Annotated in this window: 109 protein-coding genes and 1 tRNA gene (2 of these 110 only partly in view); 56 read left to right on the top strand and 54 right to left on the bottom strand. The window is 65.8% G+C overall.

Annotated features, from left to right (window positions below; translation table 11 throughout):
• On the bottom strand, positions 1-95 hold the 5' portion of the coding sequence (locus ACZ50Q_RS05120; protein ID WP_464080773.1) for a MarR family winged helix-turn-helix transcriptional regulator. It extends 358 nt beyond the left edge of the window; only the first 95 of its 453 coding nucleotides appear in the window; the start codon lies at positions 93-95; its stop codon lies beyond the left edge, outside the window.
• Between the two features lie 163 nt (positions 96-258).
• Between ACZ50Q_RS05120 and ACZ50Q_RS05115 the strand changes: the two genes are divergently transcribed.
• The 6 genes from ACZ50Q_RS05115 to ACZ50Q_RS05090 all read left to right on the top strand — a co-directional run bounded on the left by ACZ50Q_RS05115 (position 259) and on the right by ACZ50Q_RS05090 (position 5089).
• Positions 259-1443: a thiolase family protein gene (locus ACZ50Q_RS05115; protein WP_464080772.1), complete on the top strand. Its 1185-nt coding sequence runs from the start codon at positions 259-261 to the stop codon at positions 1441-1443.
• 15 nt (positions 1444-1458) lie between these two features.
• Positions 1459-1926, top strand: coding sequence for a MaoC family dehydratase (locus ACZ50Q_RS05110; protein WP_464080771.1), 468 nt, complete (start codon positions 1459-1461; stop codon positions 1924-1926).
• A 24-nt stretch (positions 1927-1950) separates the two neighbouring features.
• Positions 1951-2955, top strand: a complete 1005-nt coding sequence (locus ACZ50Q_RS05105) for an aldo/keto reductase (protein WP_464080770.1) — start codon at positions 1951-1953, stop codon at positions 2953-2955.
• Between the two features lie 189 nt (positions 2956-3144).
• Positions 3145-3690 carry a DUF3455 domain-containing protein gene (locus tag ACZ50Q_RS05100; RefSeq protein ID WP_092580492.1) on the top strand — a complete coding sequence of 182 codons (546 nt, stop codon included), beginning with the start codon at positions 3145-3147 and terminating at the stop codon, positions 3688-3690.
• A 107-nt stretch (positions 3691-3797) separates the two neighbouring features.
• Positions 3798-4367 carry a sigma-70 family RNA polymerase sigma factor gene (locus tag ACZ50Q_RS05095; RefSeq protein WP_464080769.1) on the top strand — a complete coding sequence of 190 codons (570 nt, stop codon included), beginning with the start codon at positions 3798-3800 and terminating at the stop codon, positions 4365-4367.
• Positions 4364-5089 carry an anti-sigma factor gene (locus tag ACZ50Q_RS05090; RefSeq protein ID WP_092580488.1) on the top strand — a complete coding sequence of 242 codons (726 nt, stop codon included), beginning with the start codon at positions 4364-4366 and terminating at the stop codon, positions 5087-5089. Before ACZ50Q_RS05095 ends, ACZ50Q_RS05090 begins: the two co-directional genes overlap by 4 nt.
• A gap of 71 nt (positions 5090-5160) precedes the next feature.
• On the opposite strand, the gene ACZ50Q_RS05085 is transcribed toward ACZ50Q_RS05090, so the two are convergent.
• The 5 genes from ACZ50Q_RS05085 to acnA form a co-directional block, all read right to left on the bottom strand.
• Positions 5161-6144 carry a Bug family tripartite tricarboxylate transporter substrate binding protein gene (locus tag ACZ50Q_RS05085; protein WP_464080768.1) on the bottom strand — a complete coding sequence of 328 codons (984 nt, stop codon included), beginning with the start codon at positions 6142-6144 and terminating at the stop codon, positions 5161-5163.
• A gap of 346 nt (positions 6145-6490) precedes the next feature.
• Positions 6491-7492, bottom strand: a complete 1002-nt coding sequence (locus tag ACZ50Q_RS05080; RefSeq protein ID WP_464080767.1) for a CobW family GTP-binding protein — start codon at positions 7490-7492, stop codon at positions 6491-6493.
• Positions 7493-7514: 22 nt separating this feature from the next.
• A complete protein-coding gene (locus tag ACZ50Q_RS05075; protein ID WP_427970455.1) occupies positions 7515-8243 on the bottom strand; it encodes an isochorismatase family protein in 729 nt (242 codons plus the stop codon).
• A 33-nt stretch (positions 8244-8276) separates the two neighbouring features.
• Positions 8277-9638: a dihydroorotase gene (locus ACZ50Q_RS05070; protein ID WP_464080766.1), complete on the bottom strand. Its 1362-nt coding sequence runs from the start codon at positions 9636-9638 to the stop codon at positions 8277-8279.
• Between the two features lie 30 nt (positions 9639-9668).
• The gene (gene acnA, locus ACZ50Q_RS05065) at positions 9669-12362 is read right to left on the bottom strand and encodes an aconitate hydratase AcnA (protein ID WP_464080765.1); all 2694 of its coding nucleotides are present in this window, start codon (positions 12360-12362) and stop codon (positions 9669-9671) included.
• A gap of 297 nt (positions 12363-12659) precedes the next feature.
• Here acnA and ACZ50Q_RS05060 point away from each other — a divergent pair, with 297 nt between their 5' ends.
• Genes ACZ50Q_RS05060 through ACZ50Q_RS05040 form a run of 5 tightly spaced genes read left to right on the top strand, consistent with a single transcriptional unit; the run spans position 12660 to position 16884 of the window.
• On the top strand, positions 12660-13382 hold the full coding sequence (locus ACZ50Q_RS05060; RefSeq protein WP_464080764.1) for a GntR family transcriptional regulator: 723 nt from the start codon (positions 12660-12662) through the stop codon (positions 13380-13382).
• 21 nt (positions 13383-13403) lie between these two features.
• Entirely contained in the window at positions 13404-14300 is an 897-nt protein-coding gene (locus ACZ50Q_RS05055; protein WP_464080763.1) for an isocitrate lyase/PEP mutase family protein, read from the top strand.
• 12 nt (positions 14301-14312) lie between these two features.
• Complete coding sequence (locus tag ACZ50Q_RS05050; RefSeq protein ID WP_092580474.1) at positions 14313-15032, top strand: SDR family NAD(P)-dependent oxidoreductase; 720 nt, start codon at positions 14313-14315, stop codon at positions 15030-15032.
• The gene (locus tag ACZ50Q_RS05045; protein ID WP_464080762.1) at positions 15029-15802 is read left to right on the top strand and encodes an SDR family NAD(P)-dependent oxidoreductase; all 774 of its coding nucleotides are present in this window, start codon (positions 15029-15031) and stop codon (positions 15800-15802) included. Before ACZ50Q_RS05050 ends, ACZ50Q_RS05045 begins: the two co-directional genes overlap by 4 nt.
• Positions 15803-15858: 56 nt before the next feature.
• The gene (locus ACZ50Q_RS05040) at positions 15859-16884 is read left to right on the top strand and encodes a Bug family tripartite tricarboxylate transporter substrate binding protein (protein ID WP_092580470.1); all 1026 of its coding nucleotides are present in this window, start codon (positions 15859-15861) and stop codon (positions 16882-16884) included.
• 127 nt (positions 16885-17011) lie between these two features.
• Here ACZ50Q_RS05040 and ACZ50Q_RS05035 read toward each other — a convergent pair whose 3' ends face one another.
• The 5 genes from ACZ50Q_RS05035 to poxB form a co-directional block, all read right to left on the bottom strand.
• Positions 17012-17227, bottom strand: a complete 216-nt coding sequence (locus tag ACZ50Q_RS05035; protein WP_464080761.1) for a hypothetical protein — start codon at positions 17225-17227, stop codon at positions 17012-17014.
• A 58-nt stretch (positions 17228-17285) separates the two neighbouring features.
• Complete coding sequence (locus ACZ50Q_RS05030) at positions 17286-17825, bottom strand: hypothetical protein (protein WP_092580468.1); 540 nt, start codon at positions 17823-17825, stop codon at positions 17286-17288.
• Entirely contained in the window at positions 17822-18838 is a 1017-nt protein-coding gene (locus ACZ50Q_RS05025) for a hypothetical protein (RefSeq protein ID WP_464080760.1), read from the bottom strand. The genes ACZ50Q_RS05030 and ACZ50Q_RS05025 overlap by 4 nt, the downstream gene beginning before the upstream one ends.
• 174 nt (positions 18839-19012) lie before the next feature.
• Positions 19013-19162 (bottom strand): hypothetical protein, encoded by a 150-nt coding sequence (locus ACZ50Q_RS05020; protein ID WP_464080759.1) that lies wholly within the window; start codon positions 19160-19162, stop codon positions 19013-19015.
• A gap of 174 nt (positions 19163-19336) precedes the next feature.
• Positions 19337-21064 (bottom strand): ubiquinone-dependent pyruvate dehydrogenase, encoded by a 1728-nt coding sequence (gene poxB, locus ACZ50Q_RS05015; protein WP_464080758.1) that lies wholly within the window; start codon positions 21062-21064, stop codon positions 19337-19339.
• A gap of 613 nt (positions 21065-21677) precedes the next feature.
• On the opposite strand from poxB, the gene ACZ50Q_RS05010 reads away from it, so the two are divergent.
• From ACZ50Q_RS05010 to ACZ50Q_RS04980, 7 genes are all read left to right on the top strand, one after another.
• The gene (locus ACZ50Q_RS05010) at positions 21678-21965 is read left to right on the top strand and encodes a universal stress protein (RefSeq protein WP_464080757.1); all 288 of its coding nucleotides are present in this window, start codon (positions 21678-21680) and stop codon (positions 21963-21965) included.
• Position 21966: 1 nt separating this feature from the next.
• Positions 21967-24483 carry a cation-translocating P-type ATPase gene (locus ACZ50Q_RS05005; RefSeq protein WP_464080756.1) on the top strand — a complete coding sequence of 839 codons (2517 nt, stop codon included), beginning with the start codon at positions 21967-21969 and terminating at the stop codon, positions 24481-24483.
• Between the two features lie 251 nt (positions 24484-24734).
• A complete protein-coding gene (locus tag ACZ50Q_RS05000) occupies positions 24735-25712 on the top strand; it encodes a cation diffusion facilitator family transporter (protein ID WP_464080755.1) in 978 nt (325 codons plus the stop codon).
• Positions 25713-25737: 25 nt separating this feature from the next.
• Positions 25738-26289 carry a cytochrome b gene (locus tag ACZ50Q_RS04995; protein ID WP_464080754.1) on the top strand — a complete coding sequence of 184 codons (552 nt, stop codon included), beginning with the start codon at positions 25738-25740 and terminating at the stop codon, positions 26287-26289.
• A gap of 192 nt (positions 26290-26481) precedes the next feature.
• Positions 26482-26769 carry a co-chaperone GroES gene (gene groES / locus ACZ50Q_RS04990; protein ID WP_006221616.1) on the top strand — a complete coding sequence of 96 codons (288 nt, stop codon included), beginning with the start codon at positions 26482-26484 and terminating at the stop codon, positions 26767-26769.
• A 37-nt stretch (positions 26770-26806) separates the two neighbouring features.
• Positions 26807-28447: a chaperonin GroEL gene (gene groL / locus ACZ50Q_RS04985; RefSeq protein ID WP_464080753.1), complete on the top strand. Its 1641-nt coding sequence runs from the start codon at positions 26807-26809 to the stop codon at positions 28445-28447.
• A gap of 222 nt (positions 28448-28669) precedes the next feature.
• Positions 28670-29671: a YihY/virulence factor BrkB family protein gene (locus ACZ50Q_RS04980; protein ID WP_092582787.1), complete on the top strand. Its 1002-nt coding sequence runs from the start codon at positions 28670-28672 to the stop codon at positions 29669-29671.
• Positions 29672-29692: 21 nt separating this feature from the next.
• Here ACZ50Q_RS04980 and ACZ50Q_RS04975 read toward each other — a convergent pair whose 3' ends face one another.
• Positions 29693-30187: a MarR family winged helix-turn-helix transcriptional regulator gene (locus ACZ50Q_RS04975; RefSeq protein ID WP_464080752.1), complete on the bottom strand. Its 495-nt coding sequence runs from the start codon at positions 30185-30187 to the stop codon at positions 29693-29695.
• Between the two features lie 141 nt (positions 30188-30328).
• Here ACZ50Q_RS04975 and ACZ50Q_RS04970 point away from each other — a divergent pair, with 141 nt between their 5' ends.
• The 10 genes from ACZ50Q_RS04970 (at position 30329) to ACZ50Q_RS04925 (ending at position 40112) form a co-directional block, all read left to right on the top strand.
• On the top strand, positions 30329-31786 hold the full coding sequence (locus tag ACZ50Q_RS04970) for a 2-hydroxymuconic semialdehyde dehydrogenase (RefSeq protein ID WP_464080751.1): 1458 nt from the start codon (positions 30329-30331) through the stop codon (positions 31784-31786).
• Positions 31787-31810: 24 nt separating this feature from the next.
• Positions 31811-32254 carry a RidA family protein gene (locus ACZ50Q_RS04965; RefSeq protein WP_464080750.1) on the top strand — a complete coding sequence of 148 codons (444 nt, stop codon included), beginning with the start codon at positions 31811-31813 and terminating at the stop codon, positions 32252-32254.
• A 103-nt stretch (positions 32255-32357) separates the two neighbouring features.
• The gene (locus ACZ50Q_RS04960; protein ID WP_464080749.1) at positions 32358-33344 is read left to right on the top strand and encodes a LysR substrate-binding domain-containing protein; all 987 of its coding nucleotides are present in this window, start codon (positions 32358-32360) and stop codon (positions 33342-33344) included.
• A 542-nt stretch (positions 33345-33886) separates the two neighbouring features.
• Positions 33887-34438, top strand: a complete 552-nt coding sequence (locus ACZ50Q_RS04955; protein WP_464080748.1) for a 3-hydroxyanthranilate 3,4-dioxygenase — start codon at positions 33887-33889, stop codon at positions 34436-34438.
• A gap of 13 nt (positions 34439-34451) precedes the next feature.
• Complete coding sequence (locus ACZ50Q_RS04950; RefSeq protein ID WP_083714178.1) at positions 34452-35456, top strand: amidohydrolase family protein; 1005 nt, start codon at positions 34452-34454, stop codon at positions 35454-35456.
• 51 nt (positions 35457-35507) lie between these two features.
• On the top strand, positions 35508-36683 hold the full coding sequence (locus tag ACZ50Q_RS04945) for an ABC transporter substrate-binding protein (RefSeq protein WP_464080747.1): 1176 nt from the start codon (positions 35508-35510) through the stop codon (positions 36681-36683).
• Between the two features lie 40 nt (positions 36684-36723).
• Positions 36724-37644 (top strand): branched-chain amino acid ABC transporter permease, encoded by a 921-nt coding sequence (locus tag ACZ50Q_RS04940; protein WP_076516646.1) that lies wholly within the window; start codon positions 36724-36726, stop codon positions 37642-37644.
• Positions 37645-37657: 13 nt separating this feature from the next.
• Positions 37658-38641, top strand: a complete 984-nt coding sequence (locus ACZ50Q_RS04935) for a branched-chain amino acid ABC transporter permease (RefSeq protein ID WP_464081951.1) — start codon at positions 37658-37660, stop codon at positions 38639-38641.
• On the top strand, positions 38638-39405 hold the full coding sequence (locus tag ACZ50Q_RS04930; RefSeq protein WP_092582797.1) for an ABC transporter ATP-binding protein: 768 nt from the start codon (positions 38638-38640) through the stop codon (positions 39403-39405). The genes ACZ50Q_RS04935 and ACZ50Q_RS04930 overlap by 4 nt, the downstream gene beginning before the upstream one ends.
• Positions 39402-40112, top strand: a complete 711-nt coding sequence (locus ACZ50Q_RS04925) for an ABC transporter ATP-binding protein (protein WP_464080746.1) — start codon at positions 39402-39404, stop codon at positions 40110-40112. The genes ACZ50Q_RS04930 and ACZ50Q_RS04925 overlap by 4 nt, the downstream gene beginning before the upstream one ends.
• Positions 40113-40142: 30 nt before the next feature.
• Here the strand turns inward: ACZ50Q_RS04925 and ACZ50Q_RS04920 are convergent, their stop codons facing one another.
• From ACZ50Q_RS04920 to ACZ50Q_RS04880, 9 genes are all read right to left on the bottom strand, one after another.
• Entirely contained in the window at positions 40143-41195 is a 1053-nt protein-coding gene (locus ACZ50Q_RS04920; RefSeq protein WP_464080745.1) for an Ldh family oxidoreductase, read from the bottom strand.
• 9 nt (positions 41196-41204) lie between these two features.
• Positions 41205-42725 (bottom strand): mannitol dehydrogenase family protein, encoded by a 1521-nt coding sequence (locus ACZ50Q_RS04915; RefSeq protein WP_464080744.1) that lies wholly within the window; start codon positions 42723-42725, stop codon positions 41205-41207.
• A 59-nt stretch (positions 42726-42784) separates the two neighbouring features.
• Positions 42785-44320, bottom strand: a complete 1536-nt coding sequence (locus tag ACZ50Q_RS04910; protein WP_464080743.1) for a UxaA family hydrolase — start codon at positions 44318-44320, stop codon at positions 42785-42787.
• A gap of 50 nt (positions 44321-44370) precedes the next feature.
• On the bottom strand, positions 44371-45237 hold the full coding sequence (locus tag ACZ50Q_RS04905; protein ID WP_464080742.1) for a fumarylacetoacetate hydrolase family protein: 867 nt from the start codon (positions 45235-45237) through the stop codon (positions 44371-44373).
• Positions 45238-45267: 30 nt separating this feature from the next.
• Complete coding sequence (locus ACZ50Q_RS04900) at positions 45268-46014, bottom strand: SDR family oxidoreductase (protein ID WP_464080741.1); 747 nt, start codon at positions 46012-46014, stop codon at positions 45268-45270.
• Positions 46015-46026: 12 nt separating this feature from the next.
• A complete protein-coding gene (locus ACZ50Q_RS04895; RefSeq protein WP_464080740.1) occupies positions 46027-47436 on the bottom strand; it encodes a TRAP transporter large permease in 1410 nt (469 codons plus the stop codon).
• A 52-nt stretch (positions 47437-47488) separates the two neighbouring features.
• Positions 47489-48115, bottom strand: a complete 627-nt coding sequence (locus ACZ50Q_RS04890) for a TRAP transporter small permease (RefSeq protein ID WP_156902737.1) — start codon at positions 48113-48115, stop codon at positions 47489-47491.
• Between the two features lie 63 nt (positions 48116-48178).
• Positions 48179-49153, bottom strand: a complete 975-nt coding sequence (locus ACZ50Q_RS04885) for a sialic acid TRAP transporter substrate-binding protein SiaP (RefSeq protein WP_076516665.1) — start codon at positions 49151-49153, stop codon at positions 48179-48181.
• Between the two features lie 141 nt (positions 49154-49294).
• The gene (locus tag ACZ50Q_RS04880) at positions 49295-50008 is read right to left on the bottom strand and encodes a FadR/GntR family transcriptional regulator (RefSeq protein ID WP_076516667.1); all 714 of its coding nucleotides are present in this window, start codon (positions 50006-50008) and stop codon (positions 49295-49297) included.
• A gap of 183 nt (positions 50009-50191) precedes the next feature.
• On the opposite strand from ACZ50Q_RS04880, the gene ACZ50Q_RS04875 reads away from it, so the two are divergent.
• The 3 genes from ACZ50Q_RS04875 to pyrF are packed head-to-tail and all read left to right on the top strand — an operon-like array spanning position 50192 to position 52785.
• Positions 50192-50590, top strand: coding sequence for a diacylglycerol kinase (locus ACZ50Q_RS04875; protein ID WP_076516669.1), 399 nt, complete (start codon positions 50192-50194; stop codon positions 50588-50590).
• A 48-nt stretch (positions 50591-50638) separates the two neighbouring features.
• The gene (locus ACZ50Q_RS04870; protein WP_076516671.1) at positions 50639-51958 is read left to right on the top strand and encodes an NAD(P)/FAD-dependent oxidoreductase; all 1320 of its coding nucleotides are present in this window, start codon (positions 50639-50641) and stop codon (positions 51956-51958) included.
• Positions 51959-51966: 8 nt separating this feature from the next.
• Positions 51967-52785: an orotidine-5'-phosphate decarboxylase gene (pyrF, locus tag ACZ50Q_RS04865; protein WP_076516673.1), complete on the top strand. Its 819-nt coding sequence runs from the start codon at positions 51967-51969 to the stop codon at positions 52783-52785.
• Positions 52786-52868: 83 nt separating this feature from the next.
• Here pyrF and ACZ50Q_RS04860 read toward each other — a convergent pair whose 3' ends face one another.
• From ACZ50Q_RS04860 to ribBA, 6 genes are all read right to left on the bottom strand, one after another.
• A complete protein-coding gene (locus ACZ50Q_RS04860; protein WP_092582804.1) occupies positions 52869-53435 on the bottom strand; it encodes a CinA family protein in 567 nt (188 codons plus the stop codon).
• Complete coding sequence (locus ACZ50Q_RS04855) at positions 53432-53938, bottom strand: phosphatidylglycerophosphatase A family protein (RefSeq protein ID WP_092582819.1); 507 nt, start codon at positions 53936-53938, stop codon at positions 53432-53434. The genes ACZ50Q_RS04860 and ACZ50Q_RS04855 overlap by 4 nt, the downstream gene beginning before the upstream one ends.
• 66 nt (positions 53939-54004) lie before the next feature.
• Positions 54005-54970, bottom strand: coding sequence for a thiamine-phosphate kinase (thiL, locus tag ACZ50Q_RS04850; RefSeq protein WP_464080739.1), 966 nt, complete (start codon positions 54968-54970; stop codon positions 54005-54007).
• 152 nt (positions 54971-55122) lie between these two features.
• Complete coding sequence (gene nusB / locus ACZ50Q_RS04845) at positions 55123-55632, bottom strand: transcription antitermination factor NusB (protein WP_076516681.1); 510 nt, start codon at positions 55630-55632, stop codon at positions 55123-55125.
• Positions 55601-56131 carry a 6,7-dimethyl-8-ribityllumazine synthase gene (gene ribH / locus ACZ50Q_RS04840; protein ID WP_076516683.1) on the bottom strand — a complete coding sequence of 177 codons (531 nt, stop codon included), beginning with the start codon at positions 56129-56131 and terminating at the stop codon, positions 55601-55603. Before ribH ends, nusB begins: the two co-directional genes overlap by 32 nt.
• Before the next feature lie 10 nt (positions 56132-56141).
• Positions 56142-57317, bottom strand: a complete 1176-nt coding sequence (gene ribBA / locus ACZ50Q_RS04835; protein ID WP_076516685.1) for a bifunctional 3,4-dihydroxy-2-butanone-4-phosphate synthase/GTP cyclohydrolase II — start codon at positions 57315-57317, stop codon at positions 56142-56144.
• Positions 57318-57465: 148 nt separating this feature from the next.
• Between ribBA and ACZ50Q_RS04830 the strand changes: the two genes are divergently transcribed.
• The 7 genes from ACZ50Q_RS04830 (at position 57466) to ACZ50Q_RS04800 (ending at position 64624) form a co-directional block, all read left to right on the top strand.
• Complete coding sequence (locus ACZ50Q_RS04830) at positions 57466-58284, top strand: HAD-IIB family hydrolase (protein ID WP_464080738.1); 819 nt, start codon at positions 57466-57468, stop codon at positions 58282-58284.
• A gap of 12 nt (positions 58285-58296) precedes the next feature.
• Positions 58297-59109, top strand: a complete 813-nt coding sequence (locus tag ACZ50Q_RS04825; RefSeq protein ID WP_076516689.1) for an IclR family transcriptional regulator — start codon at positions 58297-58299, stop codon at positions 59107-59109.
• A 146-nt stretch (positions 59110-59255) separates the two neighbouring features.
• Positions 59256-60254 (top strand): phosphate/phosphite/phosphonate ABC transporter substrate-binding protein, encoded by a 999-nt coding sequence (gene phnD / locus ACZ50Q_RS04820; RefSeq protein ID WP_464080737.1) that lies wholly within the window; start codon positions 59256-59258, stop codon positions 60252-60254.
• A 6-nt stretch (positions 60255-60260) separates the two neighbouring features.
• Positions 60261-61031: a phosphonate ABC transporter ATP-binding protein gene (gene phnC, locus ACZ50Q_RS04815; RefSeq protein ID WP_464080736.1), complete on the top strand. Its 771-nt coding sequence runs from the start codon at positions 60261-60263 to the stop codon at positions 61029-61031.
• Complete coding sequence (phnE, locus tag ACZ50Q_RS04810; protein ID WP_076516695.1) at positions 61028-61915, top strand: phosphonate ABC transporter, permease protein PhnE; 888 nt, start codon at positions 61028-61030, stop codon at positions 61913-61915. Before phnC ends, phnE (ACZ50Q_RS04810) begins: the two co-directional genes overlap by 4 nt.
• Entirely contained in the window at positions 61912-62736 is an 825-nt protein-coding gene (phnE, locus tag ACZ50Q_RS04805; RefSeq protein ID WP_464080735.1) for a phosphonate ABC transporter, permease protein PhnE, read from the top strand. The genes phnE (ACZ50Q_RS04810) and phnE (ACZ50Q_RS04805) overlap by 4 nt, the downstream gene beginning before the upstream one ends.
• Positions 62737-62965: 229 nt before the next feature.
• Positions 62966-64624 carry a CYTH and CHAD domain-containing protein gene (locus ACZ50Q_RS04800; protein ID WP_464080734.1) on the top strand — a complete coding sequence of 553 codons (1659 nt, stop codon included), beginning with the start codon at positions 62966-62968 and terminating at the stop codon, positions 64622-64624.
• 97 nt (positions 64625-64721) lie between these two features.
• Here ACZ50Q_RS04800 and ftsY read toward each other — a convergent pair whose 3' ends face one another.
• Positions 64722-65726, bottom strand: coding sequence for a signal recognition particle-docking protein FtsY (ftsY, locus tag ACZ50Q_RS04795; RefSeq protein WP_369825597.1), 1005 nt, complete (start codon positions 65724-65726; stop codon positions 64722-64724).
• Between ftsY and ACZ50Q_RS04790 the strand changes: the two genes are divergently transcribed.
• The 5 genes from ACZ50Q_RS04790 to ACZ50Q_RS04770 all read left to right on the top strand — a co-directional run bounded on the left by ACZ50Q_RS04790 (position 65725) and on the right by ACZ50Q_RS04770 (position 68924).
• Positions 65725-66063 carry a hypothetical protein gene (locus ACZ50Q_RS04790; protein ID WP_464080733.1) on the top strand — a complete coding sequence of 113 codons (339 nt, stop codon included), beginning with the start codon at positions 65725-65727 and terminating at the stop codon, positions 66061-66063. The two genes, ftsY and ACZ50Q_RS04790, sit on opposite strands and share 2 nt — an antisense overlap.
• A gap of 153 nt (positions 66064-66216) precedes the next feature.
• Positions 66217-66783, top strand: a complete 567-nt coding sequence (gene rsmD / locus ACZ50Q_RS04785) for a 16S rRNA (guanine(966)-N(2))-methyltransferase RsmD (protein ID WP_464080732.1) — start codon at positions 66217-66219, stop codon at positions 66781-66783.
• 58 nt (positions 66784-66841) lie between these two features.
• On the top strand, positions 66842-67345 hold the full coding sequence (gene coaD / locus ACZ50Q_RS04780) for a pantetheine-phosphate adenylyltransferase (protein WP_076516705.1): 504 nt from the start codon (positions 66842-66844) through the stop codon (positions 67343-67345).
• Between the two features lie 113 nt (positions 67346-67458).
• Positions 67459-67710 (top strand): YfhL family 4Fe-4S dicluster ferredoxin, encoded by a 252-nt coding sequence (locus ACZ50Q_RS04775; protein WP_043547072.1) that lies wholly within the window; start codon positions 67459-67461, stop codon positions 67708-67710.
• Positions 67707-68924: a benzoate/H(+) symporter BenE family transporter gene (locus ACZ50Q_RS04770; protein ID WP_076516707.1), complete on the top strand. Its 1218-nt coding sequence runs from the start codon at positions 67707-67709 to the stop codon at positions 68922-68924. Before ACZ50Q_RS04775 ends, ACZ50Q_RS04770 begins: the two co-directional genes overlap by 4 nt.
• A gap of 55 nt (positions 68925-68979) precedes the next feature.
• Here the strand turns inward: ACZ50Q_RS04770 and ACZ50Q_RS04765 are convergent, their stop codons facing one another.
• Positions 68980-69366, bottom strand: coding sequence for an MOSC N-terminal beta barrel domain-containing protein (locus tag ACZ50Q_RS04765; RefSeq protein WP_076516709.1), 387 nt, complete (start codon positions 69364-69366; stop codon positions 68980-68982).
• Positions 69363-71864 (bottom strand): AsmA family protein, encoded by a 2502-nt coding sequence (locus ACZ50Q_RS04760; protein WP_076516711.1) that lies wholly within the window; start codon positions 71862-71864, stop codon positions 69363-69365. The genes ACZ50Q_RS04765 and ACZ50Q_RS04760 overlap by 4 nt, the downstream gene beginning before the upstream one ends.
• Before the next feature lie 343 nt (positions 71865-72207).
• Here ACZ50Q_RS04760 and ACZ50Q_RS04755 point away from each other — a divergent pair, with 343 nt between their 5' ends.
• Both ACZ50Q_RS04755 and ACZ50Q_RS04750 read left to right on the top strand, forming a co-directional pair.
• Positions 72208-73806, top strand: coding sequence for an MDR family MFS transporter (locus tag ACZ50Q_RS04755; protein ID WP_464080731.1), 1599 nt, complete (start codon positions 72208-72210; stop codon positions 73804-73806).
• Positions 73807-73809: 3 nt separating this feature from the next.
• Positions 73810-74253: a MarR family winged helix-turn-helix transcriptional regulator gene (locus ACZ50Q_RS04750; RefSeq protein ID WP_076516715.1), complete on the top strand. Its 444-nt coding sequence runs from the start codon at positions 73810-73812 to the stop codon at positions 74251-74253.
• Between the two features lie 15 nt (positions 74254-74268).
• Here ACZ50Q_RS04750 and ACZ50Q_RS04745 read toward each other — a convergent pair whose 3' ends face one another.
• The 18 genes from ACZ50Q_RS04745 to ACZ50Q_RS04660 all read right to left on the bottom strand — a co-directional run bounded on the left by ACZ50Q_RS04745 (position 74269) and on the right by ACZ50Q_RS04660 (position 95033).
• Entirely contained in the window at positions 74269-75357 is a 1089-nt protein-coding gene (locus ACZ50Q_RS04745; RefSeq protein ID WP_464080730.1) for a hypothetical protein, read from the bottom strand.
• Between the two features lie 121 nt (positions 75358-75478).
• Positions 75479-76600, bottom strand: a complete 1122-nt coding sequence (locus ACZ50Q_RS04740; protein WP_464080729.1) for a hypothetical protein — start codon at positions 76598-76600, stop codon at positions 75479-75481.
• Entirely contained in the window at positions 76600-77052 is a 453-nt protein-coding gene (locus ACZ50Q_RS04735) for a hypothetical protein (protein ID WP_464080728.1), read from the bottom strand. The genes ACZ50Q_RS04740 and ACZ50Q_RS04735 overlap by 1 nt, the downstream gene beginning before the upstream one ends.
• On the bottom strand, positions 77036-77284 hold the full coding sequence (locus ACZ50Q_RS04730; protein WP_464080727.1) for a hypothetical protein: 249 nt from the start codon (positions 77282-77284) through the stop codon (positions 77036-77038). The genes ACZ50Q_RS04735 and ACZ50Q_RS04730 overlap by 17 nt, the downstream gene beginning before the upstream one ends.
• A gap of 535 nt (positions 77285-77819) precedes the next feature.
• Positions 77820-78941 (bottom strand): hypothetical protein, encoded by a 1122-nt coding sequence (locus ACZ50Q_RS04725; protein WP_464080726.1) that lies wholly within the window; start codon positions 78939-78941, stop codon positions 77820-77822.
• Complete coding sequence (locus tag ACZ50Q_RS04720; RefSeq protein ID WP_464080725.1) at positions 78941-81601, bottom strand: T6SS effector BTH_I2691 family protein; 2661 nt, start codon at positions 81599-81601, stop codon at positions 78941-78943. The genes ACZ50Q_RS04725 and ACZ50Q_RS04720 overlap by 1 nt, the downstream gene beginning before the upstream one ends.
• A complete protein-coding gene (locus ACZ50Q_RS04715; RefSeq protein ID WP_464080724.1) occupies positions 81598-82503 on the bottom strand; it encodes a DUF4123 domain-containing protein in 906 nt (301 codons plus the stop codon). Before ACZ50Q_RS04715 ends, ACZ50Q_RS04720 begins: the two co-directional genes overlap by 4 nt.
• Positions 82500-84608, bottom strand: coding sequence for a type VI secretion system Vgr family protein (locus ACZ50Q_RS04710; protein ID WP_464080723.1), 2109 nt, complete (start codon positions 84606-84608; stop codon positions 82500-82502). The genes ACZ50Q_RS04715 and ACZ50Q_RS04710 overlap by 4 nt, the downstream gene beginning before the upstream one ends.
• Positions 84609-84934: 326 nt before the next feature.
• Positions 84935-86026: a redox-regulated ATPase YchF gene (ychF, locus tag ACZ50Q_RS04705; RefSeq protein ID WP_092581140.1), complete on the bottom strand. Its 1092-nt coding sequence runs from the start codon at positions 86024-86026 to the stop codon at positions 84935-84937.
• A gap of 179 nt (positions 86027-86205) precedes the next feature.
• On the bottom strand, positions 86206-86976 hold the full coding sequence (locus ACZ50Q_RS04700; protein WP_464080722.1) for a CPBP family glutamic-type intramembrane protease: 771 nt from the start codon (positions 86974-86976) through the stop codon (positions 86206-86208).
• Positions 86976-87572 (bottom strand): aminoacyl-tRNA hydrolase, encoded by a 597-nt coding sequence (gene pth, locus ACZ50Q_RS04695; protein WP_092581137.1) that lies wholly within the window; start codon positions 87570-87572, stop codon positions 86976-86978. The genes ACZ50Q_RS04700 and pth overlap by 1 nt, the downstream gene beginning before the upstream one ends.
• A gap of 99 nt (positions 87573-87671) precedes the next feature.
• Entirely contained in the window at positions 87672-88283 is a 612-nt protein-coding gene (locus tag ACZ50Q_RS04690; RefSeq protein WP_056325375.1) for a 50S ribosomal protein L25/general stress protein Ctc, read from the bottom strand.
• A gap of 149 nt (positions 88284-88432) precedes the next feature.
• Entirely contained in the window at positions 88433-89383 is a 951-nt protein-coding gene (locus ACZ50Q_RS04685) for a ribose-phosphate pyrophosphokinase (RefSeq protein ID WP_006227587.1), read from the bottom strand.
• A gap of 200 nt (positions 89384-89583) precedes the next feature.
• Positions 89584-89660: transfer RNA gene (locus ACZ50Q_RS04680), tRNA-Gln, on the bottom strand.
• A gap of 1 nt (position 89661) precedes the next feature.
• A complete protein-coding gene (gene ispE / locus ACZ50Q_RS04675) occupies positions 89662-90588 on the bottom strand; it encodes a 4-(cytidine 5'-diphospho)-2-C-methyl-D-erythritol kinase (RefSeq protein WP_464080721.1) in 927 nt (308 codons plus the stop codon).
• A gap of 130 nt (positions 90589-90718) precedes the next feature.
• Complete coding sequence (locus tag ACZ50Q_RS04670; protein ID WP_076516734.1) at positions 90719-92317, bottom strand: methyl-accepting chemotaxis protein; 1599 nt, start codon at positions 92315-92317, stop codon at positions 90719-90721.
• Between the two features lie 230 nt (positions 92318-92547).
• Positions 92548-93117, bottom strand: a complete 570-nt coding sequence (lolB, locus tag ACZ50Q_RS04665; protein WP_464081950.1) for a lipoprotein insertase outer membrane protein LolB — start codon at positions 93115-93117, stop codon at positions 92548-92550.
• 29 nt (positions 93118-93146) lie between these two features.
• Positions 93147-95033: a tetratricopeptide repeat protein gene (locus ACZ50Q_RS04660; protein WP_076516736.1), complete on the bottom strand. Its 1887-nt coding sequence runs from the start codon at positions 95031-95033 to the stop codon at positions 93147-93149.
• On the opposite strand from ACZ50Q_RS04660, the gene mutM reads away from it, so the two are divergent.
• From mutM to ACZ50Q_RS04640, 4 genes are all read left to right on the top strand, one after another.
• Positions 95032-95859 (top strand): bifunctional DNA-formamidopyrimidine glycosylase/DNA-(apurinic or apyrimidinic site) lyase, encoded by an 828-nt coding sequence (mutM, locus tag ACZ50Q_RS04655; RefSeq protein ID WP_092581130.1) that lies wholly within the window; start codon positions 95032-95034, stop codon positions 95857-95859. The two genes, ACZ50Q_RS04660 and mutM, sit on opposite strands and share 2 nt — an antisense overlap.
• A gap of 139 nt (positions 95860-95998) precedes the next feature.
• Positions 95999-96952, top strand: a complete 954-nt coding sequence (locus tag ACZ50Q_RS04650) for an MBL fold metallo-hydrolase (protein WP_464080720.1) — start codon at positions 95999-96001, stop codon at positions 96950-96952.
• Between the two features lie 102 nt (positions 96953-97054).
• Positions 97055-98743, top strand: coding sequence for an FAD-dependent oxidoreductase (locus tag ACZ50Q_RS04645; protein ID WP_464080719.1), 1689 nt, complete (start codon positions 97055-97057; stop codon positions 98741-98743).
• Between the two features lie 17 nt (positions 98744-98760).
• Complete coding sequence (locus tag ACZ50Q_RS04640) at positions 98761-98961, top strand: DUF2783 domain-containing protein (RefSeq protein ID WP_076516743.1); 201 nt, start codon at positions 98761-98763, stop codon at positions 98959-98961.
• A 29-nt stretch (positions 98962-98990) separates the two neighbouring features.
• Here the strand turns inward: ACZ50Q_RS04640 and ACZ50Q_RS04635 are convergent, their stop codons facing one another.
• A complete protein-coding gene (locus ACZ50Q_RS04635; RefSeq protein ID WP_464080718.1) occupies positions 98991-99899 on the bottom strand; it encodes a LysR family transcriptional regulator in 909 nt (302 codons plus the stop codon).
• A 165-nt stretch (positions 99900-100064) separates the two neighbouring features.
• Here ACZ50Q_RS04635 and hmgA point away from each other — a divergent pair, with 165 nt between their 5' ends.
• Both hmgA and fahA read left to right on the top strand, forming a co-directional pair.
• The gene (gene hmgA / locus ACZ50Q_RS04630) at positions 100065-101363 is read left to right on the top strand and encodes a homogentisate 1,2-dioxygenase (protein WP_092581124.1); all 1299 of its coding nucleotides are present in this window, start codon (positions 100065-100067) and stop codon (positions 101361-101363) included.
• A 136-nt stretch (positions 101364-101499) separates the two neighbouring features.
• Complete coding sequence (gene fahA, locus ACZ50Q_RS04625) at positions 101500-102819, top strand: fumarylacetoacetase (RefSeq protein WP_076516748.1); 1320 nt, start codon at positions 101500-101502, stop codon at positions 102817-102819.
• Between the two features lie 31 nt (positions 102820-102850).
• On the opposite strand, the gene ACZ50Q_RS04620 is transcribed toward fahA, so the two are convergent.
• The 3 genes from ACZ50Q_RS04620 to ACZ50Q_RS04610 all read right to left on the bottom strand — a co-directional run bounded on the left by ACZ50Q_RS04620 (position 102851) and on the right by ACZ50Q_RS04610 (position 106840).
• Positions 102851-103765 carry an acyltransferase gene (locus ACZ50Q_RS04620; protein WP_464081949.1) on the bottom strand — a complete coding sequence of 305 codons (915 nt, stop codon included), beginning with the start codon at positions 103763-103765 and terminating at the stop codon, positions 102851-102853.
• A gap of 223 nt (positions 103766-103988) precedes the next feature.
• Positions 103989-105884, bottom strand: coding sequence for an LTA synthase family protein (locus tag ACZ50Q_RS04615; RefSeq protein WP_464080717.1), 1896 nt, complete (start codon positions 105882-105884; stop codon positions 103989-103991).
• 227 nt (positions 105885-106111) lie between these two features.
• Positions 106112-106840, bottom strand: coding sequence for a FadR/GntR family transcriptional regulator (locus tag ACZ50Q_RS04610; protein ID WP_076516754.1), 729 nt, complete (start codon positions 106838-106840; stop codon positions 106112-106114).
• Between the two features lie 129 nt (positions 106841-106969).
• On the opposite strand from ACZ50Q_RS04610, the gene ACZ50Q_RS04605 reads away from it, so the two are divergent.
• From ACZ50Q_RS04605 to ACZ50Q_RS04585, 5 genes are all read left to right on the top strand, one after another.
• Positions 106970-107809, top strand: a complete 840-nt coding sequence (locus tag ACZ50Q_RS04605; protein WP_464080716.1) for an NAD-dependent epimerase/dehydratase family protein — start codon at positions 106970-106972, stop codon at positions 107807-107809.
• Positions 107810-107818: 9 nt separating this feature from the next.
• Entirely contained in the window at positions 107819-108697 is an 879-nt protein-coding gene (locus tag ACZ50Q_RS04600; protein ID WP_464080715.1) for an SMP-30/gluconolactonase/LRE family protein, read from the top strand.
• A gap of 112 nt (positions 108698-108809) precedes the next feature.
• A complete protein-coding gene (locus ACZ50Q_RS04595; protein ID WP_076516759.1) occupies positions 108810-109787 on the top strand; it encodes a TRAP transporter substrate-binding protein in 978 nt (325 codons plus the stop codon).
• A 7-nt stretch (positions 109788-109794) separates the two neighbouring features.
• Positions 109795-110358, top strand: coding sequence for a TRAP transporter small permease (locus ACZ50Q_RS04590; protein ID WP_083714180.1), 564 nt, complete (start codon positions 109795-109797; stop codon positions 110356-110358).
• Positions 110349-111632 (top strand): TRAP transporter large permease, encoded by a 1284-nt coding sequence (locus ACZ50Q_RS04585; RefSeq protein WP_464080714.1) that lies wholly within the window; start codon positions 110349-110351, stop codon positions 111630-111632. The genes ACZ50Q_RS04590 and ACZ50Q_RS04585 overlap by 10 nt, the downstream gene beginning before the upstream one ends.
• Here the strand turns inward: ACZ50Q_RS04585 and ACZ50Q_RS04580 are convergent.
• Complete coding sequence (locus ACZ50Q_RS04580; protein WP_464080713.1) at positions 111625-112371, bottom strand: phosphatase PAP2 family protein; 747 nt, start codon at positions 112369-112371, stop codon at positions 111625-111627. The genes ACZ50Q_RS04585 and ACZ50Q_RS04580 overlap by 8 nt on opposite strands.
• Positions 112372-112432: 61 nt before the next feature.
• A protein-coding gene (locus ACZ50Q_RS04575) for a sensor histidine kinase (protein WP_464080712.1) crosses the window boundary here: on the bottom strand, positions 112433-112498 show its final stretch. The gene runs 1278 nt beyond the window's last position; 66 of the gene's 1344 nt are visible here — the last part of the coding sequence; its start codon lies off the right edge, out of view; it ends in the stop codon at positions 112433-112435.

Below are 112498 nucleotides of genomic sequence, written 5' to 3'. Positions count from 1 at the left end.
CTGGCGACATACTGGTCGTAGTGCCGCGTCACCACGCGATCAAGCTGGCGCAGCTTCAAGTTGGTACAGCCTTGCGGCTTGATGGCGTTATTCATGCTATATATTGTACCTGCAACTATTGCAGATACAAACATATGGTGAATGAAGCGCCGCAATACCGGGTGCTCTGCATGGCGGCCGGTTCGCCACCTTGCCCGACGCGAGGCAACCCGACCTGCCTGCTTCTCGATGTCCCTGCTCGTACCGAAAGGAGTTCCCATGAGCAAACCTGAAATCGTCTTGTGCGCACCGGTGCGCACACCCATCGGCGCCTACGGCGGCACGCTGAAGGAAACCCCTGCGCCCGAACTGGGTGCGGCGGTGGTACGCGAAACACTGCGCCGCTCGGGCTTGGCCGCCGACAAGATCGATGCCGTCGTGCTGGGCAACGTGATCCAGGCTGGGGTGAAGATGAACCCTGCCAGGCAGGCTGCCATTGGCGGCGGCCTGCCCGTCACGGTGCCTGCATTGACAGTGAATCGAGTCTGCGGTTCCGGCGCGCAAGCCATCGCCAGTGCCGCACTCGAGATCGCGGCGGGCTATGCCAACGCGGTGATCGCGGGCGGCATGGAAAACATGGATCAGGCTCCCCATCTGGTTCCAGGCGGGCGCTGGGGGGTCCGCATGGGCGATGCGCTCATGCTTGACAGCATGTTGCGCGACGGACTGAACGACGCCTTCAGCGGCCAGCATTCCGGTTGGCATACCGAAGACCTGGTCAGCCAACATGAGATTACTCGGGAAGATCAAGATCGCTGGGCCGCGCGTTCCCAGCAGCGCTTCAGCGCGGCGCAAGCCGCGGGCAAGTTCGACGACGAGATCGTCGCCATCGAGCTTGCCAACCGCAAAGGCACGATTCGGTTCGAGCGTGACGAAACCAATCGTCCCGATACCACGGTGGACGCGCTGGCCAGACTGAAGCCGGCGTTTCGCAAAGATGGCACGATCACGGCAGGCAACGCCCCGGGGCTCAACAGCGGTGCCGCGGCGCTGATCGTGGCCGAGCGCGGTTACGCCGAAGCTCAAGGACTGCAACCCTGGGCCAGATTGGCTTCTTTCGGCGTGGCCGCCGTGGAACCCGGGTTGTTTGGGCTGGGGCCGATCCCGGCGGTCAAGCTTGCATTGGCCCGCGCAGGCTGGACACACACAGACATCGAGCGCATCGAGATCAACGAGGCCTTTGCAGCGATCACCTTGGCGTGCCTGCGCGAACTGAGCTTGCCGGAGGAGATCGTCAACGTCGAAGGCGGCGCAATCGCCCACGGACACGCCATCGGCGCCACGGGCGCGGTACTCACCACGCGGCTCATGCATTCGATGCGCCGCGATGGAGTCAGGCGCGGCGTGGTGACCTTGTGCATTGGTGGCGGCCAGGGCATTGCTCTGGCGCTCGAAGCGCTCTAGCGGGAGCGATCAACCATGACATTCCTCTACCTGGAAGACCTGGAGCCCGGCCAGCGATACCCTGGAACCACGCGTATCCGCATCGACGAAAGCGGTATCAAGCGCTTCGCGTCGGAGTTCGATCCCCAACCCTTTCATCTCGATGAGACCGACGCGACGGCGTCGATCTTTCGGGGCCTGGCCGCCAGCGGCTGGCACACCGCCGCCGTGACCATGCGCCTGCTGGTGAACAGCGAGTTCAAGCCCGCGGGCGGCATCGTCGGGGCTGGCATCGACGAATTGCGCTGGCCGCGGCCGGTGCGTCCGGGCGACGAACTCCGCGTGGAGAGCGAAGTGCTTGAGGTCAGACCATCGAAATCCAGGCCGGGGCAAGGACTGGTCAAAGTACGGACGAGCACATTCAACCAAGACGGCGAAGTCGTACAGACATCGGTGAGCAACCTTGTCGTACTGCGCAGGACGACGCCGTCGAGCAACCCCTGAATCATCATTTCTATCGAAACAGACATGAAATACACCACATTTGGCAAGACAGGCCTACAGGTTTCGCAAGTCGCGTTGGGCACAGGAAACTTCGGAACCGGCTGGGGGCATGGCGCCGATCCGGATACGGCCGAAGCCATCTTCAACAGCTACAGCGATGCCGGCGGCAACTTCATCGACACGGCGGATGTCTACCAGTTCGGCCAGTCCGAGGAACTGCTCGGAAACCTGCTTCAAGGGCGACGCGAGGATTTCGTGTTAACGACGAAGTTCACACGCGGCGCGGTACCCAACGCGAATCGCCTTGTGACGGGAAACAGCCGCAAAGCGATGGTTGCGTCGCTTGAGGCAAGTCTCAAGCGGCTGAAGACGGACCGCATCGACATCTATTGGGTGCACTGGCCGGATAACGTGACGCCCACCGAAGAGATCGTGCGCGGCTTCGAAGATCTGGCCCGGGCGGGCAAGATCCTGTATGCCGGAATGTCGAATTTTCCAGCGTGGCGCCTCGCCCGTGCAGTGACGCTGGCCGAACTGACCCGCACCGTTCCCATTGCCGCCGCGCAGTTCGAGCACAGTCTGGTGCGCCGGGAAGCCGAGGCCGATCTGTTCCCTGCCTCCAACGCATTAGGCCTGGGCGTCGTGACCTGGTCGCCGCTGGGCGGCGGCGTGTTGACGGGCAAATACCGCGAGGGCGTAAAGGGTCGTGCCGAGGCCTTCGGAGGCAACGTGTTCCAAGCAGAAAACTCGCCTCAGCGCACGGCGGTGCTTGACACCGTCATTGCCATCGCCAATGACCTGGGCGTTACGCCAAGCCAGGTCGCCATTGCGTGGGCGGGCACGCACGGCTCCATTCCTATCGTCGGCCCACGCTCGAACGAGCAGTTGCAGGACAATCTGGGTGCGCTGACGGTGGACCTCTCCGCCGAGCAGATTGCGCGCCTGGATGCGGTGAGCAGCCTGTCGGACGCCACGCGGGTGCGGACACCCATTGCATGGGGAGCTGCCGCGTCGACCGCCGTGGCTTGATTCGCCGGGAGCCATGAGCCCCCCCTGGGCAAGATGGCTCCCTCTTGCGCCAACAAGGCCAAGCCCTTCCCTCGCGCCAAAAAAAATTCTGTCGCCCTGCATCCAAAAGCGGCCCTCGCGTGTAGTACCTGCAACGGCGCGCATTCCGTGCGCCGTATCGGAAGATTCCTATTCCGCAGGAGACCGCTCATGACGACTCGCCCCGCCCCCGCCACCGGCCTTTTCACCGCCGCCCTGCTCGCCGCTTGCGGCATGCTGCAAGCGCCGGCCATGGCCGCCTCGCAAGACGCCCTGCCCGCCGCTGTCCAGGTGCCCGCCGGCCACAAAGTGGCCTGGGAAACCGTAGGCACGGGAGACATCACCTATGAATGCCGCGCGAAGGCCGACGCCAAGGACCAGATGGAATGGGTGTTCGCCGGTCCGAAGGCGGTCCTCAAAGACCGCCAGGGCAAGCAGGTGGGCACCTACTATGGCCCGCCCGCCACCTGGGAGGCCTCGGACGGCTCCAAGCTGACCGGCACACAGGTCGCCGTGGCGCCGGCCGGCGCGGGCAACCTGCCCTATCAACTGGTCAAAGCCAATCCCGCCATGGGCGCCGGCGCGCTGACCGGCGTCGCCTACATCCAGCGCACGGCGCTCAAGGGCGGCGTCGCGCCCCAGACGCCCTGCACCCAGGCCGGCCAGCGCAGCCAGGTGTCGTACCAAGCCGACTACATTTTCTGGAAGGCGAACTGACACCCGGCCAGGCCACGGCGGCGGGAGTCCGCTAACATGTGCGTGGATTTCCCGCCGCCCGGGGCTTGCCCGCCCGGCCCGTATCCCTCACCCCTTGCCCCGCGCGCATGCCGAACCGACCTGTACCGGATTTCGACTACAAAGCCGCCCTCGAGCAGTGCGCCGCGGGGCACCGCTCGGCGCTGGAAGCCCTGTACCGACAGGAAGGCCCACGGCTGCTGGGCGTTGCCCAGCGTATCGTTCGTGACCGCACCCAAGCGGAAGATATCGTGCACGACACGTTCGTCAATGTCTGGAATCGGGCTGGCAGCTTCGACGCCGCGCGCGGCTCGGCGCGCGGCTGGCTCTACAGCGTCGCACGCAATCTGGCGTTGAACGCCGTGCGGGACGGCCGCCACGAAACCGCCGTCGACGACGAGACCGCCGCCGCGCTGGATGCGCGCGATGCGATCGACGCCTGGCACGACACGCGCGACGCCTTCGAATGGCGTGACAGCGCCGGCCGCCTGGGCCCGTGCCTCGAACAACTGGAACCCGTGCGCCGCAACTGCGTGCTGCATGCCTACGTGGACGGCCTGTCGCACAGCGAAATCGCACAGCGCCTGGGCGCCCCCCTCGGCTCCGTGAAAGCCTGGATCAAACGCAGCCTGAAAGCGCTGAAGGAATGCCTGGCATGAGCGCCCCGACAGTCCCCCCCGAAAACCTGGACGAACTGGCCGGTGAATACGTGCTTGGCACCTTGTCCGGCGCGCGCCGTCACGAGGTCAACGCCCGTCTGCCGCACGATGCCGCGCTGCGCGCCGCCGTGGACCGCTGGGAAGCGCGTCTGCTGCCGCTGACCGACCTGGCCGTGCCGATCGAGCCGTCGCCCCTCCTGTGGCCGCGCATCGCCAGAACGCTGGATCGCCAGAACGCTGCCCGGCAAACCCGCCGGCCGACGCGTCCGGGCTGGTGGGACAGCCTGTTCTTCTGGCGCGGGGCGGCCGCCAGCGGCCTGGCCGCCGCACTGGCGCTGGCTGGCACGCTGGCGCTGCGGCCCGCGCCAGCCCCGGGGCCCGTGCAGTACATGGTGGTGCTGGTCGCGCCACAGTCGCAGACCCCAGGCTGGGTGGTGCAGGCCAGCGCGGGTCAACGCGAGGTGCAACTGGTGCCGATCGCGGCCATGCAGGTGCCGGCCGATCGCGCGCTGGAATTCTGGACCAAGGCCGACGGCTGGGACGGCCCGGTATCGCTGGGCCTGATCAAACCCGGCGAGCCGGTCCGCATCGCGCTCGACAAGCTGCCCCCGCTGGAGGCGAACCAGTTATTTGAATTGACGCTGGAACCGCCAACCGGCTCGCCCACCGGCAAACCGACCGGCCCGATCCAGTTCATCGGCCGGGCGGTAAAGGTGATGTAGCCGCTTGGGCTTCAAGCCTGCGCGCGCCGGATAACGGCAAGGAGACGGCGGCTTTTGTAGCGTTGTGCTATCTACTGTTCCTTCAACCCCAACGATTTCATCAACGGGGCGAACAACTTCTTTTCGTCCTGCACGCGCGCGGCATAGTCGGTCACGCTCAGGGGGATCGCCTCGGCGCCCGCATCCAGAAAGCGCGCCTGGATCTCTGGCCGCGCAAGCACTTTGTTGATTTCGGCGTTCATGTGATCGACCACATCATCGCGGGTGCCAGCGGCGGCATACACGCCGAACAGGCTGTCCGCGAAAACGCCGTCGATGCCCGCCTCGGAAAAGGTCCGTATGTCGGGCGCGACGGCGGCGCGTTTCCGGCTCGCCACCGCCAGTACCTTGAGTTTGCCCGCTTGCACCATGGGGAAGACCGTGGCGGGTCCAAACGCGAAGTCGATCTGGCCGGCTGCCAGGTCTTGTATCGCCGGCGCCACGCCGCGATACGGCGCATGGGTGGCCTGCATGCCAGTCGCCTGCTTGAGCAGCTCGCCGGCCAGATGCGGCGTCGTCCCGTTGCCGGCCGAACCGTAATTCAGCGGATCGGGCCGCTTGCGCGCGTACTCCACGAACTCTTCGAGCGTATTGACGCCAAGCGAGGACCGGACAAACAGGAATAACTGGCTGTTGGCCAGCAAGGCGACCGGCCGCAGGTCACGCTGCGGATCGAACGGCATGCTGGCGAACATCAAGGGGTTGACCGATTCGGTCGTCGATGGATTGAGCAGGAAGGTATGGTTGTCTCTACCGTTGCGCACCACCTCGGCACCCGCCACGTTGCCGCCCGCACCGCCCCGGTTCTCCACGATAACGGTCTGCTTCAAGGCCTCGGCCAAGTGCGGCTGCACGGTGCGCGCGAGCACGTCGACCAGCCCGCCGGGTGCCAGCCCCACGACCAGGCGCACAGGCTTGACGGGCCAGGCCTGAGACGGCGTTTGCGCATGGCTGGCCGTCGCCCAACCAGTCAGCGCCAGCATCATCAAGGCCAGACAACGTCTACGCAGCAGCATGCGACTCTCCTTAGTGGGGGGGAACCCCGCGATCCCTCAAGTGGTGCGTCACGTGCCGCACCACGGTGAACCGCCTTGATGCCTCATTGTGGCGGCGGTCCTGCATCTGCCGCTCATTCTTCACAAAAGTTTAAGCATAAAGAATCCCGGATAACCCTAGTGTTTCGGGGACGAGCGCGGGCGGAGCAGACCGCCACTGAATAGAAAGTGGTTGCTCGTGTCATAGCTTGAACCGTGCTCAACGTGAATGGACCGCGAGATTCGGCCTTACCGGCCCCCACTGCGGTCGGCCACTTGCGCAGCATGCTGGATAGCAACACACCTTCGGCGAAGCGTCTGCCGGGCCTCACATGCCGAGGGGCTGCATCGCCTGCTCAACCTCTTCCGCCGACAGATCTCGCACGATCAGGACCATGGCGCCTGTCGCCCGCGCGGCGCCTTCCCGCTCGGCAATAGGCTCGGGCGGGGCGAAGACAAGCCTCACGCCATGCGCCGCGCGCAGACTTCCGTCGTCCCAACGCAGCAAACCCTTGGCCCGCAACAGGCGTTCTCCGACATGGCGTTGCATATGCCGGGTCCAGTTCGCATAGGCTTCCCAGCTTACCGGCGCATGCTGCCGAAATGCATAGGACACAATACCGTAGCGCAACACGTGCGCCACCGGCCTCACGGCGGATGGCGGGGCCTCCCTCAACACGGCGGCGTCCAGATGTTCTGGGCGCAGGCCGTCAAACAGCGCGGGCGCGTCCTCATCCACCGTGTCGGGCGATACCGCCCGAATCGGTGCGCTGGCGTTGTATCCCCGCAGCGCTGTCTTCACCGCCTGGATCGCGCCGTCCTCGGCCAGATCAACCTTGGTCAGCGCGATGCGGTCGGCGATCGCGACCTGGGTGCTGGCTTCGCGATAGGCGTCCAGCGTGGCCATTCCGTGAAGCGCGTCCGCCGTCGCCACCACGCCGCCGAAGCGGTAGTGGCGGGCGATCAGCGGATCGGCAGATAGCGTGTTGATGACCGGACACGGATCAGCCAGCCCCGAGGTCTCCACCACTACCCGCTTGAATTCCGGAATCTCACCGCGCAGGCGACGGTAGTACAACGACTCCAGCGTGTCTTGCAGGGAGCTCGTCGCCGCGCAGCAGAGGCAGCCGGAATCCAGCAACACGACGTCGGTGTCATCCGCCTTGCCGACCAGCATGTGATCCAGGCCGATCTCGCCGAACTCGTTGATGACCACCGCCGTATCGGCAAAACGCGGGCTGCGCACCAGACGCGACAAGAGCGTGGTCTTGCCGCTTCCCAGGAAGCCGGTCAACAGGTAGACGGGAAGCGGTCCGGCATTGATGGCCATGGCGTCTGCATCCTGCTCCGGTTCAGTCACGGGCCGCATCGGCGGGCGCGGGCAGGCCGCGCAGGTAGTCCTGCACTTCGCGGGATGGAATCACGTCCGCATACTTGCAATTCAGATCGAACAAGCTCATGGCGTGGCTGGCCTGGAAGCGGTCGAACGCCGCCTCTTCGGGGATGATTACCTTGAAATTGTAGGAGTAGGCGTCAACCGTGGTGGCGCGCAGGCATCCAGACGACGTGCAGCCCACCAGGATCAGCGTGTCCACGTCGAGGAAGTTCAGGTGGCTCATGAAGATCGTGCCGAAGAAGCAGGATGGCTTCTGCTTGGTGATGCGGATGTCTTGCGGGCGCGGGGCCAGCGGCTCCACGGTCTGCGTCGCATGGGTGTTTGCCAGCACGGTCTTTTCACCGCCCCGGTGGTTCTTGCCCACCTGCACGCCACTGTCGAGCAGGTCGGCGCGCCGGCCGCTCTCGGTATAGAAGACGGGAATGTTCTTGTCGCGCGCCAGTTCCAGCAGCGGCACAATATGCGCGACCGCGTCCCAGGCCTCGCGGCCGCAGTGGGTGCGATATTGCTTCAGGCCTTCCAGGATGTCCTGGGGCGTGTCGCCGCAAAAGTTGTATTGCACGTCGATGATGAAAAGCGCGGGACGCTTGCCGAAACCGCCGCGCTTGCCGTAGCCGGCCTGAGCCAGCACTTGCTTGTCGCGTTCGGTGAGGAAGTCGTCCCAGATTCGCTTGGTGTCGCTCATAGTGGTTTCCGTCGGAAAGGAGATGGGTTCAGTTCAAAGACGCTTGAGATAGCGGCCGCCAGGATTGGCACGGGCCGCATCCGTAATGCGGCCGTCCTGCGCCACGGTGCGCCCGCGCACCAGGGTGCGTATGGGCCAGCCTTTCAGGGTCATGCCCTCGTAAGGCGAATAGTCGGAGTTCGATTCCAGGGTGGCCGCATCGACGGTGCGTTGCAGGTCGGGGTCCACGATCACCAGGTCTGCGTCCTTGCCGATCTCGATGCTGCCCTTGCCCGGCATGCGATAGATGCGGGCTGAGCTCTCGGCACTGACCTTCATCAGCGTTTCCAGAGGGACGCCGCGGCGGTGATAGCCTTCGTGCAGCAAGATCGGCAACATCAGGCCGGTGCCCGGAAACCCGTTGCTGGCCGCCCAGATATCTGTGTCCTTGGTGGCCCGCTTGCGGGGCACGTGGTCGGTGCCGATCGTGGTGATGGAGCCGTCCAGCACGCCCTCCCACATGGCTTCCACATCGCTTTGGCCTCGCACCGGCGGGTTGACCTTGGCATAGGTCCCGGCGGGCGACTCGTCGTTCAGGAAGAGGTAGTGCGGGCAGGTCTCGACGTAAATGGGCGGCGCGCCCGGCGTGCGCCGATGGCGCCGCGCCTCGTCCAGCGCTTCGCGGCTGCTCAGGTGCACGATATTGACCGCGGCGCCCGTCTTCGCCGCGAAATAGCACACACGATGTACGTTCTCGGCTTCCAGGAAGTCCGGGCTCTGCTCGTTCCAGGCCTTCAAATCGTCGCGGCCGGCCGCGCGCAGGGGATCTCTCAGTACGGGGATGACCTCGACGTTTTCGCAGTGCACGCCCATGATCGCGCCGGGAATGGCGGCCGTGGCGCGCAAGGCCGAATACAGCAGGCCGTCGTCGATGTCGGTAAATCCCTTGGACAGGCCCGCCGCGCCTTTGTACATCATGTAGAGCTTGTAGGACGACACGCCGAAACGGCGTGAGATTTCCTCGAGCGTTTCCACATGCAGATTGCTGGTGATGCCGAAATGGAAGCCGAAGTCGATGCAGCTTTGCGACAGCGCGCGGTCGCGCACCTTTTCAAATGATTCGCGGATGTCCGCGGACCGATGGAACGACAACACGGTGGTGGTGCCACCCAGCGCGGCGAAGCGCGACTCAGTCTCGAAGTCGGTTTCCGGCGAGCCGAAGCCGAAGTGCACGTGAGGGTCGATCAGGCCGGGCAGCACCCACAGCCCCTGGCAGTCGATCGTTTCGCGGGCCTCAAGCGGTGTGCCTGGTTCGGCGATGATGGCAATGCGGCCGTCAATGACGCCCAGCACGCCCTCGGTCAGGCCCTGCTGCGGCAGCAGCAGCCTTGCATTCTTCAGTAAGAGATCCAGCATGATGTCGAGTTTCCAGAGTGATGCGCGTTGTCAGCAATGGGCCGCGTCGGCGGCCGCCGTGTCGGTCAAAAATGCGTTGAGGACGCTGGCGGGGATCCCGCCTTCCGCGATGAGCTTGCGTTCGGCGTGCGTGAGTACCTGGGCATAGGCCTGGAAGCGCACCTGGCGATCCCCGTCCTCGGCAATCACGTCGATGGGTTCCCCCTTCAACACGCCATTCGTCACATTCTCCAAGCGCAGCGTCTCCGCGCCGGTCAGCCCCAACTGACGCCAGCCATGGCCGGGCGCGAACGCCAGCGGCAGAACGCCCATGCCCACCAGATTGGCGCGATGGATGCGTTCAAACGACTCCGCGATCACCGCGCGCACGCCCAGCAGCGCCGACCCCTTCGCAGCCCAATCGCGGCTGCTGCCCATGCCGTAGTCCTTGCCGCCCAGGATGACGCAGGCCTCGCCGGCATCGCGGTAAGCAGTCGCAGCATCGACAATCGGCATGAGCCTGCCGCTTGGATAGTGGCGGGTGACGCCGCCTTCCACGCCCGGTGTCAGCGCATTCTTGATGCGGATGTTGGCGAAGGTGCCACGCGTCATGACATGGTGGTTGCAACGGCGGGCCACATACGTATTGAAGTCGCGCGGCGCCACTCCCTTGCCGATCAGGTACATGCCCGCGGGCGTGTCGGCGGGGATCTCGCCGCTGGGTGAAATATGGTCGGTGGTCAGCGAATCGCCGAACGCGGCCAGCACCCGCCCATGCGCCAGGGCAGCCGCCAGGTCGCCCAGCGCGTCGCGGCCGGGTTCGGTTTTGAAGAACGGAGGTTCGACCAGGTATTGCGAATCCGGGTCCCAAGGAAAGCGCAAGCCGGCCGGCGCGGACAAGTCTCGCCAGATCGCGCTGTCCAGGCTGGCAGGGTCATAGACTTCGGCAAACAGCGACGGGTCCGACGCCAACGGCATCAAGGCCGTGATCTCGTCTTGGCTGGGCCAGACATCGCGCAGATAGACCGGCGCACCGTCCGCGCCCGGCCCCAGCGGCTCGTGCTCGAAATCCACGTCGATGCGGCCCGCCAGCGCGTACAGCACCACCATCGCGGGCGACCCGATGTAGTTGGCGCGCAGGAGTTTGTGGATGCGTCCTTCGAAATTCCGATTGCCCGACAGCACGGCGGCGGCAACCAGGCCGCCTTCGACAATGGCGTCAGCCACCCCGGAATCCAGGGGACCTGATTTGCCTCCGCAAGTCGTGCAGCCGTAACCGATCACGTGAAAGCCTTGGGCTTGCAGAGCCGTCAGCAGCCCCGCGGCTTCCAGATAGCGGGTGACCGCACGCGAACCGGGCGCCAGCGATCGCTTGACCCAGGCGGGCGGCGTCAGGCCAAGCGCCAGCGCCTTCTGTGCGATGAGGCCCGCCGCCAGCATCACACTGGGGTTGGACGTATTGGTGCAAGAGGTAATCGCCGCCAGTGCCACCGAGCCATGGCCGACGACGTCCCGACTCGCGGGACGTGCGGTGTCCATATTCACATCGAACCCGCCTTCCGACTGCGGCTCGCTCAGACGGCGCAGGAAGTCTGCGGCAACATCCGCCACATCCATGCGGTCCTGCGGGCGGCGCGGACCGGCCAAGCTGGGACGCGCCGCCGACAGGTCGATATCGATCACCCGACTGTAGGCGGGCGCCGCTTGCGAAGCGTCACGCCACAACAGGTTGACGCGCGCGTAGGCTTCAATCAACGCCAGTTGCTCTTCGTCGCGCCCGGTCATGCGCGCGTAATCCAGCGTGCGTGCGTCGATCGGAAAAAAGCCGCAGGTGGCGCCGTATTCCGGCGCCATGTTGGCGATCGTGGCTCGCTCGGGCACACTGAGCGCCGCCACCGCCGGGCCGAAGAATTCGACCATGCTGCCCACCACGCCCGCGGCGCGAAGTTGCTGCGTAACCAGCAGCGCGGCATCCGTGGTGAGGGCTGGCGCTTCAATGGCGCCGTGCAGCCGCACTCCCACAACCTCCGGAATGGGGAAGGTGTAGGCGTGGCCCAACAGGGCCGCCTCGGCGTCGATGCCGCCCACTCCCCAACCCAGCACGCCCAGCGCGTTGACCATGGGCGTGTGGGAATCGCCGCCGATCACGAAATCTGGGTAGACCCACTCGCCGTCCTGTCGCGTCTGGCGCGCTACCACCGGCGCCAAATACTCCAGGTTGACCTGATGAATAATTCCGATGCCCGGCGTGATGACGCGCAGTCCCTTGAAGGCCTGCTGCGCCCACTTCAGGAATCGGTAGCGTTCGTCGTTACGTTCGAATTCGCGGCGCAGATTGCGCTGCAGCGCCCCTGCCTGGCCCCAATAGTCGACCTGAAGCGAGTGATCCACGATCAGATCCACGGGAATTCGCGTGTCGACCTGCGCGGCGTCGCCGCCTGCCTGGGCGACAGCGTCGCGCAAGGCTGCCAGGTCTTGCAGCACCGGCAGCCCGCTGGAGTCCGGCAGGATCACGCGGGCAACATGCAGCGGCAGATCAGCCCCGGGGTGCTTTCCCCAATCCCACAGCCTGGTGATTTCCGCTTCGGATACGGCCGCGCCCCATGCCCGATGCCGCAGAAGGTTCTCCAGCAGCACGCGGATGACATAGGGATATGTCTGGATGTCGCGACCTTCTGCTCGGGCGGCGACGGACAGATCCGCGTAGCGCAGCGCCCTGCCGCTACAGGAGAAAGACTGGATCATGGCAATCGTAATCGGGAGAATATCAATTGAGGCCATCTTACGACCTTAAAAACAATAGTGTCAACACTATGGCGGAATCTAAGAATGGGACTACGGACTTTGCCGGGCCCATCCATCCCTCACACCAAAAGTGCCTACAACGGAGCTCTTGCCCACCACCTAGGGAAGACCCTGATAAATAGGCATAAAATCCATTTTTCGCCGTAGAAATCCCCGGAAACGAAGGGCTGCATCGCGCCAAGCCGGATCCCAAAAGAGTTGACACTTTAATAACTCCCTTGATAGGCTGTTAACACTATGAACATCTCCACGCCCCCCATCACCACCAAGGAAGACGCCTCCGGCCCGTTGGCCGACGTGGTGTTCGACCGAGTGCTGGAAGCGATCTACCAAGGCCGGCTTGCGCCGGGCAGCGTCATCAATGAGGTCGCGCTGGCGCAGGAGTTCGGCGTCAGCCGCGGCCCGGTTCGCGAAGCGGTGCGCCGCTTGCAAGGCATTCAACTGGTCACGCGCGAGCCCTACATCAAGGCGCGCGTCGTGACGCTGTCGGCGGAGTCCGCGCTGGAACTGTTCCAAATGCGGATGGCGCTGGAAGGCGTGGCCTGCAACTTGGCCACTCGCCGCATGAGCGACGAGGAAATCGCGCAGTTGCTGGTCGAGCTGGAGCAGGACCGCCAGCGCCGCCTGGCCGCCGCTAGCGGCGGCGCGCCGGCTCCCCGTGTCTTCGACTTCCACGAGCGCATCGTGCTGGCCAGCGGCAACACCCGCATCATCAACGCCCTGTGCGGCGACCTCTATCACCTGTTGCGCGTCTATCGCCGGCACTCCGGCACCGTGCTTGAGCGCAAGGACGACGCCTACGCCGAACACTGGCAGATCTTGCGCGCCATCCGCGCGCGCGATGCTGAACTGGCGGAGTCGCTCATGCGGTCTCACATCGAACGCGCAGCGCAACATCTCTTTGAACACCTGGCAGAAGGGGCATCCGGCATTGCCGGGCATCCCGTCTCGGCCGCATAACGCCCTTTGGAGCAGCACGACATGAACAACCCGCGCCACCAGTTCCGGCAATTGCTGAAGAACGAACCCTTCCTCGTGTCCCCCGGTGTCTACGATGGATACAGCGTCCGCCTGGTTGAAGCTGCTGGTTTCAAGACCGCCTGCACCAGTGGCGCGGCCGTGTCGAATGCGCTGCTGGGCATCGCCGATATCGGCGTAATGGGCCTGGCCGAAAACGTCACCCACTGCCGCCATCTGGCAAGGTCCGTCTCCATCCCGATTACCGCCGACGCGGATACCGGCTACGGCAATCCGGTCAATGTCTACCACACGGTGCAGATGTTCGAGGAAGCCGGCGTGGCAGGCATCAACCTTGAGGACCAAGTCAGCCCCAAGCGCTGCGGCCACATGCCCGGCAAAGACGTTGTCAGCCAGGCCGAGATGGTCAAGAAAATCGAAGCTGCCTGCCTGGCACGACGTGACGACGATTTCGTCATCATCGCCCGCACGGACTCGCTCGCCATCGAGGGCATTGAAGGCGCGGTCAAGCGTGCCCGCGCCTACGCGCAGGCTGGCGCGGACATGCTGTTCCCCGATGCGGTGCGCACCGAGGACGATATCAAGCGGCTTGTGGACGCCGCGGGCATCCCCGTCAGCATCAACATGGGCTTCGGCATCCGCAACCGCCCAACCACTCCGCTGATTCCACTGCCGCGCCTGAAGGAAATCGGCGTCAAGCGCATCAGCCTCCCACGCATGCTGCCTGCCGCCGCCATCCACGGCATGCGCCAGGCCCTGCAGGTCATGCAAGGCGTAATCACCACGGGCGAACCGGCGGATCGTCCCGATTTGCTGGTAGGCATCGAAGACATCATGCAGCTGATGGGCTACGAGCAGATGCGCGCCCTGGAAAAGCGCCTGACGACGCTGGACAACTGACCAGGCACTGACATGATCGAGCGTAGCGCGTCGGCGCATTGCGTCCTGACAGGCGCGGCATCCGGCATCGGCCTTGCGTTGACCCAGCGGCTGCTGGCGGCGGGCTGGCAGGTGACCGGCGTGGACATCGCGCCAGCCGCCGTCCAGGACAACCCGCAGTACCGCCACCTTGTTTGCGACCTGTCCGACCCTGCCGCATTGCACGCTTTGTGCGCGGACCTGGACGGCTGCGGTCCGACCGCGCTGGTGCACTGCGCGGGCCTGGTGCGCACGGGCGGCGCGCTGGATACGCGACCGGAAGACGCAGAGCTGCTCTGGCGGCTGCATGGTGCCGCGCCGATGGCGCTGGTCCAGGCCTTGGCGCCGCAACTCCCCGACCGTCGCGGCCGCATCGTGCTGGTGTCCAGCCGCGCCGTGCTGGGTCGCGCGCACCGCTTGGCGTATGCCGCCACCAAGTCCGCACAGATTGGCATGGCGCGAAGCTTGGCCGCAGAACTCGTCGGCCGTGGCATCACGGTCAATGTGATCGCGCCCGGCGCGGTCGACACCCCCATGTTGCACGATCCGAAACGCGGCGCCGCGCCGAGCGTGAACCTGCCGCTGGGCCGCCTGATCGACGCGCGCGAAGTCGCCGCGACCATCGCCTTCTTTCTGAGCGACGAGGCGGGAGCCATCACAGGGCAGACGCTCTACGTCTGCGGCGGCGCCTCGTTGGGAGCAATGACGTCATGACAACGGCGAACGCACCCGTGCTGGACGGAAAGGTTGTGATTGTGACCGGCGCTGCCGGCGGGCTGGGCCAGGCCATCGCCAGGCATTGCCTGGATGCGGGCGCCCGCGTGGCTTTACTGGATCGGGACGCGGACATGCTGGCGCAATGCTGCCGGACTCTGGCCGTCGCGCCATCCCGAATCCTGGCCCTGAGCTGCGACATCGCGGACGTCACCGCCTCGCGGGCGGCCGTGGAGCAGGTGGCTGCGCACTGGGGCGCCATCGACACGTTGGTGAACAACGCCGCCACGGTCACGCCAGGCGTGAAGGTCGCTGACCTGACACCGGAACAATGGCGGCTCGCGCTGGACGTGAACCTGACCGGTGCATGGCTGATGAGCAAGTGGGCGATTGCGCATATGGCGCGCGCGGGCGGCGGCGTCGTGCTGAACATTGCTTCGCAATTAGGAAGCGTGGCCGCGCCTGGCCGCGGCGCCTATGGCGCGAGCAAGGCAGGCCTGATCGCACTGGCGCGCGCCATCGCGGTGGACCATGCCGCCGACGGCGTCCGCGCCTTGAGCCTGTCGCCCGGCGCGGTCTTGACCAGCCGCTTGGTGGATCGCTACGGCGGCGCGCACGCTGCCAACGCGGCGTTAGCCAGCAAATATCCGGTCGGGCGGCTCGGCACCGCTGAAGAGATCGCGCGGACCGCAGTTTTTCTGATCAGCGAGGATGCCTCGTTCATCACGGGCACGGATATTCGTGCCGACGGCGGCTACACCGCGCAATAGCGTGGTCACCGTTTTATTCACGCAGTGCTTACACCACATAACAAGGGGCTTGAATCATGACGCACTCGATTACTTCCGCAACGCACACGCGCATGTCGCGCCGCAGAGCCCTAGGCATGCTGGCCACGCTTGCCGGGGCCGTCGGGCTTGTCACCGCCCCTGCCTTTGCGCAGGGTATCGACAACTTTCCCACGCGACCGGTAACCATCGTGGTGCCGTTCCCGGCCGGCGGCGCCACCGACCTCACCGCGCGCCTGGTAGCCGAAGGCCTGTCCAAAAAGTGGGGTCAGCCAGTCGTCGTCGAGAACAAGCCGGGCGCGGGCGGCAACGTCGGCTCGGAATACGTGGCGCGCGCCGCGCCCGATGGCTACACCCTTGTGCTGGGCGTCACGGGGTCGCACGGCATCAACACCTCGCTCTACAAGAACATGCGCTACGACCCGATCAAGGACTTCGAAGCCGTCTCGCAAGCCACGCTCTATCCCAATGCCATCATCGTCAACAATGATGTGCCGGCCAACAACCTGCAAGAACTCATCGCACTGCTGAAGAAGCCCGATGCGCACTATTCGTATGGCTCCGACGGCAACGGCACCGCTTCGCACCTGGGCATGGAACTGATCAAGAGCCAGGGCAAGTTCGAGCTCTCGCACATTCCGTATCGCGGCAGTGCGCCGATGGTGACCGACCTGCTGGGCGGTCAGATCCAGGTGGGCATCACCGGCCTGCCCGCCGTGCAGGCCTACGCCAAGAGCGGCAAGCTGAAAATCGTGGCGGTGACCACGGCGGAGCGTTTTGCAAGCGCGCCGGACTACCCGACAGTGGCTGAGCAGGGCTTCGCAGGCTATGCCGCGCCGCCCTGGTCTGGCTTCTTTGCTCCCAAGGGCACGCCCAAGCCGTTGGTGGATAAGATCTCGGCGGACATACGCGAAGCCATGTCCGACCCGAAGGCGAAGGAAAAGATGATAGCCGCCGGTAGCGAGTTCACGCCCAGCACGCCCGAGCAGTTCCAGGCCTTCGTGCAGAAGGAAATTGCGAAGTGGGCCGAGGCGGTCAAGATCTCCGGCGCCCGCATCGACTAGGCAGCATCCCCGCGCGCTCGCGCATTTCAGGGGAAAGCTTGTTCGCGGTGTTCTTGCTCATGGCTCGCACTCTCCCAAGAGTGCGAGCCTTCGCGATTCCCCAAGGCTGTTTAGTGCAACCAAACCTTCACGAGTAGCGTGGTTTAGTCCCCGGCCTATCGCCAAACAGCGCCTCTAGCGCCGCAGTCATCAACAGTTTCCATGAATCGATATGACGGGTGATCAACGCGGAAATCGCCTCGCATTGATGCGTCGCGGCCAGCTCGATCATTTCGTAGTGTTCGGAAACCGATGCGCGCTGGCGCTCCAGGCCGGCTGGCGAATTGATGCCATACAGCCACATGTCGCGCCCTACGCACTGATGCCATGATCTTCTCTACTCTCAAGTGTTCAGCGCACCGCTATAGATCCTGGGCAGCCTTCTCCACTGCGCTGATCGCACGCAGGACGGCGTCGATTCTCGCTTTGACGTTCGCTTCATTCGGTTGGTCGTCGGCCAGCGCGTCTCTGGCCTTTTTGAACGCGTCGATCGTTTCGGTAACGGCGTCAATCGCGTTACGTACCGGGATCAAGCGGATCCGCTTGGCGTTATGCTCGTTTTCAGCGGTTTGCTGCTTGACCGTCTTCTCCAGCTGATTCAGCAACACAATCCGGCCATGCATGACGTTGATAATTTCCGCAGCGGTTTTGCCCATAATCTCTTTTCGTGCTGCTTCCGCTTGCTCGTCGATGCTCCTTATGTTGTCCACTTCCACCGCATCGAAGATGTCCTCGGCCTCGGTCTGATTCGTAAAGTCCACGAGCCTTTTCGACTGCGTAATTACCGCCTCGTCAAACGCTGCCGAGTCCTTGTCTTTAGCGGCATTAATTATCTTGGCAACATCGTCGAGCAGCCGCTTTAGCTCTTTGCTACATGCCGCGAATCCGATGATATTGCTCATAGTTCACGCCACCTTTGCGTAAGGGTCCTGATTTCGGCGACCGCCGCGATGAGCGAATCCACATTGACAGGTTTGCGTTCCTTCACGGCTAGTGCCAACTGGGACTGCGTTGCACCCCACGTGGCGAGCGCATTCTCGGCGGCCAAAATTATCGACAGCCCGGCTTTCTCGCGTTGCCGAATTTCCTTGAGCTTGTCGTTGTACTCGTCCATGTGCGGGGCGATCTGCTGGCGGACGATGTCCAGTTGGGCGAGTTTGGCCTTCAGTTCATTGGTCTTGGCAGGCTGTCTCGCAGGCCCCGAGGTCAAGGCAAGCAATTGCAGCGTGGCGCTCTTCTGCTGCATGCCGAGCTCATCGTTTCGCTTGATCCAATCCCCATATACATTGCCGCTTTTCAGGTGTTGAACCTGGGTCTCGATTTGCAGGACAAACAGACGCCGTGCATCTGCGACTTGCGCTTTAACCAGGGCGGTGATCTTGACCATCGAGGGGCCAAACTTGATTAGTGCTTCCTCGAGTGACTGTGCGGCGACGTGCTTGGCGTATTCCCCATAGACGAATGCAACGGTGTCTGCCGCGAGACCCGCCACCTCCGCGCTGACTGCCGTCGTCGCATCGATCTTGACTGTGTCAACCAGTCGCTTGACAGAATCCGCCACCTGCCTTGCGCTCTCGGCCCCTCTATTGCCCGAGTCGACAATCTGTTCGATGGACTGCGCGTAGGCGACCATCGCTTCCAGCGAATTCATGGTTGCCAACCACGCCGCGTCCAGTTTCTTGATCGAGGCGTCGTCGAGCGCGATGGCGCCGGCGCTGCTCGCGGACGCGACCTCCGTTCTGACTGCCTCGCCGGTTGTTCCCACCGCGTCCTTGAGTTGGATGGTGGCCGCCGTGAAGCCGCGCGTATCGGGCAGCGCAGTACAGCCTCCCAGCAGGCTGCCCGCCAGGACGAGAGCCCAAAGCCCGCGCAACCGGGGATACGCCACACGCACCTGGCATTCTTGCGTCATCATTGCGCTCCGATGCAGGCCCACGATTCTTCGTCAGCAGTTGACCGTTATCTGGTCCGGTCAGTCTGATGGAGAGGAAAGCCAACCCCACGTCCGCAAGTCTTGCGCTTCGCCACTGCGCTTCGAGCTTGTACATAAGAGCGAAAGATAATTAAGAGGGAAGGGTCGATCCATACTCTATTTAGAGTATTCGGTGGGCGGGCGAACTCGAGTGGCGTTAGCAGCGATGTCTGCATCCGCCGGCACAATGAAAAGATCCGACCCGCCCAGCTTCAGCACCTGCCTCTTCAGCAGGCTGCCCGCCTGCGAGGCCGCCCGTTTTCCCACGGCAGTCGATCCGGTCAGCGTAACCGCCGTCGGCCACGCGCCCGCATGAACCACGCCAGATCTATTCAGGCGTCTTTCTCAAGCGCCTCCGAGCGGGATCCGGCCGAGGCACCGCGGCGATGAGCTTGCGCGTGTATTCGTGCCTTCACAAAAATCCAAGCATAAAGACGCCCCTCAACGCCCCAGATTCGTCCTGGCCAACTCAATCACCTCGTCACCCCTGCCGTTCATGATGGCCTTCAGCATGTACAAGCCAAACCCCTTGGCCTGTTCAAGCTTGATCTTGGGGGGAACGATCAGCTCTTGCGCCGAGGTCAGCACGTCGACCAGCACCGGGCCGGGGTGAGCAAGCGCCTCCTGCAGCGCGGCATCAAGGAATTCGGACGATTCGACTCGGATGCCTCGTACGCCGACTGCTTCGGCCATGGCGGCGAAATCGGGATTTGACAGGTCGGTTCCCGTATCCAGAAACCCCGCGGCTTTCATTTCCATGGAAACAAAGCCGAGAGCGCCGTTGTTGAAGACGACGATCTTTACGGGAAGCTGCAACTGGGACAGGGACAGGAAGTCTCCCATCATCATCGTGAATCCGCCGTCGCCGGACATGGAAATTACCTGCCGGCCAGGCGCCGCTGCCTGCGCGCCAAGCGCCTGGAGCATCGCGTTGGCCATCGAGCCGTGGTTGAAGGAACCCAGCAATCGGCGCTTGCCATTCATGGTGAGGTATCGGGCCGCCCACACGGTTGGCGAGCCGACGTCCACGGCGAAGATGGCGTCGTCATCGGCCAGTTCGTTGATGCGGCGGGCCAGATACTGGGGATGCAGAGGGCGGCCTGCCGGCGCCGGTGCGGCAAGGTTGTCGAGTTCTTTGCGGGAATCCCGGTAATGCCGAAGCGCGGCGTCGAGGAAGGCGCCGTCTTGGCGCTCGTCAAGCTGCTCCAGCAGCGCGGCGACGGTCTCGTCCACGTCGGCGGCAATGCCCAACGTCAGCGGCGCACGCCGACCAAGAGCGCTTGGATCGCGATCGACCTGCACGATCTTTGCGTGTTTGGGATAGAACGGGCGATAGGGAAAGTCTGTGCCCAGCATCAGCAGGAGGTCGGCGTTTTCCATCGCATGGTAGCCGGACGAAAAGCCGATGAAGCCCGTCATGCCGACATCGTAGGGGTTGTTCCACTCGACATGCTCTTTGCCGCGCAGGGCATGGACGACGGGCGCCTTGAGGCGCTGAGCCAGCGCGACGACCGCGTCGTGGCTGCCGGCGCAGCCGCTGCCGGCCAGTATCGACACCTTCCCTGCCCCGTTCAACAGTTGGACCAGTTCCTGCACCGCCGTTGCGTCCGGGCGGATGTGCGGGCGCGCGGGTGGCATAGGCCACGACGCCGGCACGTCCGAAGGCGCGGCGGCGAGCGCCACGTCGCCGGGTATCACCAGGACCGCCACCCCCTGTTTGCCGATCGCCGTGTTGATGGCGCGGGCCAGCACCCCAGGAAGTTGCGCAGGATTGGTGACGAGTTCGACAAATTCCGAGCATTCCTTGAACAAGTCCTGGGGATGGGTTTCCTGGAAGTACCCCAGCCCGATTTCAGACGACGGAATGTGGGCGGCGATGGCCAGCACCGGGACGCGGCTGCGTTGGCAGTCGAACAGGCCGTTGATCAGGTGCAGATTGCCGGGACCGCAACTGCCTGCGCATACCGCCAGCGTGCCCGTAATCGCGGCCTCGGCGCCGGCGGCGAAAGCCGCGGTCTCTTCGTGGCGGGTGTGCATCCACGCGATCTGGTCCATCCTTCGAAGGCTGTCGTTCAGTCCATTGAGACTGTCGCCCGTCACGCCCCAGATGCGGCGAACCCCAACTTCGGCAAGCACCTTAACAAGATAATCTGCGACGGTTGCGGCCATGGAATGCTCCTTGAAGGAACGCCGCCGGGACACCTATCGCTACGGTTTGACCCCAGCGCCGGAAGTTGACACATGTGCGGAAATCGTAGCACCGCACCCGGTGCCATGCCCACACCCCTCGCCGTGGCGCCCGCCCGAAAGGAAGCGGTGCGTGGCACGGTGTAATACACCCGATGTTTCGTCACATCCAAAGCGCCCCCTCCCTGATCAAAGACCATTCGGTCAGCAATAAGCCAAGCGACTGGCCATCGACTACTATCGGCTTTGCATTCAACCATTCGATCGCACCACTGGCGAAATTCGGCCAAGAGCGCAAGCTCGTTTGCATGACATCATTTCGTCGAGCGGCAAGAATTCGACGATTTGGTTAATGCAGCATTCGGTCTCGAAAGTTGCCTGTACCGGCGTACCATCGTTCGCGCCCATCGCTGCACCACAAGCTCGCTCGACTCCGTCCTCTACAGTCTCTGTGGGCGCTGACGCGCGGAAACCGTGCCCAGTTTCTGCCCATCTGTCGAAGACGGCAATGCTTCCATGCTTGACCCGCATCAATATTGCATAGCGTAAATGCGCCAAGCTGAGAGAACTCCAACATTCGTCACAGGAGCCTCTGATGAAAATTCTCGTTGCCGAGGACGGCGCAAAGTTTGCTCAACATGCCGTTACGAACAGTGAAAGGGAATGCAAGCCAGCCCGCACGGTGCTCGACGCAACAAAGATCAGACATGACATGGGGGAGCGAACTGGCCATGTAGCCAAAGCAGTTAGGGACTGTGCGAAGAAAGGAAAATCCGATCTTGTGATACTGGGTTCCAAAGACCAAGGGGCCATAGCCGACTTACTGGTCGACTCAACCGCGCAACGCTTGCCGCCGTGGCCCAGCAGCCAACCGGGCCAGTAAAGTGAGCCCTCCCGGCATAGCCCCCCCCGAAGGCTTGAGTCCTGAGCAGGCGCAGCAGCGCTTAGCGCAGGACGGCCCCAATGCGCTCCCAGCGTCCCAGCGGCGCAGCGCACTGCGGTTGGTGCGAGATGTGGCGGTCGAACCCATGTTTTTGCTGCTGGTCGCCTGTGGCGCGCTCTACCTGGTGCTGGGCAACCGCCAAGAGGCGTTAATGCTGCTCGGGTTTGTGTTCGTGGTGATGGGCATTACCTTTGTTCAGCAGCATCGCACCGAGCGCTCACTGGAAGCTCTGCGCGACCTATCCAGCCCGCTGGCTCTGGTCCTGCGGGGCGGCCAGACTCAAAAGATCCCCGCCAATGAACTCGTGTGTGGCGACACTGTGCTGCTGGCCGAAGGTGACCGCGTGCCCGCCGACCTGGAACTCACCCGTACCACAAACTTGGCTATAGACGAATCTCTGCTCACTGGCGAATCGGTGCCGGTGCAGAAGCAGGCCAGTGCTGAAGTCGCCGCTCCAGCCTACTCTGGCACCCTTGTCACTCAGGGCAGCGGGCAGGGCCGTGTAGTGGCCACAGGTGAGCGTAGCGCCCTGGGCCGCATAGGCCGGTCGCTACAGAGCATCGCCAGTGAAATCACGCCTATCCAGCGCGAAACGAAAGGCGTTGTCAAAACCGTAACCGTGGCTGGGCTCGCACTGGCGGTCTCGCTGGCCCTGGCCTATGGGCTACTGCGCGGCGACTGGTTGGGCGGGCTGCTGGCGGGCTTAACCCTGGCCATGGCCATCCTGCCGGAAGAGTTGTTGGTCATTCTGACTCTGTTTCTCAGCCTGGGGGCATGGCGTTTGTCGCGCCAGAAGGTCTTGGCACGCAGCATCCCCGCCGTAGAGCTGCTGGGAGCCACCACTGTACTGTGCGTCGACAAAACCGGAACCCTCACGGCCAATCGCATGGCGGTTCGGCAGCTCCAGTCAGGCAGCGCGATATACGACAGCCTACAAGACGGTGCAGCGCCTCTGCCCGAGGCGCTGCATAGCGTGTTGGAATACGCCGTTCTGGCCAGCCACCGCCGCGCCTATGATCCGATGGAGACTGCCATTGTGGGCGCAGGCGCACAGCTACTAGCCCACACCGAGCACTTGCACGTCGACTGGAGCCTGGTAGAAGACTACCCCTTGTCCCCCGATCTGCTTGCCATGTCCCGCGTCTGGCAGTCTCCCGATCTGAAAGACTACGTGATCGCCGCCAAGGGCGCGCCAGAAGCCGTAGTCGACCTATGCCATCTGCCCAGCGCCGAGCGCACACACATAGCTCAGCAGGTGGCGGCCATGGCGGCCAAAGGTATGCGCGTGTTAGGCGTCGCCAGCGCCGTGTTTTCCGCCTCGCCGCTGCCGGGCAATCAACACGATTTTGACTTCGTCTTTCTTGGCCTGGTGGGACTGGAAGATCCGTTGCGTCCCGATGTACCCCAGGCCATAACCTCCTGCCAGGCTGCCGGTATCCGAGTGGTGATGATGACCGGCGACCACCCTGCGACCGCTGTAGCCATCGCCCGCCAAGCCGGTCTGGCCACTAATGTCCCGCCGATGACCGGACAAGAACTCGCAGACCTCAGCGACGCTGCCCTATTGGACCGCCTGGCCACCACCCAGGTGTTCTGCCGCGTGCAACCCGCGCAGAAGCTGCGGCTGGTGCAAGCTTTTCGCGCGCGCGGGGACATCGTCGCCATGACCGGCGATGGCGTGAACGACGCGCCCGCCCTCAAAGCTGCCCACATCGGCGTAGCCATGGGCGCGCGCGGCACCGAAGTGGCTCGCCAGGCAGCTGATCTGGTGCTACTGAACGACAACTTTGCGTCTATCGTGACCGCAGTGCGCTATGGGCGTCGCGTATTTGCCAACCTGCGCAAGGCCATTGTGTTCGCGGTGGGCGTGCACGTGCCCATCGTCGGCCTGTCGCTGGTGCCGGTGCTGCTAGGCTGGCCCATGCTACTCATGCCGGTGCACATTGTCTTTCTGCAGCTCATCATCGATCCGGCCTGCTCGGTTGTGTTTGAAGCCGAGCCACTGGAGGCGGAGGCCATGACCGAGCCACCCCGTCGCGCAGACGCCCATCTATTTGACCGGACCATACTGACCCGTGGCTTGTGGCAAGGCGGCGGCCTGCTGGCGATACTGTTGGGCGTGTATTCAGGGACGCGGTGGGTGGCAAAATCCGACGACATGGCCCGCGCCATGGTGTTCGCGGTGTTGGTGCTCGCCAACCTGGGGCTCATCTACGCCAACCGCAACTGGACGCGTCCATCCTGGCGTGGGGGAGAAACCCGCAACCGCTACTTCGCCTGGATAAGCGCAGCCACCGTGCTGCTCTTATCCTGCGTGCTCGGCATATCCCCCGTGAGTCGTTTGTTTGCGTTTGAGCAGCCCACGCCGTGGATGCTCCTGTCGGCAGTGGGCCTAGCCGTTCTGGGTTTGATGTGGTTTGAGGGAGTGAAGTGGGCGCTAGGGCGCAAGTTAGGGTGAGTCAAGTTAGGGTGAGTCTGTCGTGCCGGCTCCTCACCCGGATGCCATGGCCCGATGTGAGCGGGCTTGTGCACTCGAAAATAACAGAATTATTTGGTGAACAAATTGAGGCAGCGCACGGCACTTGACGGATATCCGCACGCAAAATTCCGCTTAAGTTGGGTCCACGTTCATCATCGGTTCAGGTTTCAGTGCTTATGCTTCGGACCCAAATGCCGCAAGGCGAAATCGCGAGAACGGGAGCATTGACCATGACAGCCTTTCAGCCTCCGCCGGACGATCCGGAGGACAGTGCACACAGCCCGGCGGAACGTGCCGCTGCCGCTTCCCGAAGCACATGGGTAAGCGTAGGGGCCAATGTGGTACTTGCCACCACTCAGATCATCGTCGGCATTCTCTCGAAATCTCAAGGGCTGATCGCCGACGGCATTCATTCTTCTTCTGATCTGATAGCCGACTTTATCGTGCTGGTGGCCAACCGGCATAGCCAGAAAGAAGCCGACGCTGACCATCACTACGGTCATTTTCGCTACGAGACAGCGGCGTCCCTGGCGCTGGGCATATTGTTGCTGCTTGTCGGCGGGGGCATGCTGTGGTCGGCAATAAGCAAGCTGGAACGGCCCGACGCGATTCAGCAAGTCCACGTCGTGGCGCTCTGGGTGGCGTGTGGCGCCCTGGTGACCAAGGAGGTCTTGTTCCGATACATGCTGGCCGTAGCCAAGCGCGTGAAGTCCAGTATGTTGGTGGCCAATGCCTGGCATGCGCGCTCCGACGCCGCGTCGTCCCTCGTGGTGGGTATCGGCATCATCGGCAACCTGCTCGGTTACCCGATTCTGGACCCCGTCGCGGCGGCAATTGTCGGATTCATGGTGGCCAAAATGGGCTGGAGTTTTGCTTGGGATGCCCTGCATGACCTGATGGACCGGGCGATCGACGAGGACGAAGCCGCATCGATTCGGCGCACCTTGCAGGAAACGTCAGGTGTCCAAGGCGTGCATGACCTGCGCACCCGAAAAATGGGGGATATGATCGTGGCCGACGCACACCTGGAAGTCGACGCCACGCTGACTGTCGATGAGGGCCACAGGATCGCGGTGGAGGCACGCCACCGCGTGATGCTACGGCATCGTGTATTGAATCTCATGACCCATGTTGATCCCTGGAGACCTCCGTGCGCGTCAACGCAGTACTCTTCGAGTCGGCCGAGCATCGATCCCAGCCGTCCGTAGCGGGCTTAGAAAAAAGGGAAAAACCATGGCATTCAAGAACTCCGAAAAGCAGTATGGAAGCCTTGTCATCGCAATGCACTGGCTAATGCTTCTGGTTCTGGCGTTGGTGTACGCCTGTATGGAATTACGCGGGCTGGCCACGAAAGGCAGCGATCTATACAACAACGTCAAGGCCTTGCATTTTTCGCTTGGGCTATGTGTGATCGGGCTGGTCGCCCTTCGACTGGCCTTCCGACTGGCGGCGGGCACCGCGCCCAATGTCCGTCCGACGATGCCAAGATGGCAAGACGTTCTCGCACGATTGATGCATTACGCGCTGTATGCGTTCATGATCGCCACTCCGATTCTGGGATGGCTGACGCTCAGCGCCGCAGGAAAGCCGATTCCGCTGTTTGGCCTGAGCGTTCCTCCCTTGGTGGGTGCCGACAAGGCTTTGGCCGACCAAGTAAAGGAACTGCACGAAACCTTGGCTACGGTTGGCTATTTCCTTGTGGGCCTGCATGCCGCCGCAGCGCTGTTGCATCACTATATCCTTCGCGACAATACGCTCGTGCGCATGCTGCCTGGACGGCGCTGACGTTTTTCTTCGTGCAATTTTGAGCATCGATCGACAAATTGGCCGCCGACCCCAAAGATGTAACAGCGCCCCGCCCCCCCCTTGAACCTCAGAACATCATCCCTATAATTAGCACTCGACACCGGTGAGTGCTAACAGCCCTCCCGGGGCTAACCGATCATTCACTTACTTTTTAGTTAACAGGAGTTCCTCATGGCCTTGCGTCCCCTGGGCGATCGCGTGATCGTCAAACGCCTCGAAAACGAGCGCAAGACTGCCTCGGGCATCGTGATCCCGGACAGCGCCGCTGAAAAGCCCGACCAGGGTGAAGTCGTGGCCGTCGGCCCCGGCAAGAAGACCGAAGACGGCAAGATCCTGCCGGTTGACCTGAAGGCTGGTGACAAGGTTCTGTTCGGCAAGTACGCCGGCCAGTCCGTGAAGGTTGATGGCGAAGAACTGCTCGTCATCCGCGAGGACGAAATCCTCGCCGTGGTCCAGTAAACCCCGCCTCAAACGAATTTTCGAAGGAAGCTAAGAAATGGCTGCCAAGCAAGTATTGTTCGGTGATGACGCCCGCGTGCGCATCGTCCGTGGCGTGAATGTCCTCGCCAATGCTGTCAAGACCACCCTGGGCCCCAAGGGTCGCAACGTCGTGCTGGAGCGCTCGTTCGGCGCCCCGACCGTGACCAAGGACGGCGTGTCCGTCGCCAAGGAAATCGAACTGAAGGACAAGTTCGAGAACATCGGCGCCCAGCTCGTCAAGGACGTCGCTTCCAAGACCTCCGACAACGCCGGTGACGGCACCACGACCGCCACCGTGCTGGCCCAGGCCATCGTTCAGGAAGGCCTGAAGTACGTTGCCGCCGGTTTCAACCCGATCGACCTGAAGCGCGGCATCGACAAGGCTGTCGCCGCTGCCGTCGCCGAACTGCAAAAGCAATCCAAGCCGGTCACGACCAGCAAGGAAATCGCCCAGGTCGGTTCCATCTCCGCCAACAGCGATTCCTCCATCGGCCAGATCATCGCTGACGCGATGGACAAGGTTGGCAAGGAAGGCGTCATCACCGTCGAAGACGGCAAGTCGCTGGATAACGAGCTGGACGTCGTCGAAGGCATGCAATTCGACCGCGGCTACCTGTCGCCCTACTTCATCAACAACCCGGACAAGCAAGTCGCCGTCCTGGAAGATCCGTTTGTCCTGATTTTCGACAAGAAGATCAGCAACATCCGTGACCTGCTGCCGGTACTGGAACAAGTCGCCAAGTCGAGCCGTCCCCTGCTGATCATCGCGGAAGACGTCGAAGGCGAAGCCCTGGCCACCCTGGTTGTGAACAACATCCGTGGCATCCTGAAGACCACCGCCGTCAAGGCGCCTGGCTTCGGCGACCGCCGCAAGGCCATGCTGGAAGACATCGCCATCCTGACGGGCGGCACGGTGATCTCCGAAGAAACCGGCATGTCGCTGGAAAAGGCCGGCCTGGCTGAACTGGGCCAAGCCAAGCGCATCGAAGTGGGCAAGGAAAACACCACGATCATCGACGGCGCTGGCGACAGCAAGTCCATCGAAGCCCGCGTCAAGCAAGTGCGCGTGCAGATCGAAGAAGCCACGTCCGACTACGACCGTGAAAAGCTGCAAGAGCGCGTGGCCAAGCTGGCCGGCGGCGTTGCCGTGATTCGCGTTGGCGCTGCCACCGAAGTCGAAATGAAGGAAAAGAAGGCTCGCGTCGAAGACGCCCTGCACGCCACCCGCGCTGCAGTGGAAGAAGGCGTTGTGGCTGGCGGCGGCGTTGCACTGCTGCGCGCCAAGCAAGCCATCGCTGACCTGAAGGGCGACACGCCTGACCAGAACGCCGGCATCAAGCTGATCCTGCGCGCTGTGGAAGAGCCCCTGCGCACCATCGTCACGAACGCCGGCGAAGAAGCCAGCGTCGTGGTCAGCAACGTGCTGAACGGCAAGGGCAACTTCGGCTACAACGCCGCGACCGGCGAGTACACCGACCTGGTCGAGCAAGGCGTGCTGGATCCCACCAAGGTGACCCGCACCGCCCTGCAAAACGCTGCCTCCGTCGCCAGCCTGCTGCTGACGGCCGAAGCCGCCGTGGTTGAACTGGCTGAAGACAAGCCCGCTGCCCCGGCCATGCCCGGCGGCATGGGCGGCATGGGCGGCATGGACTTCTAAGTCCCGCTTCCCTTGCACGGCCTCCCCGGCTTCGGCCGGGGAATGCAGTATCCGAAACCCCCGGTCCTTCGCCCCGGGGGTTTTTTTCGCCCTGGATTTCTTTGCGTGTTGTTTCAAGGGCGGCGAAATCCCGGCGCTGGCAAACGTTTGCCAACAATCTGCCGGTATCTGGGGCCTGCATGCGTCCCTACAATGAAGGCTCCGATTCCGAGTCCTTTTCCCATGCGCCTGCCCAAGAACCTGCTGCGTGTCCTGCGACCTTCCCAGATCGGCGGACTGCTGATGGACTCCGCGCGGCAGTGGTCCAGCCATCGCGCGTCCAGCAAGGGCGCCGCCCTGGCGCTGTACATGGTGTTTTCGCTGGCGCCGATGCTGCTGCTGGTGATCGCGGTGGCCGGTGCGTTCTTTGGCGAGGAGGCGGTGCGCTCGGAATTGTTCGCGCAGCTTCGCGACCTGATCGGCGACCGGGGCGCTGAGGTGATCCAGACCGTGCTGGCCAGCGCCCACGAGTCGGGCAGCGGCTGGATCGCGGCGCTTGTCTCGATCTGCGTGCTGATCTTCAGCGCGACCACGGCCTTCGCCGAACTGAAGGCAAGCCTGGACGAATTGTGGGACGTGACCGCCAACCAGAAAGGCGGCCTGCACGGAATGGTGCGCAGCCGCCTCTTGTCATTCGGATTGGTGCTGGTCCTGGCGCTGTTCCTGCTGGTGTCGCTGACCGTGAATGCCGCGCTGGCCGCCGCGCGCGGCATCTACGGCGAACTGTGGGCCAATTCCACCTTCGCGGTTGTCGCGGAGTGGATCTCCAACCTGTTTTCTTTTTCGGTTGTGGCGGCGTTGTTCGCGGTGGTGTTCAAACTGCTGCCCAGCGCGAAGATATCGTGGCAGGACGTCATTCCTGGCGCGATTGTCACGGCCGCCCTGTTTCTGCTGGGCAAGTGGGGCATTGGCCTGTACTTGGGGCGCGGCGCCGCCGTGTCGGCGTATGGCGCGGCCGGCTCCCTGATCGCACTGCTGCTTTGGATCTGGTATTCCGCGCAGATCTTCTTTTTCGGTGCGGTCTTCACCCGGCAGTACGCGCTGCGATTCGGCAAGGTCCCACGGGAGGAGCCGCCCGCCCCGCAGACGCCCCCGACTGCGCAGACGCCACCGCCCGCAACAACGCCTGCGCCAACGCCTTCCCCCGCCGAGCCGGCGCACGCCGCCCCCAAGACTGACTCCTGACGCGGCCCGCGGCGCGCGGCCTCAGCGCGTCTCCGGGGGCTCTGGCGTCTCCAACCCCGCCATCAGGCGCAGGCACCGCAGGAAGACGGGCCGCAGTTCCTCGGGAATCGGCGCGAGCACCTGCGCCTCGACCTCGGCATCGCGCGGCAGGATGCGCGCCAGCAGCGCCTCACCCTGCGGGCTGATTTCCAGCGCATAGGCGCGCCCGTCTTCCGCCGAACGCGTGCGACGCACGTAGCCCTTCTTCGTCATGCGCGCGATCATCTCGGCGAACGAATTGCGGTCCAGCGCGATCAGCTCGGCGATACGGTTCTGCGTGGCGCCAGGATTCTGGTAGACGGTGACCAGCAGGGCCTTCTGGCGTGGCGTCAGGTCCTCGTCCGGAAATGCCTGCGCGAACAGCGCTTCGGCCCGGAAGTGGGCGCGGCGCAGCAGGTGCGAGGCCACCTGCGTCAGGTCGAACTCCTGCAAAGCCCGGGCAGAGGCCGGGCGGGCGGAACGGGAAGCGGCGGTCATCGGACGTCCATGGAATTGGCCTGGCGATTGTAGGCGCAGCCGTGCTCGAAAAAGTGCATTGACTTGGCGCGGCAGGCTGCCTACTATCCGTCAATATAGTACGTATACGTATTTATCTGCATCCACCCGGAGAACACGCCGATGCCGATACGCCAATTGCGCAACTACCTGGATGGCCGCTTCGAAGACGGCCGGTCCACCTTCGACAAAGCCAGTCCGGTGGACGGACAGCGCATTGCGCAGGTCCACGAGGCCAGCCGTGACCAGGTCGAGCGCGCCGTGGCCGCCGCCCGGCGCGCGCTGCCCGCGTGGGCGGCGCTGCCGGTGGCGGCGCGCACCGACTATCTGCTGGCATTGGCGGACGGCATCGAGCGCCGCTTCGACGATTTCCTGCAGGCCGAGATCGGCGATACCGGCAAACCAGTCGGCTGGGCCGGCAAGATCGACATCCCGCGCGGCGCGGCCAATTTCCGCGCCTTCGCGGAGCTGGCGCGCACCCTGGACATGGAAAGCTACATGACCGACACGCCCGATGGCCGGCAGGCGCTGAACTATGCCTACCGCAAGCCCCTGGGCGTGGTGGGCGTCATATCCCCCTGGAACCTGCCCCTGCTGCTGCTGACCTGGAAAGTGGCGCCCGCGCTGGCCTTTGGCAACACCGTCATCATGAAGCCGTCCGAAGTGACGCCGTCCACCGCGACACTGCTGGCGGAAGTCGCCCACGACGCCGGCCTGCCGGCGGGCGTCCTCAACCTCACGCACGGCTTCGGCCCCGACTCGGCCGGCGAATTCATCACCACCCACCCCGACATCGACGGCATCACCTTCACGGGCGAGTCCGCCACCGGCGCGGCCATCATGCGCGCCGTGGCGCCCGGCGTGAAGCCCGTGTCGTTCGAACTGGGCGGCAAGAACGCGGCGATCGTCTTCGCGGACGCCGACTTCGACGCCGCCGTGGACGGCGTCACCCGATCGGTCTTCGCCAACTGCGGCCAGGTCTGCCTGTGCACGGAGCGCGTCTACGTCGAGCGCCCCCTCTACGACCGCTTCGTCGCGGCCCTGGCGGCGCGGGCGCGCGACATGCGCATCGGCTGGCCGCTGGATCCCGACACCGAAATGGGACCGCTGGTGTCGCGCGAACATCGCGACAAGGTTCTTTCGTACTTTGCGCTGGCGCGTGAAGAAGGCGCCACGGTCGTCGCCGGCGGCGGCGTGCCCCTGTTCGGCGATGCGCGCGACGAAGGCGCCTATGTGCAGCCCACGATCTGGACCGGCCTGCCGGAAAGCGCCCGCTGCATCAAGGAAGAAGTGTTCGGCCCCGTGTGCCACATCGCGCCCTTCGACACCGAGGAAGAGGCCATACGCCTTGCCAACGACACGCGCTACGGCCTGGCGGCCGCCGTCTGGACCCAGAACCTCGCGCGCGGGCACCGTGTGGCCCAGGCCATGCAGGTTGGCCTTGCCTGGGTGAACTGCTGGTTCCTGCGCGACCTGCGTACGCCCTTCGGCGGCAGCGGCCTCTCGGGCATCGGCCGCGAAGGCGGCCGCCACTCATTGCACTTCTACACCGAGCCCACCAACGTCTGCATCAAGCTCTGACCCTCTCACCCAAAGGAACGCACGATGAATCCGCCCAACGCCAGCGCCAGCGCCAGCGCCACCGTCGTACCCGGCAAAGCCACGCCCCGCGGCAAGTATCCCCACATCAAGCGCGCCGGCGACTTCCTGTTCGTCTCCGGAACCAGCTCGCGCCTGCCCGACAACCGCATTGCCGGCGCGCAAGTCGACGCCATGGGCACCGCCACGCTCGACATCCGTGTGCAGACCCGCGCCGTGATCGAGAACATCCGCGACATCCTCGCCACCGCCGGCGCCACACTCGCGGACGTCGTCGAGATCAGTACTTTCCTGGTCAACATGAACGACTTCGGTGGATACAATCAGGTCTACGGCGAGTTCTTCGACGCCGACGGCCCGGCGCGCACCACGGTTGCGGTGCACCAGTTGCCGCACCCTCAATTGCTGATCGAAATCAAGGCGGTCGCCTACAAGCCGCCCGTGCGCTAGCAGCCGCAAGCGCACCGGGCAACGCGGAACGGGCGGCGGCATGTCGGATTCACCCAGGAAACAGGACGATCGTCCGCGGCCACGCGCCAGGGCGGCTGCACGGATGTCGAACTTCCGCATTACGCCCAACGCGCTGAGCCACAAACTGAAGCTGCACCAGTTGCAGATCTTCGAACGCGTGCTGGCGCGCCGGTCGCTCTCGCGCGCCGCCAGCGAACTGCACCTGACTCAGCCCACCGTCACCAAGGCCATCCACGACCTCGAAGCCTTCTTCGGCTCGACGCTGTTCGAACGCTCCAACCGCGGCGTCACGCCCACCGAGCTCGCCCTCGTCCTGGGCCGGCGCGTCCACGCCATGATGGCCGAAGTCCGCTACATGGCCGACGACATCGACGCGGTGCTGGGCGGCGCCAGCGGACACGTCGTCGTCGGCACCCTCATCGCGGCCTCCGCCAAGCTCTTGCCCGAAGCCATCGCCCGCCTCATGACGGAGCATCCCGGCATCCAGGTCACCGTGCGCGAAGGCCCCTCCGCGCAACTGCTCCCGGCGCTCGCCACTGGCGACGTCGACATCGTCGTCGGCCGCCTGCCCGGCGCCGACATGGCCTCCATCTCCGGCGTCGCCGTCGACCACCACAAGCTCTACCACGAAGACCTGTGCCTCGTCGTCGGCGCGCGCCACCCGATGGCGGCCGCTCCCCGCGTCGACCTCGCGGACCTGATGGACCACATCTGGATCCTTCCCGCCCCCACATCCCCGCTGCGCGCCTCGATAGAACGCACATTCTTCGACGCCGGCCTGCGCCTGCCCGCCCGCCACGTCGAATCGCTGTCTTTGCTGACCAATATCGGCGTACTCATGCACAGCGACGCCCTAGCCCTCATCCCTTACGACGCCGCGGCGCAATTCCTGTCGATGGGCATCCTGGCACGCCTGCCCACCGACGTCTTCGGCGCCTTCGGCGACGTCGGCTACTCCATCCGCGCCGACCGCCCGCTCACGCCCGCATGCCAGCGGCTGGTGGATTACCTGAAGCAGATCACGGCGCAACGCGAGGCGCCGCCGAGCGCTCCCGCGCCCCGTGGCTGACCGCGAAACCAGAAAAGGCAGACAAGCAGAATCCACGCGAAGCGTCATCCCCCCAACGCAAGACACCGCGTAAGCCCCACCAGGCCGCCCGCGCGGCCGCCGTGGGGCGGGCCCCGCAAGACGTTCCAAATCCACGCCGCCGCAGAAAAGAACCTAAAGAACCCGGCCCGCCCCAGCGACCGCCAAGCTCAAGCCACAGAGCCCGGCGTGGCGGCGGCCTGGGGTGCGCGGGGCGTGTAGATGCGCCCGAGGGAAACCGTAGGGAGCCGAAGGCGGACGAGGTTGACGAAGGGGCAGTCCGGAGCGAAGGCTCCGGACCGCAATCGTAGCCCCGCGCGCCCCAGGCCGCCGCCGCGCCGGGCGTCTCAAGAACCAGCAATCCCCCCAAGAAACCGAACGCCTTAAGAACCATCAATCCCCCGGGAAACCCCGCGATAGATAACCCGCATATCCAACCGCACAATTTCTATTGTGCAGCCCACCATCCCCCCGCCTAGACTTCACCATCACCCGCAAGTCAAAAGACCCACGGAGAGACCCTCATGCCCGCCTACGGCCCGCCGTTGAATTTCCAGCGCTGGATCCACGACCACGCCCATCTGCTCAAGCCCCCCGTCGGCAACCAGCAGATCTGGCAGGACAGCGACTTCATCGTCACCGTCGTCGGCGGTCCCAACCATCGCACCGACTACCACGACGACCCGCTGGAGGAATTCTTCTATCAGGTCCGCGGCAACGCCTGGCTGTCGCTCTGGATCGACGGCAAGCCCGAACGCGTCGACCTCAAGGAAGGCGACATCTTCCTGCTCCCCCCGCACGTGCGCCACTCGCCGCAACGTCCCGAAGCCGACAGCGCCTGTCTCGTCATCGAACGCCAGCGCCCGGCGGGCCTTCTCGATGGCTTCGAGTGGTACTGCCCGCACTGCGGCCACCTCGTGCATCGCGTCGAAGTCCAGCTCAAGAGCATCGTCACCGACCTGCCCCCGCTCTTCCAGGCCTTCTACGACAGCCCCGAAAAACGCACCTGCCCCGCCTGCGGCGACATCCATCCCGGCAAGGGCCACGCCCCTTCCGCACAGGCCACCCCTGCCTAGTCCTCATCCCGACATGATCCAGAAAATCGACATGCACGCGCACTTCTTCCCGCCGATCACCCGGCAGGAAGCGGCCGCGCTGGACCCCGTCAACGCGCCTTGGCTGCGTCCCGACGCCAACGGCTCCACCGGTCAGATCATGGCGGGCGAGCGCCCCTTTCGCCCCGTCGACGCCACGCTATGGGACCCCGCGCTGCGTCTGGCGCAGATGGACCGGCACGGCGTCGACGTGCAGATCCTGTGCGCCACGCCCATCATGTTCGGCTACACCTATCCCGCGCAGGCCGCGGCCGACTGGGCCGCGCGCATGAACGACCTGGCGCTCGAACACTGCGCCCACGCGCCGGCCCGCCTGAAGGCGCTTGCCCAGGTCCCCCTGCAGGACCTGGACCTGGCCTGCCGCGAAGCATCCCGGTCGCGCGCCGCCGGCCACCTTGGCGTGCAGATCGGCAACCACGTCGGCCCGCGCGACCTGGACGACGAAACCCTGGTGCAGTTCCTCATCCACTGCGCCAACGACGGCATCCCCGTGCTCGTGCATCCGTGGGACATGATGACCGACGGCCGCATGAAGAAATGGATGCTGCCGTGGCTCGTCGCCATGCCCGCCGAAACGCAGCTCGGCATCCTGTCCCTCATCCTGTCCGGCGCGTTCGAGCGCATTCCGCGCAGCCTCAAGCTGTGCTTTGCGCACGGCGGCGGCAGCTTCGCGTACCTGCTCGGGCGCGTCGACAATGCCTGGCGGCATCGCGACATCGTGCGCGAAGACTGCCCGCAACTGCCCTCTTCCTACACCGACCGCTTCTACACCGACAGCGCCGTATTCGACCCGCGCTCGCTGCGCCTGCTCATCGACGTCATGGGCGAGGACCGCGTGCTGCTGGGCTCGGACTACCCATACCCATTGGGCGAACAGGAGGTCGGCAAGCTCGTCGCGCACGCCGATCTGCTGCCCGGCGTGCAACAGAAGATCCTGTTCCGCAACACGATGACGTTCTTTGGCTTGCAGGCGCAATAGCGCCCCATCACATCCACGACCGTGACACACGGCATAGCAAGGGGAATCACCATGAAACGCATCCACACGCTGGCCGCCGCCGCGGCCTTGGGACTGTCGATCGGCGCGGCCGCGCAGGCCGACGTCAAGATCGGCCTGCTGACGACGCTGACCGGTCCGGGCTCCGTGCTGGGCCAGGACCAGCTCGACGGCTTCATGCTGGCCGTCGACCAGGGCGGCGGCAAGCTCGGCGGGGTGCCTGTGCAGGTCATCAAGGAAGACGACCAGTTCAAGCCCGAGATCGGCGTGCAGGCCGCGCGCAAGCTGGTGCAAAGCGACAAGGTGCCCATCATCACCGGCGTCGTGTATTCGAACGTGATGTTGGCCGTGGTGCGGCCGGTCACCAGCGCCGGCGTGTTCCTGGTGGGCTCCAACGCGGGCCCGACCAACCTGGCCGGCAAGGACTGTTCGCCCTACTTCTTCTCGACCTCCTGGAACAATACCCAACGTCACGAAGGCAGCGGCGAGATGGCCAACCAGATGGGGTTCAAGAAGGTCTACCTGCTGGCGCCCAACTACCAGGCCGGCAAGGACGCCATGGCGGGCTTCAAACGCTTCTTCAAGGGCGACGTGGCCAACGAAGTGTTCACCCAGGTCAACCAGCCCGACTACTCGGTCGAGCTGGCCGCGCTGGCCGACGCCAAGCCCGATGCCGCCTACGTGTTCTTTCCGGGCGGCATGGGCGTGAACTTCATCAAGCAATACCGCCAGGCGGGCCTCTTCGGCAAGATCCCGCTCCTGTCGGTGGACACCATCGACGGCGCCACCCTGCCCGCCCTGCAAAAGGACGCGCTGGGCGCGGTCACCAACGTTCCGTATTCGCCTGACCTGGACAACGCCGCCAACAAGGCGTTTGCCGCGGCGTTCCGCCAGAAGTACGGCCGCGAACCGTCCAGCTACGCGGCGCAATCCTTTGACGCGGCCCAGCTGATCGGGTCGGCGCTCAAGAAGACGGGCGGCAAGGTCGACGACAAGGACGCCTTGCGCAAGGCGCTGGAGGCCGCCGACTTCCCATCCGTGCGCGGCGAGTTCCGCTATCAGCCCAATCACTTTCCGGTGGCCGGCTTCTTCCGGGCGGATGTGGCCGAAAACGCGGACGGCAAGGTGGCCTTCGTGAACAAGGGCCCCATCTTCCCCGACCTGTCCAAGGTATCCGACCAGTACGCCGCCCAGTGCGTCATGAAGTGAAGCGGGCGGCCCTGACGGCCGCCGGCAAGGGGGTGTAGCCATGTCCACGACGCTGCTGCTGGTGCAGGCTTTGAACGGCCTGCAGCTCGGCATCCTGCTGTTCCTGCTGGCCGCCGGCCTGACGCTGGTGTTCGGCATCATGAATTTCATCAACCTGGCGCACGGGTCGCTGTACATGATGGGCGCCTTCATCGCGGCCACCGTGTTCCGGCACACCGGTTCGTTCCTGCTCGCCGCGGCCGCGGTCGTCGCCGGCATGGCCGCGCTGGGCCTGCTGCTGGACCGGATCGCGCTGGCGCGCCTGTATCCGCGCGAACACCTGGACCAGGTGCTGGCGACCTTCGGCTTCATCCTGTTCTTCAACGAACTCACCCGCATCATCTGGGGTCCGGCGCCGGTCAGCATGGGACTGCCGTCCTGGCTGTCCGGCACCATCGACATCCTGGGCGTCACGTATCCGCTCTACCGGTTCCTCATCATCGTGGTCGGCCTCGCGGTCGCGGCGGGCTGCTACGTGCTGATCCATCGCACGCGGCTGGGCATGCTGATCCGCGCCGGATCCACCGACCGCATGATGGTCGGCGCGCTGGGCGTGAACATCGCCCGCCTGAACACCCTGCTGTTCGTGCTGGGCGCGGTGCTTGCCGGACTGGCCGGGCTGATGGCCGGCCCCATCCTGTCGGCGCAGACGGGCATGGGCGAGCCCATCCTCATCCTGACGCTGGTGGTCATCGTGATCGGCGGCATCGGGTCGGTGCGCGGCGCCTTCCTCGCCGCGTTGATGGTGGGGCTGATCGACACGCTGGGACGCGCGCTGCTGCCCACGCTGCTGCGCGCCGCGCTGCCGCCCGCGGCCGCCAACGCCGCGGGGCCGGCCATCGCCTCGATGCTGATCTATATCGTCATGGCCCTCGTGCTGGCGATGCGGCCGCAGGGCCTGTTTCCCGTCAGGCATGGATAAGGACGCAGACGGCATGTTGAACTTCTCTCCCCGCGCGCTGGCTGCCGCCGCGCTGCTGATCCTGTTCGCGCTGGTGCCCGCGTACGCGCACTGGCAGGGCGAACCCTTCCTGCTGGCGCTGTTCGGCCGCGTCCTGGTCTACGGCATCGCCGCGCTGGCGCTCAATCTGCTGCTGGGCTACGGCGGCATGGTGAGCTTCGGCCACGCGCTGTACCTGGGCCTGGGCGCCTACTCGGTCGGCGTGCTGTCGCACTACGGCATCGAAAGCGGCTGGCTGCACCTGGCCGCCGCCATCGGGGCCTGCGCGGTCGTCGGACTCGTGAGCGGCTACGTGGTCATGCGCACGACGGGCATCGCGTTCATCATGATCACGCTCGCCTTCGCGCAGATGTTCTATTTCCTGGCCACGGGCCTGGAAGGCTTTGGCGGCGACGACGGCATGTCGCTCTTTGCCGGCAGCGATTTCGGCCTGTTCCGGCTGGACACGCCGCTTGCCCTGTATTGGACGGCCTTCGCGGTGCTGATCGGGGCGCTGTGGCTGATGCACCGGCTGATCCACGCGCCCTTCGGCATGGCCTTGCGCGGCTGCCAGGCCAACGAGCGCCGCATGCGCGCGCTGGGCTTTCCGACGCTGCGATACCGGCTTGCCGCCTACGTGATTTCCGCCGTGATCTGCGGCGTGGCGGGCGTGCTGCTGGCGAACCTGACCATGTACGTCTCGCCCTCGTACCTGGCCTGGACCACGTCGGGCGAACTCATCGTGATGGTGGCGCTGGGCGGCATCGGCACGCTGTTCGGCCCCGTGGCGGGCGCGCTGGCGTTCCTGTTGCTGGAGGAAGGCTTGAAGCTGCTGACCGAGCACTGGATGCTCGTCATGGGCCTGCTGATCGTCGGCGTGGTGCTGGCCTCGCGACGCGGCCTGTACGGCAGCCTGTCCGCCGCGCCCTGGCGCTTCGCGCGCAGAGCCGCCCGCCATCCCACCGGAGAGCCGCAATGAGCGCCTTGCGCATCGAGAACCTGGAAAAGCGCTACGGCGGACTGACGGTCACCGACAAGCTGTCGCTGGAGGTCGCCAGCGGGGAACTGCATGCCGTCATCGGTCCCAACGGCGCGGGCAAGACCACGCTCATCGGGCAGCTCAGCGGCGAACTGCGGCCCGACGCCGGGCGTGTGCTGCTGGACGGCAAGGACGTCACGCGCATGCCGGTCGAAAAGCGCGTGCGCCACGGGCTGGCGCGCTCCTATCAGATCACCTCTGTCTTCAAACCGTTCACGGCATTGGAGAACGTGGCGATGGCGGTGCAGGCGCGCCGCGGCCACAGCTTCCGGTTCTGGCGCCCCGTGCTGTCGACGCCGGCGCTGATCGAGCCCGCGCGCGAGGCGCTGGCGCTGGCCGGCCTGTCGGCCCGCGAGCGCACGCCCGCCAGCGAACTGGCGCACGGCGAGCTGCGCCAGCTTGAACTGGCCATGGTGCTGGCGTGCGAGCCGTCGCTGCTGTTGCTGGACGAGCCCATGGCGGGCATGAGCCAGCACGAATCCGACGCCATGACCCGCCTGCTGCGGCAACTGCGCGGCCGCTACACCATCCTGCTGGTGGAGCACGACATGCAGGCGGTGTTCGCCCTGTCGGACCGCATCACCGTGCTCGTCTATGGACGCGCGCTCGCCTGCGGCACCGTGGACCAGATCCGCGACGACCCGCAGGTGCGCGAGTGCTATCTGGGCAGCGAGCGCGGCCGCGCCCGGGAGGCCCGCGCATGAATACCCTGCTCTCGCTGCGCGGCGTCACCGCGCACTATGGCGCCAGCCAGGCCCTCTTCGGCATCGACCTGGACATCGGGCCGGGCGAGTTTGTCACCCTGCTGGGACGCAACGGCATGGGCAAGTCCACCACCGTCAAGGCGGTGATGGGATTGAACCCCGCCTCGCAAGGCGCGATCTCGTTCGACGGCGACGACATCAGCCGGCTGCCCGCCTACAAGGTGGCGCAGCGCGGGATCGGCCTTGTGCCCGAAGGCCGCCATGTCTTTCCCAACCTGTCCGTGCGCGAGAACCTGGTCGCCACGGCGCACAACCGGCAAGGCGCGGCGCACCCGTGGACGCTGGAACGGGTCTACGCGCTCTTTCCCCGCCTGTCCGAACGCGCCCGGCACCTTGGCAGCCACCTGTCCGGCGGCGAACAGCAGATGCTGGCGATCGGCCGCGCGCTGCTGACCAATCCGCGCCTCCTGATCCTGGACGAAGCCACCGAGGGCCTGGCGCCCGTGGTGCGCGAAGAGATCTGGGCGGCGCTGGATACGCTGAAACAGACGGGGCTGGCGGTGCTGTGCATCGACAAGAATCTGGAGCCGCTTCTGGCCACCGCCGACCGCCACGCCATCGTTGAAAAAGGGCGCGTCGCGTGGACAGGCACGTCGAAGGAATTCCTGGACGACGAGGCCCGCCTGCTGCGGTACCTGGGGGTGTAGGCGGAACCTGCGATCCGCGGGCGATCACGCTTAGGGCTGGCGCGCCGGCAGCGCCACGCCCAGCCGGCCGCTCCAGTCCTGCATCTGGGCCCACAGGCCCGGCGGCACCGGCAGTCCCTGCTGGCGACGCTCGGCCTGCGCGGCGGCCTCGGGATCGCCCGGCAGGCGCGGCCCGCCCGGCGCCTGTGACAGCTCCATCGCCATCGCCGCCACGACGCCGGCCAAGGCCGCGCCGCCCGCGAATCGCGCCGGGTCGATGACGATGAAAAACGCGCCCAGTTCGCGCGGGCGGTCCAGCGCTTCATACATGGGCGAGATATGCGGGCCGAACGGATTGCCGTTGAGGGGTCCGCACAGCAGTTCCACCATCATCGCCAAGCCGTAGCCCTTGTAGCCGTATTCTTCGCCGCCCAGCGGACGCAACGCCCGCGCCGCCCGCGCGTCGGTGCAGTCCTGGCCCTGCGCGTCCAGCGCGACGCCCGGCGGCAGGGCCACGCCGTCGCGGCGGGCATTCATGACGCGGTTCCAGGGAATCGGGGTGGTGGCCATGTCCAGGCACAGCGGTTCCGCCTGCGCGCGCGGGAAGGCCAGCGAAATCGGGTTCGTGCCGAAGAACGGCTCGTGGCCGCCAAATGGCGCGGCAATCGCGTCCGAATGCGTGAACGCGATGCCGATCATGCCCTGCCGGGCAGCGGCGCGGCTATACAGGCCGATCGCGCCGCAGTGCGAGGAATCGCTGACGCCAACCGCCGCCACGCCGGCATCGCGCGCCAGTTCGATCGCCAGGGCATTGGCCCGGTGGGCCACCACGATGCCCTGCCCCCGCCCGCCATGCACCTGGGCAGTGCCCGGCCCCGTGCGCTCGACCCGGATGTCAGGCCGGGACAGGATGGAGCCGTGCGCCACGCGGTTCAGGTAGTGCGGCAGCCGCGCGATGCCGTGCGAATCGATGCCCCACAGGCTGGTCTGCGCCAGGCTTTGCGCCAGGCAGCGCGCGTCGTCTGCGGGGTAGTCCTGGGCCAGCAGGCACGCCTCGGCCCAGCGTTCCCAATCGGCGGCGGTCACGCGGCTGTCGGCGTCCATGTCCTGCTCCTAGGTGACCGCCTGCGCGGCATGGAGCGCGCCATGCTCGCGCAGCGCTTCCAGTTGGACGGTGAGGCGGGCGACGAACTCGGCGGAATCGCCCAGGTCGCCGAACACCGGCTTACAGCGCGCCAGCACCGTCGCGCGCCGCTGTGCTGCCTGCGACGGCTTGGCCGTCTGCGCGGCGACGTCGGCGCGCGACAGCAGCCGGGCAAGCTGCGCCGCGAGCGGGTCGTGGATGGCATACGCGCCGCCCTGCTCGTCCTGGCCCCCCAGGTAATTCAGCCACGCCGCCACCGCCAGGCACAGGCGGTCGATGCCCTGGCCGGCGCGCAGGCGGTCGCGGATCGTGTCCAGCAGCCGCTGGGGCAGCTTCTGCGATCCATCGATCGCGATCTGCCGCAGCGGATGGGGCAGCGCCGGGTTGGAGATCCGCTGGAGGAACCGCAGGCGGTATTCCACCAGCCCCGCTTCGGGGATGCCGCGCAAGGTCGGGGCAATCTCCTCGCGCATCATCGCGTCGAGGTAGGCGCGCAGGGCGGGCGTATTGATGGCGTCGGCCGTGGTCTGCAGGCCCAGCGCCGTGCCCAGGTAGGCCAACGCCGAATGCGGCCCGCTCACCATGCGCAGCTTCAGGCGTTCATAGGGGGCCGCGTTGCGCACGAAGGTCGCGCCGCCCTGCGCGTCCCAGGCGGGGCGGCCGGCGGCGAACTTGTCTTCGATCACCCAGTTCAGATAGGGCTCGCCCAGCACCGGCCAGGCGTCCTCCACGCCAAGCCGCCCGGCGATCCGCTGGCGGTCCTGGTCTTCGGTGGCCGGCACGATGCGGTCGACCATGGAATTCGGAAACGTGCAGTGCCGGTCGATCCAGTCGGCCAGGGTGACGTCCACCCGAAGCGCGAACGCCAGCACCAGGCTGCGCAGGGTGTCGCCATTGCCGCGCAGGTTGTCGCAGGACAGCAGCGTGACCGGCGGCAGGTCGCGTTCGCGGCGCAGCGCCAGGCCATACACCAGGATGCCGATCGTGCTGCGCGGCCGGATGGGATCTTGCAGGTCGTGCAGGATATCGGGATCGTCCCAGCGCAGGTGGCCGGTGGCGGGTTCGTGGCTGTAGCCCTTTTCCGTCACGGTCAGGCTGACGATGCGGGTCTGCGGGTAAGCGATGCGTTCCAGGACCGCGTTGGGGTCCTCGTCGGCCACCATCACGCGCAGGACCGAGCCCACGACGCGCAACTGTTCGTGGTGCTGGCCGTCCGGTCCGGCGTCGCGCACGGCCAGCGTATACAGGCCGTCCTGGGGCGTCAGCGCATCGCGGGTGCCGGGATGGCGCAAGGATACGCCCAGGATGCCCCAGCTCAGATCACCGGTTGCCTGCATGGCCTGGTCCGTCACGACCGCCTGGTGCGCCCGGTGAAAGGCGCCCAGCCCCAGATGCACGATGCCGGGCGTGAGCCGGCTCCGGTCGTAGGCAGGCTTTTCGACGTCTGCGGGCAGACGCGGCAACGACTCCGTATTCAAACGTTCAAGCATGGATGAGCGGGGCGAGAAGTGGGGCAAGGCCAGGGTATAGCACGGCCCGTCCCGTCCCGCTACATCACCGCGCCCAGTTGCCATGGCACGAACTCGTTCTGGCCGTAGCCATGTCCTTCGCTGCGCGTGCGGCGGCCGGAGGCCGTCTGCAGCATGAGCTGGAAAATGCGCTCGCCCATCTGCGCCACGCTTTGCGCGCCGTCGACCACCTCGCCGCAGTTGATGTCGATATCGTCGGACTGGCGCTGCCACAACGCGGTGTTGGTGGACAGCTTCAGCGAAGGCGCGGGCGCGCAGCCGTAGGCGGACCCGCGTCCGGTGGTAAAGCAGATCAGGTTCGCGCCCCCCGCCACCTGCCCGGTGGCCGATACCGGGTCGTAGCCGGGCGTGTCCATGAAGACCAGTCCGCGCGTGCGCACCGGCTCGGCGTATTCGTAGACGTCGGTCAGGTTGGTGGTGCCGCTCTTGGCGATGGCGCCCAGCGATTTTTCCAGGATGGTGGTCAGCCCCCCCGCCTTGTTGCCGGCCGACGGATTGTTGTCCATCTCGGCGTCGTTGCGGGCGCAGTAGTCTTCCCACCAGCGCACGCGCGCCAGCAGCTTGTCCGCCACGGCGGGCGTCTCGGCCCGGCGCGTCAGCAGGTGTTCGCCGCCGTAGATTTCGGGCGTCTCGGACAGGATGGCCGTCCCGCCATGCCGCACCAGCAGGTCGACCGCGGCGCCCAGCGCCGGATTGGCGCTGATGCCGGAATAGCCGTCCGATCCGCCGCACTGCAGGCCCACCGTCAGGTGGCTGGCGGGCACGGCCTGGCGCTCGACGCGGTTGGCCTGGTCCAGCATGCGCTCCACCAGTTCGATGCCGCGCGCCACCGTCTTGCGCGTGCCGCCGGTGTCCTGGATGTTGAAGGTGTGCAGCATGCCGCTTTCGCGCAGGTGCTCCTGCTCCATCAGGCCGCCGATCTGGTTGGTCTCGCAGCCCAGCCCCACGACCATCAGCCCGCCGAAGTTGGGGTGGCGCGCGTAGCCGCCCAGCGTGCGCCGCAGCACGCGCAGCGGCTCGCCGTCGCTGCCGGTGGCGCAGCCGGCGCCGTGCGTCAGCGCCACCACGCCGTCGACGTTCGGACAGGAGGCCAGCGCCTCGGGCCGGATGTCGCGCCGGAAGTGGTCGGCGATGGCGCGGGCCACCGTGGCCGAGCAGTTCACGCTGGTCAGGATGCCGATGTAGTTGCGCGTGGCGACCCGGCCGTCGGCGCGCACGATGCCGTCGAACAGGGCCGGCGCGGTCACGTAGTCCGTGGGACGCGCGTCCTGCCCGACGGCGTAATCGCGCTCGAAGTCCGAGAACTCCAGGTTCTGCGTGTGGACGTGCTGGCCGGGCGCGATGTCCTGCCGCGCCACGCCGATGATCTGGTTGTAGCGGCGCACCGGCTCGCCGGCCGCGATGGCGCGCACCGCCACTTTGTGGCCGGGAGGCACCAGCCCCACGACCGTCACCCCCTCGCCTTCCAGCCGCGTGCCGCTGACGAGCTGGCGCCGTGCGATCACCACGTTGTCCGCCGGGTGGATGCGTATGACTGCGGTATCGGTCTGCGACATGAAAACTCCGGAAAGCAAGGGGCGGGGGCAATCCGCCGATCAGCCGTCGATCAACCGTCGATCAGGGCGGGATCCCAGGCATGCACGCGCTGGCGCTGTTCGCCCAGGCCGGCGATGCCCAGCTTCATTTCGTCGCCCGCCTTCAGGTAGACGGGCGCGGGTTTCTGGCCCATGCCCACGCCGGGCGGTGTGCCGGTGCTGATGAGGTCGCCGGGATACAGCGTCATGAAGCGGCTGACGTACGACACCAGCTGCGCGACGCCGAACACCATGGTGCGGGTGCTGCCGTTCTGGTAGCGCTTGCCGTTCACCTCCAGCCACATCTCCAGGTCTTGCGGATCGGCGATCTCGTCGGCCGTGACCAGCCAGGGGCCCACGGGGCCGAACGTGTCGCAGCCCTTGCCCTTGTCCCAGGTGCCGCCGCGCTCGATCTGGTATTCGCGCTCTGATACGTCGTTCACCACGCAGTAGCCGGCCACGTGCTTCATGGCGTCCGCCTCGCTGACGTAGCGGGCTTTTTCGCCGATCACCACGCCCAGCTCGACTTCCCAGTCGGTCTTGACGGAATCCTGCGGCAGCACGACCGGATCGTTGCATCCGACCACGGCCGAGGTCGTCTTCATGAAGACGACGGGTTCGGCCGGCACCGGCAGGCCCGACTCGGCGGCATGGTCCGCGTAGTTCAGGCCGATGCAGATGAATTTGCCCATGCCGCTCCAGGGCGGCGCCACGCGGCCAGGCTGCGCCACCTGCGGCAGCGACGCCGGATCCAGCGCGCGCAGCTTGGCCAGCGTGGCCGGCACCAGCGTCTGCGCGGTGATGTCGGGGATGACGGAAGACAGGTCGCGGACCTGGCCCTGGGCATCGATCAGGGCAGGCTTTTCAGCGCCCTTGGCGCCATAGCGCATCAATTTCATAGCGGTTCCTTGTTGCTGGAAAAGAGGAATTCAATTGGACCAGCCGCCGTCGATCACCTGCGCGGTGCCGGTGGTGAAGGCGGATTCGTCGCTGGCAAGATACACCGCCAGCGCGGCGATCTCTTCGGCGCGGCCGATGCGGCCCATCGGCTGGCGCGCGGTGAACGCCGCTTCCACCGCGGCGACGGGTTGCCCGCTGGCCTGCGCCTGGGCGTCGATGCGCTGGCGCAGGGAAGGAGATTCCACGGTGCCGGGGCAGATCGCGTTGCAGCGGATGCCCTGCCCCACGTAGTCGGCGGCGACCGCCTTGGTCAGGCCGATGACGGCGGCCTTGGTGGCGCCGTAGGCGCAGCGGTTGGGCGCGCCCTTGATGCTGCCGGCCACCGAGGCCATGTTGACGATGGAGCCCGCGCCGCGCGCCAGCATGGCCGGCAGGCAGGCGCGGATGAGCAGGTACATGGACCGCACGTTCAGGTTGAACGAGAAGTCCCACGCGTCTTCGTCGCAGTCCAGGATGGTGCCGGCATGCACGAAGCCCGCGCCATTGAACAGCACGTCGACCGCGCCCGCATCCTGCGCCAGCGCCCGCACGGCGTGGGCGTCGGTCACGTCCAGCACCCGCGTGCGGCAGCCGGACAGCGTTTCCAGCGCGGCCCCGTTCAGGTCCACGGCCAGCACGTCGGCGCCTTCGCGCGCATAGGCCAGCGCCACGGCGCGCCCGATGCCCTGCCCGGCGGCGGTGACGAGGGCGGTCTTGCCTTGCAGTCTTCCTGACATGTGACGGGTTCCTTATTTGCCGGCCATGCCCATCGCCGTGGGCAGCCACAGGGTGATTTGCGGGATGTAGGTAATGGCGATCAGCGCCAGGAAAAGCGGCACCAGCCACGGCAGGATGGCCATCGTGGTGCGTTCGACGGACAGCTTGGAGACGCGCGCCAGCACGAACAGCACCATCCCCATCGGCGGATGCAGCAGGCCGATCATCAGGTTCAGCGTCATGATGAGGCCGAAGTGGATCGGGTCGATGCCCAGTTTCAGCACGATCGGCAGCAGGATGGGCACGAGGATGGTGATGGCGGCGATGGTGTCGATAAAGCAGCCGACGATCAGGATCAGCACGTTGGCCATCAGCAGGAACACCCACTTGTTCTGCGTCACGCTCAGGATGGCGTCCGTCAACGCCTGCGCCGCCTGCGTCGTGGTCAGCAGCCATGCGAACACCGACGCCGCCGTCACGATGAACAGGACGGACGCGGTGGTTTCGATGGTGTCGAACGACGCCTTGGCAAGCGTGCGCAAGGTCATGGACCGATACCGGACCAGCCCCAGGAACAGCGCCCAGATCACGGCGGCGACCGCCGCTTCCGTGGGCGTGAACCAGCCCAGCGTCATGCCGCCGATCAGGATCACCGGCGCCATCAGCGCCATGACGGCGGAGAAATTGAACTTCCAGTCCAGGACCAGCAGGACCGCGAACGCGATTGCGGCGGCAATGTTGGGCGACACGCCCTGCAGCGTCATCAGCCAGATCGACAGCGGAAACGCCAGCACGATCAGCACTTCCAGCGCCGCTCCGCCCAGCCGCTTCCAGTTGAAGGCGACGTCGCCGCCCCAGTTGTTGCGGCGCGCGTAATAGGCCACGGTGAACATCATCATGAGGGTCAGCACGAGGCCGGGAATCAGGCCCGCCAGGAACAGGGAGCCGATCGACACATTGGCCATCATGCCGTAGATGACGAAGGGCAACGAGGGCGGAATGATGGGGCCGAGCGTGGCCGACGCGGCGGTGACGCCGACCGCGAATTCGGTCTGGTAGCCGTGGTCCTTCATGGCCTTGATCTCGATGGTGCCCAGGCCCGCGGCGTCGGCGATGGCGGTGCCCGACATGCCGGCAAACACGACCGAACCGACGATATTCACCTGCCCCAGCCCGCCGCGCATCCACCCCACCAGCGCCACCGCGAAGTTGTAGATGCGGCCGGTGATGCCGGCGATGTTCATCAGGTTGCCCGCCAGGATGAAGAACGGCACGGCCAGGAGCGGGAAGGACTCGACGCCCGCGATCATGCGCTGCGCGACGACGACGTCCGGCACGCTGCCGGAGATCAGGATGTACAGCAGGGACGCGCCCGCCATGGACACCGCCACCGGCAGTCCCATGATCATCAACAGCAGAAAGCTTCCTATCAATGTACCCATGTATCGCTCCCGGAAAGACACTGCGGATTCGTGGTGGACGCCGGCTCGCGGTTCAGTCCAGCGACTCGTAGGCCGCGGGGTTTTCCAGGATCGAATAGCCCTGGCGCCAGTTCTGCAGGGATACCTGCAGCGACCGCAGGAACATCATGGCAAAGCCCGCCAGCGCCACCCAGTACACGTAGGCCTTGTTCCAGAACAGCGTGGTCATGGGCTCATCGCCCACCAGCACGATGTAGCGATACGTCAGCCATACGGCATAGCCGAAAAAAGCCGTGCGCAGGATGTCGATCAGCGTCGACAGCACGCGGCCCACGGGTTTTGGCAGGTAGCGGTACAGGAAGTCCACCTGGATGTGCCGGCACGCGCGCACGCACATGGCCGAGCCCAGGAACACCACGCCGATCAGGCAATACACCGCCAGCTCTTCGGTCCAGGCGTATGAATCGTTCAACACGTAGCGGGAGAAGAACTGCAGGAAGACCAGCAGCGCCATGGCCCAGAAGATGGCCAGGCAGATCCAGTCTTCGGGCTGGTAGCCGGCCAGGCTGACCTCGTGATGGTCGGCCTCTTCGAAGCTGTGGACGATTTCATCCACGGAGGCGACGTGATGCGGGCCGGGCGGCCGGTCCGGCGTGTGGCTGACGGCCGCCATCGGCGCGGCCTTCGCGTTGGAGTGCATGGAGTTCCCCTCGTCCGGGATCGGGTACGGAAAGGCGGGCCGGGACACCGGCCCGCCCGCGCGCTACTTCACCGCCTGGATCTTTTCCCAGTCCGACTTTTCGTAGCCGTACTGCTTGAACGGCACCTTCTCCAGCACGGTGTCGCGAAACTCCTGGACGTTGACCTCGGCCACCGTCAGGCCGCGTTTCTTGAACACGTCGACCATCTTCTTTTCGTTGGCGGCCACTTCCGCCGACGCCTTTTCCGCGGCCTGTTGCGCGACCTCGGTGAAGATCTTCTTGTCCTCGTCCGACAGGCTCTTCCAGAGCTTGCCGGAGATCACCGTGTTCAGGTGATCGACGATGTGGCCCGTGAGGATGATGTTCTTCTGCACCTCGTAGAACTTCTTGGCCTCGATGGTGGTGAGCGGGTTTTCCTGCGCTTCCACCGTGCCGTTCTGCAGGGCCAGGTAGACCTCGGCGAAGGCGATGGGCGCCGTGTTGGCGCCACAGGCACGCGGCATGGCCAGGTAGGCCGCCACGTCCGGGACGCGGATCTTCAGGCCCTTCATTTCGCTGCACTTGGTGAACGGGCGGTTGGACGTCGTCTGGCGCGTGCCGTAGTACGTGGTCGCGACGATGTGGTTGCCGCTCTTTTCGTCGTAGCCGCGGGTCAGCTCCTTGTAGATGTCGCTCTTGGTGTAGGCGATCAGGTGCTCGGGACTGCGGAAGGTGTAGGGGTAGTAGGTGACGCCGATGCGCGGGAAGGTCTTGGCGGCGAAACTGGACCCGGAAATGATCATGTCCACCGTGCCCAGGGTCAGCCCCTGGTTGATGTCGTTTTCCTTGCCCAGCTGCGAGGCGGGATAGACATCGATGTGATAGCGGCCGTTGGTGCGCTTTTCGATTTCCTGGGCCGCCCACACCGATGACGTGTGGAAGGGTTCGGACGTCTCGTACACGTGTGCCCATTTCAGCGTGGTCTGGGCCAGCGCGGTGCCGCTCACGGCAAGCGCGACGGCGGCAAACAGCACTTTGATAGCGTTGCCTGACTTCATGTTGTCTCCTCTCTTTGAGGTGGCGGGCTCGACGGCCTGCGTCATGTTTTACATATGGAGTTCACCTTCACTTACTGGAGCTGCACCTACGTACTGCGACTGCGATCCGCCGCCGGCGCCCAAGGCGCCGGCGGCATGTTGCTATTCAGCGCGCAACGCATCGGCCGCGCCGGGCCAACTGGCCATCAGGCGGTCGTACGAGCAGGAGAGATGTTGATGCATGGCGGCGCGCGCGCCCTGTTCATCGCCGGCCGCGATCGCGTCGATGACGCGCCGGTGCTCGGTGATGGCGACGGCCCAGCTATCGGAATTTTCGAAGTAATCGCCCAGCTTCACGGAGAGCGGGTTATGGCGTTCGTCGAACAGCTCGCCCACGACGCGCACCAGCACGGCGTTGCTGGCCATTTCGGCCACGCGCAGGTGGAACAGCCTGTCGCCGCGGATGGGCACGCTGCCCGACCGGGCCTCGTCTTCCATGGCGTCGACCGCGTCGCGCAGGCCTTCCACCAGCGCGGGCACCGGATTCAGCGCGGCCTGGGCGGCCAGTTCGCCTTCGATGGTGCGGCGCGCGCGGATGGTCTCGAGCGGGCTTTCGGCGGTCAGGCTGGCGCGCGGCGCGCCGGCCAGGCTGTGCACATACACGCCGGAACCCATGCGGACTTCGACCCAGCCTTCGACTTCCAGCGCGATCAGCGCCTCGCGCACCGAGGGACGCGAGACGCCCAGCTTCAGCGCGAGGTCGCGCTCGGGCGGCAGACGCGCGCCGACGGGGAACTCGCCCGCCTCGATCAGCAGGCGGAGCTGATCGGCGATCTGGCGATACAGGCGGCGAGGTTCAATGGTCTGAATCGGCATGCAAGACAAGTCGTTGACAGGACGATGACAGGAGGGAAAGGTAAAGTGGCCTTACCAATTGACCAGAATCCTGCGCCTGCTGCCGTTGGGTCACAATTAGGGTTTGCCCATAGGCGCGCGCCGTGCCACGCGGGCAACCCTTATCTGTTAAAAAGCCGCCACACCCGGCCTTCTTCCGATTCCATGACCCACGACCCGCAACACTCGCCCTTCAAAAGCACCGGCGGCGCGCGCCGCATCCTGAATGCGCTGCGCTATTCATGGCAAGGCCTGAAGGCGGCCGTCCAATACGAGGCGGCCTTTCGCCAGGAACTCGCGCTGGCCGTGCTGATGATCCCGGCGGCCTTTTTCCTGGGCCGCACCACGGTCGAGGTGTTTTTCCTGGTGGGCGTGGTGGTCATGGTGCTGGCGGCGGAACTGCTCAATTCCGCCATCGAGGCGCTGGCCGATGCGCTGTCCGTCGAACGCCATCCCCTGCTGGGACGGGCCAAGGACCTGGGCAGCGCGGCGGTGATGCTGCTGTTGATATTCGCGGGAACGGTCTGGGTGGGAGTGGCCATCAGCCGTTTCGTCATGCATTGACACGGTTCGCACCATGATGAGGGTGCGAGCCTATTTATACTGGGACCCATGATGCCTCAATCGACGTCAGCCCCCTCCAAGCGCGTCGTCATCGTCGGCGGCGGCGCGGGCGGCCTGGAACTGGCCGCCAAACTCGGCCGTATCCACGGCCGTCAGCACATCACCCTGGTCGACAGCCGGCCCTTCCATATCTGGAAGCCCTCACTGCATGAAGCGGCCGCGGGCACGCTGGACATCCACCAGGAAGGCCTTTCCTACCTGATGCTGGCCCACATGGACGGCTTCTCGTTCGCCCAGGGCCGCCTGGAAGGCGTCGACCGCGAACGCCGGCTCATCACGCTGGACGCCGTCAACGACGCCCAGGGCCAGGAAGTGTTGCCGCGCCGCGAGCTGCCCTACGACACGCTGGTGCTGGCGCTGGGCAGCACGTCCAACTTCTTCAACACGCCCGGCGCGGCCGAACACGCGGTCACGCTGGACACCACGGAAAATGCGGAGCAATTCCGCCTGACCATGCTCAAGGCCATGGCGCTGGTGGACCAGGCCAAGGTGCGCAATCCGTCCGCGCGGCTGGATCTGGTGATCGTGGGCGGCGGCGCCACGGGCGTCGAACTGGCCGTCGAACTGACCGAAGCCAGCCACGTCGTCAGCGCCTACGGCCTGCCGAACTTCCGCGCCGACCGGGACCTGGCCATCACGCTGGTCGAGGGCGCGCCGCGCATCCTGTCGGCGCTGCCCGAGAAGATTTCGGTCGCGGCGACCAAGCGGCTGACCGAGCTGGGCATCCGCGTGGAAACCTCCTGCCGCGTGTCCGAGGTGACGGACAACTCCGTGCGCACCGCCGACGGGCGCGAGTTCCCGGCCCAGTTGTGCATGTGGGCCGCCGGGATCAAGGGCCCCGCCCTGCTGGCCGACCTGGGCCTGCCGCTGAACAAGCTGGGGCAGCTCGAGGTCAACGAGCGGCTCGAAACGCCCGATCCGCACATCCTGGCGCTGGGCGACTGCTGCGCGGCGCCCTGGCGCGACGGGCGCACGGTGCCCGCCCGCGCCCAGGCCGCGCACCAGCAGGCCGACTATCTGACCAAGAAGCTCACCGCCCGGCTGCGCAACCACGCCGAGCCCACCGCGCCCTATGTCTATCAGGATCACGGGTCGCTGGTGTCGCTGGGGCAGGATGCGGGGGTGGGCAGCCTGATGGGCAAGCTCGCCGGACGGGGACTGTTCGTAAGCGGTACACTGGCGCGCTTGATGTACATGAGCCTGCACCTGATGCATCACAGATCGGTGCTGGGCGCCTCGCGTACCGTCTCCCTTGCCCTGGCTCGCCTGCTCATGCGGCGCACGCGCCCGCGGGTCAAACTGCACTGAACTCCCCCATGAATTTCCTGCAAAAACTCGAACACGCCTGGACCACCAGCAACTCGCTCCTGCAAGTCGGGCTGGATCCCGACCCGCAGCGCTTCCCGCGCGAACTGCAGGACAAGCCCGACGCCATCTTCCAGTTCTGCCGCGACATCGTCGACGCCACCGCGCCGTATGCATGCAGCTTCAAGCCGCAGATCGCGTACTTCGCCGCGCACCGCGCCGAAGACCAGCTCGAAGCGCTGTGCCAGCACATCCGCGACAACCATCCCGACCTGCCCATCGTGCTGGACGCCAAGCGCGGCGACATCGGCTCCACCGCTGAAAACTACGCGCGCGAAGCCTACGAGCGCTACCAGGCGCACGCCCTGACCGTCAGCCCCTACATGGGCCTGGACTCGGTGGAGCCCTACCTGGCGTGGCGGGACCGCGGCGTGATCGTCCTGTGCCGCACCTCCAACCCGGGCGGCTCGGACCTGCAATTCCTGAAAATGGATAACGGCGAGCCGCTGTACCTGCACGTGGCGGGGCTGGTGGCCGACAAATGGAACGCCAACGGCCAATGCGGCCTGGTGGTGGGCGCCACCTTCCCGAACGAGCTGGCCTCCGTGCGCCAGCGCATCGGCGACGCCGTGCCGCTGCTGGTGCCGGGCATCGGCGCCCAGGGCGGCGACATCACCGCCACGGTGAACGCAGGCGCCAACGCGGCACGCAGCGGCATGATGATCAACTCCTCGCGCGCCATCATCTACGCCAGCGGCGGCGACGACTGGCGCGAGGCCGCCGCCGTGGCCGCCAAGGGCCTGCGCGACGCGATCAACGCGGTGCGCTGATCGGACGTCGCGGGGCAGCCCCCTCGGGGGGCAGCAAGCGAACGCAGTGAGCGCCGCGTGGGGGCCTTACCTCCGCAGTCGGTCTAGCGCCGGTTGATCGGGGCCCCGACGAACTCCAGCACCGCGCGCAGCGCGAATTCCACCGAGGCCCGGCGCACCTGCGCCCGGTCGCCGGAAAACACATGCGTTACCGCGCGGCTGCTGATGCCGTCGCCGACCCGCATGGCAAAACCGAAGCACACCATGCCCACGGGCTTGCCCGGCGTCGCGCCGCCCGGGCCGGCGATGCCGGTGGTCGACACGGCCACGTGCGCATTCGGCACCGCCAGCAGCACGCCATTCGCCATTTCAAGCGCCACGGGCTCACTGACCGCGCCGAAGTGCTGCAGGGTTTCGGGCGAAACTTCCAGCTCGGTCACCTTGGCGTCGTTGCTGTAGGTGACGAAGCCGCGCTCGAACCAGTCGCTGGAGCCCGCCACCGCGGTGATGGCGCCCGCCAACAGGCCCCCCGTGCACGACTCCGCCGTGCCCAGCATCCACCCCTGCCGTCGCAGCACGTCGCCCAGCCGCTCGGACAGGCCGAGGATGGTTGCTTCCGACAACTGCGCGGCCGCCATGCTGGTCCGCGCGCCTTCCTGCTGATCGTTCATCCCAAGACTCCTGTGCGGGCCACCAGCGCCATCACCAGCAAGGCATAGCCGGCCGCCACGATATCGTCCCACATGACACCAAAGCCGCCCTTGATGTGGGCGTCGAAGAACTTGATGGGCGGCGGCTTGACGATGTCGAACGTGCGGAACAGCACGAACGCCAGCGTCTGCGCCATCCAGCCGGCCGGCGTCAGCCACAGCACCAGCCAGAACGCCACCATCTCGTCCCACACCATTCCGACATGATCCGACTGCTGGAGTTCTCGGCCCACGCGATGGCACGCCCAGCAACCGTACAGGAACGCCACGGCCAGGAACACGCCGATGGCCAGGTCCGACGCCGCGGGCGCGGCCGCCACCCAGATCGCCCACGCAAGCAGCGTGCCCCAGGTGCCCGAGGCGGGCCGGATCAGCCCGCTGCCGAATCCGAAGGCGATCAGGCGCCCCGGATCCCGGCATATCCAGGACAACGCGGGGTACGCGGCGCGGCTGCGATCGCGCATGGAGGGGGAATGCTTGTCGGTGGAAGTCATGGAGTGCTGGTTCGGCGAAAGCCAGGAGGCCGCGGGTCAGGCCGCGGGAAAGTGATCGAAGCCCGCGGGCAGGTCCGCCAGCGGGCGGCCTTGAGGATCCAGGACCGACAGACCTGCCTGCGGCAGGATCTCGCCCACGCGGGTCACGCGCGCGCCGGCCGCGCTGGCCGCCGCCAACACGGCGTCGCGCCGGGACGCCGGCGCGGTGAAACAGAGCTGGTAGACGTCGCCCCCGCCCAGCACCGCGCGGCGCAGCGGCGCGGTGTCCAGGCGCGCCAGCGCGGGCGCCACGGGCAGGTCCGCGAACCGCAGGCAGGCGCCTACACGGCTGGCGGCCAGGATATGGCCCAGGTCCTGCAGCAGGCCGTCGGACAGGTCGATCGCCGCATGGGCGAGGCCGCGCAGCGCCAGGCCCAGCGCCACTTGCGGTTGCGGCCATTCCAGCGCGTCGCGCGTCGCGGCCAGCAACGCGGGATCGGCGGGATACTGTCCGTCCAGCAGCCGGTAGGCCACGTCGGCCGCGCCCAGTTCGCCGGACACCCACACATCATCGCCGGCTTGCGCGCCGTCGCGGCGCAGCGCCTGTCCGGGCGGCACCGCGCCGAACACCGTCACGCTGATCGCCAGGTCATGCGCGCTGCGCGTGGTGTCGCCGCCAATGAGCGGGCAGCCGTGCGCGGCGGCCAGCGCATGAAAGCCTTCCGCAAAGGCCGCCAGCCAGGGCTCGTCCAGGCGCGGCAAGGCCAGCCCCAGCACGCAGCCGATGGGACGCGCGCCCATGGCCGCCAGGTCGGACAGGTTGACCGCCAGGGACTTGTGCCCCAGGGCTTTGGGATCGACGTCGGGAAAGAAATGCCGGCCTTCCAGCAGCAGATCCGTGCTGGTGGCCACCTGCTCGCCGGGCGGAACAGGAAACAGGGCGCAGTCATCGCCCACGCCCAACAGGCCGGCAGGCGCCGAGCGGGTGAAGTAGCGCGCAATCAGATCAAATTCGGACGCCACCGCGCCTCCACTATCGGCTATCAATGGGTCGGCGTCGCATCGACCGGGGCGCGCCCCGCGCCCCGGAGCGGGGCCGCGCGGATCCGGCTCCGCCGGTCCGCAGCGGCGCCCCCCCTGGGGGGAAGCGCGAAGCGCTGCGGGGGTGGGTCTAGCTATCGCCGTTGCTGCGCGGCGGCCTGGACTTCGTGCGCGCGCACGTCGGCAGCCAGCTTGTCGAGCACGCCGTTGACGAACTTGAAGCCGTCGGTGCCGCCGAACGACTTGGCCAGTTCGACGGCCTCGTTGATGGCGACCTTGTACGGCACTTCGACGTGATGGATCAGTTCGAAGCTGCCGATCAGCAGGATGCCGTGCTCAACGGGCGACAACTCGGCCAGCGGGCGGTCGACGTAGGGCGTGAAGCGCTCGCGCAGCGTGGGCGCTTCGCGCAGCACGCCATGCAGCAAGGTCTTGAACCACTGCGCGTCGGCCTCGGAAAAATCCTCGGTGTCGCGCAGGTGGGCATCGATCTCGCCGGCGTCCTGCGTGCCTTCGCCGCCGCGCAGCAGCCACGCGTACACGCCCTGCAGCGCGAATTCGCGTGCACGGCGCCGCGCGCTGCGCGCGTTGGCGCGGGCCTGCGCCGCGCTATCAGCGCTGCTCGTCGTCTTCTTCGTCGTCAAAATCTTCGTCCTCGTCGTCTTCGTCTTCGTCTTCTTCCTCGGGTTCCAGCGCCGCCACCAGGTTGGCCATTTCAACGGCCACCTGGGCGCAGTCGCGGCCCTTGCCCGCGGCACGGGCCTGCGCCTGCTCGTCGGTGTCGACGGTCAGCACGCCGTTCGCGACGGGGATACCGGTTTCGAGGGAGATACGGGTGATTGCCGTGGCCATTTCATTGCTGACCACTTCAAAGTGATAGGTTTCGCCGCGGATGACCGCGCCCAGCGCGATCAGGGCGTCGAACTCGAACGTTTCGGCCATGTGCGACAGGGCCACGCCCAGTTCCAGCGCGCCGGGCACGGTGGCGACCATCACGTCGCGCTCGTCCACGCCGAGTTCGGCCAGTTCCTTCAGGCACGCTTCGAGTTCGGCCTGGCCGATTTCTTCGTTGAAGCGGGCGCGTACGATGCCGATGTGCAGCCCTTCGCCGTTCAGGTCGGGGGTGAGGATGTAAGGGTTCATGTGTCGGCCTTCAGTGTGTTGCGGGAGTGTTCTGCGGGTCGCAATCGTAACCCGTAATGGTGAGCGAAAAGCCCGCCATGCTGGGCATCTTGCGCGGCCGGGCCAGGAGCCGCATCTGGCCCACGTTCAGGTCGCGCAGAATCTGGGCGCCGATCCCGTAGGTACGCAGGCCGAACCGATCGGCGTTGGCGGCATTGGACTGGGCCTTCGGGTCGTTCCAGCCTGCAATCTGGCCAAACAGGTGTTCGGTGGACGACTGGCAGTTCATCAGCACCAGCACGCCGGCCGGGGCGCTGGCGATGGCCTTGAGCGCCTGGGCCACGCCCCAACTGTGCGGGCTTGCGCCGGTGTCCAGCACGTCCAGCACGGACGCGGGTTCGTGCACCCGGACCAGCGTCTCGGCGTCGGGAGTCACATTACCATGCACCAGCGCCAAATGGGCGGAGCCCGTGGCGGCGTCTTCATAGGCCACGGCCTCGAAGGTGCCCCAGGCCGTCTGCATGGTGCGTTTGCCCACGCGCTTGACGATGGATTCGTGCTCGCTGCGGTACTGGATCAGGTCGGCGATGGTGCCGATCTTCAGGCCGTGCTGGCGGGCGAATTCCACCAGGTCCGGCAGGCGGGCCATGGTGCCATCGGGCTTGAGGATTTCGCAGATGACCGCGGCGGGCGTCAGGCCGGCCATGGCGGTCAGGTCGCAGCCCGCCTCGGTGTGGCCGGCGCGCACCAGCACGCCGCCGGGCACGGCGCGCACCGGGAAGATGTGGCCGGGCTGGACCAGGTCGGACGGCTTGGCGTCGCGCGCCACGGCCACCTGGATGGTGCGGGCGCGGTCGGCGGCCGAAATGCCGGTCTCGACGCCTTCGGCGGCCTCGATGGACTGCGTGAAATTGGTGCCGTAGCGCGTGCCGTTGCGGGCGGCCATCATGGGCAGCTCAAGCTGGCGGCAGCGTTCTTCGGTCAGGGTCAGGCACACCAGGCCGCGGCCATGGGTGACCATGAAGTTGATGGCTTCGGGGGTGACGAATTCGGCGGCCATGACGAGGTCGCCCTCGTTTTCACGGTCTTCTTCGTCAACCAGGATGACGATGCGGCCGGCGCGAAGCTCGGCGATGATCTCGGCAACCGAAGCGATACCGAAGGATTCCGGCTCGGAGCCGGGCAGGGGGGACAACTGGACGGACATGGCGTGACACGTAAACCAGGCGGGAAAGTCCGGATTTTACCGCCCCCGCGCGCGGAATCCCTATCGAAGGCTGGCCGGCCCGTCCGGGCGGGGGCATCCGGTTAAACTTTCGCCCGGAGATCCCCCAGAAAAACGAAGGAAAAACCTCATGCAAGCCCTAGCGGCCATGCCTTTGAACATCGCGGCAGCCGTCCGCGTCGTCCTGACCGACATCGACGATACGCTGACCACCGAAGGCCGCCTGCCGGCCGACGCCTACGCCGCGCTGGAACGCCTGGAACAGGCCGGCATCCAGGTCGTGCCGATCACCGGCCGCCCGGCGGGCTGGTGCGATCACATCGCCCGCATGTGGCCCGTGCGCGCGGTGGTCGGCGAGAACGGCGCGTTCTACTACGCCTACGACCGCAAGGCGCGCCGCATGACCACCCATTACTGGACCGACGCGGCCTCGCGCCAGGCAAGCCGCAAGCGGCTGGACGCGATCCGCGACCGCGTCCTGGCCGAGGTGCCCGGCAGCGCCGTCGCCAGCGACCAGGACTACCGCGTGGCCGACCTGGCCATCGACTTCTGCGAGGACGTGCCCGCCCTGCCCGACGCGGCGATCAGCCGCATCGTCCAGATCTTCCAGGATGCCGGCGCGCAGGCCAAGGTCAGCTCGATCCACGTCAACGGCTGGTTCGGCGACTACGACAAGCTGACCATGACCCGCACGATGTTCCAGCGCGAATTCGGCATGGACGTGGCCGGCGTCCTGGACAGCACGCTTTTCATCGGCGACTCGCCCAACGACGAGCCGATGTTTGCCTACTTCCCGATCTCGGTCGGCGTGGCCAACATCCAGGCGCAGTTGCACCGCCTGACGCACCGCCCCGCTTTCGTGGCCGCGTTTCATGGCGGCGGTGGCTTCGTCGAAATGGCCGACCGGCTGCTCGCCGCGCGCCAGCCGTCCCAAGTCCAGCCGGCCTGAGGTCAGCACACCGTGGCAACTTCCAAGACCGCGGCGCCCGCCAACGACGGCCGCCGCAGCATCCAGTCCATCGAGGTGGGCGCGCCCCTGCTGGCGGCGCTGGTCGATGCGGGCAAGCCGCTGACCCTGCGCGACCTGGCGGCCGGCGCGGGCATGACGTCCGCCAAGGCGCACCCCTACCTGGTCAGTTTCATCCGCGTGGGGCTGGTGCAGCAGGACGCCACCACCGGCCAATACGAGCTGGGCCCGTTCGCCCTGCAGATGGGCCTGGTCAGTCTGCAGCGCCTGGACCCGGTGCGCGTGGCCATGCCCGAGATCGCCAAGCTGCAGTCCGAGATCGGCCATACCCTGGGCATCGCGGTGCTGGGCTCGCACGGCCCCACCATGATCCACATGACCGAGGCCAGCTACCCGGTCCACGTGAACATGCGCAAGGGCACGGTGATGTCCATGCTGCACACCGCGACGGGACTGGTTTTCGCGGCCTGGCTGCCGCCCAAGGTCAGCGAACACTACATCGCGCGCGAGGAAGGCGACACCGCCGTGATCGCCAGCATGCCGCCCCCGCGCAAGGCCTCGCGCGCCAACATCGAGGCCCAGTTGGCCGACATCCGCGTGCACGGCATGGCGCGCGCGCTGGGCAACCCGCTGCCCGGCGTGGACGCGCTGTCGGTGCCGGTCTTCGACAACACCGGCAGCATCGTCCTGGCGCTGACCAGCCTGGGACCGACGGGGCTGTTCGACGTGTCGTGGGACGGCGCGATCGCGCGTCCCCTGCTGGCCTGCGCCCAGGAAATCTCCCGCAAACTCGGCTTCCGCGGCTGAACGCGCTTCGCGCAAAAACGAACACAAAACGAACAAAACGAACAAAAGACGAAAAAAAAGGCAGGGACTTTCCCGAGTGTGCCGTCCCCGGTTGTGTGTTTGAATTCAGCAAATATTCAATTCATACCTACACGAGGAGACACACGATGCAACCCTTGCGTCTTTTGCAGGCGGCCACGCTGGCCGCATTCGCTTTTGGAGCGTCCGCCGCCCAGGCCGCCGACACCTGCTCCAACCGCGGCGACCTGGACCAGATGTACTGCGACGCGAACAAGGACCTGGTGGCCGACACGCCCACCGATGCGTCCAAGCTCAAGACGCCTTCGACGCTGGTGTTCACTTACACGCCGGTGGAAGACCCGGCCGTGTACGAAGACATCTTCAAGCCCTTCACCAAGCACCTGTCCGAATGCACGGGCAAGCGCGTGGTGTTCTACCAGGTGCAGAGCAACGCGGCTGAAATCGAAGCCATGCGCTCGGGCCGCCTGCACGTGGGCGGCTTTTCGACGGGCCCCACGGCCTTTGCCGTGAACATCGCGGGCGCCGTGCCGTTCGCCGTCAAGGGCTACGCCGACGGCTTCCAGGGCTACAACCTGATCGTGATCGTCAAGAAGGACAGCCCCTACCAGAAGCTCACCGACCTGAAGGGCAAGAAGCTCGCGCACACCGCGCCGTCCTCGAACTCCGGCCACATGGCGCCGGTGGCGCTCTTCCCCAAGGAAGGCCTGACGCCCGACAAGGACTACAAGATCATCTTCTCGGGCAAGCACGACCAGTCCGTCATGGGCGTGAACTCCGGCGACTACGACGCCGCGGCCGTGGCGTCCGACGTGTTCAAGCGCATGGTCGAGCGCGGCCAGGTCAAGGAAGCCGATTTCCGCATCATCTACACCAGCGAGAAGTTCCCGACCTCGTCGTTCGCCTATGCGCATGACCTGGAGCCGAAGTTCCGCGACCAGATGCTCAAGTGCTTCTACGACTACCGCTTCCCCGCGGAAATGTCCAAGGCCTTCGACGGCGCCGACCGCTTCTATCCGGTGACCTACCAGAAGGACTGGGCCATCGTCCGCCAGGTGGCTGAATCCGGTGGCGAAAGCTTCAACCGCGCCGCCTACGACCGCGAATCCGCAAAGAGCAAGAAGTAATCCAGCATGACGACGTCGCTACGCATTTCCGGCCTGGTCAAGGAATACCGGGCCGGCCGGCCGGTCCTGAACGGCATCGACCTGCAGATCGCCGGTCAGGGGCTCACCGCCATCATCGGGCCTTCGGGCACCGGCAAGAGCACGCTCCTGCGCTGCATCAATCGGCTGATCGAGCCCACCAAGGGCGAGATCGTGCTGCAATCCGACGATGGCACCGTGGACCTGGCGCGCGTGCGTGGCGCGTCGCTGCGCCGTGCCCGCCGCCGCATCGGCATGGTGTTCCAGGAATACAACCTGGTTGAACGCCTGACCGTCATGGAAAACCTGCTGACCGGCAGGCTGGGCTACACCTCCGCCATGAAGGCCTGGATGCGGCGCTTCGAGCCCGAGGACATCGAGCATGCCTACAAGCTGCTGGACACCGTCGGCCTGGCCGGGTTTGCCGACCAGCGCGCCGATGCGCTGTCGGGCGGCCAGCGCCAGCGCGTGGGCATTGCCCGTGCGCTGATGCAGCGCCCGCAGTTGCTGCTGGCCGACGAGCCCACGTCCTCGCTCGACCCCAAGACCTCCGTCGAGATCATGGAACTGCTGTCCGCGCAGGGCAGCGCCACGGGCATCCCCGTCATCGTCAACATCCACGACGTCGAACTGGCACGCCGATACGCCACGCGCATCGTCGGCATGTCGGGCGGCCACGTGGTCTATGACGGCGACGGCCAGGGCCTGGACGCGTCCATGCTCAAGACCATCTACGGAGGCGAGTCTTGGCTGGAATGACGCAACCCCGGGGCGGCCTGCGCCCCTTCGCCATGTCGGGGCGCGCCAAGATGGGCGTGCTGCTGCTGGTGATCTACACCCTCTATGCCGGCGCGCAGCTCGACTTCAGCTGGACGCGCTTCGAATCCGGCATGGGCCACGCGTCGACATTCCTGGCGCGCATGTTCCCGCCCAATTTCGAAAAGCCCGACACCTTGTGGAAGGGCATCGCGGAAAGCCTGGAAATCGCCGTCCTCGCGTCGATGCTGGGCATCTTCCTGGCCCTGCCCGTCGGGCTGCTGGGCGCGCGCAACATGATGCCCGCGTGGATCTCCTGGCCCGCGCGGTCGCTGGTCGCGCTGTGCCGCGCCCTGCACCCGGTCATCGTCGCCATCCTGTTCGTCAAGGCCGTCGGCTTCGGCGCGCTGGCCGGCATCCTGGCGCTGACCGTCGCATCCATCGGTTTCATCGGCAAGCTCTTCACCGAGGCCATCGAGGAAATTTCGCTCAAGCAGGTCGAAGCCGTCCGCGCGACCGGTGCGTCGTTCGCCAACGTGATCGTGTTCGGCGTGCTGCCGCAGGTATTCGCGCGCTTCATCGGCTTTGCCACCTACCAGTTCGACTCCAACCTGCGCAACTCCACCATGGTGGGGATCGTGGGCGCGGGCGGCGTGGGCGGTACCCTGTTCTCGGCCTTCCAGCGTTTCGACTACGACTTCGTCAGCGCCATCCTGCTGACCCTGATCGCCATCATCATGCTGGGCGAAATCCTGGCCGGCTTCGTGCGGGCGGTGTTCCTGGACAACCTGGGCTTTGACCGCATCCTGCAGAGCCGCTTCGCCGGCGCGCGCGGCATGGGCAGCAGCAAGCCGACGGCGGCGCGCAAGGCGGAGGTGGACGAATGAACGCCCACGTTTCTCCCCTGAACCCCGCCGGCCAGCCGCGCGTCTGGCAGCGCTACAGCATGGGCCAGCGCCTGCTGCGCTTTGCGCTGTACCTGCTGGTGGTGGCGGCCATCGTGCAGGCGATCCGCGGCGTGGAGGTCATCCCGGAGTTCCTGTACGACGCGCCCGAGCAGATGGCCGACCTCTTCCGGCGCATGTGGCCGATCGACTGGGCTTACTACCCGGACGGCGTCCACAACGCCCTGGTCGAAACGCTACACATCGCCACGCTGGGCACGATCCTCTCGGTGTTCATGGCCGTGCCGGTGGGCCTGCTGGCGGCCAACAACCTCACGCCCAGCAAGACCATCAACATGCTGGCCCGGCTGATCCTGGTGTCCAGCCGCTCGGTCAACTCGCTGGTCTGGGCGCTGCTGTTCATCGCCATCTTCGGCCCCGGCGCGCTGGCCGGCACGCTGGCCATCGCGTTCCGCTCCATCGGCTTTGTCGGCAAACTGGTCGGCGAAGCCATCGAGGAAGCGCAGCGCGGCCCCATCGAAGCCGTCACGGCCACCGGCGCCAGCAAGGCCTCGGTGATCTGGTATGCCTACTGGCCGCAGATCCGCCCGGCGTTCTGGTCCATCGTGCTGCTGCGCTGGGACATCAACGTGCGCGAATCGGCGGTGCTGGGGCTGGTCGGCGCGGGCGGCATCGGCATGGCGCTGGACACCGCCTTGAACCTGTTCCAGTGGGATCGCGTCGCGCTGGTGCTGGCTGCCATCTTCGTGGTGGTGGTGCTGGCCGAGATCATCATCACGCAGGCCCGCAAACGCATCCTGTAGCGCGCACCGGTTGCCTTACGCTGCTCGGTTTCCCCTGACAGCGCTCCTTCGCCGCCCCCTGGGGCGGCGTTTTTATTGGGGCCTTCCGGCTGGCGGCCGCCGCGGTGGCCGTCTTGTTATTGCGCCGCAAACACGTCTATGCTCAATGTGAACAAATTATGAACGGTCATCAAATCGCACCTGTGCGTTGATTAAGATCTCGGCTTTTGCCGTTGGACACCCCGCTGCCATGTCGGAACAGGAATTGAAACTGCACGTGCCCACGGCTTCACGCCAGGCCGTGCTGCGTGAAGTCAAGCAGCGCGAAGCCACGCGCATCCGCTTGCATGCCATGTATTTCGACACGCCCGAGCGCGAGCTGGCGCGGGCGCGCATCGCGATCCGGCTGCGCCAGGAAGGGCCCGACTGGGTGCAAACCTTGAAGATGCCCGGCGCCGACGCCATCTCGCGCATCGAAATGAACCATCCGCGTCCGGGCCCCGTGCTCGACCTGTCGGTCTACGCCGGCACCGAAGTCGAAGCCGCGCTTTCCGCCATCAAGGGCGAACTGGGCCTGCGCTACGAAACCGACGTGCAGCGCCTGCTGCGCAAGGTGCGCACGCGCTACGGCACCGTCGAACTGGCCTACGACACCGGCATCCTGCGCGCGGGCGCGCTCGAATTGCCGATCTCCGAACTGGAGTTCGAACTGGTATCGGGCCGCCCCGCGGCCATCTTCTCCGCGGCGCGAGGCTGGCAGCAGCGCCACGCCCTGATCCTGGATCCGCGCAGCAAATCCGAACGCGGCGACGCGCTGGCCCAGCTTGCGCAGCGCCTGGCCGAGGTGGACGCCACGCCCGGCGACGACCTCGAAACGCGGCGCGCGCAGGCCATCGCCCAATTCTGGGCGCCGCGCGGCGCCGCGTCCGTGAAACTGCGCGACGACATGACCCCGCCGCAGGCCATGGGCGCCATCGCCGCCGAATGCCTGGACCAGATCTGCCGCAATGCCGCCGTGCTGGCCGAGGTCGACACCGAAGGCGTCTATCGCGCCGGCAACTCGGAACACGTGCACCAGCTGCGCGTGGGCGTGCGCAGGCTGCGGTCGGCCTGGAAGCTGTTCGACGGCTGGATCGCGCCCATCCCCGATTCCCTGCTGCAGGGCGTGCGCACGCACTTTGCGGCCTTCGGCGCCAATCGCGACCAGGACGTGCTGAACGAAACCGTCGCGCCCGCGCTGATGCGCGCCGGCATGCCGGTCATCCCCATGGAAGCCGCGCCGCCGGAAGAGGACGCACAGACCATCGCGGGCGGCCAGGCATTCCAGGCGTGGCTGCTGGAACTGCTGGAATGGACGCTGGACGTGCCGCCCGTGCAGCCGGACGCTGACAGCCAGACCATCGCCAACGGCACACCGACCGACGCCGCGCCCGAGCCCGCCATCCGGCTGGAGGGCGGCGTGGCCGGCCCGACCATCAAGCCCACCATCATTCCGATGCTGACGCCGGAACCCCAACCGCAGCGCCTGCACAAGCTGCTCGCGCGCCGCCTGCATCGCTGGCACGTCAAGGTGGCCGACCAGGGCACCCACTTCGCGTCGCTGGACATCCCCACTCGCCACGAACTGCGCAAGCGCGGCAAGCGCCTGCGCTACGGCCTGTCGTTCGCGGAATCGCTGCTGCCGGCCGCCAAGCTGCGCGGCTATCGCAAGCTGCTGTCGCGCGTGCAGGACGTGCTGGGCGAAATCAACGATCTGGCGATGGCCAAGGACTACTACCAGTCGTGTACGGCCACGCACCCGCAGGCCTGGTTCGCGCTGGGCTGGATCAGCGCGCGCCTGGACGAACTGGTCATCGAGGCGCAGCAGGCCTTCGACGACCTCGCGCAAAGCAAGCCTTTCTGGAAGTAGCGCAAGGCGTCATTTCGGACTCGCCCAAACGACAACGGGACGGCGCTTGCGCACCGTCCCGCACTGCCTGCGTAGGCAGGCGCATTGACTGGACGTGTCAGTCGGCCAGCAGCGCCGCCGCGAACTCGTCCGCGACGAAGGGCTGAAGGTCTTCCAGGCTTTCGCCCACGCCAATCCAATACACCGGAACCGGACGCACGCCCTGGCTGCCCGCGGCCACGGCGGCCAGCGTGCCGCCCTTGGCGGTGCCGTCCAGCTTGGTCACGACCAGGCCGGTCAGGTTGATGGCCGCATCGAAAGCGCGGATCTGCGCCAGCGCGTTCTGGCCGGTGTTGCCGTCCACCACCAGCAGCACCTCATGCGGCGCGGTCGCGTCGGCCTTGCCGATCACGCGACGGATTTTCTTCAGTTCTTCCATCAGGTGAAGCTGCGTGGGCAGGCGGCCGGCGGTATCCACCATCACCACGCCCATGCCGCGCGCGCGGCCGGCGTTGACCGAGTCGAACGCCACCGCGGCCGGGTCGCCGCCATCCTGCGAAATCACGCTGACGTTGTTGCGGCTGCCCCATTCCACGAGCTGTTCGCGCGCCGCGGCGCGGAAGGTGTCGCCGGCGGCCAGCAGCACGCTGGCGCCCTGGCGCTGGAAGGTGTGCGCCAGCTTGCCGATCGACGTGGTCTTGCCCGCGCCATTGACGCCGGCGATCATCACCACCAGCGGCTGCGTGCGCTTCAGGTCGAAGGCGCGTTCGAGCGGCCGCAGATGGTCGGCCAGGAGCTGACGCAGGGCCGCCTTGACCTTGGCCGGGTCCTCGATGCGCTCTTTCTTGACGCGCGCCCGCAGCGCGGTCAGCAGCTTCTCGGTCGCCTCCAGGCCCGCATCGGCCATAATGAGGGCCGATTCGAGTTCCTCGAACAGGTTCTCGTCGACTTTCACGCCGACGAAAATGCCGCCGATGCTCTGCCCGGTGCGGGACAGGCCCTGCTTCAGGCGCGACAGCCAGGACGCTTTCTTGGGCGCCTCGGCGGGCGCGGGTTCCGCAGCGGGCGGCGCGGCCGGCACGGGCGCAGCCACCGGCGCGGACGGCGGCGTCGGAGCGGGCATGAACGCGGGCTGCGGCGCGCGAACGGGCTCGACAACCGGCGCGGCCGACACGACAGGCGCGGGTGGCGCGACCGGAGCCGGAGCGGAAACGGACGAGGACGGCGCGGCGGGTGCGAACGCCGGCGCAGGCGCAGGCGTTGCAGCAGTCGCAGGCGTTGCAGCAGGAGCAGGCGTTGCGGCAGGTGCGGAAACCGAAGCCGGCGCCGCAGTGGGGGCGGGCACCGGCGCAGGTGCTGAACCCGGAACCGAGCCCGGCGTCGCGGCGGGCGCGGGAACCGAACCGGATGGCGCAACCGGCGCCGAAGCCGGTGCCGAAACCGGCGCGGCAGATTCCTGACGGCCCGCAGGCGCAGGGACGGCCGGCGCCGGGCTGGCCGGGGCTACGGCGGGCTCTGCGGGCGCGACGCTGGCGTCGACGACCTCCGGCGGCGGCGCGGGCTGAGCCGGCGTGGCGGGCGGAGGGGATTTTTTCTTGAAGAAGCGGCTAAACATGGGTAACAAGTATATTCGTATCGTCGGGGGCCAATACCGGCGCACCCCCATCGTCGTTCCCGACGTGGAGACGCTGCGTCCCACGCCCGACCGGGTGCGCGAAACGCTATTTAACTGGCTTACTCACCTGTGGGGCGGCGAATTCGCCGACAAACAGGTGCTGGATCTGTTCGCCGGCAGCGGCGCCCTGGGCTTCGAGGCGGCCTCGCGCGGCGTGGCGCATGTGCAGATGGTCGAGCGGGACAAGACCGCCGCGTCCGCGCTGCGGACACTGCGCGACAAGCTCAAAGCCGACATGATACGCATCCATGTCGGGGATGCGATGCAGGTCGCCGAACGGATGGATGCGTCGCGGTTCGATCTCATCCTGCTGGATCCTCCCTTTGGACAGGGCTGGCTGCCGCGCCTGTGGCCCATTTTGCCGGGCATCCTGAGCGATCATGGGCTAGTCTATGTCGAGGCGGAATCCGCCATCGAAGCGCCCGAGGGATTCCAGATTGTGCGGCAGGACAAGGCCGGCGCGGTCCACTTCCATCTTCTGGAATTTGCTGCATTGCGGAAATAGATCAATAATCCGGGCTTCGGAGGATGGTGTACACCACAAATAACGGTACGGAGCTCGCATGATCATCGCTGTTTATCCCGGCACTTTCGACCCGCTGACCAGGGGCCACGAAGACCTGGTCCGCCGTGCAGCCACGCTTTTCGACAAAGTCGTGGTGGGGATCGCCATTAGCCGCAACAAGAAGCCCTTCTTCAGCATCGACGAGCGCGTGGAGATCGCGCGCGAAGTGCTGGGGCACTACCCCAACGTGGAAGTGCAGAGCTTTGGCGGCCTGCTGAAAGACTTCGTGCGCGACCAGGGCGGCCGCGTCATCGTGCGCGGCCTGCGCGCGGTGTCCGACTTCGAATACGAATTCCAGATGGCCGGCATGAACCGCCATCTGCTGCCCGACGTCGAAACGCTCTTCATGACGCCGTCGGACCAATACCAGTTCATCTCGGGCACCATCGTGCGCGAGATCGCCCAGCTGGGCGGGGACGTCAGCAAGTTCGTCTTTCCGTCCGTGGAGCGCTGGCTCCAGGAAAAGGCCAAGGAACGCCGCGAACAGTCCTGGCCGGGCTGACACCCGCCGGCAGCATCCCCGAACGGGCGCGCAAGCGCCCTTTTCGCGCTTTCCGGGCCGCGGCCGCCCGGCGCTACAATGACAGCGCCCCTTGCCTTGCTCCGCTGCCCATCATGGCCCTCACCATCACCGAAGAATGCATCAATTGCGACGTTTGCGAGCCCCAGTGCCCGAACGAAGCGATCTCCATGGGCGAGGACTATTACGTCATCGACCCCGACCGGTGCACGGAGTGCGTCGGCCATCACGATGAACCCCAATGCAAGGTGGTCTGTCCCGTGGAATGCATCGAACTGCATCCGCAGTGGCATGAAGGCCAGGAGCAGCTCATGGCCAAGTACCGACGCCTGACCGGTGCCGCATGAGCGACGCGGCGCCGCCCAGCCTCAACCTTTCCCCTCCCACACACCACGCCCGCCGCGACCTCTCCGCGTCCGCGGTCGCCGCGGGGCTGGTCGCCGTATTGGTCAGCTTTGGCGGCACCGCCGTGCTGATGGTGCAGGCGGGCCATGCCGCCGGGCTTGACGCCGCGCGCATCGGGTCCTGGATCGGCTCGTTGAGCCTGGTGCTGGGCCTGGGCGGCGCGTTCTACAGCCTGCGCACCGGGTTGCCGGTGGTCATGGCGTGGTCCACGCCTGGCGCCGCCCTGCTCGTCACCGCGCTGGCCGGCGTGCCGTTCGATGAAGCCGTGGGCGCCTTTGTCCTGGCGGCCGGCCTGACGCTGGCCTGCGGCCTGTTCGGCTGGATCGACCCCATCCTGCGCCGCATCCCCGGCGAAGTCGCCGCCGCGATGCTGGCCGGCGTGCTGCTCAATTTCGGCATGGGGATCTTCAGCAACATCTCCAGGCAGCCCGCCCTGGTGCTGGCCATGTGCGCCGCCTACCTGCTGTGCCGCCGCTGGGCGCCGCGCTACGCGGTGCTGGTGGTGATGGCGGTGGCCGTGGCCATGGCGGCGGCAATGGGCCTGATGCAGGTGAACCTGCTCGACTGGCGCCTGACCGAATTCGTCTGGACCACGCCCGCCTTCAGCGCGCAGGCCGCGGTCAGCCTGGGCATCCCGCTCTTTGTCGTGGCCATGGCCTCGCAGAACCTGCCCGGCCTGGCCATTCTGCAAGCCGCCGGCTATCGGCCGCCGGCGTCGCGCCTGGTTGCCGCCACCGGTCTGCTGGGCCTGGTCGCCGCACCCTTCGGCGCGCACAGCGTCACCATGGGCGCGATCAGCGCGGCCATCTGCACTGGCCCCGAGGCGCATCCCGATCCCGGCAAGCGCTACATCGCGGCCGCCACCTACGGCATCGGCTACGTCGCGCTCAGCATCGTCGCGGGCGCCGTCGCGGTCTTTTTCCAGGCGCTGCCCGCCGCCCTGCTGGCCGCACTGGCGGGACTGGCGCTCCTGGGCACCATCATGGGCGGCATGGCGGCGGCCATGGCGAATCCGCAGCGGCGCGAAGCGGCGCTCATCACGCTGCTGGCGACGGCCTCGGGATTCAGTTTCTGGGGGATCGGTTCGGCCTTCTGGGGCCTGGCTGCGGGCCTGCTGGCCCACACCGCTTTCGAATACAAGCGCACCCGGACCTGACGGGGCCCGGCCTGACGCGGCCCAGCCTGACGCGGCCCGGACAGCCCACGCGCAATCAGGTGGGCCAGGCGGCCACGGGCGTGTCGGGATGCACCTTCATGATGCGGCAGGGCACCTGCGCGAAGTTCGAGATCCACGCCGCGGCCAGTTCGCCTTCGTCGATCACGTCGATGGCCTGCTCTCCCACCATCATGCTGTAGCGCACGCTGTCGTCGTCTTCGATGACGTCCAGCGGGATATCCATGCGCAGCATGCCGGGCGCCTTGAGCACCAGGTAGCCCAGGCGCAGTTCCACCGACACCTCGGCCAGCCTGGGGCACAGCTCGCGGTTCAGCCACTGCCCCGAATCGTTGGCGACCAGCCACTGCCGGTGATAGGCGGCGGCCTGCGATTGCGTCGTCACGCCGCATTCGGCGACAGGCTGGAATTGGTCAGCGCTCATTTGCCCAACAGTCCTTTCAATGCCTTGTCCACAGCGGCGCCGTTCTTGCCCTTGCCGGAGACCGCTTCCTTGAGCTTGTTCTCCAGGCTGCGCTTCAGGATGCCGCCGATGGCGTCCTTCCAGAGCAGCGTGTACGAGGGATTGTCGAACGGCCCCTTGAAGTGGACGGGGATGGTCACGTCCTTCAGGTCGATCAATTCCTTGCCTTCCGGATCGGCCGCCGGGTTGATGACGCGCGCGCGCGCCACCACATCCAGTTCGCTTTTCACGAAGTCGATGCTGGCCGGATCGCCCTGCGTCACGCGCAAGAGCGGCGACACGAAGCTCAGGCGTTTCACCGTGGCGACACCCTTGGCAATGGCCAGGTCGGCTTCCAGTTCCGAGAACGCCGTCTGCTTGCTGGTGTCGGCGGGCACCGTTTCGTTCTGCGCGTCGGGCGAGAACCGGGCCTTCAGGTCGCGCAGCGTCTGCGTGAGGTCGATGCCCTTGACCGCCCCGTCACGCAGGCGCAGCTGCAGGGTGCCGGCCAGGGCGCTTTTCATGGCGTAGGCATTGGCGCCGGCAGTCTTCAGGTCCAGCGCCAGGCTGCCCGTTCCGCTCAGCACGTTCTTGCGCGCCAGGTCCATGAGCAGGGGCTCGATCGCGATGCCGGCCAGCGACATCTTCGTGGCGACCTGATTGCCTTGCGCCGCATCCACCGACAACGCGCCGCCCAGCTTGCCGCCATAGAGGCCCGCCGCGATGTTGGATATTTCCAGCTTGCCCTTGTCCAGCTTCACGGCAGCCGACACCTCATCGGCCTTCAGGCCGCGCACGACCAGCTTGCCGACCTTCAAGGTGCCGTTGACGCTGGGACCGATCAGTGCCGACAGGTTGATCGTATCGTCGGCGGGCGCAGCCGGCGCGGGTTGCGCGGCGGGCTTGGATTCGTCTTTCTTGCCGTCCGCGGGCGGCTTGGGCGGCGTGACCGGCACCGGCGGCACCAGCTTGTCCAGGTCCAGCGTATCCACGGCCAGCGCGAACTTCATCTGCGGCGAATCGGCGGAGAGCTTGGTGATGTCGGCGCTGAGATCGAACTTGCCGCCTTCCAGCACGGCGTTGATCTTGCTGGTGGCCTGGTCCTTCAGCAGATCCAGCGTGAGGCTGCCGATGACGGGAATCTGCAGGCTGCCCTTGGGCAGGCCCGGGTCCGTGATGTTCACGTCGCCGCGCAGGGCGGACATGGCGCCGCTGCGCTGCAGGAGATTCAGGGTGAGCGGCGAGGCGAAATTCAGCTTCACCACCCGTTCGCCCGTCTTGGACGTGCTGTCCAGCTTGGCTTCCTTGATGTCCAGTTCGCCCGCATTGCCGCTGATGCCATTCATGCCGAGGCTGGCGTCCAGGCCGCTGATGCGCAGACGGCCGGTCAGCGCCTCGCCGGTGGCCGAAGCGGGAGAGATATTGAGCGCCGGCGCGTCGACGGCCAGCTCAAAGGGGCCATCGGCCACGCCGCCCTTGGCGCGCACAGCCAGCTTTTCGATCTGGAGCTGGCTCTTGTGCGGGTCGATCGCCAGCTTGGGGATCGCCACGCTGGCTTCCACGTTGGTCGCGCGCACGGAGGGCTCGGTCACATCGCCCTGGAAGAGAAGCTCCAGGCCAGCCACGTCCAGCGCCGACTTCTGGCCGTTGAATGCCAGGTTGCCGCGCATCACCAGGCTCTTGGCCTCGGCGCCCGGCAGCTTGCCGTCCATGCGCAGATCCAGCTTCTGCGCGGCGTAGCGCTTGGCGGAGGGATCCAGCGTCAGCAGCGCCTGACCGGTCAGATTGGCGTCCACGCGCGGATAGCCGCCTTCGACACGCGCCGACATCCGCACGTCGAAAGGCTGGTTGAAGGTGACACGGCCGGTGTTGGCGTTGATGCGGGTCACGGCGACCGCCATGCCCGTCATGGCGTCCTGCATCTGGACCTCGCCGTCCTTCAGATCCAGGCCGGCGATGTCGATCTGCATATTGTTGCGCGACGGCGGCATGGTGCCACTGGTGATCGCCTGCGCGGCAGTCTGGGCCGCCCCCACCAGCGCTTCGGCCGGATTGCTGGGCGCGTCGGTAACCGACTGCGCGCCGCCCACCAGATTGCTGAAGTTGAACTGCCCCTGCTTGTCACGCACCACGCGGGCCTTCAGCCCGCTGATGGCGACATGGTCCACCACAAAGCTGTTGGACAGCAGCGGCCACACCGCAACGGCGAGGCGGGTGCTTTCGATGGAGGCGAAGGTTTCGGTGCTGTTGGGCTCGGACAGCGATACGCCCTGCACCGACAGCCCGATCCGCGGAAATAGCGACAGCTCGATTTCGCCGTCGATCGTGAGTGTGCGTTGGTAGCGTTCCTGGACAAGCTCTTCCAGCTTGTACTTGTACGCGTTGGGGTCGAATGTCAGCAAGAAGATGGCCAGGCCAACGACGGCCACGACAACCAACACTACCAGGCCTATCAAAATGCGCTTGAACCACGTTTTCATTGCTGCCCCGTCGGTACCTCGACTGGATATCCTTGATGCCGCCCACCGCGCAAGGCGCGGGGAAGGTGCGTTGCCGGCGGAAAACCGCCTGGCTTGGTGAACTGTCTGCCTGTCAGGGCTTGCCTTGTAGGGCGTGTCCTCGTCCCGCCGTGCCTGCGGCATTGGCGACAAAAGGGGAGGTGCTACCGAGGAAGGCTGCTGAAGACGCCGGTAACCCAGCGTGCAGATAACCGCTATCGTAACAAATCAGGCCGCGCCGCGGGATCGGCCAAGCTGACGGCTTCCTGACCGGCGGATTGTAGGGCTAGAATGGTTGATCGATCAATTATTGATGCGTCCAACAATGTCCGCCCCCGCCCCCACTGCTCCACACTCGCCCGGCCAGGTGCTTCCTTTCCGGCAATCCTTGCTGGCCATGCTGGGCATGTGCTTCGTGATGATGCTGGTCGCCATCGACCAGACCGTCGTGGGCACCGCGTTGCCGACCATTGTGGCGGAACTCCGGGGCTTCGAACTGTATGCATGGGTAGCCACGTCTTACCTGCTGACCTCGGTCATCACCGTGCCCATCTTCGGCAGGCTGGGCGATTACTACGGACGCAAACCCTTCGTCGTGGCGGCCATCGTGCTGTTCACCCTGGCCTCCGTCCTGTGCGGCGCAGCCGACACCATGCTCGAACTGGTGCTGGCGCGGGCGCTGCAAGGCATCGGCGGCGGCATGCTCGTCGGCACCGCCTTCGCCTGTATTCCCGACCTCTTTCCCGACCCCCATGTGCGGCTGCGCTGGCAGGTGATGCTCAGTTCCGCCTTCGGCATCGCCAACGCCGTGGGCCCCTCGCTGGGCGGCGCCCTCACGGAGCACTATGGCTGGCGGTCCGTCTTCTACGTCAACCTACCCATCGGCATCCTCGGCCTCTGGTTCGTCGCGCGCTACCTGCCCCACCTGCGCAGTCAAGCCCCCGGCAAGGTCCGGCTGGACTGGCAGGGCGCGCTGCTGATCGCCCTGGCGCTGGGCGCCCTGCAGCTTTTGGTCGAACTTTTGCCCAAGGACGGCTTCACGCCCCCGCTGCTGCTCCTGGGCGCCGGCAGCATCGCCGCCTTCGCCATCCTGATCTGGTGGGAGCGCCGCTGCCCGCATCCCCTGTTGCCCCTGGACATGTTCCGCAACCGGGGCCTGGCCATGCTGTTCATCCTGGCCCTGCTGGTGGGGGTGACGATGTACTCCCTGCTCTTCTATGCGCCCCTGCTCCTGCAGGGCGGCTTTGGACTGTCGCCTCAGGAAGCCGGCCTGCTCATCACCCCCATGGTCGTCTTCATCACCGTAGGCAGCATCGTCAACGGCCGCATCATCACCCGGATCCGCAATCCGAACCGCATGCTCTACGCCGGCTTTCTCCTGATGGCGTTCTCCTGCCTGGGCATCGTCACCACCCACAGCTACACGTCGCACACGCTGATTGCCGCCTACATGCTGATGGCCGGCCTGGGCATGGGCTTCATCATGCCCAACCTCACCGTCTTCGCCCAGCAGACCGCCGGCCGCAGCCACCTGGGCATCGCCACCGCGCTGCTGCAGTCCCTGCGCATGATCGGCGGCATGCTGGGCACGGCCGTCGTCGGCACCATGGTCAGCCACAGCTACTTCAGCGGCGTCGAATCCACCCTGCGCGGCGCCTCCGCGCAATGGCTGCCCAAGCTGAACGACCCGCAGATGCTGGTCAACCCGGCGGCGCAGACCGAGTTCCTGGCACAATTGGCGCATCAAGGCCAGGATGGCACGTCGCTCATCGAAATCGCGCGCGTCGCGCTGGTGGGCGCCATCCACGAAGGGCAACTCATCGCCCTCGCCGTCGCCGTCTTCGCACTCTGGTGCGTGCGGCGCGTGCCCCTGGTGAAACTGGTCCGGCCATCCAAGCCGGAGCCCGCCGGCGTCGGAGAGTAGCTTTTGCCCAAACAACAACAAGGCCTGCAAGTCATCCAGCACATGGGCCAGACGTACCGCGTCATGCAAAGCGCCTTCAGCAGCAAGGTCGGCCACGCGCTGCCGCGCTGGCGCATCCTGCTGGCGCTGCATGAAAACGGGCAGTGCTCGCAGAAGCATCTGGCCGAGCGTTGCCGGCTGGATCCGGCGTCACTGACGCGTCAACTGCAGGCAATGCAGAAGCTCGGCTGGATATCCCGGGCGGTGGATGCGCAGGACAACCGGCTGACGAACGCCACGTTGACGGCGGCCGGACAGGCGGTGGTGAATGAGGCGTTGCCCAAGCGGGCTCAGTTTTTCGAGGAGTCGCTCAAGGGCTTGTCCGGGGCGGATATCGATACCCTGAACCGGGTGTTGAGCGTCCTGGAGGAGAATTTTGTCAGGGCGGCGGGGGAACGGGGCGGTTAGGAATCGCGCCGCCCATCAGCGAGCGTCCTCGCGCCCTCGCTGGCGGTTGTCCGGCGCACGCCCTGGCCGCAACGCCCAGCGGTGCGCATTCGCCAGCAATTGCGCTCGCACGTCTGGCGGGTAGTCTTCCACGGTCGAAAAGGCCGGCACCGGCTTGCCGGCCTGGCCGGCCTCGCGGATGATGCGCGGCCAACGGGGACGCCAGCACAGCAGCAGCGATGCCCAGTGCGACAAACCGAGGATGACGAAGGCCGGCGAGATCAGCAGGCAACCCAGCCACACGACAGGGCCGCTGTTGCGCAAGAATGGCCACAGGGCGTCGAACTGCGCGGTAAATGCAGGCCAAGGCAGAGGCAGTTGCGAGCTGATGCGCGGTTTCTCGACCGCCTGGACGCCGCCCTCGTCCATGTAGCGCCGGATGAATTCCCATTCGGATTGCAGGTCACCTAATTGGCTGCTTTGCTTGCCATCGAATGCGTATGCGGGAAACGGCAGCAGGGTGTCGTTCGGAAACCAGCCCAGCATCAGGCCCTGACCGGCTAACTCCAACGACGATATGCCGTCCCAGGGCAGAACAAGAATGCCACCACAACTCGGCGGCCGATGCAGATATACCTGGCGGGTGATCCTATTGAACCGCGCAAGCAAATGTCGAGAGGTCAGCAATTCCAGACGGCTGAGGCGAAAGGCGTGCCTGAAATAGAGCCATAGCGGCACACCAAAGAGTATGACGTCCAACAACAGGTCAAACACCTGCCCCTCATCGATTGGATTGCCAAGCGCTTTCGTGGAGCCCGCCAACATTCCGAAAAGAATCAGCCCCGAACTCAGTGCCCACCCGTACGTCATCATTCCGACGAACACTCCCGAAGCGAGGGTAATGAGCCCCCGCTTGTCTTCCATACCCCCGCAACGCATTTCCAGGAAAACATCATTGGCGGCATACACCGGGCCACGACTGACCGCCCGGTCGAAGCGCTTCGCCTTTTGAACCGCCCGCTCTTGCGCGACGTTTTCCTCAAAGGTCGGCGTCCAGGAGAAAGCCATCTGCCCGTTGTCAGCGACGTTCTTCATGAACCATTCGTCCGGTTTCAGATTGCTCATCCACATCATCCACTCAGCGAGATACATCAAACCACCTCTCTCAGTGCGCCATAGAGGCTTGGAATCGCGTATCGAGCAGGCTTGAACGGGCGCGCACGGTCCGCTTGAATCGCTCCGTCCATCACCGAGCCTGCCCGCGCCCGCGTCGGCGATTTTCCGGCGCAAGCCCTGGCCGCGAGGTCCAGCGGTGCGCATTGGCCAACAGTTGCGCCCGCACGTCCGACGGATAGTCAGCGATTGTCGTAAAGGCTGGCACCGGCTTGCCAGGCAGGCCAGCCTCTCGAATGACCCGCGGCCACCGGGGACGCCAGCACAGGAGCAATGATGCCCAGTGCGATAGGCCAAGGATCACGAACGCTGGCGAGATCAGTATGCATCCCAGCCATACCAACGGACCGCCGTTCCGCAGAAACGGCCCCAACGCGTCGAACTGTGCGCTAAAGGCAGGCAAAGGTAATGGCAGTTGCGAGCTGATACGCGGTTTCTCTACAGCGCAGACGCCGCCTTCGTCCATGTAGCGTCGGATGAACTCCCACTCGGATTGCAGGTCCGATAGGCGACTGCTTGGCTTGCCGACGAACACTGCGGTTGGAAAAGGCAGCTCCGTGCGGCTGAGGGGAGTCCATGCCATAACCAGCCTTAGTCCGGCGACTTCTTCCGTGATCACTCCCTCCCAGGGCAAGACAAGAAGGCCGCCACAACTAGCGGGTCGATGAAGGTAGACCTGGCGGGTAATGCGATTGAAGCGGATGAGCAGATGGCGGGACGTCAGCAGCTCCAAGCGGCTGAAACGGAAGGCGTACTTGAAGTACAGCCAGAGTCCGCCACCTAACAGGATGGTCAACAGCAAAAAGATGAATAAATCTCCGCCATAAAGATCTCTGTCGAATGCCATTCCAGAACCAGAAATTACCGCCCACAAGATTTGCCCAGGAATTTCCAACAATGGGCCAATCAGGAAATACAGCAGCACGATCGTGATCAACGAAATGAGTCCTCTCTTTTCCTCCATGCCACCGCAGCGCAGTTCAAGATACGTGTCGTTGCACGCATAAACTGGCCCCCTCGTCCTGGCGAACCCAAATCTCTTCGCAGCTTGGCGCTCAAGATCTTCTTCAAGCGTTTCCGCGTAAGTTGGATCGACAATCGGAACGGCACCTTTTTTATAGCCATCCAAGTCTTCCTTGTTCCCGCCATCGGACTTGACACATGCGCACCACAACGCCCACTCTGCGAAGTACATCAGATGACCTCCCGAATCGCGCCATACAGCGCCCCTAGTTCCTCTCCTGCGCTATCAAATGGCTTTTCGCCGATGAACTTCGCTCCGCGGTAAAGTGTCCGCGCGCACCATTTCTGCAATGCGTCGTCCTCGAATATCGCGATCACCCCAGTAGCTGCGAAAGCGATTAGCGTTCCCCGATAGAGAACTCGTCTCAGGATTAACGTCACTGCTCTTGTTCCCAGAAACGCAGACAGGTCCGCCGCAGCGCTGTAAAAGAGGAAAGCGGAACCGTTCACCGCACGTTCGCCAAGCAGCTTGAACATCGGACCCGCCGCCGCAATCGCCAAACTGGCTTGACTCACGGTCATAGCGATAGCTACCGAGAAGCGAATACCGTAGGCCCCTGCAAGCAACACGCGCCGATTCGTAACTGCTGTAGTCATATCCCCCCATTCATAAATCAGCAGCACGACACTTCCCGACGTCGCCAACACCCCGCCCCACCGGCTGCTCACCGTGCCAGATGGTGAGCAGCGCGGGCTGGTCCAGCACCTGGCCGAAATCAACGGCGGGGTCGGCAAAACTGAGATCCACGTCGAGCGTGAAGACGTCGGAAAGCGCTTCGCAAAGGCGGAACTCGATGACGTCGAACGCGACGTCACCGACGGTGAAGGAAAAGCGCAGGTCGGACTGGGCGGGCACGCGGCGCTCCTGCAACGGCGGCCCTGTGCGTCAGCATCTGCGTCCGGGCCGCGTGGGGGATGTGCATCCACTGCGGCGCGCGGGCTTACGCGATGTTCGCCTCTGACAGCAATGGACGTCCAAGAACTTGGGTCCAGATCGTGAATGCCAGATTGTGCTGCGTATATAAGAGGGTTCTTATTTACGCTTGTGAAACAGATGGGCGGGAGCTGGAAATCCCGGCGGCGAGATGGCTGGCCGGCGAGGGATCTTGGCGCGCGGCCGTGATGTGCAAGCGGCGCGCATGAAAGAAAGGCCCCTGGATGTCAGGCGCCTTTGAACTTACAACGTAAACGGGCCGCAACAAATCGCGCGTCGCGCTGGTGGACGTCATCCACGAAGGGCGACATATCCCCGTCGCATTCTTCGCACCATGGTGCGTGCAGCGCGTGACCGTTTGGCCGGGCATCTACTGATGCGTACGACTCTCGTATGAGCGCTCTCTTCCGTCCGTCTCGCCGCCAGCGCACTCGCGGCCGTTCGAACGCGCCGCCCATCACCGAGCGTCCTCCCGCCCTCGCCGGCGATTGTCCGGCGCACGCCCTGGCCGCAACGCCCAGCGGTGCGAATTTGCCAGCAACTGTGCCCGCACGTCCGGCGGGTAGTCTTCCACGGTCGTAAAGGCCGGCACCGGCTTGCCGGGCTGGCCGGCCTCGCGGATGATGCGCGGCCAACGCGGTCGCCAGCACAGCAGCAGCGAAGCCCAATGCGACAGACCGAGGATGACAAAGGCCGGCGAAATCAGCAGGCAGCCCAGCCATACGACAGGGCCGCTGTTACGCAAGTATGGCCCCAAGGCGTCGAACTGCGCGGTAAAGGCGGGCCAAGGCAGAGGCAGTTGCGAGCTGATGCGCGGCTTCTCGACAGCCTGGACACCGCCCTCGTCCATGTAGCGTCGGATGAATTCCCATTCGGATTGCAAGTCAGATAGACGACTGCTTTGCCTGCCAATGAAAACCAACGTGGGAAAAGGCAAGTCTGTGCTATCGCCGGGATACCAGCCCATTACCAGGCTCAGTCCTGCCACCTCTTCGGTCTGAACTCCCTCCCAGGGCAAGACGAGGATGCCGCCGCAACTTGCCGGCCGATGGAGAAACACTTGGCGCGTGATTCGGTTGAAGCGGATGAGCAAATGGCGGGATGTCAGGAGTTCCAGGCGGCTGAAGCGGAACGCATATTTGAAGTACAGCCAGAGTGCTCCACCGTTCATGACGGTCAACAGCACAAAAATAAACAGATCTCCAGAATAAAGTTCCCTGCTGAACACAATGCCGGAACCAGAGATGACGGCCCACAGGATTCGCCCGGCTGTATCGAGCCATATGCCGATCAGAAAGAACATCAACACTATGGTGATCAGGGAAATAAACCCTCTCTTATCCTCCATGCCTCCGCAACGCATCTCGAGATACGTGTCGTTGAATGCATAGACAGGACCCATCGTTCTTGCTCGTGCAAATCGCTTTGCCGCTTGGCGCGCGCGGTCCTCTATCACGCTATCCTCATATGCGGGTTGGACGCTCCGCATCGCAGAATTGCCATCCTCTTTCAGATTTTTCCTGAGCCAGTCATCAGATTTCAGGCAGCTAAACCAGAGGACCCATTCGGCGACGTACATTAGACAACCTCCAATAAGGCGCCATACAACGCACCCAGCTCTTTTGCTGCATCGTCAAACGCCTTTTCGTCCTTGAACTTCGGACCGCGATAGAGCGTTCGCTTGCACCATTTTTCCAAGGCATCATCATCGAAAATTGCGATGGCCACAGAAATTGCGATGGTGATCAACGTCCCTCTGAGCAACATCCGCCGCAGGAAAATGGTCACAGCCTGACGGGCCAATAACGCCGAAATTCGACCGAAGACGTTGTATAAGAAGCCGAATTTGCTAGTCACCGCGCGTTCTGCCAATATTTTCAACATCGGGCTGGCTGCTCCGATCGCCAAACTGGCTTGGCTCAGGGTCACTGACATAGCGACGACCACCCGTACGGCATACGCGCCTGCAAGCAGTGCACGCCTGTCCTTAAACGCTGCGGTCAAATCCTCCCACTCGTAAATCAGCAGCACCACACTACCTGCCGTCGCCATCGCCCCACCCCACAACTTCAACCTCCCCAGAAAAACCGTCGCCCCCACCCCCGTCGTACTCGCGGCCCCGAAGTGCCGCAGCACCAATTCCGTGCCGCAGGCCAGCACCTCCATCCCGGCCGCGCCCGCCGCCAAGACCGCGGCGGCCAGCTCCGCGCGTTGCCTGTCATCCTTCGGCAAGCTGCGCATCCTCAAACTGAGCAGCCCCGCCTCCAGCAACAGCAGCCACCCGCTGGCGCGCACCTTGTAGAACTCACTCGAACGCGCGTCCACCAGTTCTGTCGCAAAGGCGAGTTGGACGTTCCTATTGATCTGGCCACGCATGGTCGCCCGATCAGCGCTGCGGCCGACGGCCTGCAATTCCTCAAGGCGAAGGTTGACCGCGCCCTTGCCGATGCTGGCGGCCAGCCAGGCGCGGGTGGCGCCGTGGACGAACCACTCTCCCCCTTTTGGCGCGTGGCGCAGCGTCTGGCGGCCGAGGCTGCTGTACCAGGCCAGGATGCCGCCGGACAATCCCGCTCGGCCGGCTCTCTCCAGCTCTTCAAACACGCCGTTGGCCTTGTCAAAAAGCTCTGCAAGCGTCTTTGCCTTTTCCAGGCCCGTCTTCGTGTACTGGTAGATGGCTTCGGCATCGACGGGAAGCGGTTGGGACCGGGCCGCTTCCAGCGTGCGATGCATCTCGGCCAGGATGGTCTTCTGGTTCAACCCGAAACTGCGCAGGGCCAGGTTATTGCGGTCTTGCGGGCGGCCCTGCCACCACTGCTGGATGAGGTCGGCGCTGCTCTCGCACCCTTCCGCGCCAAACACGCACAGCCCGGTCTGGCCCGCAAACTGCCAGCCGTTTGCCAGGTCTGCATCGTCATAGACCTCCAACCCGTCCAGCAATTGCGTGCTTTGCAGCCATGCCTCATAGGGCCGCGCACGCCGTTCGGCTTCCGTCTGGGCGGCCTGGCACCGCGCTTCAAAGTCCGCCAGCGCCGCCTTCATGGCGCCCACCTGCAGGGCGGCTTGCGGATCCGGTGGCGTGACGTATTTGCTTTCGAAGCGGTTGCGGTATTCGCCGCTGTCGAGCTTGGCCTGGACGCGCGCCCGTATCGTCGCTTCATAGGCGCGCACGTGCTGCGCGGCCGCCTCGTCCCAGCGCCTCTGCTCCTCATCATTGAGAATCCAGTTGCGCGCCTGGGCCATCTCGGGATTGAACACCTTGTCCCGTTCGATCTCGATGTAGTGCTGCGCCTCCAGCGCGGCAGACTTTTCTTCGAACTGGCGCCTGACGTCCTCGAACGCCTGCGCCACCAGGATCTTGCGCTCGTTGCTGATGCCCTTGTTCGCCGCCCCTTTGTTCAGGTGGTCCCGCAACTTCTCCACGGCCTCGTTGCGCCAGGCATTGAGCTGCTGGGTAATGCCGATGGGATCGTGCAATACGATCGCGGCGCCGCGGGCGCGCGTCGTCGTTTCCTTCAGGTCCGACGCGATCAGTTGCGGCGCGTGGTGGTAATCCGGATCGGCGTAAAGCTGGTTGGCAAGCACCGGCGCCAGGTGCTTGTTGGCTGCGGCGATGTCCTCGGCGACGCTGCTGGCGGGCGTTGCGGTATCCAGCACATCCGCGGCGAACGAACAGCTCTTGGCGATCTCGCGGATGTCGAAGGCCTGGAGCTTGTTGCGCAGCGCGTCGGTATCGCGCAGCTTGTCCAGCATGCGTTCGGTCAAGGGATCAGGCGTGAACAGCAGGCGCGCTTCGTCGATGGCTTCGGGCGCCTTGAACAGGAGGGTCCAGGCGCCAAGCCCGAGCAGACGGCTCTGGTCCGGCGCATAGGGCAGAGTCGGCGCGTAGGGCCAGATTGGCGAGAACACCCCAGTCCCCGTGGCGCGCCATGCGCTCTCGCACGTCCACTGTCCGAAGCGCTTGATGAACGCGTACAGGTAGCCCTGACGCATGGCGCGCACCGCGTATCGCACACCCGCCGCTTCCAGCGGGGGCAGTCCCCGGCCAAGGTTGGCGGGAAGATCCGGCGTCAGGGCGGCAAGGGCTTGCGGGTCATCGCTGGTCACCACGGCATAGCGCAGCGGCAGGAGGGCGACTTCGGATTTGCAATCGACGCAGGGGCTCGCGGGCTCGTCCCGACGGGTGCTGCGCGCGATATCGAGCGCCTGTGATAGCAGTTGGTCGAGGGAAATCGGCTTCATGACCGCGCCCCCCGGTCTTGGGGTGTCGAAAGCCGGGCAAGCGATTCATGCAGCGGCTCGCCGCCGGCTACGGCACGATCCAGCGCCGCTTGCCAACGGGCGTCGGCCGTCTTCTGGCTCCAGGAATGGGTCATGCCCACCAGCACGTAGGTCGTCAGGTCTTCGTGCCGCGTGAGCCCCGCTTGGCGGGCATCGTTCAGTTGCGCCTCGACCTGCGCCAGCCGAATCCCGCCACAGTGGCTCTCGAACACGTGCGGCGCCTGCGCTTCAAGCGTGTGCAACAGGCGGTGAGGCAGCGGGTCCGATTCCAGCGCCTGCCACAAGGCATCGTTCAGGTGCAGCGCTTGCGGCGCAATCGCGCCGACGCCTCGTCCGCCACCGCGGATTCGACGCCATCGTGAGGTTTGCTGCGTCGCGTCCGCGAACCACCAGGACAGCACCGGCCCAAAGAACCAGGACGCCCATGCGCGGTCGGCATGTACATAGAGCACAGGCGTGACGAGCGGATCGTAGTAGCGCAAAAGATAGCGCTCTTGCGAGGCGCCCAAGGCGTAGGTCGCCTCGCTCAAGTGCAGCGCCAGTTGCTCCGCCGGCAAGACACTGGCTATCCATGCCTGCACGAATGACTCACATCGCGTCCCCACTCTCGACAGGACCGCGTCGTATTGCCCCGGCCCGCTTCCCGCCGCGCTGACAAGCATCGCGCCCAGCGGCTGCAGCGCAGCCAGTTCAGGATCGCGCAGCAACGGGTGCACGTTCGCGGCGAAATGCGCGGCAATGGCTTGCCGCTGGTCTTCGGGCACGAGCGCCATGTCGATCAGTGCCGACAGATGGCGCGGTTGTGAACGGTCGCCCTCGTGGATCTCTTGGTTCAGGGCGCGGATCAGGTCATGGGGAATCATGCGTCCATCCTCATCAACGCCTTGCGTTCACGGGCCGCTTTCAACCAGCAACTGACGCAGATGGGTTCACCCTCGTCCGGCTCGCCAGTCAATGAGATAGCCATTCCCGCTCCAGTGGCCTGCACGCTCATGGGACCCTTGAGATGTATTGCCACGCCATTGAGCGTGATGCCGGACCGGTTGATGCGCAACGAGCCGCCCGGCCCCTCCAGCACGACCTCGTCCTCCACCTGAATCCGGTACACCTTGGTTCGGTGCAGGATCTCCTGCGCGGCCTGCAGATGCGCATGTCCTTCGACGCGCTGCTCCAGGTGGCCGCCGACCTCCGTCCAGTGATTGGCCGTGGTCTTATCGCGGCGGTGGTTGCCCACTTCCTCGATGCGGTCCTTGACGATGGAGATCGTGTAATCGCGCCCAACGGCCAGAAAGCCGTCACGGCCGATGTCGTGACGCCGGTCCCGCGCGATGGCAACCTGCTCGTCGTTGCCCACGTTCTCGTTGCGGTCATGGCCGATGACGATGGCCTCATCGTTCTCCACGCGCTCGCTGCGGTCGTGCCCGACGAACGTGCTCTCGTCGTGCTTGACGTGGATGTTCTGGTCCTTCTGGGCGTGGACGTAGATCTCCTCCCGTCCGGCCTCGTCCTCGAACCGCATCTCGTTGAAACCATCGCCCTTGTGCGTCTGGCTCTTGATGGTCATGCGGGTCTTGTGCGCGGGCAGTTCGTAGGGCGGAAGCTGATGGGCGTTGTAGTTCCGGCCGGTGATGACCGGCTGGTCCGGGTCGCCGTCAAAGTTGCTGACGATCACCTCCTGGCCGATGCGAGGGATCGCCATGTGCCCCCAGAGCGCGCCCGCCACGTTCTGCGACACGCGTATCCAGCAGGAACTGTGCTCGTCGTGCTTGCCCTCCCGGTCCCAGCGGAACTGCACTTTCACACGGCCGTAGGGGTCGCAATAGATTTCCTCGCCGGGCGGCCCGACCACCGTGGCCTGCTGCGGGCCATCGATACGGGGCTTGGGCAAGGGTTCGGCGCGCCATTCGACATCGTCGGGCACCAGCGTGGCCCTGCAGTGATAGTGCGAGCCCTGCTCGGCGTCGGCGCTTTCCTCGCCCTGACTGGTGTATTGCGTGCCGTGGTGCTCGATGCGCACCGGGCGCCATCCGCGGTTCATTTCCTGGCGGGGATGGCCAATGAGATCGAAAGAGACGCCGGGTGTCAGCCGGGCATCGTCGCCTTCGACGACCGCGATGCGCGCGTCGCCGCGATGGCCCCGCAGGCGATCCCGGGTAAACGCCACGCCCGCCACGCTTTTGTAGCGGCCCGGGTAATCGTAGCGCTCATACCCTCGCGCCTGGTGCGCCAGATCCTCGCCATCGCGCAACGTTTCGTGGTCGTACCGCGGATTCTTGAAGTCATAGTCGCGCTGGGTCTGGCGCGCGGTGCGCACGCTTTCGGTGTACAGGAAGCTGCGCAACGCCGGGCCCGGCCTGTCGCCACCGGCCATGGGGTTGTACTCCACGGGTGGCCCCGGCTCCCTGCCGAATACCCACAGACGATCGCTGTGAACCAGATTGTGCCCCGCCGCGGTATGGCGAAAACCATAGAAGAAGCCTTCCTCGCGCATGATGCGCTCGATGAAGTCGTAGTCGGTATCGCCCGCCTGAACGCAGTACTCGCGCGGCAGGTGGAGATTCGTGGCCTGCTGCTCGTAGGATTGCGTGACGCCGTGCTGATCGAGGATCATCGTGGCGATCTCGGGCACATTCAGGGCCTGGAAAATCCGCCAGTCGGAAGACAGTCGCAGGCGAGCCAGGCGCGGTTCGACAGTGGCGTGATAACGCGTGCGCCGAAAGCCGGTATTGCCCTGCTGGAATGACGTCACCAGGCCATGCACATAGCGTACGGGCTGCTCGCCCTGCCAGATGGTCAGCAGCGCGGGCTGGTCCAGAACCTGGCCGAAATCGACGGCTGGGTCGGCGGAACTGAGATCCACGTCGAGCGTGAAGACCTCGGACAGCGCTTCGCAAAGGCGGAATTCGATGACGTCGAACGCGACATCGCCGGCGGTGAAGGAAAAGCGCAGATCGGACTGGACGGGCACGCGGCGCTCCTGCAGCGGCGGCCCTGTGCGTCAGCGTCTGCGTCTGCGTCCGGGCCGCGTGGGGGATGAGCATCCACTGCGGCGCGCGGGCTTACGCGATGTTCGCCTCTGACAGCAATGGACGTCCAAGAACTTGGGTCCAGATCGTGCATGCCAGATTGTGCTGCGTATATAAGAAGGTTCTTATTTACGCTTGTGAAACAGATGGGTGGGAGCTGGAGATTCTGACGTGCAAGCGGCGCGGATGAAAGAAAGGCTCCTGGATGCCAGGAGCCTTTGGGGATCTATCGATCGGGGGGCGGACGCATCGGCGCCCGGGGGCTGTGTCAGACGTTGAACAGGAAGTTCATCACATCCCCATCCTGCACGATGTATTCCTTGCCTTCCGCGCGCATCTTGCCCGCTTCCTTCGCGCCCTGCTCGCCCTTGTACGTGATGAAGTCTTCGTAGGCGATGGTCTGCGCGCGGATGAAGCCGCGTTCGAAGTCGGTGTGGATGACGCCGGCGGCCTGGGGGGCGGTGGCGCCGATGGGCACGGTCCAGGCGCGCACTTCCTTCACGCCAGCGGTGAAGTAGGTTTGCAGGCCCAGCAGCTTGAAGGCGGCGCGGATGAGGCGGTTCAGGCCGGGCTCTTCCATGCCCATGTCCTTCAGGAAGGCTTCGCGGTCGGCGTCGTCGAGGTCGACGATTTCGGATTCGATGGCGGCGCAGATGGCGACGACGGGCGCGTTGCGGGCGGCGGCGAATTCGGTCAGGCGGTCCAGCAGCGGATTGTTGGTGAAGCCGTCGTCGGCGACGTTGCCCACGTACATCGCGCGCTTGGCGGTGATGAAGCAGAGCTGGGCGATGTCGGCCTTTTCTTCGGTGCTCAGGTCCATTGCGCGGATGGGCTTGGCTTCGTTGAGCTGGGCAATGCACTTTTCCAGCACGGCCACGATGCGCTGCGCTTCCTTGTCACCGGAACGCGCGGTCTTCTGGTGGCGTTGCAGGGCCTTTTCGGCGGTCTGCAGGTCGGCCAGGGCGAGTTCGGTTTCGATGACTTCGATGTCGGCGATGGGATCGACCTTGCCGGCGACGTGGATCACGTTGGGATCTTCGAAGCAGCGCACGACGTTGACGATGGCGTCGGTTTCGCGGATGTGCGAGAGGAACTGGTTGCCCAGGCCTTCGCCCTTGCTTGCGCCAGCGACCAGGCCCGCGATGTCGACGAATTCGACGGTGGCCGACAGGATGCGTTCGGGCTTGACGATTTCAGCCAGCTTCTGCAGGCGCGGATCCGGCACTTCGACCACGCCGACGTTGGGTTCGATGGTGCAGAACGGGTAGTTCTCGGCGGCGATGCCGGCGCGGGTCAGAGCGTTGAAGAGTGTCGATTTGCCAACGTTGGGCAGGCCGACGATGCCGCATTGCAGAGCCATGGGAATCCTGTGTGAGTACGGTATTGAGCGTTAACGGCGTAGTTTACCCCGGCAGGGGGTTGGGAGCGCCCCGGGGCGGGGCGTGATGCGGCCCCAAGAAATCGGCCCGCCACGCGCCGCGCCGGCAGCAGGCATCGCCACGTCGCGCCCCCGCCTGTGAAGCTTGGCAGCAGCCGCCTCTACCCCGCCGCCGTCGGCGCGTAGCGCATGACCAGCCAGATCATCAGGATCGGTCCCGCGTTGAAAACGGAATGCAGCAGGATCGCGGCCCCGATGCCGCGGCGCACGCGAATCCAGCCCAGCACCAGCCCGGTCAGCCATTGCGGCAGCACCAGAAGCGGCAGCAGCCAATACGGCGTCTTGTTGTAGACGAAGTTGGTGAGGTGGACGGCGGCAAAGGTCAGGGCGACCAGGTGAAACACCACGCCGAAGTGCTGCAGGTAGTACCTGCGCCAGTTCGTGTCCCAGCCCTTGAGCGGCTCGGGACGCTGTCGCAGCCCCCAGCACGCAAGCAGGATGAACGCGGCCAGCAGCAGGCCTGTCCAGAGCCTGGGGCCCCACAACACGACAGGCACCAGCGCGGGAATGAGCCACAGCGCCTGGCGCGGTCGGCGCAGGCCATAGCGAAAGAGCATTTCCTCGACCAGCGGCGCCCACAGCACCGCGGTGAGCCAGGGAATGTTGTGGGGATCGAGCCGATGCGTGACGCCGCCCAGGCCGGCGGCGGCGACGGCGACCGGGCCCAGGGCGAAGAGGTTGATGGCCCACAGCACGGCGGCCCAGACCAGAAGACGTCCCGGTCCGATGGCCGGCCACCAGTCGGCAAGCAGCCCGCTGCCGCCGGCGTGGCCCGGCAGGCGCGATACCGGATGCGGGTGGCGGATGAAGCGCCAGAAGTCCGCGATCTCGCTGCGAAAGCGCATCTTCCGGGTGGACGGGCCGGGTTTCATCAGGACTCGTTGCCGCTATGCAGTTGGCGGGTGGCCAGCGCGAAGTCGCCCGCCAGCATGGCGGGCACGACGGCGCGGCAGCGGTCGATGACGGCTTCGATTTCCTTTTGCTCGTCGCGGCGCGGCGGATGCAGGACGAAGTCGGCGACCTGCTGCGCGAGACCCAGCGTGCGCGGATGGCCGATGCCGATGCGCAGGCGCCAGAAGTTGGGGCTGCCGAGCGCGGCCTGAATGTCCTTCAGGCCGTTGTGGCCGGCGTGACCGCCGCCCTGCTTGAGCTTGACCTGGCCGGGCATGAGGTCCAGTTCGTCGTGCAGCACCAGCACCGCTTCCGGCGTCAGCTTGTAGAAGCGCGCCAGCGCGCCGACCGCCTGGCCGGAACGATTCATGTAGGTGTTGGGCTTGAGGAGCAGGACGTTGTCGGCGCCCAGCCGCGCCTTGGCCACCATGCCGAAAAAGGACTTCTCCAGCGCAAAAGACGTGCGCAGGTCGTCCGCCAGGTGGTCGGCCAGCCAGAAGCCGGCGTTGTGCCGGGTGGTTTCGTAGTCGGGACCGGGGTTACCCAGTCCCACGATGAGGCGTATGGGAGTAGACATGATGGGGGTGTTTAAACCAAAAAACCCTGCGCATGCAAATGCACACGCAGGGTTTCGGGCGTAAGCCGCGGGAAAGCCGCCAGGGCTTTCCTGCTGGACTTAGGCAGCCGGAGCAGCTTCTTCGGCTTCGTCGGCAGCGGCAGCGCCACCCTTGGTGACCGCGGCGGCCAGCAGGGGGTTGTCTTCACCGCCGTGGGGGACGTACGTCACGCCCATGGGCAGCTTGATGTCGGCCAGGTGGATCGAGCCGCCGGCCAGCACGTCAGCCAGGTTGACTTCGATGAACTGGGGCAGCGCCGACGGCAGGCAGGTGATTTCCAGTTCGGTCGTCACGTGGCTGATGATCGCGCCGCTCAGCTTCACGGCCGGCGAGATTTCAGCGTTCACGAAGTGCAGCGGCACCTTGGTGCGCAGGGCCTGGTTGGCGTCGACGCGCTGGAAGTCCACGTGCAGGACTTGCGGCTTGTAGGCGTGCCATTGAACCGAACGCAGCAGAACTTGCTCATCCTTGGCGCCTTCGAGCTGCATTTGCAGGATCGATGCGTGGAATTCTTCCTTACGCAGCGCGTGGTAGATCTCGTTGTGGTCGAGTTCGATGTTCAGGGGGGCAGCCGTACCACCATAGACAATGGCGGGAACGCGGCCCGCGCGGCGCAGGCGGCGGCTCGCACTCGAACCCTGGACGCTACGCGCAGTGGCAGTAAATTTCATGGATAACTCCGAAAACAATAAGGTGAAGAGGCTTCACCGGTTATGTGCACGGCGCGCAAAAGGCGCGCCGTGTTTGATTGCGCCCTGCCGCGACCAGCAGGGTGCAAAAAACGGGAATGTCGGGCTGTGGGCCGATCGACGCTAGCGCGTCAATCGACGAACAGCGAGCTGACCGACTCGGCGTTGGAAATACGCAGAATGGTCTCGCCCAGCAGCGCGGCGCACGACAGCTGGCGGATCTTGCCGCTGGCCTGGCCTTGCTCGGAGAGCGGAATGGTGTCGGTGACGACGAGTTCGTCGAGTTCCGACGCTTCGATGCGGTCGATGGCGCCGCCCGACAGCACGGGGTGCGTGCAATAGGCGTAGACGGCGCCGGCGCCGCGGTCCTTCAGGGCCTGGGCCGCCTTGCACAGCGTGCCGGCGGTGTCGACCATGTCGTCCATGATGATGCAGGTGCGGCCGTCGACTTCACCGATGATGTTCATCACTTCCGACACGTTGGCGCGCGGACGGCGCTTGTCGATGATGGCCAGGTCGGCTTCGAGCTGCTTGGCCAGCGCGCGGGCGCGGACCACGCCGCCGATGTCCGGGGACACGACGACCAGGTTCGAGAAATTGCGGCGCCAGATGTCGCCCAGCAGGATCGGACCGGCGTAGATGTTGTCCACGGGGATGTCGAAGAAACCCTGGATCTGGTCGGCGTGCAGGTCCATGGTCAGGACGCGGTCAACACCAGCGACCTGCAGCATGTTGGCCACGACCTTGGCCGAGATGGCCACGCGCGCCGAACGCGGGCGGCGGTCCTGGCGGGCATAGCCGAAATAGGGAATCGCGGCGGTGATGCGGCCGGCCGACGCGCGGCGCAGGGCATCAACCATCACCATGATTTCCATCAGGTTGTCGTTGGTGGGGGCACAGGTGGGCTGCAGGACGAAGACGTCCTTGCCACGCACGTTCTCGTTGATCTCGACCATCACCTCGCCGTCCGAGAAGCGACCGACGGTCATCTTTCCCAGGGACATATCGAGGTGGTTGACTACGTCCACGGCCAGCCGAGTGTTGGCGGTGCCCGTGAAGATCATGAAGCTATCGTTTGCCATGATGGATGATGCGATGGTCGTTTTAAGACACTAACGAGGTGAGGCCTAATGACGCGCCGTGATGACGCGCCGTGATGCAAAACAACTTGTGATGCAAACCTGTGATGCACAACTTGCGCCAGAATCCGGAAAATAAAAAAGCTGCTGAACCCGGGCCAGTGTCTTACAGGCGTGTTCAACAGCTTTTTTATGTATTCGGTTGGCTGGGGAGGAAGGATTCGAACCTTCGCATGCCGGAATCAAAATCCGGTGCCTTAACCAGCTTGGCGACTCCCCAACTATCTTGCAATCCAATTCCGCAACGGATGTTCAGCTAACCCAGTACATGCCTGCACTAACCGAAACCGTGGATGCGTTTGGCTGAATGTTTTATCAGCGCCGCGCATTATAGCGGTAATTTCTTGTTCTGCCAAAACGGCCTGCGATGTTTCGGAAAATTCGGCGAATAAACACGCCCCCGATCCCGACATGCGAACAGGGAAACCCCGCTCTGCAAGCCACCGCGATGCCCCAAGCACTTCAGGGTAAAGACGGTAGACCACCGGCTCCAAATCATTTCTTCCGTAAAGCGAATTCCCGAAGGTTTCGCTGGGCAAAAATGTTTGCGAAGCAAGAAAGTCCGCTATTGTGATGTAAGAAGAATCCCTTGTCAAATCGGGTGCCGAAAAAATTCCAACAGTCGGCACGCTGGCATCGGGTTGCGCGACCAGATAGGCGCGGTCGGGCAGCGTCACGGCCGTGAGATCTTCACCAATGCCTTGCGCGAAGGCCGATTGGCCAAAGACAAAGACGGGCACGTCCGCGCCCAGCGGCAGCGCCAGCGCCATCAGTTCCTGGCGCGACAGTCCCGTGTTCCACAGCTTGTTCAACGCGATCAGGACCGATGCCGCATCGCTGGATCCGCCGCCCAGGCCGCCGCCTTGCGGGATGCGCTTTTCAAGGCTGATCTGCGCGCCCTGGCGCGTGCCCGTGGCCTTCTGCAGCGCGCGCGCGGCGCGCACGGTGAGGTCCTGGTCTTCGGGAACGCCCGGCAGATCCGTCGCGCGGCTGATGACGCCATCGGCTCGCACGTCGAAGTGCAGCGTGTCGCACAGGTCGATGAAGCGAAACACCGTCTGCAGCAGGTGATAGCCGTCGGCGCGGCGGCCCACGACATGCAGAAAGAGATTCAGCTTGGCGGGAGCGGGAACGTCGTAGAGAGTCACGGAAAGACAACCGTTGCGGGACAATCCGTCATTCTAGCCAGACGGGCCGGCGCGCCGCGAAAGACGGCGCGCCGGCTGGGGCATGGCCATGCGGGGCCATGCCTGGCCGTGCGAGCACGGCGCGTTGCGGTTACGCGAGCTGCGGCGTGACGCGGCCGCTCAGCCTGGCGGCGGGCGCGTCGATGACCTGTCCGGCCGGCAGCTTGAATACCGCGACGGCGCCGGCCAATTGGCGGGCCTGCTCTTCCAGCGCGCCGGCCGCGGCGGCGGCTTCTTCGACCAGGGCTGCGTTCTGCTGCGTCACACTATCCATTTGCGAGACCGCGCGATTGACCTGATCGATGCCAGTGGCCTGCTCTTCAGAAGCGGCCGAGATCTCGGCCATCAGGCTGGTCACGCGCTGGACGGATTCGACGATCTCGCGCATCGTGGCGCCCGCGTTTTCGACCTGCTCGGAACCCACGCCGACCTTCTGCGCGGAGTCCTCGATGAGCTGCTTGATTTCCTTGGCGGCGGCGGCGCTGCGCTGGGCCAGTGTGCGCACTTCGCTGGCGACGACGGCAAAGCCCTTGCCCTGCTCGCCGGCGCGGGCGGCTTCGACGGCCGCATTGAGCGCCAGGATGTTGGTCTGGAACGCGATGCCGTCGATCACGCCGACGATATCGGCAATGCGCGACGAGCTGCCGGAAATGGCGCGCATGGTTTCGACCACGCTGGACACGGCTTGCCCGCCGCGCTGCGCAACCGCTTCGGACGCGGCGACCATGCGATTGGCTTCGCGCGCGGTGTCGGCGTTCTGCTTCACGGTGGTCGCCAGTTCTTCCATGCTGGCCGCGGTTTCCTCGAGCGATGCGGCCTGCTCTTCGGTGCGGCTGGAGAGGTCGGTGTTGCCGGAGGAGATTTCGCGGGCGCCGACGTTGATCTCGTCGACACCATGGCGCACGGCGGATACGGTTCGCACCAGGCTGTCCTGCATGCTCTTGAGCGCGCCGAGCAGCGCGCCGATTTCGTTCTTGCCATGGTCGGCGATGCGGCGCGTCAGGTCGCCTTCGGCGATACGGCGGAAGACCTCGCCGGCCTCCAGCAGCGGACGCACGATCATGCGGCGGATCATCACTTGCGCGCCCACGGCCATCGCCAGGCCCAGCGCGAGGATGCCGGCCAGCAGCGAACTGAACAGCTTGTGGAACATGGAGATTTCATCCATGACCGCCTGCCCGGTGCTCTCGGCGCGCTGGATGAAGGCGTCGCGCTCGCTCACGAGGCGCTCCTGGACCGATTGCGTGCCTTGCTTGAAATAGGCATCCATGTCGCCCGCTTCCAGCACCCTGCCGACGCTTTGGAGGTTGGCGCTGAACTTGGTGTAGGCATCGATCAGCTTGGCCGACTCGGCTTTTTCCTCGGCCGACAGGCCGCTGGAAAAGCCCTGGAAGGCACGATCGGCGGACACGATGCGCTGGCGCGCGGCCTGCAGCGACGTCGTATCGCTGGCATTGCCCTGCGCGACGCGCGTGGCGAAACGGCTGAGGTCGGTGCGGGCCGCCACGAGGGACAGCGACGCGGAGTTCACCGCGTTGACCTGCTGCGCCGAAAGGCGATAAAGCTGTCCGACGTCCTGGTTGGTTTGCCGCAGGGCGAGAAAGCCCATGCCGCCCACCAGGAGCTGGAAAGTGAAAAATACCGCGATGATTCCCAATAGCACCGTCGCGATGCGCGTGTTTCTGAACATTGGCCATTCTCCATAAGGGTGGCGGCAGACGAGTGTCGCCCCCACGCTGCGCAGGGCGCGAACCGCGCCCCGGCACAGGGGAGAATTATTCAGTCAGGGCAATATATTTCAAGCGGTAACATGGCCGATTTTGCGGCGCTTATTCGCTTGATTGGAAAAGGGGCGATGTGATAAGGGTTAACCCGAATCTCGCCCCCCCCCAAGAAAAACACCGCCAGCCGGCGCCCAGATCAGGACTGGTTCACCACCAGCCGCACCAGGATGCGGCGCCCCGGCTCCTGGCGTTCGAGCACCAGCATCTGCGGCCCCAGCATGTCGTAGCGCGAGAGCGTGGCGCGCCAGCCGCCCTGCGCGAAGGCGACGGGACGGCCCTGGTCGTCGCGTTTCACGTCCGTGGCTTGCGGATCGGCCGGCAGCCTGCCGCGCAGCCAGTCGCGCAGGCCCGACACCGGCATGCTGCTGCCGAACGCGTCTTCGGCGAGCGCATCGGGATTGTCGGCGACCAGCCGGGTCCCGTCGGCCTTGGTCAGGCTGGCGGCGCCGGGCCGGCCTTCGACCCGCGCCTCCGTGGAGCCCAGCGGATTGGTCAGGTCCAGGACGTAGCGTCGTCCGTCGTCGAACCAGGAAAAGCCGCCCTGGACGGCGTTCTGCTTGCCGTCTTCGTCGTTGACGGTGATGGCGAAACGGCCGATGCGCGAAAACGCATCGGCGCCTCCGCCTTCGATGGGTTTGGGCAGCGACGTGCAGGCGGCAAGCAGGAAAGCCAGCAGCGCCAGTACCGCCCAGCGCAGGCCGGCCATCACGTCGCGCAGCCCCCGGAACACGACCGTCACGGGTTGACCCCCAGGCGCTTGGCGACGTCCAGGACGGTCTTGTTCCTCGGGTCCTTCTGCAGCGCCGCGCGCAGCAGTTCAGTGGCCTGGTCGCGCTTGCCCTGGCTCCAGAGCACCTCGGCCAGATGCGCGGCGATGTCGGCTTCGGGGCGCACGCTGTAGGCGCGGCGCAGGTAGTCGGCAGCGGCGGTGGTGTCGCCCATGCGGAACTTGACCCAGCCCATGCTGTCCAGGATGAACGGATCGTTGGGCGAAAGCTCCAGTGCCTGCGTGATCAGGTCCAGGGCCTCGGGCAGGCGCTGGTTGTGGTCGGCCAGGGTGTAGCCCAAAGCGTTGTACGCATGCGCGTGGTCGGGGTCCAGCGCGATGACCTGGCGCAACATGCGCTCCAGGTCGGCCAGGCGGTTCTGGCGTTCGTACAGCATCGCCAGTTCATATTTGATCTCGACCGTGTCCGGCAGCGCCTGGTCGGCGGCTTCCAGCGCCGCGACGGCCTGCCCGATCCGGTCCGCGTCGCGCAGGATCTGCGCCTTGGTCAGCGCCCCCAGCGCGCGTTCTTCTTCGTCTTGCGGACCCGCCGAGTTGATCATGGCCAGCGCGTCATCCACGCGGCCGCTCTTGGCGCGCAGGACGGCCTGGCGCATGCGCACGGAATAACGCAGCGTGGGGTCGTCGATGCGGCCGAGTTCGGCGATGGCTTCTTCGTAGAGGCCCTGGTCTTCGGCGATGCGCGCCAACAGCACATGCGCATCAGCGGCGGCCGCGCCGGCGTCGGTGGCGCCCGGCACGGTGGCGCGCTGGCGCTGGTTCTGCACCTCGAGGTATTGCCGCAGCAGGGTCTTGGCCTGCGAGAGCTGTCCGGACTTGTAGGCCAGCTGGGCCTGCATGAAGAGCAGGTCGAAGTCTTCGGGCGAACGGCGCGACATGGCCTGGAGTTCAGCCAGTGCGCCGTCGTAGTCGCCGCTGTCGGCCAGTTGGCCGGCCAGCATCAGGCGCACCTTGCGCGCGCCCGGATTGCGGTTGATGAAGGCGCGGGCTTCGGCCTGGGCGCGCTTGGGATCCACCCTGGAGCCGTATTCCAGCACACGCTGGGCGGCGCCTTCGGACCTGGGGTCCGCGGCCAGCGCGGCGCGCGATTCCTGCGCCGCGCGCTCGTAGTCGCCCGCGGCGGAAGCCACGTCCGCCAAGGCCAGGTGGGCCGCGGGCAGCTTGCGCACGTTGTCGCTGAGGGATTCGTCGAGGATGCGCAGGGCAAGGCGGCGGTCGTTCAGCCGGCTCAGCACCGCGAGCGCCTGGCCGATGGCGGCCGGCTTGTCGCTCGACGAGTCGATGCGCTTGCGCAGCGCCTGGGACAGGCCCTTGGTCTGGCCATTGGCCGCGGCCAGCGCCAGCTCGGTGGAGCTGGCTTCGACGTCGTTGGGCGCCAGGCGGGCCCACACGCGGGCCGCTTCCAGGGCGCCGGGAAGATTGCCGCCGGCAAGCTGGAATTCCAGGCCGCGCCGGGCGAGGCGCGGGTCGCCGGTGTCCCGGGCCAGGCCGACCATGGTGGTGGCCGCGGTGCCGTACATGCCCCGCTGGGCGGCGATTTCGGAAGCCAGTACGCGGTAGAAGATATCGCCGGTCAGCGTCACGTAAGGCAATTGCCCCGGCCGCAGGCGGATGACTTCGGTTTCAGGTTGGCGGCTTTGGGGAGCCATCCGGGGCCCGGTCGCATCGCGCGTCCGGCCGTCGGCGGCCTGGGCCGGCGGGGCCATGATTGCTGCCAGCGCAAGCCCCAGCGCGGCGATCCCGATATTCATTTGTTTAAAAGACGACTTCACGCGGCCCGTCCGGTTGATGGCACAATCTTCGTACACGCAATTGATGATCTTACACTGGCTCATGCCGGAACTGCCTGAAGTCGAAACCACGCGCCGAGGAATCGACGCCGTCATCACCGGCCGGACGCTCACGCGACTGGTCGTTCACGAACCCCGCATGCGTTGGCCCATTCCGCCCGACCTGCCGTCCCTGATCGGCGGACGCACCGTGCTGGAATGCGCGCGACGCGGCAAATATCTGCTGCTGCGCTTCGAGCATGGCACCCAGATCGTGCATCTGGGCATGTCGGGATCGCTGCGCAGCGTGTCGCCGGGCGAATTCCTGCGCAAGCACGACCACGTCGAATGGATCTTCGACGGCGCGGTGCTTCGCCTGCACGATCCGCGGCGCTTCGGCGCGGTGCTTTGGCATGCCGACGCCGACGGCCCCATCGACGCGCACCCGCTGCTCGCCAAACTGGGCATCGAGCCCTTCGACCCGCGCTTTGACGGGGCCTGGCTGCACCGGCACTTCAGGAACCACTCCGCGGCGGTAAAGCAGGTGCTGCTGGCCGGCATGGCGGTCGTGGGCGTGGGCAACATCTACGCGTCGGAAAGCCTGTTCCGGGCGCGCATCAATCCCAAGACCCCGGCGAACCGGCTGTCGCTCGCCCGCTGCGAGCGGCTGGCCGACATGGTGCGCGCCACGCTGGCCGACGCATTGACCTCGGGCGGCAGCACCTTGCGCGACTACGTGGGCGCGAGCGGCGAGCCGGGCGCGTACTTCGAGATCCACGCGGCCGTCTATGAGCGCGAGGGCCTGCCGTGCCGGATCTGCGCCACCCCGATCCGCCGCTTCGTCCAGGGGCAGCGGGCCACCTATTACTGCCCGAAATGCCAGCGCAACTGAGCCGCTTCAGCCCCGCCGCCCCCGGGAAATCCCCGTGCCGCTTTGAGGATTCGTTTATAGCAAACGTATTGCACGAAAACTAACGCGGGACTATATTTCCTTCCACACCCCTATTCCTATAACAGTGGAAGGAGCCTCCATGAGCAAGCAATTCGCCTCGCACGCGGACTTGGACGACAAGGTCGTCTCGTTCGAAAAGCTGTCCGACAACGCCTACGCCTACACGGCCGAAGGCGATCCCAACACGGGCGTGATCATCGGCGACGAGGCCGTCATGGTGGTCGACACCCAGGCGACCCCCGTCATGGCGCAGGACGTGATCCGCCGCATCCGCGAAGTCACCGACAAGCCCATCAAGTACATCCTGCTGTCGCACTACCACGCCGTGCGCGTGTTCGGCGCGTCGGCCTACAACGCCCAGGAAATCCTGGCCAGCCGCGACACCTACGACCTCATCGCCGAACGCGGCGAGCAGGACAAGGCCAGCGAGATCGGCCGCTTTCCGCGCCTGTTCCGCAACGCCGAGTCGATTCCGCCGGGCCTGGTCTGGCCGACCATGACGTTCAAGGGCGAAATGACGGTCAACCTGGGCAACCTGGAAGTCAAGCTGCTGCAGGTCGGCCGCGGGCACACCAAGGGCGACACCATCGCCTGGCTGCCCGAGCAGAAGATCCTGTTCGCCGGCGACCTGGTGGAATACCAGTCCACGCCCTACTGCGGCGACGCCTACTTCCGCGACTGGCCCACCACGCTGGACGCGCTGTCGGGCTTTGAAGCCGAAAAAATGGTGCCCGGCCGCGGCCCGGCGCTGAAGAACGCCACCGAAGTGCGCCAGGGCCTGGCCGGCACGCGCGCCTTCCTGACCGACCTGTACGGCGCCGTGAACCGCGGCGTGGCCGAAGGCAAGGATCTGAAGACGATCTACCGCGAGGTCTACGACTTCATGAAGCCGCGCTACAGCGACTGGGTGATCTTCGACCACTGCATGCCGTTCGACGTGTCGCGCGCCTATGACGAGGCCACCGGCTACACCGATCCGCGCATCTGGACCGACAAGCGCGACCTGGAGATGTGGGCCCAGCTCGAAGGCTGATCCCCGGGGCGCCCCGCCCTGCCTGCAAGAACCGGACACGCGCGCCCAGCGCGGCGCAGCGTGTCCGCATAAATAAAAAAATGACCCACACAGGAGACAACCGTGGGAGACATCGATTTTCAGGCGATGGAGTTCGCCTATGAAAAACACGCGGACCAGACCGCCAGCGAACTGGCGCGCCATCGGGTCGTGGTGGTGGGCGCCGGCCCGGTCGGCCTGACCACCGCGCTGGACCTGGCGCGCCAGGGCGTGCATGTGGTGGTGCTGGACGACGACTGCCGCCTGTCCACCGGCTCGCGCGCCATCTGCTTTTCCAAGCGCACGCTCGAAATCTGGGACCGCCTGGGCGTGGGCCAGCGCATGATCGACAAGGGCGTGTCGTGGAACGTCGGCAAGGTGTTCTTTCGCGAACAGGAGGTCTGGCGCTTCGACCTGCTGCCCGAGCCCGGCCACCGGCGCCCCGCGTTCATCAATCTGCAGCAGTATTACGCGGAAGGTTATCTGTACGAGCAGGTTCGCCAGCAACCTGACATCGACCTGCGCTGGAAGAACAAGGTCGCCGGCGTCGTGCAGGGCGACGATGGCGTGACGCTGACCGTCGAAACGCCGGAAGGCCCCTACACCCTGCATGCCGACTGGCTGATCGCCTGCGACGGCGCGCGTTCGCCGGTGCGCAAGCTGATCGGCCAGGAAAGCCATGGCCGCATCTTCCGCGACCGCTTCCTGATCGCCGACGTCAAGATGACGGCCGATTTCCCGTCCGAACGCTGGTTCTGGTTCGATCCGCCCTTCCATCCGAACCAGTCCGTGCTGCTGCACCGCCAGCCGGACAACGTCTGGCGCATCGACTTCCAGCTCGGCTGGAACGCCGACCCCGTCGAAGCCGTCAAGCCCGAGAACGTGCTGCCGCGGATCCGCGCCCTGCTGGGGCCCGACGCGCAGTTCGAGCTGGAGTGGGTCAGCGTGTACACCTTTGCGTGCGAGCGCATGGACAAGTTCCGCCATGGCCGCATCGTGTTCGCAGGCGACGCCGCGCACCGCGTATCGCCCTTCGGCGCGCGCGGCGCCAACAGCGGCGTGCAGGACGCCGAGAACCTGGCCTGGAAGCTCAAGCTCGTGCTGGCGGGCCTGGCGCCCGACACGCTGATCGACAGCTACGGCGCCGAACGCGAATTCGCGGCCGACGAGAACATCCTCAACTCCTCACGCGCCACCGATTTCATCACGCCCAAGAGCGACATCAGCCGCAGCTTCCGCAACGCGGTGCTCAACCTGGCCAAGGACCACGCTTTCGCGCGATCGCTCGTCAACAGCGGCCGTCTGTCGCTGCCGGCCACGTATGCGGCGTCGCCGCTGAACACGCCAGACGCCGATTCCTTCAGCGGCCGGATGGTGCCCGGCGCGGTGGCCCTGGATGCGCCGGTGCAGGCCCGGGGCGAGCCGGGCTGGTGGCTGTCGCAGCTGGATGGCGGGTTCGTGCTGGCGCTGTTCTGCCTGGACGCGCTACCGGACCGCGCCACGCTGCAGGCGCTGCAGGCGCTGCAGGCCCTGCGCATGGCGCCCGTCCCGATCAAGGCGGTGCTGGTGGCCGGCGCGCAGACCGACGTGTCCGAGGCGCCCGCGGACCTGGCCGTGGTCCGGGACAGCGAAGGCCTGCTTGCCAAACGCTACGACGCGCAGGGCGGCACCGCCTACCTGATCCGTCCCGACCAGCACATTGCCGCGCGCTGGCGCGCCTTCAACCCCGAAGCCGTTGCCGCCGCCGTCCACCGCGCGACGGGCCGCGCGTGAATCCGGAGGCCTTCCCCATGCTTATCACCGAAACAAACCTGGGCGCGCCGGACGACTTCTACGAAGCGCTGATCGACGCCCACCGCGACCTCTCGAACGAACAGAGCCAGGAGCTGAACGCCGCGCTGATCCTGTTGCTGGCGAACCACCTGGGCGACCTGGCCCTGCTGAAGGAAGCCCTGCGTCATGCGCGCGCTTCCGTGACGCAGGCTGCCTGACGCGCCGAGGCCGCGGCCGCGCGCCGCGTTCAGGACCCGACCGCGAAGGTGTTGACGATCAGGGCGCGCAGCCATTGGTTGCCGCCATCGCGGTCCACCCTGCGCTGCCAGTACATATTCGTCTGCAGCGCGGGCACCTTCAGCGGCGGCGTCATGAAGCGCAAGCCGAACGGGGCGGCGGCGCTGGCCGCCAGCTTTTCCGGCACGGTGGCCAGCAGGTCCGTCGCGCTGACGATGTAGGGCACCGCCGAGAAATGCGGCACGCTGAAATGGTCGGCCAGTTCCACGCCGGCCCGCTCCATCGACTGGTTGACCTGCCCATAGGGCGCGGCGCGCGACACGATGAGATGGCGTTCCGCCCGGAACGCCTTGATGCCCATGCCGGCGTGCGCGGTGGGATGGGCCTGGCGGAACAGCGTGGCGTAGCCCTGGCGGAACAGCATCCGCTGCAGCGTGCCCGCCCCCATGTCGTCGAACGCCCCGATCGCCAGATCGACGCGGCCCGACTCCATCTCGCGCGGCAGGTCCGGCCCCAGCACCCGCACCGAGTCGATGCGCACCTGCGGCGCCCTTTGCACGCAGACTTCCATCAGGCGGGGCATGAAGTGGATCTCGCCGACGTCCGTCATGGCGACGCGAAAGCGCCGGCTGCTGGTGGCCGCGTCGAACACGTCCTGGTCCCGCAGCGCCTGCGACAGCATCCCCAGCGCTTCGCTGACCGGCCCGGCCAGGCGCTGGGCGCGCGGCGTCGGCAGCATGCCCTGGCCGGTGCGCACGAAGAGTTCGTCCCCGAACGCCGCCCGCAGGCGGCGCAGCGCATTGCTGACGGCGGGCTGCGAGAGGTCCATGCGCCGGGCCACGGCCGACAGGTTGCGGTCTTCCAGCAAATGCTGGAACAGCAGCAACAGGTTCAGGTCCACATTACGCAACTCGGCCATAGGCGCCCCCTACTATTCACAAAATTTATAGTCGCTATTTTTGCATTCCCGTAGCCGCAAGAGGGATTTTTTCCGAAAATGCCATATCGGCTCGGGACACGCCCGTCCCGCCAACCACGCCAGGCCGCGCGGCCAAGCACCGCGCACGCCGCCAAGGAGGATTCCATGGAACTGCAATACCAGACCGGCTTCGGCAACGAATGCGCGACCGAGGCCTTGCCCGGCGCCCTGCCCGTGGGCCGCAATTCGCCGCAGCAATGCCCGTATGGCCTGTATGCCGAACAGCTGTCCGGCACCGCCTTTACCGCCCCGCGCGCCGAGAACCGCCGGTCCTGGCTCTACCGGATCCGCCCGGGCGCCCAGCACAAACCGTTTGAAGCCTTCGATGGCGCGACGGGTTGGCTGAGCACCTTCGGCCACGGCCCGGTCACGCCGAACCAGCTGCGCTGGAGCCCGATGCCGATCCCCGACGCCCCCACCGACTTCCTGGAAGGCGTGAAGACCTGGGGCGGCAACGGCGGGCCCGACGAACAGGGCGGCGTGGGCATTCACCTGTACGCCGCCAATCGCTCGATGCAGGGCCGCTACTTCTACAACGCCGACGGCGAGCTGCTGCTGGTCCCGCAGCAGGGGCGCCTGCGCCTGGCCACCGAACTGGGCCTCATCGACCTGGAACCGCTGGAAATCGCCGTCATCCCCCGCGGCGTGCGCTTCCGCGTGGAACTGCTGGATGGCGTCGCGCGCGGCTACATGCTTGAGAACTTCGGCGCGGCCCTGCGCCTGCCCGAACTGGGTCCGATCGGCTCGAACTGCCTGGCCAACGCGCGCGATTTCAAGTCGCCGGTGGCCTGGTACGAAGATGTGGAAGGCGATTTCGAGCTGATCGCCAAGTTCACGGGCGGCTTCTGGCGCGCCTCGATCGACCATTCGCCGCTGAACGTGGTGGCATGGCACGGCACGCATGCCCCCTACAAGTACGACCTGCGCAACTTCAATACCGTGGGGTCGATCAGCTTCGACCATCCCGATCCCTCGATCTTCACGGTCCTGACCGCGCCGTCCGACACGCCGGGGACGGCCAACATGGACTTCGCGATCTTCCCGCCGCGCGTCCTGGCCATGGAGAACACGTTCCGTCCGCCCTGGTTCCACCGCAACATCGCCAGCGAATTCATGGGCCTGATCCAGGGCGTGTACGACGCCAAGGCCGACGGATTCGCACCGGGCGGCGCCAGCCTGCACAACTGCATGAGCGGGCACGGCCCGGACGCGGAGACCTTCGAAAAGGCTTCCCATGCAGACACCAGCAAGGCGCACTACATCCGCGACACGATGGCGTTCATGTTCGAGACCCGCCGCGTCATCCGCCCGACGGAACAGGCGCTGTCATCGGTAGAATTGCAGGGCGACTACTACCGGTGCTGGCAGGGCATCGCAAAGCATTTCGATCCCAAGAAGGCGTGACGCGCCCGCGTCCGCCTTCCCCGCCGGCGGCGATGCGCGCAAGCGCATCGCCGCTTGGCGTTTGATTCATCCGGCGCCAGATCGGCCCGCGCGCCGGGCCAGCCCCTCATAAACACACTGAAAGAGACACGCAGCCATGACCACCGCGATCAACGAAACCCACGACCCGTCCTTGAAGAGCTGGCTTGCCAGCGCCAATGCGGACGCCTCGGATTTCCCCGTCCAGAACCTGCCCTACGCCTCGTTCCGCCGCAAGGGCACGCAGGAATCCTTCCGCCCTGGCGTGGCCATCGGCGACCAGATCCTGGACCTGGCCGCCCTGGCCGCCCAGAAGCCGTTCGAGGGCCTGGCCGCCGAAGCCCTGGCCGCGTGCGCCACCGACAGCCTGAATGCGCTGATGGCCCTGGGCCAGCCGCACTGGAGCGCCTTGCGCCTGGCCCTGTCGCGCGCGCTGCGCGAAGGCGCCGCGCTGCGCGCCACGGTCGAGCCGCTGCTGGTCGCGCAGGCCGACGCCGAATACACCACGCCCGCCCGCATCGGCGACTACACCGACTTCTACATTTCGGTGCACCACGCCACCGCCGTGGGCAAGCAGTTCCGCCCCGACAATCCCCTGCTGCCCAACTACAAGTGGGTCCCGATCGGCTATCACGGCCGCGCCTCCAGCATCGGCGTCGACCAGAAGTTCCCGCGCCCCGTCGGCCAGACGCGTCCCGCCAATGAAGGCGAAGCGCCCCAATTCGGCCCCTGCGCGCGCCTGGACTATGAGCTGGAGCTGGGCATCTTCGTCGGCACGGGCAACGCCCAGGGCGAACGCATCGATCTGGCCGACGCAGACGCGCACGTGTTCGGGCTGTGCATCCTGAACGACTGGTCGGCGCGCGACATCCAGGCCTGGGAATACCAGCCGCTCGGTCCCTTCCTGTCGAAGAACTTCGCGTCCACGATCTCGCCGTGGATCGTCACCATGGAGGCGCTGGAGCCGTTCCGCACGCAATGGAATCGCGGCGCGGGCGAGCCGCAGCCCATGCCCTACCTCGCCTCGGACGCCAACCGGGCCAAGGGCGCGTACGACGTGCAGATGGAAGTGCTGATGACCACCGAGCAGTCCCGCGCCGCGGGCACGCCGCCGGCGAAGCTGTCGAGCAGCAATTTCCGCGATGCGTACTGGAACATCGCGCAGCTCATCACGCACCACACCGTCAACGGCTGCAACCTGCAGCCGGGCGACATGCTGGGCACCGGCACGCTGTCGGGCCCGCGCCCCTCGGAAGCCGGTTCGCTGCTGGAGCTGAGCAATGGCGGCAAGTCCCCGTTCGACCTGCCCTGGGGCGAGAAGCGCACGTTCCTGCAGGACGGCGACCAGATCATCATCCGCGCCGAATGCGTGAAGGCGGGCTATCCGCGCATCGGCTTCGGCGAGTGTTCCGGCGTCGTGCTGCCGGCGCGCGTCTGACGCCCCGCCGCCCGGAAATCCGCCAGGTCAGCTAGTTGGCCGGCGGGTTTCCGGCGCGCGCGACGAGCCCTTCGATCTCGTCGTCCTTGGCCTGCCACTGCTGGCCGAGCCATTGGTGGAACGTGGTGCGAAAAGCCTTGTCGCGGGTGTAGTCGGCTTCGCAGAACGCCGGCGGCACCGGCAACTGCCGCATGCGCACCACCACCTGGCCCGCGCGCCCGCAGGCAAAGTCCCAGAAGCTGGGCGCGCCGTCCGGATAGGCGATGGTGACGTCGATCATCGACCGAAAGCGCGCGCCCATGGCGTTCAGCGACACCGCCAGCCCGCCCGCCTTGGGCTTGAGCAGATGACGGTAAGGCGAGCCCTGCGCATCGCGCTTGGCTTCGGAAAATCGGGTGCCTTCGGCAAACACCATCACGCTGGTCGGCACCAGCGAAAACTTCGCGCAGGCGCGGCGCGCGGCCTCCTGGTCCTGCCGTCCCAGATCCGGATTCTTGCGCAACGCGGCCTTGCCGTGCCGCTTCATGAAGGGAAAGTCCAGCGCCCACCACGCCAGCCCGATCACGGGCACGTAGATGAGCTGTTGCTTGAGAAAGAACTTGAGCAGCGGGATGCGCCGGTTCAGCGCGTATTGCAGGACGAAGATGTCGACCCACGACTGGTGGTTGCAATTAACCAGATACCAGTCGGCATAGCGCAGGTCCTTGTTGCCCTGGATATCCCAGCCCTGCGGCTGGATGCGCACGAACCAGCCGGTATTGCAGGACACCCACGCCGTGGCGATGCCGTTGAGCACCGGATCGACGCGCCGCCGCACCGCCGCGAAAGGCAGCGCCAGCTTCAGGAGCGACATGGGAAACAGCAGCAGGCACCAGAACAGCGTGTTCGCGGCCAGCCATACCGAGCTGAAGACGCCCGTGATCCATGCAAGCCGGCCGCGCGGCACCGGAATCGCCATGGGGCGGCGTGCGCGCGGCGCGCTGCCCTGGGCCTGAGTCAGAGTCGCCGGAGCGGCGCGGGAAGCTCCGGAGGACGGGTTCGGCGTTGTCATGGCCGCCAGTGTGCTATCGACCCGCGAAATCCGGCTTGAGCAGGATCAAGGCGGCTGGCCGCGCCGGACGCGGCACATGGCGGCGGGGTCATGGCCAAGGTCAAAGTCAAAGTCAAGGTCACGGCAGGCGGTACTTTTCCTCGCGGTACACCCAGCTTGCCCACAGCGCATGCGCCAGCGCCTCTTGCGTCAATGCGGGATCCGCGGGCTCGACCGGCGCGTAGGTTTCATCGCGCCCCACCGGCGCCGCCTCGTAGCGGAACTGGCGCGGCGCCTTGGCGGGCTCCAGCACCAGCAGCTGATCGCCCTGCAGATACCCGAAATTGTCCGCGTACTGCATGATCGCGCGGTTCGGGTCGCGTTGCGTCAGGTCCGCGCCCAGCATGGGATTCACGTTGTCCAGGCCGATCAGCGACAACAGCGTCGGCGCCATGTCGATCTGGCTGACCAGGCGCTGATCCTGCCGCGGTTCAATGCCCGCGCCCAGGATCAGCGCGGGGATCTGGAAATGCCGCACCGGCACCGGGATGGACCCGTACACGCGCGAATCGTGGTCCGCGATGACGAGAAAGACCGTGTTGTCCCAGTACGGCGCCTTGCGCGCCTTGTCGAAGAACTGGCCCAGGGCCCAGTCCGCGTAGCGCACCGTGTTGTCCACCGTGGCCGGGTCGCCCACGGGCTGGATGCGTCCGGGCGGATACTCCCACGGCGAGTGGTTGGTCACCGAGAACGCCAGCGTGAACACCGGCTTGTCGCCGTCGGCGCGCAAGAGGCGGTCCACCTGGTTGAACATGTCTTCATCCGACGCGCCCCACGATCCCTCGAAGACCGGGTCCACGAACTTGGGACGGTCCACGATCTCATCGAAGCCGTTGCCCAGGAAGAACGCCCGCATGTTGTCGAAGTGGGACTCGCCGCCGTACACGAAGCGCGAGTGGTACCCGTGCTTGCCGAGCAACTGCGCCAGCGTGAAGAACCCGGTCTGCGAGCGCGGCAGCTTGACCACCGCATCGGCCACGCTGGGCAGAAAGCCCGCCGTCACCGCCTCGATGCCGCGCACCGACCGCGTGCCCGTGGCGTAGGCGCGATGGAACATCCACCCTTCCTTGCCCAGCCTGTCGATGTTGGGCGTGAGGTCGCGTCCGCCCAGGCTGCCCACGTACTGCGCGCCCAGGCTTTCCTGCAGGATGATGACCACGTTCAGCGGCTTGTCGCGCCGCACGGTCGCCTTCTGCTCGTGCAGGCTGGGCAGGGCCGGATCCAACGGCGCGCCGGTGATGCCGGCTTTTTCGCGCACGATGGCGTTCATCTCGTCGACCGGCATCTTCGGGTACATCGCGGCCGACGAGCGTTCGTCGCGCATGCGATACGCCGCGTCGAACACGCTGTACAGGGAATTGAGCGCCAGCGCGTTCACCATGGCGTCCGAGCTGAAGGCCACCTTGGCGGGATTGATGGGCCGATGCTCCAGCGTGCCGCGCGCGCCCAGGAACACCAGCGCCAGGATCACGAACGACGCGACCGGACGCTTCCACCACCCCATGAAGGCATCGCGCGAGCGGGTCGGGAAGAGCTTGACCGCAAGCCACGCCGCGACAACCAGCACCACGAAGGACGCCAGCAGCACGCCCTTGTAGCCCTGCCACAGCATCGAGCCGACTTCCTTGGGGTTGAGCAGATAGATGAAGTAGAGGCGATTGGGCCGCGTGTCGTATTCGGCGATGAACTGCGGCGTCGAGACCTCCAGCAGCACATACAGCATCCACCAGACGCGGAACCACCACGCGGTGATGCGCGCGGCCAGCGGCCGGTGCCCGAACCACGGCGAAAACACCGCCGGCAGCGCAATCACCATGGACAGCAGGCACACGTCGATGCGCAGTCCGCCGAACATGAGCGGCCCGAGGCCGCCGGCGGCCTCGACGCGGTCCCACATCCAGAAGGCCAGTCCCAGCCGCGACAGCGTCAGCAGCGCCAGGATTGCGAGGATGAAGCGTATGGTCAGATGGCGCATGGCGACGCCCTCCGCGCCGGGCGCGATGCCTGACCCCGTGAAGAAAAAAACCTGCCGTGTGTGCCGTATGAACCGTGTATGCCGCGCAAAACCATGCCGCCTCGATGACCAGAAAATGAACCGCGCCAAGAGTAACGCGGTTTAGGCGGATCACCGGCGCGGCGGCTGGCTCAAACGTTGTACGACATCACATATGCGTCGTTCGAGATGCCAGTGTGCCCGCGCGGCTACTGCGCCCGGCGCAGGCGCTCGCGGCTGTTGCTCAGGTGCGTGCGCATCGCCGCGCGCGCCGCCTCGGGATCCTGGCGCGTGATGGCGCTGTAGATGTCTTCGTGTTCGAGATTCACGCGCGCCAGATAGGCGGCGCGGTCTTCGTGCGCGAACTTGGCGGAATTGATGCGGGTGCGAGGGATGATGGCCGACCCCAGATGCGACATGAGGTCCGCGAAATACCGGTTGTCAGTGGACTGGGCCACCAGCAGATGGAACTGGAAATCGGGCGTGATGGTATCGCCGCCGCTATCCAGCGCCTGCTTGAAGGCATCGAGCGCGCGCCGCATGTCCTGCAATTGCGTGTCGCTGCGCCGAATGGCCGCCAGGCCCGCGGCCTCGCTTTCCAGGCAGATGCGCAGCTCCAGCAGCACGAGGACATCGCGCACGGTGGCGATGTCCGCGGGGTCCACGCGGAAGTCGCCGCCGCCGCTGGGCTCCAGCGCGTAGGTGCCCACGCCATGATGCGTTTCGACCAGCCCCGATGCCTGCAGGCGCGACAGCGCCTCGCGCACGACGGTGCGGCTTACGCCGAACTGACGCATGATTTCAGACTCGGTGGGCAGCTTGTCCCCGGGGCGGATTTCGCCGCTTCGGATGCGTTCGGAAATGCTCTCCACCAGGCCTTGCGCCAGGTTGCGGGGACGACGCTGCGGCAAAACAGAGGTATCGACAGGAGCGTTCATCAGGGATTATCCGAAAGCGGTTGCGCAGCGCTTGACGCTGAAAAATGGCGTTCATTATACTTTGCGACAGTTGTACGATAACGTACCAGACAAGTCCACTCCACCGCGCCATAACCCGAGCGTTGCGTCATGAGCCGAGCTGTCAACAACATGCCTGCATCACCCCGGTGTCCTCGTTTGTTGTTGACCGGCGCCGCCGGCAACCTGGGCCTGGTACTGCGTCCCCGATTGAAAGCCCATGCGGACATCCTGCGCGTCTCCGACGTCGCGCCCATGGCCCCCGCCCAAGCGGGCGAGGAAGTCGTCCCCTGCGATCTGGCCGACGCGTCCGCGGTATCGGCACTGGTGCACGGCGTGGACGCCATTGTCCATCTGGGCGGCGTGTCGGTGGAGCGGCCCTTCGAGGAAATCCTTCCCGCCAACATCCAGGGCGTCTACAACATCTACGAGGCGGCCCGCCTGCACGGCGTGCAGCGCGTCGTGTTCGCCAGCTCCAACCACGTCATCGGCTTCTATGAGCAGGGAAAGATGCTGGACGCCGACGTGCCGCTGCGCCCCGATGGCTACTACGGCCTGAGCAAGGCCTATGGCGAAAACCTGTCCCGCTTTTATTTCGACCGCTACGGCATCCAGACCGTGTGCCTGCGCATCGGCTCGTCGTTCCCCGAACCCAAGGACCGGCGCATGCTGGTCACCTGGCTCAGCCACGACGACCTGACGGACCTGGTCGTGCGGTCGCTCTTCACCCCGGACGTCGGCCACCTGATCGTGTACGGCGCCTCGGCCAACCGGGACAGTTGGTGGGACAACCGCGGCGCGGCCGTGCTGGGCTTTGCGCCCAAGGACTCGTCCGAGCGGTTCCGCGCGCAGGTCGAAGCGCAGCCGCCGCTGGCGGCGGACGATCCCGCGGCGCGCTATCAGGGCGGCGCCTTCGTCAAGGCCGGCCCCTTCCCTTTCCCCAACGCCTGAAGACCGTCCATGCCCATGACCGCAGAACGTATAGGAACGGTATTGTGCGGCGTGGGAGAAAGCCCCGTCTGGCGCCGCGCCGACCAGGCCTATTACTGGACCGACATTCCCGGCAAGGCGCTCTGGCGCTGGACACCCGCGACCGGCGCCTTCGCGCAGTGGGCGCTGCCGCAGATGGCCGGCAGCATCGCGATGCGCGGCGACGGCTGGCTGCTGGCGATGGAAGACGGCCTCTATGCCTGCGACGCGCTGCGCGAGGACGAGCCATGCATCCCGCGCCGCCTGGCCGCCGTGGCCCACGCCGCCCCCAACATGCGTTTCAATGACGGCCGCTGCGACCGGCAGGGCCGGTTTCTTGCCGGCACCATGGTGATGGCCATGAGCCTGGCCGACCCCGCGGGCGCGCTGTACCGCCTGGACGATCGAGGGATGTCCGTGCTGCTGGACGGCCTGATCGTGCCCAACGGCCTGGCCTTCAGCCCCGATGGCCGGACCATGTACCTGTCCGATTCGCACCCCTCGCGCGCGACGGTCTGGGCCTTCGACTACGACACCGCGACGGGCGAACCGCGCCACCGCCGCGTCTTCATTCCCGCCCTGCCGGCCGGCCGCCCCGACGGCGCGGCCGTGGACGCGGACGGCTGCTACTGGATCTGCGGCAACGATGCCGGCAAGGTGTACCGCTACACCCCCGACGGCCGCCTGGACCGCACCCTGGACGTGCCCGCCGCGAAGGTCGCGATGTGTGCCTTCGGCGGCGCCGGCCTGGACACGCTATTCGTCACATCCATCCGTCCCGCGAACGCCGCCCCCGGCTCGCCGGATGGTGCGATATTCGCCCTGCACCCCGGCGTGCAGGGCCTGGAGGAACCCGCCAGCGCCGGTTAGCACCCGATCGGCGCCGTGTCGCGCGCCACCCCGAGCAGGTCAGTGCATATCAAAGAGCTTCGGGGCCCTTTGCGGCCCTCAACGAAACGCCGTACCCCATCCGGAGGTAGACATGCTGCACCCTCACCTGAGCCGCGCCGTCCTGGCCGCGGCCGCCTTGCTGACGCTGGTTCCCGCCACCCACGCCGCCGAGCTGCGCTCCGCGGACATCCATCCCGACGATTACCCCACTGTGCAGGCCGTGCGCCACTTCGGCGAACTGGTCAAGCAACGGACCAACGGCCGCATCACCATCAAGGTGTTTTCGGGCGGCGCGCTCGGCAACGAGGACGATTCCATCGAACAGGTGAAGCTGGGCGCGCTGGCGATGACCCGCGTGTCGAGCGCGGCCATGCACAACATCTGCCAGACCACCCGCGTGCCGTCGCTGCCGTTCCTCTTTCGCTCCAAGGAACACCTGCACAAGGTGCTGGACAGCGAGATCGGCGACCAGATCCTGCGCTCGTGCGAAGCCGCCGGATTCGTGGGGCTGGCCTGGTACGACAGCGGATCGCGCTCCATGTACACGACCAAGAAGCCCGTCAAGACGCTGGCCGACGCGAAGGGGCTGAAGATCCGCGTGCAGCAGTCGGACCTGTCCGTCGCGATGGTCGAAGCCATGGGCGGCAACGCCACGCCGATGCCCATGGGCGAGGTCTACACCTCGCTCAAGACCGGACTGGTGGACGCGGCAGAGAACAATTTCCCCAGCTACGAGAGCGCGCATCACTACGAGGTGGCCAAGTTCTACTCGCTGACCGAGCACACCATGACGCCCGAGATCCTGATCTTCTCCAAGCGCCAGTGGGACAAGCTGCCGCCCGATGACCAGAAGATCCTGCGCGAGGCCGCGCGTGAATCGGTGCCGTTCATGCGCAAGCTGTGGGACGAGCGCGAACAGAAGTCGCGCGCCGTGGTCGAGAAGGCCGGCTCGCAGATCTCCGCGGTCGACAAGCCCTCGTTCCAGGGCGCGATGAAGCCCGTGTACGACCGCTTCGTCACCACCCCTGAAATGAAGGACCTGGTCGCCAAGATCCAGGCCGTGCAGTGAGGACATCATGTTGGCCACACCCACGAATGAACCAGATGTCGCCGCGGGGGGCCGGGCGCAAGCCCTGGCTGCCCCGCTGGATGCCTACTCGCGCGGCTGCGCCCGGCTGGCGCGGGCCTGCATGTGGACCAGCGTGTTCGGGCTGGTCTGCCTGATCATCGCCGTCACGCTGCAGATCGTCGGGCGGCACGTCCTGAACAACACGCCGACCTGGGCGGAAAGCCTGGCCCTCCTGCTGGTGCTGTACGTCACCATGCTGGGCGCCGCGGTCGGCGTGCGCGACGCCGGCCACATCGGCTTCGAGTCCCTGCTCGACGCCCTGCCGGCCGGCGGGCAGCGGCGGCTGCGCATCTTCATCCATCTGCTCGTGCTGCTGTTCGGCGTGCTGATGGCCTGGAATTGCGGCGTGCTGGCCGAATCCGTCGCGGCCTACAAGATTCCCAACCTGGGGATCTCCAACGCGTGGAAGTACATTCCTGCAACCCTGTCGGGCACCTTGATCGCGCTCTTTTCCATCGAGCACATCATCGCGATCCTGCGCAACCAGAAGGTGGTACCGGCATGGCGCTGACACTGCTTTCCTTTACCTTCATGGGGTTCCTGGTGATCGGCGTGCCGGTCGCCTTCGCCATCGGGCTGTCGTCGCTCACGGCCATCATGTATGAGGACCTGCCGCTGGCGGTGGCCTTCCAGCAGATGACCTCGGGCATGAACGCCTTCTCGTTCCTGGCCATCCCCTTCTTCATCTTCACGGGCGAGCTGATGCTGTACGGCGGCATCGCGGACCGCATCGTCGCGTTCGCCAAATCGCTGGTGGGCCATGTGCGCGGCGGCCTGGGCATGTCCAACGTGGTCGCCTGCACGCTGTTCGGCGGCGTGTCGGGGTCGCCCGTGGCGGACGTGTCGGCGATGGGCTCGGTGATGATCCCGATGATGAAGCGCGAGGGCTATCACGCCGACTACGCGGTGAACGTCACCACGCACGCGGCGCTGGTGGGCGCGCTGATGCCGACCAGCCACAACATCATCATCTACACGCTGGCCGCGGGCGGCAAGGTGTCCATCGCGGCGCTGATCGCGGCGGGCGTGGTGCCTGCCCTGATCCTGACCGCCTGCAACCTGGCGGCGGCGTACTTCGTGGCGCGCAAGCGGGGGTATCCGGCCGGCACCTTCCCGGGCTGGCACATCGTGTTCCGCTCGCTGGTGGCCGCGGCGCCGGGGCTGTTCGTGGTGGTGCTGATCATTGCGGGCATCCTGAGCGGCGTCTTCACCGCGACGGAATCGGCGGCGGTGGCGGTGCTGTATGCGCTGGCGCTGACGATCTTCGTCTACCGCTCGCTGACCTGGGACCAGTTCGTGCGCGCGGCCAGCAAGGCGGTCAAGACGACGGGCGTGGTGCTGCTGCTGATCGGCATTTCCGCCACGTTCGGCTACCTGATCAGCTTCTATGGCGTGGCCGAAAAGACCGGTCAGCTCATGGCGTCCATCTCGACGGAACCCTGGGCGATCTTCCTGATGGTCAACATTATCCTGTTCGTGCTGGGCACGTTCCTGGACATGGCCGCCACCATCCTGATCTGCACGCCGATCTTCCTGCCGATCTGCATGCAGTACGGCATGGGGCCGGTGCAGTTCGGCATGGTCCTGCTGCTGAACTGCGCGCTGGGGCTGAACACGCCGCCGGTGGGCACCACGCAGTTCGTGGGATGCGCCATCGGCGGGGTCTCCGTGGGCACGGTCATGCGCACCATCTGGCCGTTCTACGGCGCGCTGCTGGCGGCGCTGGCGCTGGTGACCTACGTGCCGGCGTTTTCGCTGTGGTTGCCGGGCGTGCTGCTCAACTGACGCCCGGCGCGCGGGGCGGGCCGCCGGCGGTCCGCCCCGCGATCAACGGATAGAAAAAGACCGCCGCCAGCAGCCACATCAGCGCGGCGGACCAGATCGTCTGGCTGAGGAAATGCGCGCCCTGCAGGATGCGCACGGCCGAAAAACCCACACCGCCCGCCACGCCGACCGCCAGGCCGGCCCAGCGCCACGCGGGCCGTCCCAGCGCCCAGCCCGCGAAATACAGGCTGAGCAGCGCGTACCCCGCGCCGGCATGGCCGCTGGGCAGGGCGCCCCCCGCGCGGGCACGCGCCCACGTCCACCAGTGCACCGGATAGGGGGTGTAGCCGCCCAGCGTTTCCAGGTCGTAGGGGCGCGGCAGCATCGTGTGATGCTTGAGCTGGTTGATCAGGAGCTGTCCCGTCAGGCACGTGGCCGCCACCGCCAGCGCCACGCCGCGCCAGCGCCGCCACGCCGGGATGCGGAAGCTCGCCACGGCGACGCCCGCCGCGGCCAGGCCCACGCCGATCGGCAGGGCCAGCACGATGCGATGGCCCAGAAGTTCGAGCCAGCGGCTGGCGTGCAGCGGAAAGTCGTCGAGCGCCGGGTCGAACAGGGCCCGCGCGATGTGCATGTCCAGCCCCGAATCCTGGGTCCACCACGCAAGACAGGCGAGGATCAGCGGCACGCCCACGACGTGGGTGAGCAGATAGCAGGCTGGGGTTGGCGCGCGCGGCGCCGGCAGCGAGGGGGACGGCATGGACGAAAATTTCCAGACGGTTCGGGCAGCGCACTGTACGGGCCCGGCAGTCGAAAATTCGTCAAATCCGCGTCTGGGGTCCGGCCGCGGGAGCGTTGTCAAAGCGCAGCAGGAAGCGCGTCCCGCG

This window comes from Achromobacter sp. T5-5, assembly GCF_055397965.1.
Note: the sequence above shows the minus strand (reverse complement) of the source record. Positions and strands in the feature narration are given on the sequence as shown.

Coding starts and splice junctions, on each gene's coding strand:
- ACZ50Q_RS05115 (WP_464080772.1), top strand. CDS start 259: ATGAGCAAACCTGAAATCGTCTTGTGCGCACCGGTGCGCACACCCATC.
- ACZ50Q_RS05110 (WP_464080771.1), top strand. CDS start 1,459: ATGACATTCCTCTACCTGGAAGACCTGGAGCCCGGCCAGCGATACCCT.
- ACZ50Q_RS05105 (WP_464080770.1), top strand. CDS start 1,951: ATGAAATACACCACATTTGGCAAGACAGGCCTACAGGTTTCGCAAGTC.
- ACZ50Q_RS05100 (WP_092580492.1), top strand. CDS start 3,145: ATGACGACTCGCCCCGCCCCCGCCACCGGCCTTTTCACCGCCGCCCTG.
- ACZ50Q_RS05095 (WP_464080769.1), top strand. CDS start 3,798: ATGCCGAACCGACCTGTACCGGATTTCGACTACAAAGCCGCCCTCGAG.
- ACZ50Q_RS05090 (WP_092580488.1), top strand. CDS start 4,364: ATGAGCGCCCCGACAGTCCCCCCCGAAAACCTGGACGAACTGGCCGGT.
- ACZ50Q_RS05085 (WP_464080768.1), bottom strand. CDS start 6,144: ATGCTGCTGCGTAGACGTTGTCTGGCCTTGATGATGCTGGCGCTGACT.
- ACZ50Q_RS05080 (WP_464080767.1), bottom strand. CDS start 7,492: ATGGCCATCAATGCCGGACCGCTTCCCGTCTACCTGTTGACCGGCTTC.
- ACZ50Q_RS05075 (WP_427970455.1), bottom strand. CDS start 8,243: ATGAGCGACACCAAGCGAATCTGGGACGACTTCCTCACCGAACGCGAC.
- ACZ50Q_RS05070 (WP_464080766.1), bottom strand. CDS start 9,638: ATGCTGGATCTCTTACTGAAGAATGCAAGGCTGCTGCTGCCGCAGCAG.
- acnA (WP_464080765.1), bottom strand. CDS start 12,362: ATGATCCAGTCTTTCTCCTGTAGCGGCAGGGCGCTGCGCTACGCGGAT.
- ACZ50Q_RS05060 (WP_464080764.1), top strand. CDS start 12,660: ATGAACATCTCCACGCCCCCCATCACCACCAAGGAAGACGCCTCCGGC.
- ACZ50Q_RS05055 (WP_464080763.1), top strand. CDS start 13,404: ATGAACAACCCGCGCCACCAGTTCCGGCAATTGCTGAAGAACGAACCC.
- ACZ50Q_RS05050 (WP_092580474.1), top strand. CDS start 14,313: ATGATCGAGCGTAGCGCGTCGGCGCATTGCGTCCTGACAGGCGCGGCA.
- ACZ50Q_RS05045 (WP_464080762.1), top strand. CDS start 15,029: ATGACAACGGCGAACGCACCCGTGCTGGACGGAAAGGTTGTGATTGTG.
- ACZ50Q_RS05040 (WP_092580470.1), top strand. CDS start 15,859: ATGACGCACTCGATTACTTCCGCAACGCACACGCGCATGTCGCGCCGC.
- ACZ50Q_RS05035 (WP_464080761.1), bottom strand. CDS start 17,227: ATGTGGCTGTATGGCATCAATTCGCCAGCCGGCCTGGAGCGCCAGCGC.
- ACZ50Q_RS05030 (WP_092580468.1), bottom strand. CDS start 17,825: ATGAGCAATATCATCGGATTCGCGGCATGTAGCAAAGAGCTAAAGCGG.
- ACZ50Q_RS05025 (WP_464080760.1), bottom strand. CDS start 18,838: ATGATGACGCAAGAATGCCAGGTGCGTGTGGCGTATCCCCGGTTGCGC.
- poxB (WP_464080758.1), bottom strand. CDS start 21,064: ATGGCCGCAACCGTCGCAGATTATCTTGTTAAGGTGCTTGCCGAAGTT.
- ACZ50Q_RS05010 (WP_464080757.1), top strand. CDS start 21,678: ATGAAAATTCTCGTTGCCGAGGACGGCGCAAAGTTTGCTCAACATGCC.
- ACZ50Q_RS05000 (WP_464080755.1), top strand. CDS start 24,735: ATGACAGCCTTTCAGCCTCCGCCGGACGATCCGGAGGACAGTGCACAC.
- ACZ50Q_RS04995 (WP_464080754.1), top strand. CDS start 25,738: ATGGCATTCAAGAACTCCGAAAAGCAGTATGGAAGCCTTGTCATCGCA.
- groES (WP_006221616.1), top strand. CDS start 26,482: ATGGCCTTGCGTCCCCTGGGCGATCGCGTGATCGTCAAACGCCTCGAA.
- groL (WP_464080753.1), top strand. CDS start 26,807: ATGGCTGCCAAGCAAGTATTGTTCGGTGATGACGCCCGCGTGCGCATC.
- ACZ50Q_RS04980 (WP_092582787.1), top strand. CDS start 28,670: ATGCGCCTGCCCAAGAACCTGCTGCGTGTCCTGCGACCTTCCCAGATC.
- ACZ50Q_RS04975 (WP_464080752.1), bottom strand. CDS start 30,187: ATGACCGCCGCTTCCCGTTCCGCCCGCCCGGCCTCTGCCCGGGCTTTG.
- ACZ50Q_RS04970 (WP_464080751.1), top strand. CDS start 30,329: ATGCCGATACGCCAATTGCGCAACTACCTGGATGGCCGCTTCGAAGAC.
- ACZ50Q_RS04965 (WP_464080750.1), top strand. CDS start 31,811: ATGAATCCGCCCAACGCCAGCGCCAGCGCCAGCGCCACCGTCGTACCC.
- ACZ50Q_RS04960 (WP_464080749.1), top strand. CDS start 32,358: ATGTCGAACTTCCGCATTACGCCCAACGCGCTGAGCCACAAACTGAAG.
- ACZ50Q_RS04955 (WP_464080748.1), top strand. CDS start 33,887: ATGCCCGCCTACGGCCCGCCGTTGAATTTCCAGCGCTGGATCCACGAC.
- ACZ50Q_RS04950 (WP_083714178.1), top strand. CDS start 34,452: ATGATCCAGAAAATCGACATGCACGCGCACTTCTTCCCGCCGATCACC.
- ACZ50Q_RS04945 (WP_464080747.1), top strand. CDS start 35,508: ATGAAACGCATCCACACGCTGGCCGCCGCCGCGGCCTTGGGACTGTCG.
- ACZ50Q_RS04940 (WP_076516646.1), top strand. CDS start 36,724: ATGTCCACGACGCTGCTGCTGGTGCAGGCTTTGAACGGCCTGCAGCTC.
- ACZ50Q_RS04935 (WP_464081951.1), top strand. CDS start 37,658: ATGTTGAACTTCTCTCCCCGCGCGCTGGCTGCCGCCGCGCTGCTGATC.
- ACZ50Q_RS04930 (WP_092582797.1), top strand. CDS start 38,638: ATGAGCGCCTTGCGCATCGAGAACCTGGAAAAGCGCTACGGCGGACTG.
- ACZ50Q_RS04925 (WP_464080746.1), top strand. CDS start 39,402: ATGAATACCCTGCTCTCGCTGCGCGGCGTCACCGCGCACTATGGCGCC.
- ACZ50Q_RS04920 (WP_464080745.1), bottom strand. CDS start 41,195: ATGGACGCCGACAGCCGCGTGACCGCCGCCGATTGGGAACGCTGGGCC.
- ACZ50Q_RS04915 (WP_464080744.1), bottom strand. CDS start 42,725: ATGCTTGAACGTTTGAATACGGAGTCGTTGCCGCGTCTGCCCGCAGAC.
- ACZ50Q_RS04910 (WP_464080743.1), bottom strand. CDS start 44,320: ATGTCGCAGACCGATACCGCAGTCATACGCATCCACCCGGCGGACAAC.
- ACZ50Q_RS04905 (WP_464080742.1), bottom strand. CDS start 45,237: ATGAAATTGATGCGCTATGGCGCCAAGGGCGCTGAAAAGCCTGCCCTG.
- ACZ50Q_RS04900 (WP_464080741.1), bottom strand. CDS start 46,014: ATGTCAGGAAGACTGCAAGGCAAGACCGCCCTCGTCACCGCCGCCGGG.
- ACZ50Q_RS04895 (WP_464080740.1), bottom strand. CDS start 47,436: ATGGGTACATTGATAGGAAGCTTTCTGCTGTTGATGATCATGGGACTG.
- ACZ50Q_RS04890 (WP_156902737.1), bottom strand. CDS start 48,115: ATGCACTCCAACGCGAAGGCCGCGCCGATGGCGGCCGTCAGCCACACG.
- ACZ50Q_RS04885 (WP_076516665.1), bottom strand. CDS start 49,153: ATGAAGTCAGGCAACGCTATCAAAGTGCTGTTTGCCGCCGTCGCGCTT.
- ACZ50Q_RS04880 (WP_076516667.1), bottom strand. CDS start 50,008: ATGCCGATTCAGACCATTGAACCTCGCCGCCTGTATCGCCAGATCGCC.
- ACZ50Q_RS04875 (WP_076516669.1), top strand. CDS start 50,192: ATGACCCACGACCCGCAACACTCGCCCTTCAAAAGCACCGGCGGCGCG.
- ACZ50Q_RS04870 (WP_076516671.1), top strand. CDS start 50,639: ATGATGCCTCAATCGACGTCAGCCCCCTCCAAGCGCGTCGTCATCGTC.
- pyrF (WP_076516673.1), top strand. CDS start 51,967: ATGAATTTCCTGCAAAAACTCGAACACGCCTGGACCACCAGCAACTCG.
- ACZ50Q_RS04860 (WP_092582804.1), bottom strand. CDS start 53,435: ATGAACGATCAGCAGGAAGGCGCGCGGACCAGCATGGCGGCCGCGCAG.
- ACZ50Q_RS04855 (WP_092582819.1), bottom strand. CDS start 53,938: ATGCGCGATCGCAGCCGCGCCGCGTACCCCGCGTTGTCCTGGATATGC.
- ribH (WP_076516683.1), bottom strand. CDS start 56,131: ATGAACCCTTACATCCTCACCCCCGACCTGAACGGCGAAGGGCTGCAC.
- ribBA (WP_076516685.1), bottom strand. CDS start 57,317: ATGTCCGTCCAGTTGTCCCCCCTGCCCGGCTCCGAGCCGGAATCCTTC.
- ACZ50Q_RS04830 (WP_464080738.1), top strand. CDS start 57,466: ATGCAAGCCCTAGCGGCCATGCCTTTGAACATCGCGGCAGCCGTCCGC.
- phnD (WP_464080737.1), top strand. CDS start 59,256: ATGCAACCCTTGCGTCTTTTGCAGGCGGCCACGCTGGCCGCATTCGCT.
- phnC (WP_464080736.1), top strand. CDS start 60,261: ATGACGACGTCGCTACGCATTTCCGGCCTGGTCAAGGAATACCGGGCC.
- phnE (WP_076516695.1), top strand. CDS start 61,028: ATGACGCAACCCCGGGGCGGCCTGCGCCCCTTCGCCATGTCGGGGCGC.
- phnE (WP_464080735.1), top strand. CDS start 61,912: ATGAACGCCCACGTTTCTCCCCTGAACCCCGCCGGCCAGCCGCGCGTC.
- ACZ50Q_RS04800 (WP_464080734.1), top strand. CDS start 62,966: ATGTCGGAACAGGAATTGAAACTGCACGTGCCCACGGCTTCACGCCAG.
- ACZ50Q_RS04790 (WP_464080733.1), top strand. CDS start 65,725: ATGAACGCGGGCTGCGGCGCGCGAACGGGCTCGACAACCGGCGCGGCC.
- ftsY (WP_369825597.1), bottom strand. CDS start 65,726: ATGCCCGCTCCGACGCCGCCGTCCGCGCCGGTGGCTGCGCCCGTGCCG.
- rsmD (WP_464080732.1), top strand. CDS start 66,217: ATGGGTAACAAGTATATTCGTATCGTCGGGGGCCAATACCGGCGCACC.
- coaD (WP_076516705.1), top strand. CDS start 66,842: ATGATCATCGCTGTTTATCCCGGCACTTTCGACCCGCTGACCAGGGGC.
- ACZ50Q_RS04775 (WP_043547072.1), top strand. CDS start 67,459: ATGGCCCTCACCATCACCGAAGAATGCATCAATTGCGACGTTTGCGAG.
- ACZ50Q_RS04770 (WP_076516707.1), top strand. CDS start 67,707: ATGAGCGACGCGGCGCCGCCCAGCCTCAACCTTTCCCCTCCCACACAC.
- ACZ50Q_RS04765 (WP_076516709.1), bottom strand. CDS start 69,366: ATGAGCGCTGACCAATTCCAGCCTGTCGCCGAATGCGGCGTGACGACG.
- ACZ50Q_RS04760 (WP_076516711.1), bottom strand. CDS start 71,864: ATGAAAACGTGGTTCAAGCGCATTTTGATAGGCCTGGTAGTGTTGGTT.
- ACZ50Q_RS04755 (WP_464080731.1), top strand. CDS start 72,208: ATGTCCGCCCCCGCCCCCACTGCTCCACACTCGCCCGGCCAGGTGCTT.
- ACZ50Q_RS04745 (WP_464080730.1), bottom strand. CDS start 75,357: ATGAGCAATCTGAAACCGGACGAATGGTTCATGAAGAACGTCGCTGAC.
- ACZ50Q_RS04740 (WP_464080729.1), bottom strand. CDS start 76,600: ATGTACTTCGCAGAGTGGGCGTTGTGGTGCGCATGTGTCAAGTCCGAT.
- ACZ50Q_RS04725 (WP_464080726.1), bottom strand. CDS start 78,941: ATGTACGTCGCCGAATGGGTCCTCTGGTTTAGCTGCCTGAAATCTGAT.
- ACZ50Q_RS04720 (WP_464080725.1), bottom strand. CDS start 81,601: ATGAAGCCGATTTCCCTCGACCAACTGCTATCACAGGCGCTCGATATC.
- ACZ50Q_RS04715 (WP_464080724.1), bottom strand. CDS start 82,503: ATGATTCCCCATGACCTGATCCGCGCCCTGAACCAAGAGATCCACGAG.
- ychF (WP_092581140.1), bottom strand. CDS start 86,026: ATGGCTCTGCAATGCGGCATCGTCGGCCTGCCCAACGTTGGCAAATCG.
- ACZ50Q_RS04700 (WP_464080722.1), bottom strand. CDS start 86,976: ATGAAACCCGGCCCGTCCACCCGGAAGATGCGCTTTCGCAGCGAGATC.
- pth (WP_092581137.1), bottom strand. CDS start 87,572: ATGTCTACTCCCATACGCCTCATCGTGGGACTGGGTAACCCCGGTCCC.
- ACZ50Q_RS04690 (WP_056325375.1), bottom strand. CDS start 88,283: ATGAAATTTACTGCCACTGCGCGTAGCGTCCAGGGTTCGAGTGCGAGC.
- ACZ50Q_RS04685 (WP_006227587.1), bottom strand. CDS start 89,383: ATGGCAAACGATAGCTTCATGATCTTCACGGGCACCGCCAACACTCGG.
- ACZ50Q_RS04670 (WP_076516734.1), bottom strand. CDS start 92,317: ATGTTCAGAAACACGCGCATCGCGACGGTGCTATTGGGAATCATCGCG.
- lolB (WP_464081950.1), bottom strand. CDS start 93,117: ATGGCCGGCCTGCGCTGGGCGGTACTGGCGCTGCTGGCTTTCCTGCTT.
- mutM (WP_092581130.1), top strand. CDS start 95,032: ATGCCGGAACTGCCTGAAGTCGAAACCACGCGCCGAGGAATCGACGCC.
- ACZ50Q_RS04660 (WP_076516736.1), bottom strand. CDS start 95,033: ATGAGCCAGTGTAAGATCATCAATTGCGTGTACGAAGATTGTGCCATC.
- ACZ50Q_RS04650 (WP_464080720.1), top strand. CDS start 95,999: ATGAGCAAGCAATTCGCCTCGCACGCGGACTTGGACGACAAGGTCGTC.
- ACZ50Q_RS04640 (WP_076516743.1), top strand. CDS start 98,761: ATGCTTATCACCGAAACAAACCTGGGCGCGCCGGACGACTTCTACGAA.
- ACZ50Q_RS04635 (WP_464080718.1), bottom strand. CDS start 99,899: ATGGCCGAGTTGCGTAATGTGGACCTGAACCTGTTGCTGCTGTTCCAG.
- hmgA (WP_092581124.1), top strand. CDS start 100,065: ATGGAACTGCAATACCAGACCGGCTTCGGCAACGAATGCGCGACCGAG.
- fahA (WP_076516748.1), top strand. CDS start 101,500: ATGACCACCGCGATCAACGAAACCCACGACCCGTCCTTGAAGAGCTGG.
- ACZ50Q_RS04615 (WP_464080717.1), bottom strand. CDS start 105,884: ATGCGCCATCTGACCATACGCTTCATCCTCGCAATCCTGGCGCTGCTG.
- ACZ50Q_RS04610 (WP_076516754.1), bottom strand. CDS start 106,840: ATGAACGCTCCTGTCGATACCTCTGTTTTGCCGCAGCGTCGTCCCCGC.
- ACZ50Q_RS04605 (WP_464080716.1), top strand. CDS start 106,970: ATGAGCCGAGCTGTCAACAACATGCCTGCATCACCCCGGTGTCCTCGT.
- ACZ50Q_RS04600 (WP_464080715.1), top strand. CDS start 107,819: ATGCCCATGACCGCAGAACGTATAGGAACGGTATTGTGCGGCGTGGGA.
- ACZ50Q_RS04595 (WP_076516759.1), top strand. CDS start 108,810: ATGCTGCACCCTCACCTGAGCCGCGCCGTCCTGGCCGCGGCCGCCTTG.
- ACZ50Q_RS04590 (WP_083714180.1), top strand. CDS start 109,795: ATGTTGGCCACACCCACGAATGAACCAGATGTCGCCGCGGGGGGCCGG.
- ACZ50Q_RS04585 (WP_464080714.1), top strand. CDS start 110,349: ATGGCGCTGACACTGCTTTCCTTTACCTTCATGGGGTTCCTGGTGATC.
- ACZ50Q_RS04580 (WP_464080713.1), bottom strand. CDS start 112,371: ATGCCGTCCCCCTCGCTGCCGGCGCCGCGCGCGCCAACCCCAGCCTGC.